General features: G+C 64.6%; 109 protein-coding genes, 1 tRNA gene and 1 pseudogene (2 of these 111 running past the window's edge). 42 read left to right on the forward strand and 69 right to left on the reverse strand.

Going from position 1 to position 112592, the window contains the following annotated elements:
- The 11 genes from XH92_RS33315 to XH92_RS33365 all read right to left on the reverse strand — a co-directional run.
- A protein-coding gene (locus tag XH92_RS33315) for a creatininase family protein (RefSeq protein WP_194455922.1) crosses the window boundary here: on the reverse strand, positions 1-661 show its 5' portion. The gene continues 119 nt to the left of window position 1, outside the view; the window shows 661 of its 780 coding nt (coding positions 1-661); its start codon is at positions 659-661; its stop codon lies off the left edge, out of view.
- On the reverse strand, positions 662-1429 hold the full coding sequence (locus XH92_RS33320; protein WP_194455923.1) for an enoyl-CoA hydratase/isomerase family protein: 768 nt from the start codon (positions 1427-1429) through the stop codon (positions 662-664). It lies immediately after the preceding gene.
- Positions 1430-1593: 164 nt separating this feature from the next.
- A complete protein-coding gene (locus XH92_RS33325) occupies positions 1594-2313 on the reverse strand; it encodes an ABC transporter ATP-binding protein (protein ID WP_194455924.1) in 720 nt (239 codons plus the stop codon).
- Complete coding sequence (locus tag XH92_RS33330) at positions 2306-3031, reverse strand: ABC transporter ATP-binding protein (protein WP_194455925.1); 726 nt, start codon at positions 3029-3031, stop codon at positions 2306-2308. Before XH92_RS33330 ends, XH92_RS33325 begins: the two co-directional genes overlap by 8 nt.
- Positions 3028-4059, reverse strand: a complete 1032-nt coding sequence (locus tag XH92_RS33335) for a branched-chain amino acid ABC transporter permease (RefSeq protein ID WP_246787809.1) — start codon at positions 4057-4059, stop codon at positions 3028-3030. Before XH92_RS33335 ends, XH92_RS33330 begins: the two co-directional genes overlap by 4 nt.
- A complete protein-coding gene (locus XH92_RS33340; protein WP_194455926.1) occupies positions 4043-4912 on the reverse strand; it encodes a branched-chain amino acid ABC transporter permease in 870 nt (289 codons plus the stop codon). Before XH92_RS33340 ends, XH92_RS33335 begins: the two co-directional genes overlap by 17 nt.
- Before the next feature lie 299 nt (positions 4913-5211).
- On the reverse strand, positions 5212-5739 hold the full coding sequence (locus XH92_RS33345; protein ID WP_246787811.1) for a flavin reductase family protein: 528 nt from the start codon (positions 5737-5739) through the stop codon (positions 5212-5214).
- Between the two features lie 45 nt (positions 5740-5784).
- On the reverse strand, positions 5785-6144 hold the full coding sequence (locus XH92_RS33350) for a VOC family protein (RefSeq protein WP_194455927.1): 360 nt from the start codon (positions 6142-6144) through the stop codon (positions 5785-5787).
- A gap of 84 nt (positions 6145-6228) precedes the next feature.
- Positions 6229-6438, reverse strand: coding sequence for a hypothetical protein (locus tag XH92_RS33355; RefSeq protein ID WP_194455928.1), 210 nt, complete (start codon positions 6436-6438; stop codon positions 6229-6231).
- Between the two features lie 295 nt (positions 6439-6733).
- Positions 6734-8749 carry an acetyl/propionyl/methylcrotonyl-CoA carboxylase subunit alpha gene (locus XH92_RS33360; RefSeq protein ID WP_194455929.1) on the reverse strand — a complete coding sequence of 672 codons (2016 nt, stop codon included), beginning with the start codon at positions 8747-8749 and terminating at the stop codon, positions 6734-6736.
- 7 nt (positions 8750-8756) lie between these two features.
- Positions 8757-10286: an acyl-CoA carboxylase subunit beta gene (locus XH92_RS33365; protein WP_371818098.1), complete on the reverse strand. Its 1530-nt coding sequence runs from the start codon at positions 10284-10286 to the stop codon at positions 8757-8759.
- Positions 10287-10420: 134 nt separating this feature from the next.
- Here XH92_RS33365 and XH92_RS33370 point away from each other — a divergent pair, with 134 nt between their 5' ends.
- Both XH92_RS33370 and XH92_RS33375 read left to right on the forward strand, forming a co-directional pair.
- Positions 10421-11827 carry a short-chain fatty acyl-CoA regulator family protein gene (locus XH92_RS33370; RefSeq protein WP_194455931.1) on the forward strand — a complete coding sequence of 469 codons (1407 nt, stop codon included), beginning with the start codon at positions 10421-10423 and terminating at the stop codon, positions 11825-11827.
- A 309-nt stretch (positions 11828-12136) separates the two neighbouring features.
- Positions 12137-12772: an Lrp/AsnC family transcriptional regulator gene (locus tag XH92_RS33375; RefSeq protein WP_194455932.1), complete on the forward strand. Its 636-nt coding sequence runs from the start codon at positions 12137-12139 to the stop codon at positions 12770-12772.
- Positions 12773-12949: 177 nt separating this feature from the next.
- Here the strand turns inward: XH92_RS33375 and XH92_RS33380 are convergent, their stop codons facing one another.
- On the reverse strand, positions 12950-13273 hold the full coding sequence (locus XH92_RS33380; protein ID WP_194455933.1) for a DUF736 family protein: 324 nt from the start codon (positions 13271-13273) through the stop codon (positions 12950-12952).
- 1134 nt (positions 13274-14407) lie between these two features.
- Between XH92_RS33380 and XH92_RS33385 the strand changes: the two genes are divergently transcribed.
- Positions 14408-15238 (forward strand): hypothetical protein, encoded by an 831-nt coding sequence (locus tag XH92_RS33385; RefSeq protein ID WP_194455934.1) that lies wholly within the window; start codon positions 14408-14410, stop codon positions 15236-15238.
- Positions 15235-15528 carry a hypothetical protein gene (locus XH92_RS33390; protein ID WP_194455935.1) on the forward strand — a complete coding sequence of 98 codons (294 nt, stop codon included), beginning with the start codon at positions 15235-15237 and terminating at the stop codon, positions 15526-15528. Before XH92_RS33385 ends, XH92_RS33390 begins: the two co-directional genes overlap by 4 nt.
- Before the next feature lie 14 nt (positions 15529-15542).
- On the opposite strand, the gene XH92_RS33395 is transcribed toward XH92_RS33390, so the two are convergent.
- A tRNA-Gln gene (locus XH92_RS33395) sits at positions 15543-15617 on the reverse strand.
- Between the two features lie 222 nt (positions 15618-15839).
- Here XH92_RS33395 and XH92_RS33400 point away from each other — a divergent pair.
- A complete protein-coding gene (locus tag XH92_RS33400; protein WP_194455936.1) occupies positions 15840-17618 on the forward strand; it encodes an acyl-CoA dehydrogenase in 1779 nt (592 codons plus the stop codon).
- Positions 17619-18427: 809 nt separating this feature from the next.
- On the opposite strand, the gene rpsU is transcribed toward XH92_RS33400, so the two are convergent.
- The 8 genes from rpsU to XH92_RS33435 all read right to left on the reverse strand — a co-directional run bounded on the left by rpsU (position 18428) and on the right by XH92_RS33435 (position 24037).
- The gene (gene rpsU / locus XH92_RS33405) at positions 18428-18724 is read right to left on the reverse strand and encodes a 30S ribosomal protein S21 (RefSeq protein WP_194455937.1); all 297 of its coding nucleotides are present in this window, start codon (positions 18722-18724) and stop codon (positions 18428-18430) included.
- Positions 18725-19082: 358 nt separating this feature from the next.
- Positions 19083-19289, reverse strand: coding sequence for a hypothetical protein (locus XH92_RS43970; protein WP_371817848.1), 207 nt, complete (start codon positions 19287-19289; stop codon positions 19083-19085).
- Between the two features lie 193 nt (positions 19290-19482).
- Positions 19483-19815 (reverse strand): hypothetical protein, encoded by a 333-nt coding sequence (locus XH92_RS33410; RefSeq protein ID WP_371817849.1) that lies wholly within the window; start codon positions 19813-19815, stop codon positions 19483-19485.
- A gap of 20 nt (positions 19816-19835) precedes the next feature.
- On the reverse strand, positions 19836-20045 hold the full coding sequence (locus XH92_RS33415) for a cold-shock protein (protein WP_194455938.1): 210 nt from the start codon (positions 20043-20045) through the stop codon (positions 19836-19838).
- Between the two features lie 268 nt (positions 20046-20313).
- The gene (locus tag XH92_RS33420; protein ID WP_194455939.1) at positions 20314-21042 is read right to left on the reverse strand and encodes a lytic transglycosylase domain-containing protein; all 729 of its coding nucleotides are present in this window, start codon (positions 21040-21042) and stop codon (positions 20314-20316) included.
- A 1172-nt stretch (positions 21043-22214) separates the two neighbouring features.
- Entirely contained in the window at positions 22215-22907 is a 693-nt protein-coding gene (locus XH92_RS33425) for a VOC family protein (RefSeq protein ID WP_194455940.1), read from the reverse strand.
- Positions 22908-22947: 40 nt separating this feature from the next.
- Entirely contained in the window at positions 22948-23349 is a 402-nt protein-coding gene (locus tag XH92_RS33430) for a nuclear transport factor 2 family protein (protein WP_194455941.1), read from the reverse strand.
- 22 nt (positions 23350-23371) lie between these two features.
- Positions 23372-24037 (reverse strand): hypothetical protein, encoded by a 666-nt coding sequence (locus XH92_RS33435; RefSeq protein WP_210345494.1) that lies wholly within the window; start codon positions 24035-24037, stop codon positions 23372-23374.
- Between the two features lie 169 nt (positions 24038-24206).
- Here XH92_RS33435 and XH92_RS33440 point away from each other — a divergent pair, with 169 nt between their 5' ends.
- From XH92_RS33440 to XH92_RS33450, 3 genes are all read left to right on the forward strand, one after another.
- Complete coding sequence (locus tag XH92_RS33440; RefSeq protein WP_194455942.1) at positions 24207-25097, forward strand: LysR substrate-binding domain-containing protein; 891 nt, start codon at positions 24207-24209, stop codon at positions 25095-25097.
- Between the two features lie 20 nt (positions 25098-25117).
- Complete coding sequence (locus XH92_RS33445) at positions 25118-25681, forward strand: DinB family protein (protein WP_194455943.1); 564 nt, start codon at positions 25118-25120, stop codon at positions 25679-25681.
- 113 nt (positions 25682-25794) lie between these two features.
- Complete coding sequence (locus XH92_RS33450; protein WP_194455944.1) at positions 25795-26523, forward strand: alpha/beta fold hydrolase; 729 nt, start codon at positions 25795-25797, stop codon at positions 26521-26523.
- Positions 26524-26620: 97 nt separating this feature from the next.
- On the opposite strand, the gene paoC is transcribed toward XH92_RS33450, so the two are convergent.
- Genes paoC through paoA form a run of 3 tightly spaced genes read right to left on the reverse strand, consistent with a single transcriptional unit; the run spans position 26621 to position 30426 of the window.
- The gene (gene paoC / locus XH92_RS33455) at positions 26621-28822 is read right to left on the reverse strand and encodes an aldehyde oxidoreductase molybdenum-binding subunit PaoC (protein ID WP_194455945.1); all 2202 of its coding nucleotides are present in this window, start codon (positions 28820-28822) and stop codon (positions 26621-26623) included.
- A 15-nt stretch (positions 28823-28837) separates the two neighbouring features.
- A complete protein-coding gene (locus tag XH92_RS33460; RefSeq protein ID WP_194455946.1) occupies positions 28838-29788 on the reverse strand; it encodes a xanthine dehydrogenase family protein subunit M in 951 nt (316 codons plus the stop codon).
- A complete protein-coding gene (paoA, locus tag XH92_RS33465) occupies positions 29785-30426 on the reverse strand; it encodes an aldehyde dehydrogenase iron-sulfur subunit PaoA (RefSeq protein ID WP_194455947.1) in 642 nt (213 codons plus the stop codon). Before paoA ends, XH92_RS33460 begins: the two co-directional genes overlap by 4 nt.
- A gap of 388 nt (positions 30427-30814) precedes the next feature.
- Between paoA and XH92_RS33470 the strand changes: the two genes are divergently transcribed.
- The 9 genes from XH92_RS33470 (at position 30815) to XH92_RS33510 (ending at position 40933) form a co-directional block, all read left to right on the forward strand.
- A complete protein-coding gene (locus XH92_RS33470; protein ID WP_194455948.1) occupies positions 30815-31576 on the forward strand; it encodes a crotonase/enoyl-CoA hydratase family protein in 762 nt (253 codons plus the stop codon).
- 76 nt (positions 31577-31652) lie between these two features.
- Positions 31653-33323, forward strand: coding sequence for a bifunctional UDP-sugar hydrolase/5'-nucleotidase (locus XH92_RS33475; RefSeq protein WP_194455949.1), 1671 nt, complete (start codon positions 31653-31655; stop codon positions 33321-33323).
- A 215-nt stretch (positions 33324-33538) separates the two neighbouring features.
- Positions 33539-34465, forward strand: coding sequence for a histone deacetylase family protein (locus XH92_RS33480; RefSeq protein WP_194455950.1), 927 nt, complete (start codon positions 33539-33541; stop codon positions 34463-34465).
- A gap of 124 nt (positions 34466-34589) precedes the next feature.
- The gene (locus XH92_RS33485; protein ID WP_028334494.1) at positions 34590-34841 is read left to right on the forward strand and encodes an exodeoxyribonuclease VII small subunit; all 252 of its coding nucleotides are present in this window, start codon (positions 34590-34592) and stop codon (positions 34839-34841) included.
- Positions 34842-35496: 655 nt separating this feature from the next.
- Positions 35497-37425 carry a 1-deoxy-D-xylulose-5-phosphate synthase gene (gene dxs / locus XH92_RS33490; RefSeq protein WP_194455951.1) on the forward strand — a complete coding sequence of 643 codons (1929 nt, stop codon included), beginning with the start codon at positions 35497-35499 and terminating at the stop codon, positions 37423-37425.
- A gap of 38 nt (positions 37426-37463) precedes the next feature.
- Complete coding sequence (locus XH92_RS33495) at positions 37464-38027, forward strand: nucleoside 2-deoxyribosyltransferase (protein WP_194455952.1); 564 nt, start codon at positions 37464-37466, stop codon at positions 38025-38027.
- Complete coding sequence (locus tag XH92_RS33500) at positions 38024-38797, forward strand: TlyA family RNA methyltransferase (protein WP_194455953.1); 774 nt, start codon at positions 38024-38026, stop codon at positions 38795-38797. Before XH92_RS33495 ends, XH92_RS33500 begins: the two co-directional genes overlap by 4 nt.
- Positions 38790-40031: a class I SAM-dependent RNA methyltransferase gene (locus XH92_RS33505; RefSeq protein ID WP_194455954.1), complete on the forward strand. Its 1242-nt coding sequence runs from the start codon at positions 38790-38792 to the stop codon at positions 40029-40031. The genes XH92_RS33500 and XH92_RS33505 overlap by 8 nt, the downstream gene beginning before the upstream one ends.
- Positions 40032-40084: 53 nt before the next feature.
- Positions 40085-40933 (forward strand): nucleotidyltransferase domain-containing protein, encoded by an 849-nt coding sequence (locus tag XH92_RS33510; RefSeq protein ID WP_194455955.1) that lies wholly within the window; start codon positions 40085-40087, stop codon positions 40931-40933.
- Between the two features lie 94 nt (positions 40934-41027).
- On the opposite strand, the gene XH92_RS33515 is transcribed toward XH92_RS33510, so the two are convergent.
- Entirely contained in the window at positions 41028-41879 is an 852-nt protein-coding gene (locus XH92_RS33515) for a DUF1194 domain-containing protein (RefSeq protein ID WP_194455956.1), read from the reverse strand.
- Positions 41880-42136: 257 nt separating this feature from the next.
- On the opposite strand from XH92_RS33515, the gene clpS reads away from it, so the two are divergent.
- Together clpS and XH92_RS33525 are read left to right on the forward strand one after the other, a co-directional pair.
- Positions 42137-42442: an ATP-dependent Clp protease adapter ClpS gene (gene clpS / locus XH92_RS33520; RefSeq protein WP_024580653.1), complete on the forward strand. Its 306-nt coding sequence runs from the start codon at positions 42137-42139 to the stop codon at positions 42440-42442.
- A 90-nt stretch (positions 42443-42532) separates the two neighbouring features.
- Positions 42533-43294: a hypothetical protein gene (locus XH92_RS33525; protein ID WP_246787814.1), complete on the forward strand. Its 762-nt coding sequence runs from the start codon at positions 42533-42535 to the stop codon at positions 43292-43294.
- Between the two features lie 70 nt (positions 43295-43364).
- On the opposite strand, the gene XH92_RS33530 is transcribed toward XH92_RS33525, so the two are convergent.
- The 4 genes from XH92_RS33530 to XH92_RS33545 form a co-directional block, all read right to left on the reverse strand.
- Complete coding sequence (locus tag XH92_RS33530) at positions 43365-44252, reverse strand: DMT family transporter (protein ID WP_194455957.1); 888 nt, start codon at positions 44250-44252, stop codon at positions 43365-43367.
- A gap of 12 nt (positions 44253-44264) precedes the next feature.
- Complete coding sequence (locus tag XH92_RS33535; RefSeq protein ID WP_194455958.1) at positions 44265-45458, reverse strand: adenylate/guanylate cyclase domain-containing protein; 1194 nt, start codon at positions 45456-45458, stop codon at positions 44265-44267.
- A 43-nt stretch (positions 45459-45501) separates the two neighbouring features.
- The gene (gene aroC / locus XH92_RS33540; RefSeq protein WP_194455959.1) at positions 45502-46590 is read right to left on the reverse strand and encodes a chorismate synthase; all 1089 of its coding nucleotides are present in this window, start codon (positions 46588-46590) and stop codon (positions 45502-45504) included.
- 75 nt (positions 46591-46665) lie between these two features.
- The gene (locus XH92_RS33545; RefSeq protein WP_194455960.1) at positions 46666-47265 is read right to left on the reverse strand and encodes a histidine phosphatase family protein; all 600 of its coding nucleotides are present in this window, start codon (positions 47263-47265) and stop codon (positions 46666-46668) included.
- A gap of 173 nt (positions 47266-47438) precedes the next feature.
- On the opposite strand from XH92_RS33545, the gene XH92_RS33550 reads away from it, so the two are divergent.
- A complete protein-coding gene (locus XH92_RS33550) occupies positions 47439-47927 on the forward strand; it encodes a sigma-70 family RNA polymerase sigma factor (protein ID WP_194455961.1) in 489 nt (162 codons plus the stop codon).
- Positions 47928-47994: 67 nt separating this feature from the next.
- Positions 47995-48759 (forward strand): anti-sigma factor, encoded by a 765-nt coding sequence (locus XH92_RS33555; RefSeq protein ID WP_194455962.1) that lies wholly within the window; start codon positions 47995-47997, stop codon positions 48757-48759.
- A 388-nt stretch (positions 48760-49147) separates the two neighbouring features.
- On the opposite strand, the gene XH92_RS33560 is transcribed toward XH92_RS33555, so the two are convergent.
- On the reverse strand, positions 49148-50107 hold the full coding sequence (locus tag XH92_RS33560; protein ID WP_194455963.1) for a DnaJ C-terminal domain-containing protein: 960 nt from the start codon (positions 50105-50107) through the stop codon (positions 49148-49150).
- 124 nt (positions 50108-50231) lie between these two features.
- The gene (locus XH92_RS33565) at positions 50232-50639 is read right to left on the reverse strand and encodes an RT0821/Lpp0805 family surface protein (protein WP_194455964.1); all 408 of its coding nucleotides are present in this window, start codon (positions 50637-50639) and stop codon (positions 50232-50234) included.
- Positions 50640-50747: 108 nt separating this feature from the next.
- On the opposite strand from XH92_RS33565, the gene pdxH reads away from it, so the two are divergent.
- Both pdxH and XH92_RS33575 read left to right on the forward strand, forming a co-directional pair.
- Complete coding sequence (gene pdxH, locus XH92_RS33570; RefSeq protein WP_194455965.1) at positions 50748-51389, forward strand: pyridoxamine 5'-phosphate oxidase; 642 nt, start codon at positions 50748-50750, stop codon at positions 51387-51389.
- Positions 51390-51536: 147 nt separating this feature from the next.
- Positions 51537-52289, forward strand: a complete 753-nt coding sequence (locus XH92_RS33575) for an SDR family NAD(P)-dependent oxidoreductase (protein WP_194455966.1) — start codon at positions 51537-51539, stop codon at positions 52287-52289.
- Positions 52290-52424: 135 nt separating this feature from the next.
- On the opposite strand, the gene XH92_RS33580 is transcribed toward XH92_RS33575, so the two are convergent.
- Together XH92_RS33580 and XH92_RS33585 are read right to left on the reverse strand one after the other, a co-directional pair.
- Complete coding sequence (locus XH92_RS33580; protein WP_194455967.1) at positions 52425-52646, reverse strand: hypothetical protein; 222 nt, start codon at positions 52644-52646, stop codon at positions 52425-52427.
- A 130-nt stretch (positions 52647-52776) separates the two neighbouring features.
- Positions 52777-53754, reverse strand: coding sequence for a magnesium transporter CorA family protein (locus XH92_RS33585; RefSeq protein WP_194455968.1), 978 nt, complete (start codon positions 53752-53754; stop codon positions 52777-52779).
- A 362-nt stretch (positions 53755-54116) separates the two neighbouring features.
- On the opposite strand from XH92_RS33585, the gene XH92_RS33590 reads away from it, so the two are divergent.
- The gene (locus XH92_RS33590; protein WP_194455969.1) at positions 54117-54794 is read left to right on the forward strand and encodes a L,D-transpeptidase; all 678 of its coding nucleotides are present in this window, start codon (positions 54117-54119) and stop codon (positions 54792-54794) included.
- A 32-nt stretch (positions 54795-54826) separates the two neighbouring features.
- Here the strand turns inward: XH92_RS33590 and XH92_RS33595 are convergent, their stop codons facing one another.
- Positions 54827-56014, reverse strand: a complete 1188-nt coding sequence (locus tag XH92_RS33595; RefSeq protein ID WP_371817851.1) for an extensin family protein — start codon at positions 56012-56014, stop codon at positions 54827-54829.
- A gap of 76 nt (positions 56015-56090) precedes the next feature.
- On the opposite strand from XH92_RS33595, the gene XH92_RS33600 reads away from it, so the two are divergent.
- Positions 56091-57719 carry a fatty-acid--CoA ligase gene (locus XH92_RS33600; protein ID WP_194455970.1) on the forward strand — a complete coding sequence of 543 codons (1629 nt, stop codon included), beginning with the start codon at positions 56091-56093 and terminating at the stop codon, positions 57717-57719.
- 264 nt (positions 57720-57983) lie between these two features.
- Positions 57984-58841 (forward strand): DUF1499 domain-containing protein, encoded by an 858-nt coding sequence (locus tag XH92_RS33605; RefSeq protein WP_194455971.1) that lies wholly within the window; start codon positions 57984-57986, stop codon positions 58839-58841.
- A gap of 112 nt (positions 58842-58953) precedes the next feature.
- Here the strand turns inward: XH92_RS33605 and XH92_RS33610 are convergent, their stop codons facing one another.
- The 4 genes from XH92_RS33610 to XH92_RS33625 all read right to left on the reverse strand — a co-directional run bounded on the left by XH92_RS33610 (position 58954) and on the right by XH92_RS33625 (position 64374).
- Positions 58954-59871 carry an MBL fold metallo-hydrolase gene (locus XH92_RS33610; RefSeq protein ID WP_194455972.1) on the reverse strand — a complete coding sequence of 306 codons (918 nt, stop codon included), beginning with the start codon at positions 59869-59871 and terminating at the stop codon, positions 58954-58956.
- Between the two features lie 133 nt (positions 59872-60004).
- Entirely contained in the window at positions 60005-61219 is a 1215-nt protein-coding gene (locus XH92_RS33615; protein WP_028334515.1) for an acyl-CoA dehydrogenase, read from the reverse strand.
- Positions 61220-61347: 128 nt separating this feature from the next.
- Positions 61348-62424, reverse strand: a complete 1077-nt coding sequence (ribB, locus tag XH92_RS33620; protein ID WP_194455973.1) for a 3,4-dihydroxy-2-butanone-4-phosphate synthase — start codon at positions 62422-62424, stop codon at positions 61348-61350.
- Positions 62425-62640: 216 nt separating this feature from the next.
- Positions 62641-64374 (reverse strand): cation:proton antiporter, encoded by a 1734-nt coding sequence (locus XH92_RS33625; RefSeq protein WP_194455974.1) that lies wholly within the window; start codon positions 64372-64374, stop codon positions 62641-62643.
- A gap of 59 nt (positions 64375-64433) precedes the next feature.
- Between XH92_RS33625 and XH92_RS33630 the strand changes: the two genes are divergently transcribed.
- A complete protein-coding gene (locus XH92_RS33630) occupies positions 64434-64976 on the forward strand; it encodes a DUF3124 domain-containing protein (RefSeq protein ID WP_371817852.1) in 543 nt (180 codons plus the stop codon).
- 60 nt (positions 64977-65036) lie between these two features.
- The gene (locus XH92_RS33635; RefSeq protein WP_194455975.1) at positions 65037-66275 is read left to right on the forward strand and encodes a PLP-dependent aminotransferase family protein; all 1239 of its coding nucleotides are present in this window, start codon (positions 65037-65039) and stop codon (positions 66273-66275) included.
- A gap of 118 nt (positions 66276-66393) precedes the next feature.
- On the opposite strand, the gene XH92_RS33640 is transcribed toward XH92_RS33635, so the two are convergent.
- Complete coding sequence (locus XH92_RS33640; protein WP_194455976.1) at positions 66394-67674, reverse strand: amidohydrolase family protein; 1281 nt, start codon at positions 67672-67674, stop codon at positions 66394-66396.
- Between the two features lie 232 nt (positions 67675-67906).
- Between XH92_RS33640 and XH92_RS33645 the strand changes: the two genes are divergently transcribed.
- Entirely contained in the window at positions 67907-68122 is a 216-nt protein-coding gene (locus tag XH92_RS33645; RefSeq protein WP_194455977.1) for a hypothetical protein, read from the forward strand.
- 105 nt (positions 68123-68227) lie between these two features.
- On the opposite strand, the gene XH92_RS33650 is transcribed toward XH92_RS33645, so the two are convergent.
- The 4 genes from XH92_RS33650 to XH92_RS33665 all read right to left on the reverse strand — a co-directional run bounded on the left by XH92_RS33650 (position 68228) and on the right by XH92_RS33665 (position 75233).
- Positions 68228-69046 (reverse strand): aldo/keto reductase, encoded by an 819-nt coding sequence (locus tag XH92_RS33650; RefSeq protein ID WP_194455978.1) that lies wholly within the window; start codon positions 69044-69046, stop codon positions 68228-68230.
- 218 nt (positions 69047-69264) lie between these two features.
- Entirely contained in the window at positions 69265-70845 is a 1581-nt protein-coding gene (locus tag XH92_RS33655) for an alkaline phosphatase (protein ID WP_194455979.1), read from the reverse strand.
- A gap of 343 nt (positions 70846-71188) precedes the next feature.
- Entirely contained in the window at positions 71189-71572 is a 384-nt protein-coding gene (locus tag XH92_RS33660) for a hypothetical protein (protein WP_194455980.1), read from the reverse strand.
- 187 nt (positions 71573-71759) lie between these two features.
- Positions 71760-75233 (reverse strand): indolepyruvate ferredoxin oxidoreductase family protein, encoded by a 3474-nt coding sequence (locus XH92_RS33665; protein WP_194455981.1) that lies wholly within the window; start codon positions 75231-75233, stop codon positions 71760-71762.
- Between the two features lie 230 nt (positions 75234-75463).
- Here XH92_RS33665 and XH92_RS33670 point away from each other — a divergent pair, with 230 nt between their 5' ends.
- The 4 genes from XH92_RS33670 to XH92_RS33685 all read left to right on the forward strand — a co-directional run bounded on the left by XH92_RS33670 (position 75464) and on the right by XH92_RS33685 (position 78373).
- Positions 75464-76414, forward strand: a complete 951-nt coding sequence (locus tag XH92_RS33670; RefSeq protein ID WP_194455982.1) for a hypothetical protein — start codon at positions 75464-75466, stop codon at positions 76412-76414.
- A gap of 145 nt (positions 76415-76559) precedes the next feature.
- Entirely contained in the window at positions 76560-77114 is a 555-nt protein-coding gene (locus XH92_RS33675) for a carboxymuconolactone decarboxylase family protein (RefSeq protein ID WP_194455983.1), read from the forward strand.
- A gap of 1 nt (position 77115) precedes the next feature.
- Positions 77116-77916, forward strand: a complete 801-nt coding sequence (locus tag XH92_RS33680) for an SDR family NAD(P)-dependent oxidoreductase (RefSeq protein WP_194455984.1) — start codon at positions 77116-77118, stop codon at positions 77914-77916.
- A gap of 238 nt (positions 77917-78154) precedes the next feature.
- The gene (locus XH92_RS33685) at positions 78155-78373 is read left to right on the forward strand and encodes a hypothetical protein (protein WP_194455985.1); all 219 of its coding nucleotides are present in this window, start codon (positions 78155-78157) and stop codon (positions 78371-78373) included.
- A gap of 125 nt (positions 78374-78498) precedes the next feature.
- Here the strand turns inward: XH92_RS33685 and XH92_RS33690 are convergent, their stop codons facing one another.
- Positions 78499-81681, reverse strand: a complete 3183-nt coding sequence (locus XH92_RS33690; protein WP_194455986.1) for an efflux RND transporter permease subunit — start codon at positions 81679-81681, stop codon at positions 78499-78501.
- A 23-nt stretch (positions 81682-81704) separates the two neighbouring features.
- On the reverse strand, positions 81705-82949 hold the full coding sequence (locus XH92_RS33695; protein ID WP_194455987.1) for an efflux RND transporter periplasmic adaptor subunit: 1245 nt from the start codon (positions 82947-82949) through the stop codon (positions 81705-81707).
- Between the two features lie 204 nt (positions 82950-83153).
- Between XH92_RS33695 and XH92_RS33700 the strand changes: the two genes are divergently transcribed.
- Together XH92_RS33700 and XH92_RS33705 are read left to right on the forward strand one after the other, a co-directional pair.
- Complete coding sequence (locus XH92_RS33700) at positions 83154-83753, forward strand: TetR/AcrR family transcriptional regulator (RefSeq protein ID WP_194455988.1); 600 nt, start codon at positions 83154-83156, stop codon at positions 83751-83753.
- A 52-nt stretch (positions 83754-83805) separates the two neighbouring features.
- Positions 83806-85530, forward strand: a complete 1725-nt coding sequence (locus XH92_RS33705; protein ID WP_194455989.1) for a SulP family inorganic anion transporter — start codon at positions 83806-83808, stop codon at positions 85528-85530.
- Between the two features lie 123 nt (positions 85531-85653).
- On the opposite strand, the gene XH92_RS33710 is transcribed toward XH92_RS33705, so the two are convergent.
- The 9 genes from XH92_RS33710 to phnG are packed head-to-tail and all read right to left on the reverse strand — an operon-like array spanning position 85654 to position 92572.
- Positions 85654-86265, reverse strand: coding sequence for a pyridoxamine 5'-phosphate oxidase family protein (locus XH92_RS33710; protein WP_194455990.1), 612 nt, complete (start codon positions 86263-86265; stop codon positions 85654-85656).
- 34 nt (positions 86266-86299) lie between these two features.
- A complete protein-coding gene (gene phnN, locus XH92_RS33715) occupies positions 86300-86896 on the reverse strand; it encodes a phosphonate metabolism protein/1,5-bisphosphokinase (PRPP-forming) PhnN (protein WP_194455991.1) in 597 nt (198 codons plus the stop codon).
- Entirely contained in the window at positions 86893-88047 is a 1155-nt protein-coding gene (locus XH92_RS33720; RefSeq protein WP_194455992.1) for an alpha-D-ribose 1-methylphosphonate 5-triphosphate diphosphatase, read from the reverse strand. Before XH92_RS33720 ends, phnN begins: the two co-directional genes overlap by 4 nt.
- A gap of 13 nt (positions 88048-88060) precedes the next feature.
- Complete coding sequence (phnL, locus tag XH92_RS33725) at positions 88061-88759, reverse strand: phosphonate C-P lyase system protein PhnL (protein WP_194455993.1); 699 nt, start codon at positions 88757-88759, stop codon at positions 88061-88063.
- An 8-nt stretch (positions 88760-88767) separates the two neighbouring features.
- Complete coding sequence (gene phnK / locus XH92_RS33730; RefSeq protein ID WP_194455994.1) at positions 88768-89565, reverse strand: phosphonate C-P lyase system protein PhnK; 798 nt, start codon at positions 89563-89565, stop codon at positions 88768-88770.
- Positions 89558-90442, reverse strand: a complete 885-nt coding sequence (locus XH92_RS33735) for an alpha-D-ribose 1-methylphosphonate 5-phosphate C-P-lyase PhnJ (RefSeq protein WP_194455995.1) — start codon at positions 90440-90442, stop codon at positions 89558-89560. Before XH92_RS33735 ends, phnK begins: the two co-directional genes overlap by 8 nt.
- Positions 90439-91542, reverse strand: a complete 1104-nt coding sequence (locus XH92_RS33740; RefSeq protein WP_194455996.1) for a carbon-phosphorus lyase complex subunit PhnI — start codon at positions 91540-91542, stop codon at positions 90439-90441. Before XH92_RS33740 ends, XH92_RS33735 begins: the two co-directional genes overlap by 4 nt.
- A gap of 3 nt (positions 91543-91545) precedes the next feature.
- On the reverse strand, positions 91546-92154 hold the full coding sequence (phnH, locus tag XH92_RS33745; RefSeq protein WP_194455997.1) for a phosphonate C-P lyase system protein PhnH: 609 nt from the start codon (positions 92152-92154) through the stop codon (positions 91546-91548).
- Positions 92155-92158: 4 nt separating this feature from the next.
- Positions 92159-92572: a phosphonate C-P lyase system protein PhnG gene (phnG, locus tag XH92_RS33750; RefSeq protein ID WP_371818099.1), complete on the reverse strand. Its 414-nt coding sequence runs from the start codon at positions 92570-92572 to the stop codon at positions 92159-92161.
- 176 nt (positions 92573-92748) lie between these two features.
- Here phnG and phnF point away from each other — a divergent pair, with 176 nt between their 5' ends.
- Positions 92749-93474 carry a phosphonate metabolism transcriptional regulator PhnF gene (phnF, locus tag XH92_RS33755; protein ID WP_050423108.1) on the forward strand — a complete coding sequence of 242 codons (726 nt, stop codon included), beginning with the start codon at positions 92749-92751 and terminating at the stop codon, positions 93472-93474.
- A gap of 73 nt (positions 93475-93547) precedes the next feature.
- Here the strand turns inward: phnF and XH92_RS33760 are convergent, their stop codons facing one another.
- The 3 genes from XH92_RS33760 to XH92_RS33770 form a co-directional block, all read right to left on the reverse strand.
- A complete protein-coding gene (locus tag XH92_RS33760) occupies positions 93548-95002 on the reverse strand; it encodes a GntP family permease (RefSeq protein ID WP_194455999.1) in 1455 nt (484 codons plus the stop codon).
- A 4-nt stretch (positions 95003-95006) separates the two neighbouring features.
- Entirely contained in the window at positions 95007-96059 is a 1053-nt protein-coding gene (locus tag XH92_RS33765; protein ID WP_194456000.1) for a patatin-like phospholipase family protein, read from the reverse strand.
- Between the two features lie 668 nt (positions 96060-96727).
- Positions 96728-97228 (reverse strand): DUF1269 domain-containing protein, encoded by a 501-nt coding sequence (locus XH92_RS33770; RefSeq protein WP_194456001.1) that lies wholly within the window; start codon positions 97226-97228, stop codon positions 96728-96730.
- Positions 97229-97643: 415 nt separating this feature from the next.
- Between XH92_RS33770 and XH92_RS33775 the strand changes: the two are divergent.
- Positions 97644-97835 (forward strand): annotated as a pseudogene (locus XH92_RS33775) (Na/Pi cotransporter family protein); the annotation flags it as partial.
- Positions 97836-98023: 188 nt separating this feature from the next.
- Here XH92_RS33775 and phnE (XH92_RS33780) read toward each other — a convergent pair.
- The 4 genes from phnE (XH92_RS33780) to phnC all read right to left on the reverse strand — a co-directional run bounded on the left by phnE (XH92_RS33780) (position 98024) and on the right by phnC (position 101657).
- Positions 98024-98872, reverse strand: a complete 849-nt coding sequence (gene phnE, locus XH92_RS33780; RefSeq protein ID WP_194456002.1) for a phosphonate ABC transporter, permease protein PhnE — start codon at positions 98870-98872, stop codon at positions 98024-98026.
- A complete protein-coding gene (phnE, locus tag XH92_RS33785) occupies positions 98869-99753 on the reverse strand; it encodes a phosphonate ABC transporter, permease protein PhnE (RefSeq protein ID WP_194456003.1) in 885 nt (294 codons plus the stop codon). Before phnE (XH92_RS33785) ends, phnE (XH92_RS33780) begins: the two co-directional genes overlap by 4 nt.
- Positions 99754-99832: 79 nt before the next feature.
- Complete coding sequence (gene phnD, locus XH92_RS33790) at positions 99833-100765, reverse strand: phosphonate ABC transporter substrate-binding protein (RefSeq protein ID WP_194456004.1); 933 nt, start codon at positions 100763-100765, stop codon at positions 99833-99835.
- Positions 100766-100841: 76 nt separating this feature from the next.
- Positions 100842-101657, reverse strand: a complete 816-nt coding sequence (phnC, locus tag XH92_RS33795) for a phosphonate ABC transporter ATP-binding protein (RefSeq protein ID WP_194456005.1) — start codon at positions 101655-101657, stop codon at positions 100842-100844.
- 211 nt (positions 101658-101868) lie between these two features.
- On the opposite strand from phnC, the gene XH92_RS33800 reads away from it, so the two are divergent.
- The 3 genes from XH92_RS33800 to XH92_RS33810 are packed head-to-tail and all read left to right on the forward strand — an operon-like array spanning position 101869 to position 104416.
- Complete coding sequence (locus XH92_RS33800) at positions 101869-102534, forward strand: chloramphenicol acetyltransferase (RefSeq protein ID WP_194456006.1); 666 nt, start codon at positions 101869-101871, stop codon at positions 102532-102534.
- Positions 102531-103703 (forward strand): alpha-D-ribose 1-methylphosphonate 5-triphosphate diphosphatase, encoded by a 1173-nt coding sequence (locus tag XH92_RS33805; RefSeq protein ID WP_194456007.1) that lies wholly within the window; start codon positions 102531-102533, stop codon positions 103701-103703. Before XH92_RS33800 ends, XH92_RS33805 begins: the two co-directional genes overlap by 4 nt.
- 20 nt (positions 103704-103723) lie before the next feature.
- Positions 103724-104416: a DUF1045 domain-containing protein gene (locus XH92_RS33810; protein WP_194456008.1), complete on the forward strand. Its 693-nt coding sequence runs from the start codon at positions 103724-103726 to the stop codon at positions 104414-104416.
- Here the strand turns inward: XH92_RS33810 and XH92_RS33815 are convergent.
- A complete protein-coding gene (locus XH92_RS33815) occupies positions 104413-105363 on the reverse strand; it encodes a LysR substrate-binding domain-containing protein (RefSeq protein WP_246787820.1) in 951 nt (316 codons plus the stop codon). The genes XH92_RS33810 and XH92_RS33815 overlap by 4 nt on opposite strands.
- Positions 105364-105533: 170 nt before the next feature.
- On the opposite strand from XH92_RS33815, the gene XH92_RS33820 reads away from it, so the two are divergent.
- Together XH92_RS33820 and XH92_RS33825 are read left to right on the forward strand one after the other, a co-directional pair.
- A complete protein-coding gene (locus tag XH92_RS33820; RefSeq protein WP_246787822.1) occupies positions 105534-106664 on the forward strand; it encodes an aromatic ring-hydroxylating dioxygenase subunit alpha in 1131 nt (376 codons plus the stop codon).
- 27 nt (positions 106665-106691) lie between these two features.
- Positions 106692-107480, forward strand: coding sequence for a crotonase/enoyl-CoA hydratase family protein (locus tag XH92_RS33825; protein WP_194456010.1), 789 nt, complete (start codon positions 106692-106694; stop codon positions 107478-107480).
- 30 nt (positions 107481-107510) lie between these two features.
- Here XH92_RS33825 and hemC read toward each other — a convergent pair whose 3' ends face one another.
- The 7 genes from hemC to XH92_RS33860 all read right to left on the reverse strand — a co-directional run.
- Positions 107511-108455: a hydroxymethylbilane synthase gene (hemC, locus tag XH92_RS33830; RefSeq protein ID WP_246788607.1), complete on the reverse strand. Its 945-nt coding sequence runs from the start codon at positions 108453-108455 to the stop codon at positions 107511-107513.
- A 131-nt stretch (positions 108456-108586) separates the two neighbouring features.
- Positions 108587-109207: a bifunctional nicotinamidase/pyrazinamidase gene (gene pncA / locus XH92_RS33835; protein WP_194456011.1), complete on the reverse strand. Its 621-nt coding sequence runs from the start codon at positions 109205-109207 to the stop codon at positions 108587-108589.
- Positions 109207-110025 carry an aspartate dehydrogenase gene (locus XH92_RS33840; RefSeq protein ID WP_194456012.1) on the reverse strand — a complete coding sequence of 273 codons (819 nt, stop codon included), beginning with the start codon at positions 110023-110025 and terminating at the stop codon, positions 109207-109209. The genes pncA and XH92_RS33840 overlap by 1 nt, the downstream gene beginning before the upstream one ends.
- Positions 110025-111443: a M20/M25/M40 family metallo-hydrolase gene (locus XH92_RS33845; protein WP_194456013.1), complete on the reverse strand. Its 1419-nt coding sequence runs from the start codon at positions 111441-111443 to the stop codon at positions 110025-110027. Before XH92_RS33845 ends, XH92_RS33840 begins: the two co-directional genes overlap by 1 nt.
- A gap of 140 nt (positions 111444-111583) precedes the next feature.
- Complete coding sequence (locus XH92_RS33850; protein WP_210345495.1) at positions 111584-112072, reverse strand: Rid family hydrolase; 489 nt, start codon at positions 112070-112072, stop codon at positions 111584-111586.
- 18 nt (positions 112073-112090) lie between these two features.
- Entirely contained in the window at positions 112091-112495 is a 405-nt protein-coding gene (locus XH92_RS33855) for a cytochrome c (RefSeq protein WP_210345496.1), read from the reverse strand.
- Between the two features lie 2 nt (positions 112496-112497).
- On the reverse strand, positions 112498-112592 hold the 3' portion of the coding sequence (locus XH92_RS33860) for a flavin monoamine oxidase family protein (protein ID WP_210345497.1). It continues 1498 nt past the right edge of the window; 95 of the gene's 1593 nt are visible here — the last part of the coding sequence; the start codon falls outside the window, past its right edge; it ends in the stop codon at positions 112498-112500.

The following is a 112592-nucleotide window of genomic DNA, read 5'->3' on the forward strand; positions in this document are numbered from 1 at the left end:
CGGACTTGATGCCGTTTCTCCACATTGCCTGAAGCTGCTCCTCGGATAGCGCACCGAGATGCCCGACGTCGAACCGATCGAGCCGAACGCTATCGGGGCGGAGCAACATCATGAGCGAGGTCTCCGCGATATCGGCATGTCCTCCAACCGCATTCGGGTCACCACCCGCTTGCTCGACGGCTCTTCGCCATCTCTCGATCCAGGCGACTGCATCGCAATACGCGTCGATCTCGACGTCTACCGGAACGGCGCTCCTCAGCCGGGGAAGCATGTCCCGAAGCGCGGGAAAATTCCCGATGTGCCCCGAGAACAGCAGAATTCGCCTGAAGCCGTGCCTCGCAAGACTTGTGCAATAGTCCAGGCAGATCGACTCGAACGTCTTCGGACTAATGGATATGGTCCCCGGGAAGACCAGATGATGGGCTGAACAGCCGACCTTGATGGTGGGAGCGATCAGGGTGCGTCCCAGATGCCGCGCCAGCCTTGCCGCGATGGCGTCTGCATGATCCGCATCCATGCAGAGCGGAAGGTGCGGTCCATGTTGCTCCACAGCTCCGCAGGGTATCAGGACGGTAGATGCCCCCGCAGCAAGGGCGGCCGATACCTGTTCGAAGCTCATCAGTTCAAGACGGAGCTCGTCAGGCAATGCCGGTGCGGTCATTCAGGCTTCCCTTGGCTGCTTCGACAGGAAGCGCGACCGCGCCTGTGCCGAACTATCGTCTACCAGATAGGCCGCGAGATCCTCGATCGTCACCGCCTCGAGCGAAGCATCGTCCATTTGGCCCGTCAGGTTCAGCGAACGCTTGATCGCCGTAAACAGCTTGCGCTCCTTTCCACGAAGATACCTGCATACCTCCCCGGCCCTCACCATCACTTCCGCGGTGCTTGCAATCTCGTTGATCGCCCCAATTTGGCGTGCCCTTTGGGCGTCGATCAAGTCGCCCCAGTAGAGCAATGCCTGCGCCTCACGAAGCCCAAGCTTCTGAACTGCCTTCCGGATTCCCTTGGCTGCAGGCAACAGGCCGTGATTGATTTCCGGGAAGCCGACCTTGCATTCATGGTTCGCTACGACGTAGTCGGCGTGAAGAAGAAACTCCAAAGCCCCGCCGACGGCGTATCCACGCACGGCACATACGAAGGGCCCGGGGTATCTCTCCATCTCGCAAAGAAGCGCGTGGAAGCTCCTCATCCGAGGCCGGGATATCTCGATGCCGGCGACCTCCTTTATGTCTCCGCCAGCGCTGAAGAAGCGCTCGCCCTGGCCGGTCAGGACAATGCCCGGCGGCGACACCTCACGAGACAGTGCGCCAAACGTGTCCAGCAGCCGGCCAACAAGCGCGTTATTCAATGCATTCGCCGGCGGCCTGTTCATGGTCATCGTGACCACATCGCCGTCGCGTTCGATTAGAAGGGCGTCATCGGCTTCCATAGAAATACCTTAAGCCAGGTTTTCCGGAATTGATTGCGGTACACCCTTTCCCTGACGCCGCTGCTCGACACATATAGTCGTGCCGGGGCTATTTCGCGGCATCTTCTGCTGCGATCTCTCGGCCGCCCTTTCGGATGACGGGCTAGTCCCGCCATTCAGGACAGTTACAATCCAAGATAAGCGCGCTGAATCTCGGAATTGTTCAGCAACTCGTCGCTGGATCCGTGGAGCACGATTGAGCCGTTCTCCAGGACGTAGCCGCGATCGGCCAACGCAAGCGATTTCGCCACATTCTGCTCTACCAGCAGTACCGTGGCTCCCTGCTCGTGCAGGGACTTCACCACACCAAACATGACGTCCGTCAGGGCGGGCGACAACCCGATGGAAGGCTCGTCAAACATGACGACCTCGGGCTTTGACATGATTGCACGGCCGATAGCCAGCATCTGCTGCTCACCGCCCGATAGCGTACCGGCCAACTGCCCCCGGCGCTCCCGAAGTTTCTCAAACAATTGATAAACGAACTCGAGCGTTTCGAACTGCCGGGCCTTCGCGCGCTTCAGCGTCCCTCCGAGGAGCAGGTTTTCTTCCACAGAAAGACTTCCGAATATCTGCCGACCTTCCGCGACCTGCGCAATGCCGCGCTCGCAGACCTCCCAAGGCGGCATCCCGGTGATATCAACACCGTTCATTTTGATGACACCACTCGAAGACCGAACGATGCCCGAGATTGATCTGATGAGTGAGGTCTTCCCTGCGCCGTTCGCGCCTACGACGCAGATTAATTCGCCTTTGTGGATCTGCAGGGAGACGCCGTTCAAAGCGCACGATCCATCGTACGCGACACAAAGTCCATCGATCGTCAGAAGCGCGCCATCAAGCATGAAAGCCTGCCCCCAAATAGCTCTCGAGGACCCTCGGGTCTGCAACCACCTCTCCTGGAGTTCCTTCTGCGATCTTGGCGCCGTGATGCAGCACCACCACACGCGAGGCCACTTCCATCACGATCCGCATGACGTGCTCGACAAGAAGGATCGTCAATCCACCTTCGGCAAGCTTCTGCAGTACGCCTACAATACCAGCAGCTTCAGTCGGTCGCAGACCCGCCATAACCTCGTCAAGCAACAGCAATTTGGGCCGGGTCGATAACGCCTTGGCCGTCTCCAGCATTTTCCGGTCCGGTAGCGTCAATTGATCCGTCCTCGCATGGGCCTTGGCGGCCAGACCAACGCTTTCAAGAGACTCGTACGCCTTCGATCTGGCCTCGCTTACGTTTCTGGTCCAACTGAAGGCTCCGATCATGGCATTCTCAAGCACCGACATCTCACGCATCGGCCGCACGATCTGAAATGTTCGCGCGATACCCATCCTGCAAACAGTCTCGGGTGGCGAATTGTCGATCTGGCGGCCTTCGAACAGCACCCGGCCGCTGGTCGGCTTCAGGGCACCAGCGACCAGGTTGAAACATGTCGTCTTTCCCGCTCCATTTGGTCCAATCAGCGCTGTGATCCGCCCCGCTCGAAGTGAGAAGCTTACATCCTTCACCGCGACCAAGCCTCCGAACGATCGGGACAGGTTCTCGACCTCAAGCAAGGTTGTCATTCTTCGACCTTTCGGGACTGCCACAGCCATGCCGTGGGTGGCGCCTGGATAGCTTTGGAAAGGCGCACAATCGCCGGCCAGATGCCGTCTGGCAGGAACCAGACGACCGAGATCAGGACAACACCGTAGGTAATATTGTTCAGTCCCGGGATCCGAAGACTGTCGCCGAGCGCGCTCATCAAGTGATTGAGCGGAATCGCGGCGAGCGACCCGACCAGCGGACCGAACGTAGTCCCCAGCCCTCCGACCACGGGCCCTATCAGGACGTCTACCGATAGCCCCATCCCCATGATGGAGTCCGGGAATATCGACCCTTGCACGAGTGCCAGAACGCCACCGCCCGCGGCGGCCGTTGCAGCCGATAGCGAGATCACGAGAATCTTGTGCTGGAAGGTCCGGACGCCGAGCGCGCGTGCGGCCGATTCGTCGTCGCGCATCGCCCGCCATACGTATCCGAGGTAAGATCGTGAAATAAATTCGGTTCCGATTATTCCCAACGCCGCCAGTGCAAGCGCGACGAAGTAGTAGAAGCGGGCATCGCCGCGAAGCATGGAGATCTCAATCCCGCCTGTTGGCGCAGGAAAGAACAATCCCTGCATTGCGCCCACGAACTCCCAGCCACTGAACATGATCCTGGCGAACTCGGCGGCGGCAATCGTAAGCAGCGCGAAATAGATACCGCGAACCTCGAACCGGAAGCTCAACCAGGCGATCGACGCGCCAACGGATCCGGCGAGGATCATTCCGGTCAAGAGCCCGACCCATGGCGAAATGCCGTACTTAACGTAGAGGACACCGACGGAATAGGCTCCCAGCCCGACAAAAAGGGCGTGACCGATCGATAGCTGCCCGCCGATGCCAAGCATCAAGTTCCAGGACTGTCCGAGGAAGGTGAACAACAATACGATCGTCATCAGCGAGATGACGTACGGGTTTGCCAGCACCCCGACTAATCCCAGGACAGCGAAGACCGCTATCCCGGCAAGCCACCGTGTCCTTTCCAGTCCACGGTCAAATTTCTTTTGCACCAAAAAACCCCCTCGGACGGAAAACCAGGATGATGATCAGGAGCGCGTAAGGAAGCGCCGTCTTCATCGAAGGCGTGAACATCAACGCCGCGATTGCCTCGGCGACGCCGATCACCAGGCCTCCGAGGAGTGCTCCACCAAAGCTGCCGAGCCCGCCCACGATGACCGTCACGAAAGCAAGGAGAGTGAAATCCACGGCGAGATATGGTTGAGCGTCGAAGAGGGGAGATATCAGGGCGCCGGCGACCCCTGCGCAAGCTGCCCCGATGCCAAAGGTGACCGCATAGACTCTTGGAATGTTCAGTCCAACGATGAGGCCGCCCAAACGATTGTCCGCCGCCGCCCGCAGCGAGCGGCCGAACGAGGAGAACTTCAGATACGCTCCAAGCAGAGCTATAAGCAGCCCGGCGGTCGCTGCCGCCTGCACTCTCGCCAGGTCGAGCGTCACAAAGCCGAGAGATACGGTCTGAAACGACAGCTGCGAGGCAGTTGGACGCGGATCCGGCCCGAACGCCACCAACAGGGTTCCGCTAAAGAGCAACGACAAGCCGATGAAAACAATGAATTGATAGTGATGCGGCCGGTTCACGAACCGCTTTACGATCAGCGTTTCCAACAGATATCCGAAGACGAACATCACGACCGCAGCGATTGCTGCCGCCACGATGATTGGGACGTTCCACAGCCGAACCGTCCAGTAGCCGATGTAGACACCGAACACGACCATCTCGCCGTGCGCAAAATTTACGACGCGCATGACGCCAAATATGATGGTCAGGCCCAACGCGACGAGGCCGTAAACGAGACCGAGCAGAATGCCGCTCGCAAGAACATTGAGCCAGAGCGAGAGCATCAGCAAGCACTGACTGGCGCGAGCGAATGCCGGGGGCTGGACACCGTAACATCCGGGCAAGCCGCTATCCGCGGCTGGCCGCGCTCGGGCGGGATCGCGACCGCTCCGGCGTTGAATTCCCACCCGATCTGGTCAGCGAACATGGTCCCCCGCATTGGTATTTCTCCTGTGTTTGTGACAGATATCCTCTTGGCCGCCGGACGCTATGACCTGAGCCTTTGCTTCGCATTCTCGGTCGATGTCCGGGCGCTATTCTCACTGAATGCGACACTCATTCGGCAGCCCATGCGCTGGACCTTCTAACGCCTCGGTACGGTGAATTCGCCGTTTACGTAGACCAGCGGCTCGCGATCGAGGTTGGTTGTTTGGGCAACAACCCCGCCGACGAAGATCGTATGGCTGCCGGCATCGTACGAAGCGGACACGCGACAGTCGAAGCTGCAAATTGCCTCGATGAGGCTCGGCGCACCTGTCGTGAGTTGACGCCACAAATCGTCAGCAAAGCGTATGTCGCCCTTGCTTCCGTCCTGCCCCGCAAACTTTCTTGCCAGCTCAGCGTGATCCGCCGTGAGAATGTTCCAGCAGAATGATCCGCTCTGCTTTATTGTGTCGTGGCCGCCGGCGGACTTGTTGACGCAAACGAGCACGCTCGATGGTTCGGTTGACACTGAGCACCCGGCCGTCAACGTCAAACCGTGCCTGCCCGGTCGCACGCCCGTCGTCACGATAGATACCGCACCGGGCACGTTGCGCATTGCGCTTCGGAATTCCACGCTGCTGAACACCGGGGATGGTTGGTTTGGCATCGGTGACACTCGGAAGTTCATGGTGATAGGTTCCCGCAAATACTCAGACCGAATGTCCGGAGCCGGCTAGCCGCCCTGCTTGTTCGACGCCTGAAAGAGCTGGATCGTGTTGTTTTGCGGATCCTTCAACCAGGCCACACGGCCATGCGCCCCCATGTCCCGCACTTCGCCGAAGATCTCGGCTCCCAGGGCGCGAGCCCGATCGAGCGCCAGCTCCAGATCCTCCACTTCAAATACGACGACCGCGTTCCGAGCCCCTTCGGAGGCCGACTCTCCCGGGCCTGCGATGCAGAAGGCCGCCTTCTCTCCGGCGAATTGAACCCATTTGGCGCCGTCGGCGAAGCGGATCGTCAGTCCAAGCGCTTCATAGAAGCCGGCTAACGCTTCAGGTTCCTGAGCGGTAAGATAGATGTGCTTGAGCTTCATCCTTTGCTTTCAATTCCGAGCGCACCGTCAATCCATGACCTCCGGCCACGATTGTCTGATGATACTTGCGCCGCCCGGCCGGCATTAATGTTCGAAGTTTTCACCGCGCGCATCGCCAATCAGCATATTGTGCTGCAGGCTATCCGGGCCGGCTTGTTGAACTTCCAGTGCATGCGACGACGAGAGACGATTCATGGCGGCATTCGACACCCTGCCGCTTTCCCGGCAGAGCGTTCGGGCGCGTATCATCGCTTGCGCCGATTGCGATTTGCCTAGCGCTGATCCGTTGATCATCCATGTGAACCCGCTGCCGCTGAGCACCTTGCGCAGCTCGCGAGCTATCCGATGACCGAATTTTCCCTTATTGGACCCTGCCGGCGCATTCGCGCGTCTGCGAACAAGCTCGATTCTTGAGCCGTCGCATGGCGCATGAACAAGGCTTTCAGGATGCTCGGGTCATCGTGTCGTGGAACTACGCTTCGCGTTGATGTGGCGCCGGCTGAAAGCCAGATGCCGGCGCAAAATCGGTCGACCTTGGGTTAACCGAGATATCCTTACGGTAGAATGCGAAGATCGCGATCCCTGATTGTCATGCGAACTCCAGGATCAGCGCATCGACCGCGAGCGTGGCGCCGGCGGCGGCGTGGACCTTCTTCACCGTGCCGTCGCGTTCGGCGCGCAGCACGTTCTGCATCTTCATCGCCTCGACCACGGCCAAGGTCTCGCCGGCCTTGACCTCCTGCCCTTCGGTCACCGCGATCGACACCACGAGCCCTGGCATCGGGCACAGCAACTTCTTGCCGGTGTCGGCGGCCGAGACCACCGGCATCAGCCGCGCCGAGGTCGCCTCGGTCTCGGTAAAGACGTAGACCGGCACCTCAAAGCCCTGATGCGCGAGGCGGAAGCCGTTGTTGATCGCCCGCACCTGCACGGCGACGAAATTGCCGTCGATGGTGCCCTGCCAGACCGGATCGCCCGGCACCCAGCTCGATACGAGGTTATGAGGGTTACCCGGCAGCCCGTCGGCGCCGATGAAGCGCACCGCGATCGCGTCGTCCTCGCGCGCGACATCGAGCGCGATCTCGGCATGATCGAGCCACACCGCGCGGCGGCGCTCGCGCAGCACGACGCGGCCGCCCATCTGGCCGGAGATCTGCCGCTTGCGTTCGCCCAGCACGTGATCGATGGCGGCGCCGACGGCCGCGAGCCGCCGTGCGATCTCGCCCTCGGGCGCGCGCGCCGAAAATCCCTTCGGGAATTCCTCCGCGATGAAGCCGGTCGAGAGCCGGCCCTCGCGCCAGCGCGGATGGTTCATCAACGCCGACAGGAACGGAATGTTGTGCCTGATGCCGTCGACATAGAAGGCGTCGAGCGCGGTCGCCTGCGCCTCGATCGCGGCGGCGCGCGACGGGGCGTGGGTGACGAGCTTGGCGATCATCGGATCGTAGTGGATCGAGATCTCGCCGCCCTCCTGCACGCCGGTGTCGTTGCGGATCGTGATGCCGTCATGGCTGGCCTCGGCCGGCGGACGGTATTTCACCAGGCGGCCGATCGAGGGCAGGAAGTTGCGGAACGGATCCTCGGCATAGACGCGGGACTCGACCGCCCAGCCGGTCAGCGTGACGTCCTTCTGCGCGATCGCAAGCTTCTCGCCGGCCGCGACGCGGATCATCTGCTCGACGAGGTCGATGCCGGTGATCAGTTCGGTGACGGGATGCTCGACCTGCAGACGGGTGTTCATCTCCAGGAAGTAGAAGCTCTTGTCCTGGCCGGCGACGAATTCGACGGTGCCGGCCGAATCGTAGTTGACCGCCTTGGCCAGCGCGACGGCCTGCTCGCCCATCTTGCGGCGGGTCTGCTCGTCGAGCAGCGGCGACGGCGCTTCCTCGATGACCTTCTGGTTGCGGCGCTGGATCGAGCACTCGCGCTCGCCGAGATAGATCACGTTGCCGTGCTTGTCGCCCAGCACCTGGATCTCGATGTGCCGGGGATCGACGATGAACTTCTCGATGAAGACGCGGTCGTCGCCGAACGACGACTTCGCCTCGGCCTTGGCGAGGTTGAAGCCTTCGGCGACCTCCGCCTTCGAATGCGCGATGCGCATGCCCTTGCCGCCGCCGCCGGCGGAGGCCTTGATCATCACGGGATAGCCAATCTCGTCGGCGATCTGGACGGCGTGCTTGTCGTCCTCGATGACGCCGAGATGACCGGGCACCGTCGAGACTTTCGCCTTCGCAGCGGCCTTCTTGGATTCGATCTTGTCGCCCATCGCGGCGATGGCGCCGGGGTTCGGGCCGATGAAGACGATGCCGGCGGCTTCCAGCGCGCGCGGAAACGCCTCGCGCTCGGACAGGAAGCCGTAGCCGGGATGCACGGCCTGCGCACCGGTCTTGCGGCAGGCCTCGACGATCTTGTCGATCAGAAGATAGCTTTCGGCCGCGGCCGGCGGGCCGATCAACACGGCTTCATCCGCCATCTCGACATACAGCGCGTCGCGGTCGGCCTCGGAGTAGACGGCGACCGTCTCAATCCCCATACGGCGCGCAGTCTTGATGACCCGGCAGGCGATCTCGCCGCGGTTGGCGATCAGGATTCGTTGGAACATGCTTTGATCACAATGGCAGATTGTCGTGCTTCTTCGCGGGGATCTCGACCTTCTTATCCCTGAGCATCGCCAGCGCCCGCGCGATCCGCCGCCTTGTCGAGTGCGGCATGATGACGTCGTCGATGTAGCCGCGCTCGGCGGCGATGAAGGGCGACAGGAAGCGGTCTTCGTATTCCTTGGTTCTTGCCGCGATCTTGTCGGGGTCGCCGATGTCAGAGCGGAAGATGATCTCCACCGCGCCCTTGGCGCCCATCACCGCGATCTGCGCGGTCGGCCAGGCGTAATTCATGTCGGCGCCGATTTCCTTCGACGCCATCACGTCGAAGGCGCCGCCATAGGCCTTGCGGGTGATGATGGTGACGAGCGGCACCGTACACTGCGAATAGGCGAACAAGAGCTTGGCGCCGTGCTTGATCAGGCCGCCATATTCTTGGCTCGTGCCCGGCAGGAAGCCCGGCACGTCGACAAAGGTAACGATCGGGATGTTGAAGGCGTCGCAAAACCGCACGAAGCGCGCGGCCTTGCGTGACGCGTCGCTGTCGAGCACGCCGGCCAGCACCATCGGCTGGTTGGCGACGAATCCGACGGTGCGGCCGGCGATGCGGCCGAAGCCGGTGACGATGTTTTTCGCGAAGGTCTCCGAGATCTCGAAGAAGTCGCCCTCGTCGACCACCTTCAGGATCAGCTCCTTCATGTCGTAGGGCTTGTTCGGATTGTCGGGGATCAGCGTGTCCAAGGACATATCGACCCGGCCGATATCGTCGAAGCTCGGCCATTCCGGCACGCCGTCGGTGTTGTTCGACGGCAGGAAGTCGATCAGCCGGCGCATCTGCAACAGCGCATCGACGTCGTTCTCGAAGGCGCCGTCGGCGATCGAGGACCGCGTCGCGTGCACCGAGGCGCCGCCGAGTTCCTCCGCCGTCACCACCTCGTTGGTGACGGTCTTCACCACGTCGGGACCAGTGACGAACATGTAGCTGGTGTTCTTCACCATGAAGATGAAGTCGGTCATCGCAGGCGAATAGACGTCGCCGCCGGCGCACGGCCCCATGATGACGGAGATCTGCGGGATCACGCCCGAGGCCTGCACGTTGCGGCGAAACACGTAGGAATAACCCGCAAGCGCCGCGACGCCTTCCTGGATGCGCGCGCCGCCGGCGTCATAGAGGCCGATGATCGGCGCCCTCGCCTTCATCGCCATGTCTTGCAACTTGGTGATCTTCAACGCATGGGTTTCCGACAGCGAGCCGCCGAACACCGTAAAGTCCTTGGCAAAGACAAAAGTCTTGCGGCCGTTGACCGTGCCCCAGCCGGTGACGACGCCGTCGCCGGGGATCCTGGTCTTCTCCATGCCGAACTCGATCGAGCGGTGCTCGACGAACATGTCGAATTCCTCGAACGAGCCCTTGTCGAGCAGGAGCTCGATCCGCTCGCGGGCGGTGAGCTTGCCGCGGGCGTGCTGCGCCTCGATGCGCTTTTCGCCGCCGCCCAGCTTGGCGCCGGCGCGACGTTCTTCAAGAGCTTCAATTGTGGAGATCACACAACACCCCCCGGTGGGTCCGCGAGCAGGTCTCACAGCGCCATATACAAGCGATCCGAGACCTGAGAAGGCTTGAAGACGCACATTTGCACATGCTACAGAATTGCAAACAGCAAATTGCGAAGTTGCAAATGGCAGGGAAGCTCTATATCGGTCGCAGGTTCCGCGAGGTAAGGGAGAGCAAAATGCTCACCCAGGCGGCGTTCGCGGAGCGGCTGGGAATCTCGCTCAGTTACCTGAACCAGATCGAGAACAATCAGCGGCCGGTCTCGGCCTCCGTACTGGTGCTGCTCGCCGAAAAATTTCAGGTCGACCTGAGCTCTTTGTCGCTCAACGACAGCGACAAGGTCATTTCGATGCTGGCCGAGTCGTTGGCTGATCCGATCTTCGCCTCTTACGCGCCCAGCATACAAGAATTAAAGCTAGTCGTTCAGAACGCTCCCGGTTTTGCTCAAGCGCTCCTGAACGCGCATCAGGCATATCGGCGCAACAGCGAACAGCTCGCCAGCCTGGATGGCCGGATCGCCAACCTGGCGGGAGAACCGACGGCTTATGAGGAAGTTCGCGATTTCTTTCACCTGGTCGACAATTACGTCCATGAGTTGGATACCGCGGCCGAGGCTCTTGCCGACCGGCTGAATATTCCCGACAGCAACGCGACAACGGCGTTGATCAGCTACCTGGGATCGAAACATGGCGTGCAGATTCGCCAGAGCGGTCCGAACGAGACTTCATTGCGGCAATTCGATCGCGCATCGCGCACGCTGTTTCTGAGCCAATATCTGCCGACACCAACCCGGACCTTCCAGATTGCCCTGCAAATCGCGGCTCTTGAAGAAGAAGAACGGATTGGTCAGATTGCAGATAAAGCGACATTTCGATCAGTCGATGCACGAAACGTGTGCGCGGCCGGATTGCGAAACTATTTTGCGGGCGCTCTCGTTCTACCGTACCAACGATTCCTGCAATCCGCTCGAGAGCTGCGGCACGATCTCGAATTGCTCGCGACCAGGTTCGGCGCAAGCCTGGAGCAGGTTGCTCATCGCCTGTCTACGCTTCAACGGCAAGGCTCGAAGGGTGTGCCCGTTTTCTTCGCCCGATTGGACCGCGCCGGAAACATCACCAAACGCCACAGCGCGGCAAAACTGCAATTTGCACGATACGGAGCCGCCTGCCCGCTCTGGAATGCGCACCAGGCATTCGAGGCCCCAAGCCAAATCATTCGGCAACTCGCCGAGACACCGGACGGCATCCGATTTCTTTGCATCGCAACCGAACTTTCGAAAGGCCGGGGCGGCTTCGGCTCTCCTCGTCCGCGCTATGCCATCGCGCTGGGATGCGAGGTCTCCTATGCAAAAGATTTCGTGTATGCAGACGGGCTCGACCTCACAAGCAAAGGCAATTACGATCCGATCGGAATTTCTTGTCGAATCTGCGAGCGGACCAACTGTTCTCAACGCGCGATCCCGCCGCTCAAGAGCAGATTGAGAATAGACCGCGATCGCAGGGACATACTGCCCTACCAATTACCCGGCTAGGCCCGTCGACGGCAAAGCTGCGGCCCCAATGATCGCGCGCTTGGGCACAGGTTCAGTTCCCGCGACCAAATCAGTGCACAGATTGCAATCGCGTTTGCTCATCACGACGGCAGCAGGCACCGGCGCGCAAGCCACATGTTCGGGCGGCAAGATCAGATTGACCGTTTTTCGATACAAGTCGTCATTTTATCGAAATTCTACATGCCCGGGCGAGGGATAGCATTTGTTTCATCGAGATGTCACCACGCGAAATAACGCAAGGGGCCGGGCCTCGATGGGACGACGAATGCTTGCCCATGGGAGAACGAAATGACGACGACGGCTTTGGACAGGATCGACATAAAGATCTTGAATGAACTGCAGCAGAACGCAAGTTTGACCAACGTTGAACTCGCTTCCCGCGTCAATCTCTCACCGTCTCCGTGTCTCGCTCGAGTTCGAACGCTTGAAAAACTCGGGGTCATTGACCGGCGAATTGCGGTGCTGGATCCCGCAGTTCTCGGCATCGGCGTTACGGCATTCATACAAGTAAGGCTTGAAAGGCAGGCCCAGCCGTCACTCGATAGCTTTACGCGTTCAATCGATCGCCTTGGCGAGGTGATGGAATGCTACCTGATGACCGGGGACAACGATTATCTTCTCCGCGTTATGGTGTCTGATATCGAGGCTCTTGAGGATCTCATCGTGAACAAGCTCTCCCGCATAACCGGCGTTTCGAGCATCCGCTCAAACCTGGCTCTGAAGCGGATATCTCACAAGACGGTGCTCCCTATCGACACGAACCGACCAGTTCAGGTCAAGCCGTGCAGCTCTTCCAGGCGCCCCGACAGGCCCGCCAAACCGCAATACGGCGCCTCGCCCCAGGCGCGGATCGATGGCGGCATGAATCTAGAGACTTCGCGGATTTTGCGGGGTGACGGCCAGCACCCCTCAAGCCTCCCTTAGACAACGGCGCACAGCAGAACCGTCTCGAGCTTGCGCTCGTCGTTCGTGCTTTGCGCTCCAACGCACAAAGATCGAGTGCCGTTCCGTGTTCGACCGTGCGCGCGCGAAACGCGACGGTCAAAAACTGGCCGTCTGACAAAGGCTCCCGCGTGAGGTGCGGGAGCCCAGGACCGACAGCTAGTCTCCCGGATTCCAGATCAGGAAGAACCCGTTGTCATCGCCCAAACCGACGGCTCGGCCAAGGTTGGCGTAGAGCTTGCGGGACCCAAGTTCAGGTGCCGCGAGTGACAGGCTGACGTAGTCCTTGCCGCTGCTCTCGCCGCGCCGGATCCAACCGGCTCCGATCTCGACTCCCTGGGCGATGATGCGGAAATCTGGCTGGGTGTCGGCCGACTTGCCGCGGTTGGGGACGATGTCGATGTGGGCACGGATGGACAAGGTCTTGAGCTCGCCCCTGAAGCCGCCGCTGTCCGTGCGGGTAACGAATCCGATTGCAGTCATGGTCTGTCTCCTTCGCTGCCGCAGGGTCGATCTCCTGCGATTGCGAGACCGTCATGGCGGCTGGAACGCAGCCGAACCCTTGGGGCGAAGCACAGCGGCGCACCCGAGCTCGCGCCTTTTTTGCAGCGAAGCGGCCGCGAGGAGCCGGTTTGCCGGCAGGGAAAAAAGGAAGCGTGCGAGGGTTTCGGACGGCGCGACGGCTGCCATAGGTCGTGCGCCCCAAGCATGGAATCGTCCCACTGAGTAGACGAAGCACAGACCCTTGCAGCTGGGACGGCTCTCCTCGGAGATCGGCGCGATGCGCCAGTTCAAGGCCAAGGAGTTACGACAATCGTGGAAACAACGGCCAAGAGCGCAAGTCGAAATGCATCTGCCCTTCAATACTACCATCCAGGGCGTTGTGACCCGCAAATGGCACAGGGCGCGCGCAACGTTGCACAAGGCAATTTCGATATGTCAGCGATGCGATAACGCGAAAATGATCGACTTGACGTAACTGCGACCAGTCTTATCGAGATGACGCAAGCAGTCCGACTTGGGCGGCAGATGCGGCAACTTTGCCTGGCTTGTAGTTGAACAAGCCGCGCTCGCGGTGTTCGATGGCGACCAACGGTCCCGCTCGAACCAACACGTCCGCGTAACCTGCAGTGGTCAGGCACCTGACGTCGCCGATCGGCAGCTGACTCCAATGCTGGTGTTTTGAGTCATTACAATGCGACGCTCTGTCATCATTCCGACCGGTTCATGGCCGCGCCGTATGCCAGCTGCAATTGCAGCAGGATATTGCGGTGAGACTACAGTCGACGCATTTCTCAAACGAGTCGGCATCGAGTATCCTCAGCCACGGATCAAGGAAGGAAAACGCCAGCTGTGGTTGAGAGACGATCTGGACCGGGCGATAGCCCCGGACCTCATACCCGGCGACCTCGCCGAGGATTTGTGAGCGTGAAACTACCTCGTCACGTTATCACGAAGGTGCTGGCGAGCAGTCGGACGGCGTTCTACTACAATGTCCCGACACGCTATCGGAAAATGGGCTGCCCCGTGCCGAATGAGCCTTTGGGCGCTGACTATGCCAAGGCATGCGGGGAAGGCGGCCGGGCCGAAACGTTGAACGGCCTGTTCGATGAATAGATGGATGTCCGCAAGGGGCTTCCGGTCTCGAGCGAGACAGTGCCGGGGATCGGTACGATCGACTGGCTCTTCAGGGAGTATCGACAGAGCCGAGCATACCTGGAGAAGGTCAAGCCGCGCCCGCGCCGAAACTACGAATGGAACATGCGCGAGATCTGCGACACGCTGACCAAGCGCGGTGATCGCGTCGGCGGCCGGCCGATCAAATCAGTGACGCCACTAAGCGCCGACAAGTTGTATGACACGTTCGTCAAGGGTGGGAAGGGCAACCGGCTCAGAACCGCCGAGAAGCTTGTCGTGCTCTGCCGAAAGGCATGGCGTGTCGTTCACCGCCTGCACCCTGCCGACTTTCCAAAGGACGTTCCTAATCCCTGGTTGGGCGTCACCATGGCGACCCGGGTCAAACTTGTGAAGCACGCCGTCACGCGCGAGCAGGTCTACGCGTTCGCGCACGGTTGCGTGGAGCGCGGCGAGCCTGAATGTGCCGCAGCGGCGGTCATCTGTTTCGAGTGGCTGCAGCGCCCGGAAAACGTCATTGCCGGCCATATCAAATGGAGCGGGTACCGAACCGGGCCCAAGCCGACCATTCGGATTGAACACCACAAGACCGGTGCCGTGATCGACCATCCCCTGGAGGAGCGGTTGGCCACCGGTGAGGTCGTCAAGTTCTACGAGGAGGCTGAGGGGGTATTGGCTAAGCTGGCCCGCCGTGGCGTTCCGATGATCCTTCGGGAGATTGTCCCCAGGCGCCGTCGGGATTTGGAAGAAGAGCAAAAGTCCGTCTCGAAGCCCTACTCGTTCTCTGGCATGCAAAGATCGTCCAGCGGATGAGGAAGGACATCGGGCTGCCCAAGGAGTTCACCCTGGACGCCTGCCGACACGGCGGGATGACCGAGCTCGAGGAGGCGGAACTGACTGAGGGACAGGGTCGCGCCCTGTCCGCGCACCGTACCCGGGAGAGCTATGCCGGGTACGCCAAACGGACCGAAGCCCGCATGCTGTCCGCGACTCGCAAGCGGCATGCGCACTTGCTTGCGAACCAAATGGCAACAGACGTTCAGAATGCGACCGCGGACGGCGTTCAGAACACAGAACAAGAACCATCAAAATCCGCCTTATAATCAAAGCGTTAAGATGGCTGGGGCGGGAGGGATCGAACCTCCGAATGGCGGAATCAAAATCCGCTGCCTTACCGCTTGGCTACGCCCCAACGTGCCGATTGAAGGCCACGCCGGTCTATAGGGTGAGTCCCGCCATTTCAACAGGGCGGCGATCGAAAAGGCACGAAAGCCGCAGGATGATGAAGGTGACATTATAATAACAGGGGACGCCACGGTGGCCGAAACAGACCGCGCGATGACCGCTCGGACAGTTGAGAGGCCGCCGGTTTCATGGGATGACAACCGGCAAACGCCTCGTCGGGAGTAACGCCATGACCTACCGTGCGCCGATCAACGATATCCTGCTGTCCCTCAATCATGGTGCGGGGCTCGCTGCCGCCGTCGAGGCCGGCCACTACGGCGATTTCGACGGCGACATCACCGCTGCGGTGCTGGAGGAAGCCGGCAAGTTCGCCTCCGACGTGCTGGCGCCGCTGAACACGGTCGGCGACGAGCACGGCATCAAGCTCGACAACGGCAAGGTGACGACCGCGCCCGGCTGGCCCGACGCCTATCAGCGCTGGACCGCCGCCGGATGGAACGCGGTGTCGGGACCGGAAGCGTTCGGCGGCCAGGGCCTGCCGCTCGCAATCAACGCCGCCTGCACCGAGATCTGGAGCGCATCGAACGTCGCCTTCGGCCTCTGCCCGCTGCTGACGCTGTCCGCGATCGAGGCGCTCGATGCGCATGGCAGCGAAGAGCTGAAGAGAATCTATCTCGAGAAGCTCGTCACCGGCGAATGGACCGGCACCATGCAGCTCACCGAGCCCAATGCCGGCTCCGACGTCGGCGCGCTGCGCACCCGCGCCGAACGCGCAGGTGACGGCACCTACCGCCTCAAGGGCACCAAGATCTTCATCACCTATGGCGAGCACGACATGACCGACAACATCGTGCATTTCGTGCTCGCACGATTGCCCGATGCGCCCGCCGGCACCAAGGGAATCTCGCTGTTCCTGGTTCCGAAGTTCCTGGTCAATGCCAACGGCTCGCTCGGCGCGCGCAACGACATCCATGCTTCCGGCGTCGAGCACAAGCTCGGCATGCACGCTTCGCCGACCTGCACCATGACGATGGGCGACAAGGGCGGCGCGATCGGCTTTCTGATCGGCGAGGAAAACGCGGGCATGCGCTGCATGTTCACGATGATGAACCAGGCCCGCCTCGGCGTCGGCCTCGAAGGCGTCGGCATTGCCGACCGCGCCTATCAGCAGGCGCTGGCCTATGCGCAGGAGCGCCGCCAAGGAAAGGCGATCGGCCACAAGGGCGACGGGATGGACCCGATCATTGTGCATCCCGACGTCAAGCGCATGCTGATGCAGATGCGCAGCATGACGGCGGCGGCGCGCACGATCTGCTACGCCACAGCCGTCGCGCTCGACGTCTCGGTGCGCGCCAAGGACGCCAAGGTCCGCGCCGATGCGGCCGCGCGCGGCGCGCTGCTGACCCCGATCGCCAAGGCCTTCTCCACCGACATCGGCAACGAAGTCGCCTATCTCGGCGTTCAGGTCCATGGTGGCATGGGCTTCATCGAGGAGACCGGCGCCGCACAGCATTACCGTGATGCCCGCATCACCTCGATCTATGAAGGCACCAACGGCATCCAGTCGATCGACCTCGTCACCCGCAAGCTCGGCGCCAATGGCGGCGCTTCGGTGTGGGCGCTGCTCGACGAACTCGCTGCCACCATCAAGCAGGTCGAGACCTCCAACGACCCGGCGTTCGGCACCACCGGCGTCAAGCTCCGCGACGCCCACGCCGCGCTTGAGCGCGCCAGCAAATGGCTGCTCGAACGGCTGGCCTCCGCACCGAATGAGGCGCTCGCCGGCGCGACGCCCTATCTGCGGCTGTTCGGCGCCACGCTTGGCGGCTGCATGCTGGCCGGCGAGGCCTTGGCCGCCAAGGCGAACGGCGAGGCCGAGCCGCAGCGCTACGTCGCACTGGCGCGCTTCTTCGCCGAGAATATCTCGGTGCAGGCGCCGTCGCTGGAGAAGACCGTGACCGAGAGCGCCGAGGCGGTGACCGGCGCGGACGCAGTGCTGGCGGGGTAAGATGCGCTCCGCTGTCCTCGTCGCGGCTGTCGTCCCCGCCTAGTGCGCAATTGCGCACAGGAGCCGGGACCATAACCACCGCATGCGGTGACGAACGCGATGACGGCCCGTCGCGCAACAATTGAGATTCGGGGTAATGGGTCCTGGCCTTCGCCAGGACGACACCGAATTTGTGGCACGGCCTACATTCCGATCGTCGTCCCTGCGAAAGCAAGGGCCCATACTCCGCGGCTTGTGTTGTGAACGGGACTCGTCGTTCCGGCGATGCCCAACAATAACTATTCGTGGTTATGGGTCCCTGCTTTCGCAGGGACGACACTGAATTTCGCAGGGACGACACTGAAGCAGGGACGACACTGAATATGTGGCGCGGCCGATGGGTCATACCCTCGCATTCTCGCGACATGATCGGTCCAGCCGCGCGAGCGCTGGTCGGCCCGCTCGCGCGTGATCTTGGCAACCCTGGGCCGGATACCGGGTGGCCGAGCCGGGGCCGGCCATACGCCATCGCGCGACCGCTGGTCAGCGGTCCCGGCGAAGCGAACGAAATTCCCTGGGACCGTCCAGCAGATCTCGCTTGCGGGCATCCCGGTCAGTGAGACTCGCCGATCGATCCGCCATCGCGTTGACGGCCGTGCCGGCCAGGCTCTGCGCGCGTTGCCGTCGCTGCTCGCGCTTCGATGAAACATCCCCGTCGTCGGCGCGCCGGCGACAGGCTTCGTCGGAGATGCGTTCCTGGAGGCATCGATTGCCTCGATAAGGTCGCCGCGTCATCTTGCATGCTCCCTTCAACAGGATTGCGGTACGGACTAACGCTCCGGCGAGCCACTTGTTCGCGCCGTCGATTGCCCCGGCGCCGACGGTTTCGATGTCGGGAATTTGGGCTTCCTCGCCGGAGCTGCAATCAACCCTTCGCGGATCGCTTGCTTGCGGGCAAGCTTGCGCGCTCGCCGCACCGCCTCGGCCTTCTCTCGAATCCTTTTTTCCGAAGGCTTTTCGAACGAACGGCGGCGCTTCATTTCCCTGAATACGCCTTCGCGCTGTAGCCGCTTCTTCAGAACACGCAGCGCCTGGTCGATGTTGTTGTCCCTGACAAGAACCTGCAACGGATCACCTCTCTCGCGCTACAACGCACGTTGAATGAGCAATACGAGAGCCCGTTCCATCACCGACAGAGCGGGCCGCACTGCCGTTCCGGTACATCCGTGAAACGGCAGCCGATCAAAGACATGACGGAAGCTTCAGCCGCAGTGCAACAAGCACGCGTCCGCCGTCATCCGACGATGTCTTTGGAAAACGGTCCGGCCGGACCGATCTACAAGGCGCAAGGCCAGTCGATTCAATGTAGCTATGCACTTATCTCAGCTGTGCAAGGTGCAATTGCCAATTCTGAGATCTATGTCTCGCGGTGAGCGAGCGCGCGATTAGCCATTCGACCGACGAATGCGCCACGCGATGCCGACCTCAAGGATGCGCCCGTTGCCGTCCCGGATTTCGATTGCAACCTGATCGAGATCGTGGGCGGGAACGGAATCGCGAATCAAATCGGGCCAAGGCGCGCACAGCCTCTTCTTGAACCGCCGCGAGGTTGGGCATCTCCAGACCTTCCTCGTCGATCGCCAAGCCGCAGCCATCACGCAGATCGAAATAATAGCGCTCCATCTTCATCATAAGATGGCCCGGCTCTCGATCGTTCCTGCCGGGATTGCGAAATGGTGGCGGCGAGGTTCAATGTGGAGGCGGCGCGAGCCGCCCACAGAGACATGACCGCATTGTCCCTCATTCCCGTTAGCGGTCGTAGCGTGGCGGTCGAGAAACAGGACCGCCTCAGCGACGCGATCGAGGGTGTGCGTGAGTGCGCAACCTAGCGCACAATGCGCTTGATCCGCCTGGTTCTCCTGGCAGTCGGCGCCGAGGGTGCCGGGCCGGCCTGTGCGGCCGCCTCGGCATCGCGTATCTTGCGGAGAGCCCGCAGCCGCTCCATGTTCTTGCGCACGGCGATCGCATCGCGCTCGATCTCAGCGATCGCCTGCGCACCTGCTTCGGCGGCAAGCCGTCGGCGCTCGACTTTGGCCAGACGCTCAGCAGAAAGTTCTTCCGTCGTCTTGGCCATCAGCGAATTGAGCCTTTCAAGCGCAGCGAAACCCGCCCAACCCGTCACGGGATCGAGCGGGCCGCAACTGTCATTCCAGTACATCCGTGGAATGACAGGTCGGCTCAGGCCAGCCGAAGATCTTCGGCGCTGGTCTTGCCACGCATCTTGTCGGTCTTGAGCTCGAACGACAGCTTCTGGCCTTCGGCGAGACCGCCAAGTCCGGCCCGCTCGACCGCGCTGATGTGAACGAACACATCCTTGCTGCCGTCGTCAGGCTGAATGAAACCAAAACCCTTCTGGCCGTTGAACCACTTCACAGTACCTGTAGGCATTTCTCTTCTCCAAAGCGGACGCACGTCTATTCGCGCTGAGCTCCGCGTCATCCTTCAACCGACGATGTTCTTTGGAAAAGGGCCGCTTTGACCATTCAACAAGGCACAACGGCAAATCGAACGCCGCAAGCATACACACTTTTCCCGCGAGGGCAAGTTCAGCAGGGTCGGTCATCCAACCGATCGACGTTGATGGAACTTTGCGCGGTCGGGGATCGAGGGCATGGAACTCCGCGCGACTTCGCAATGAGCAGCGCGCACACACCAGCTAATTTCGAAACACGAGGCAGCGCCCGCCGATTGCTTCCAGCCGCGCGCAGAGCTGGTTGGCCCGCTCACGCGTCGTCTCGGCGACCCGGAGCAGATACCAGGTGGCCGAGCCTGGACCGGCCATATGCGATCTCAACACGAGCGGCGCGCGATCGCCGAGCACCGATGCAAACCGCTTCTGCAGCTGCTGGTAATCGGCGAGCACCCTCGATTGTGATGGACCGCCGGCCAGTTGAAGTCCCCAAGGCCCCCACGCCTGCGCGATTGTCACGGACTCTCTTGGGGCCGCAGGCAGCGCCCTGACGAGCATGCCGCGCACGACGTCGCCGCAAGCCATGGCAGCATCCGTGTGGACTCGATCCTCTACCGAACCCCTTGCCCATTCCTCGGCGGACTTGCCGGTGATGATCCTGACATAGGCGCGTGTTTCGCCCGGCAGGTTGCCCCGTCCGGCCGACCAATCCTGGACGCGCCGCGGGCCGCCATTATAGGCAGCCGCCGCAAGGCCAAGATTGCCGAACTGCGCGCGCAGCTCACGCAGCCAACGCGCGGATTCCTGCAAGGCAGGCAATGGCTCGAACGGGTCTGCCAGACCACGCCAGCGCGCGGTGCCAGGCATGAATTGCGCGATCCCCTGGGCGCCGGCCGGACTGACCGAACCGGGATCGAAATTGCTTTCCTGCCAGATCAGCCGGACGAAGAAATCCGGCGGCAGGCCGTTCTCCAATGCAGCCTGCTCCAGCGCCTTGCAGTATTGCTGCGGCCCGTCGAGCTTCGGAGGCGATGGTGTTGGCGTCGGAGACGGCGCGAATGAGGATTGCTGGTCCGGTGCCGACCGATCGGCCTGACCGTTGCTCTCTCCGGTAATCGTACTCGGACGAGATGTCTCCGTTTGCGACGACCCTGCGTCTTGTGCGGCCGGCGCTATCGCTTGACTGCCGGCAAGTTGGGCGCTTGCCAAGCGGACGAACAGCAGAAGGCAGACCGAGCCGATCGCCGCTCGTGGAAATCGATGAACCCGCTGCGGCCTGAAAATCGACTGCATGAAAGCGATCATCAATGGGAGTATCTGTTCACGAGATCATATCATCAGCACCGGGCAGGCAGAAATCTGGGATGCCGACCTCGTCGGGGTTGTCTTGACGTAAATCCGGAACATTTTGGCGGGCGGATGGAACAAACGGGGCTATGCTCGCCTTGTGAGTTCGTGCAATTCCGCGCAGGAGGAATGTCCCGGTGAGAAATGTTCAGTGGATTACTTCAGGGGTGGCGTTATTGATTTTGGCATTTGTCAGCCCTGCGTCCGCGAGGTTGGGAATGGCGCCGATTGCAGCCCAGGACGAAGCCGTCATTCAGGTGAAGGGCGGTCATGGGCACGGCCACGGACATGGCGGGTGGCATGGTAATCGCGGTCACCATTACGGATGGTACCGCGGCCGGGGCAACTGGAAACACCGTCACTGAAGCTAGCGGGAGTTGCGACCAAGCGGTGAAGTCGCCGGGTAATCCGGCGACTTCAATGCAGGCTTGATCCTCTATTTGCGCTTATCGTTCATGCGGTCGCCCGGCGCATATTCAGATGCGCCCTTTGCCCGGCCGACCGTGCCTTTGTCGTGCATGCGATCCCCGGGGCTGTATTCCGATGCGCCGGGGCCGGTGCGGCTCTTCGAATTTTGCATCTCATGGCCCGGGCTGGACTGCGAAGCGCCCGGAGACGCCGTTCCGCCGCCGCTCTTCGACGTCTGCGCCACAGCGAATGAGGCTGTGCCAAGCAGCAATGCGGCTGCGACTGCAATTGCCTTTGTCATTGCGATTCCCTCTCTTGAAAGCCCCTTTCATCCAACAGCGGAAGAAGCTGGTTCGTTCCGCCGCGCCGCCCAGGTCAGGATGCATTGACATCTAATGGTCGGACAGGCTGCCGACGATCGATGCGCGGCGCGACAGTTCAATCCAGTTGCCATCTGGATCGAGGATCATGGAGATCCGCGCGACCTCACCAAGCGTCACCGGCGCGAAGCCCTCGCGCACCCCCTTCGCGCGCAGCTCATCGTGCACGGCGTCGATGTCGGCAACCTGCAGCGTGATGTAGCGCCAGCCGCGCGCGCCGCGAACCGGGTCGACGGTCGCTGCGCGATCTTCCCTGAGCAGGATCAGGCTGTCGCCGAGGCGAAACGCCGGACCACTCGACCACGATTGCTCGGCGAAGCCGAGAATGTCACCGTAGAATTTGCGATGCGCGGCGAGGTCGCGCGTCGCGATCACGACGCCGATCTGGGTGATGCCCTCATGTCCGGGCGCCACCAGGCAGACGTTGTTGCCGTCGGGGTCGGCCATGCGCTGCGGCGCCCCGACGCCGTCGCGCGCGATGATCAGCTCGCGATAGCCGCTCGGCGCCGCATCCGGCAACGGCTCGACGTGATGGTTGAGCTTGATGACCGAACCTTGCGCGTCATGCCGGTACTGCTTCTGCCCGCGGCGGACCGGCAACACGTGGTCGAAGCGAACGCCTGCGTCCCGCTGCCAGAACCGCAGCATCGGCTCCAGATTATTGGTGGAAAGGCCGACGTCGATCACGTTCTTCGCGAGTTGCATGCCCGGTCTCCTCGGTTACCGCGCGCGCCCGAGAAGCCGCTCAGTCCGGGAAGCGATCGCCGAACATCGGCAGCCCGCTCTTCGACTGCGCGCGTGTCGCTTCATCCTGGATCACATCCCAATGCTCGGCAAGGATGTCGCCCTCCATGCGCACGATATCGGCGACGACCCATGCCGCCGGCAGGCCGTGGCCGCTGAACCGGCCATGCAGAATGATGAAATCGCCGGTCGCAGCGGCAAGGTGGTTCTCGTAACGCAGCGTCGCGGGCAGGCCCTTGACCAGCTCGAACAGCCCTTCCCGTCCGGGCGCGATATGCGCGCTGTGCTGGATGTAGCGCGGCGACCAGAACCGCTCGGCGGCGGCATAGTCGCGCTTGTTGAACAGGGTATCGAACGCGTTCAGCACGATCCGGACGCGACGGTCTTCGGTCGACGTGCTCATGGCGACACTCCTTGCCGGGAGATCACTTCCGCAGCAGCGGGATCTGCAGATTGGTCGGCCGGTTCTGCTCGGTGTCGAAGCCGCGGCCGTCGACATTGCGGGCGCCCCAGAACAGCAGGTCGCCCCTGAGATAGACCAGGTCGTACTCCATGAAGTTCGTCCCTTCCTTGAGGCCGAACGGCAGGAACGACTTGCCGAAGATGCTCTGCGGCGCATCGACCACCCACGGCGCGTAGCCGGCGGAAGCGACCTTTTTGAGGACGTCGACAAAGCCCTGCGCCAGCGGCGTGACCTCGTAGGCCTCGTCGGCGACGAAGTCGACCTTCTGCGCGCCCGGAGCGATCGGATGCGCGCCCTGCCACTGCATGTGCCCGACGATCCTGATCCGTGCCAGCGGCACCTTGCCATAGGGATCGGCCGAGTTGACCACCACGAGCTCGAACCGGTCGGAGGACTGATAGGTGAAAGCGCGCTTGAGATAGAACGGCTTGATCGAGCCGTCCGGATTCTTGCTCGGCCGGATCTCGGGCGCGATGCTCTCCCAGTTTCCGGCGAGTGCCTGCTTGATCGCTGCGACGTCCGTATCCATTGCGCTTGCCTTCGTTTGATTGCCGGATTGCGCCGCGGCGCTGCCGAACTCCGTCACAACCAGCAGCGACAACAGCAACGCTCCGAGGCTTATCCGCATGCCCAGGCTCCGGCTTGGCTCCGCGGATCCTCTGCCTGTGAGGCAGAACCCGCGATCGGACTGCACTTCGCTATAGAGGGCGCTGGCCGGCCTGAAAAAGACTTTGTAAGCTGGCCCCATGCCTGCGAGACATGCCTGCCGCATTTGACGGGCCGTGATGGGGATTGTGATGGAGCTGCGGCATCTGCGCTACTTCGTTGCCGTGGCCGATGCCGGCAGCCTGACGGTTGCCGCCGAGCAGAAGCTCCACACCTCGCAGCCTTGGCTCAGCCGGCAGATCCGCGATCTCGAGGAGGAGGTCGGTGTGCAGCTACTGAATCGCGGCGCGCAGGGCATCGAGCTGACCGCCGCCGGCAAGGCATTCCTCGACCATGCCCGCATGGCGCTGTTGCAGGCCGAGGCCGCCAAGGAAGCGGCGCTGCGCGCAGCCCAGCCGCCGAAGCCCATCTTCTCGCTCGGCTTCCTGTCCGGCGCCGAAATCGATCTGCTGCCCGAGGTGACCCGCGTCTTGCGCGAGGAATTTCCCGGCATCGACATCCGCCTGTCGAGCGACTACTCGCCCTTGCTCGCCAAGGCCCTGATGCGGCGCAAGCTCGATGCCGCGTTCATGCGCGCCGACGACAACATGGAGGATCTGGCGTACCGCCGCGTGCGCACCGACCCGCTGGTGTTCGTGTTTCCGAGCAACCACCGGCTGGCTGCGCAATCGGCCGTCGCGCCGGAAGACATCGCCGGCGACACCTTCTATCTGCCGTCCAAATCCGCCCCGGCGGTGCGCCGTGTCGTGCTGGACTATTTCAACCGCGCCGGCATCGATCCGAGGCCGGAGCACGAGGTGCATAATGTCGTGCATGCGATATCGATGATCACCTCGACGCATGGTGTGATGCTGCTGCCGGCCTACACCGCACGCTATCTGCCCGACAGCATCACCACGCGGCCGGTGCAGGGCGAAGCGCCGACGCTGGATCTCGTGATCGCCTATCACAAGGCCAACAAATCCCCGATCCTGAAGCGGTTGCTGTCGCGGGTCGGCCGGCTGGCCACGGCGCCCGCCTGAAACAATCAGTGAGGACCGATATGCAAGCAGGCCTCGTTCAGACCTTTCGCGCCTTTGCCCACAACAACGCCTGGGCCAACCATCGCCTGCTCACGGCATGCGCCGGTCTCGGCCAGGCGGAGTTCGCCGCCGCGCGGACCGGGTTCTTCCCGAGCCTGCAGGCGACGCTGAACCACATCTACGTCATCGACCTGTTCTACATCGACGCGCTGGAAGGCGGCTGGCTCGGGCCGAAGGCGTGGGCGAATGAGGTGCCCTACCCGTCGGTCGACGCGCTGCAAGCTGCGCAAGGTGCGATCGACCGGCGCCTGATCACTCACTGCGATGCGCTGACGCCGGAACGGCTCGATGAAATGGTCAAGGTCAATCGCGACACCTCGGTGCAGACCGAGCGGCGCGACCGCCTGCTGATGCATCTGTTTCAGCACCAGATGCATCATCGGGGTCAGGCCCACGCCATGCTCTCCGAAACCACGGTCAAGCCGCCGCAGCTCGACGAATTCTTCGCCGCCGGTGAGGCGCCGCTCCGGGCCGCCGAGTTCAAGGACCTCGGCTGGAGCGAAGCCACCGTCTGGGGCGGCTGAACGCCGGATTCCGCACGCGATCGGGCGGCGCGGACCGGTTCCCGATCCGGAACAAGGCCTTGAATACCGACGCCTCCGCGCTCACCTGTGGTGAAACGTGGGGAACTCTATCAATGCCTTTCGCCAATCATCGGGGCCAGCGCATCCATTACACCGTCGAGGGATCCGGGCCGCTGATCGTGCTGCAGCACGGCCTGTTGCTCGACGCCGCAAGCTGGAAGCAGTGCGGCGTGGTCGACGCGCTTGCCGATCGCTTCCGTGTCGCCTGTGTCGATTCGCTTGGACATGGCCTGAGCGACAAGCCTACCGATCCGGCGTTCTATAATCAGGCACAGCGCGCCGGCGATATCGTCGCCGTGATCGACGATCTCGGCGACGAACGGGCGCATGTGGTGGGACATTCGATGGGCGGCTGGGTTGCGGTCGGCGTCGCCCGGTTCTTCCCCGCGCGGCTGGCGTCGCTTTCGATCGGTGGCTGGGATTTTCTCACCGGGCTGCCGCGCGGCAATGCCGGCCCGCTGACCTACGGCGCCTTCATCACCTTTGCCCGCCGCACCGTGCCGGAGCTCGCCGAATGGGTGACGCCCGATCTCGAGGACGGCGTGCGCGCCTGCTTCAATGCGCTCGGCCAGGTCGACGGCGCCAAGGACGCCGTGCTGTCCTCGCGGGTGCCGGTGCTGCTCTGGAACGGGCAGGACGACGGACCGCATGCGCCGATGCAGCGCTTCGCCGCGGAGAACGGCCTGTATACGATGTCGGTCCCCGGCGATCATCTCGGCGCACTGCTTCAGCACGGCGACGCGATCGGCCGGGGCATCGGTTCGTTCGTCGGGCGCGGCTAGAGCATGATCCGGAAAGGTGCGAAGCGGTTTTCCGAAAAGATCATGCTCTAACAAAGAGCTAAACCGCGATGAGGATTCTACTTCATCTCATCGCACGTTAGGCCGGCATCCCTGCAAGCAGCTTGTCGAGCGTGATCGGGTAGTCGCGCACCCGCACGCCGGTGGCGTTATGGACCGCGTTGGCGACCGCGGCGGCAACGCCGCAGATGCCGAGTTCGGCGACGCCCTTGGCCTTCATCGGCGACGACATCGGATCGGTCTCGTCGAGGAAGATCATGTCCTGATGCGGGATGTCTGCATGCACCGGCACCTCATAGGCGGCGAGATCATGCGTGATGAACAGGCCGTGCCGCTTGTCGACCACCAGATCCTCCATCAGCGCGGCGCCGACGCCCATCGTCATCGCGCCTATCACCTGGCTGCGCGCCGCCTTCGGATTGAGGATACGGCCCGCCGCGCAGACCGCAAGCATTCGCCGCACGCGGATTTCCGCGGTATCGGCATCGACGCCGACCTCGACGAAATGCGCGCCGAAGGTCGATTGCTGATAGGTCTTGGCGAGGTCGCCGTATTCGATGGCGTCCTCGGCCACGAGATCGCCTTGGCCGGCTGCCTGCGCCAGCGGCGCGCTGCGATTACCCGATCGGACCACGCCATCGGCGAATTCCGCTTCCTCGGAGTTGAAGCCGAGCTTCTGCGCAATGCTCTCGCGCAGCTTGACGCAGGTGGCATAAACGCCAGCGGTGGAGTTGTTGCCGCCCCATTGCCCACCGGAGCCACAGGACACCGGAAAGTCGGAATCGCCGAGCCGCACCACAACCTTGTCCAGCGGCACGCCCATCATCTCGGCCGCGGTCTGCGCGATGATGGTGTAGGAGCCGGTGCCGATGTCGGTCATGTCGGTCTCGACTGTCACGATGCCCTTCTGGTCGAGACGAACGCGCGCGGCCGATTTGGTCACGAGATTGTTGCGGAACGCCGCGGCGACGCCCATACCGACCAGCCAGCGCCCGTCGCGGACCTGGCCGGGCTTCGGGTCGCGCTTGTTCCAGCCGAACCGCGCCGCGCCATCGCTCAAGCACTGCACCAGTTGCCGCTGCGAGAAGTGCCGCTCTGGATGCTCGGGGTCGACCTGGGTGTCGTTGCTGATGCGCAGCACGACCGGGTCGATGCCGAGCTTGTCGGCGAGTTCGTCGATCGCGATCTCAAGCGCCATCATGCCGGAGGCCTCGCCGGGCGCGCGCATGGCGTTGCCCTCGGGCAGATCGAGCGCGGCGAGCCGCGTCGCCGTCATCCGATTGGCGCCGGCGTAAAGCAGCCGCGTCTGGCTCACCGCCATCTCGGGCTCGCCATCCTTGACGTTGCCGGACCAGCTTTCGTGCCCGATCGCGGTGATCCTGCCATCGCGCTCGGCACCGATGCGGATGCGCTGGATCGTCGCCGGACGATGCGTGGTGTTGTTGAACATCAGCGGACGTTGCAGCGCGACCTTGACCGGGCGGCCGGCCGCGCGAGCGCCGAGCGCGGCGAGCAGCACGTCGGCGCGCAGGAACAGCTTGCCGCCGAAGCCGCCGCCGATATAGGGCGAGATCAGGCGGACGTTCTCCTTCGGAATGCCAAGCGTCTTGGCCATATCCTCCGCGCCCCAGGCGATCATCTGGTTGGAGGTCCAGACCGTGAGCTTGTCGCCATCCCAGGCCGCAATCGACGCATGCGGCTCCATCATCGCGTGGCCTTGATCGGGCGTAGTGTAGCTGGCGTCGAGTTGCACCGGCGCCGCGGCGAAGGCGGCGGCGAAATCGCCGACCGCGGTATCGGCCGGGCCGCCGAATGACGGCGTCGGCGTGCCGGCGGCGTCGATGGCCGCGGCAAGATCGAATTTGCCGTCGCCCTTGGCGTAATCGATCCGGATCAGCTGTGCGGCCGCACGCGCCTGCTCGAAGGTCCCGGCGACGACGACGGCAACGGCCTGGTGGTAATGAGCGATCTCAGGCCCGCCGAGCAGCGGCGCCGCATTGCGCTCCCCCTTGCCGAGCTTGCCGGCATTTTCCGACGTGACGATGGCCAGCACGCCGGGTGCCGCCTTCGCAGCGTCGAGATCGATTGCAGCAATCCGGCCTTTGCCGATCGCCGAGCCGACAACGTAGCCATAGGCCTGGTTCGGCACGACGTCATGCCGCTCATAAGCGTAGGGCGCAGTGCCGGTGGTCTTCAACGGTCCTTCGATCCGGCTGGTCGGACGGCCGATCACCTTGAGCTGGTCGATCGGATTGAAGGTCGCGGGATGTTCAAAACGCATGGTCTCAAACCCTTCTTAAGCCCTGGCCTCGCGCAGCACCGCCGCCAAGGTTCGCTCGGCGAGTTGCAGCTTGTACGCATTGTCCTTGGTCGGCTTTGCATCGGCAAAGAGCCGCGCGGTGACGGCCTTGGCGCCATCAGGCAATTTTGCTTCCGCCGCCTCAAGCCGCCACGGCTTGTGCGCCACACCGCCGAGCGCGACGCGGCCGGTGCCGTCCGGCTGCACGATCGCGGCGACCGAGACCAGCGCAAAAGCATAGGAGGCACGGTCGCGCACCTTGCGATAGGCCTGCTTGCCGCCGACCGGCTTTGGCAGCGCCACCGCGGTGATCAACTCGCCGGGCTGCAGGACGGTTTCGATCTCCGGGTTGTCGCCGGGCAGCCGATGCAGCTCGGCGATCGGGATGCTGCGCGTGGTGCCATCGGGCCGCACGGTCTCGACCACGGCGTCGAGCGCGCGCATCGCCACCGCCATGTCGCTCGGATGGGTCGCGATGCAGGCCTCGCTCGCACCGACCACCGCGTGCTGGCGGCTGAAGCCGCCGATCGCAGCGCAGCCGCTGCCGGGCTTGCGCTTGTTGCAGGGCAGATTGGTGTCGTAGAAATAAGGACAGCGCGTCCGCTGCAACAGATTGCCGGCAGTCGTCGCCTTGTTGCGCAACTGGCCGGAGGCGCCGGCAAGCAGCGCGCGCGACAGCACGCCATAGTCTCGCCGCACGCGGGCATCCGCCGCCAGATCGGTGTTGCGCACCAGGGCGCCGATCCGCAAACCGCCATCCGCGGTTTGCTCGATCCGGTCGAGCGCAAGGTCGTTGACGTCGATCAGATGCGCCGGCGTCTCGATCTCGAGTTTCATCAGGTCGAGCAGATTGGTGCCGCCGGCAATGAATTTGGCGTTGGCGGTGCCAGCAGCGGCTGTGGCCGCCGCGCCCGGCGAGGTGGCACGCTCATAGCTGAATGCTCTCATGCGCTCCTCCCGGCGACCTCGCTGATCGCCTCGGCGATGTTGGAATAGGCGCCGCAGCGGCAGATGTTGCCGCTCATGCGCTCGCGGAGTTCGGCATTGGTCAGCCGCACTGGCGCATTCAAGTCTGCCGTGACATGACTCGGGATGCCGGCCTTGACCTCGGCAAGAACGGCGACCGCCGAGCATATCTGCCCCGGCGTGCAATAGCCGCACTGATAGCCGTCGTGTTCCACGAATGCCGCCTGCAACGGATGCAGCCCGTCCGGCGTGCCGAGACCCTCGATCGTCGTGATCTCGTCGCCCTGATGCATCACGGCAAGCGTCAGGCATGAATTGATCCGCCGCCCGTCGACGATCACCGTGCACGCACCGCATTGGCCGTGGTCGCAGCCCTTCTTGGTGCCGGTCAGATGCAGATGCTCGCGCAGGGCATCGAGCAGCGTGGTCCTGGTATCGAGCTCGAGCTGATGGGTTTCGCCGTTCACGTCAAAGGATATTCGCGTCATCACGGGCGCTCCGGTCGGGGCAGATTGGGCGGCAGCAGGCTGTGGCGTTGCGATCGACGACGCCGCAAGCGAGGCGGCGCCAACAATCAACAGATGGCGCCGGGATAGTTCCAAACGTCCGGAAATCTGCATGCCGCCACTCTCCTGTCGTCAGCCGAACGCGGAACCACGACAACGGCGTGTCGGCTCGGCCTGTCAGTTGAGGAGGAATGCCGCGGGGAGCGGAATGTTTCTCGCGGGAGGCTAAACTGCTCGGGAGCGCCACGGCGGCTGCGGGCGGGGCATGTGCGCCATTATGGCGCGACCGCCCCCACCGGCACCATCCAGCCTACGACCAACGTCCCTCGCCCCGGAATCACGAAATTCCGGTTAACTGCATTGCGTCGGCCTCATGCTCGCCCAGGGGGAAAAGCGATCCAGAACACTTGGGACCTGCACTGGATCATGTAGGATAGCGGTCGCGACCTCCGCCGGCGACGCTGCCGGCCGACGCTCGGATCGCATACTTTGGGACCGCTTGATGACCGCGCATGTCATAGTCACCGACGAAGTCGCCACACGGGTGATCCGGCTGCGCAGGCCCGAGAAGAAGAACGCGATCACCCAGGAGATGTTTCGCGCGATCAGCGATGCGATCGACAAGGCGCAGAACAATCCGAAGATCCGCTGCCTGATCATCACCGGCGGCTCCGGCGTGTTCACCGCGGGCAACGACATCGAGGATCTGCTCGAGCAAGGCACCTCGACCGGCGAGACGCCGCCCGCTTCCGACCTGGTCAAGTTCCTGTATTCGTTGGCCCACAACGTGAAGCCGATCATCGCCGCCGTCGACGGCGTCGCGATGGGCATCGGCACCACGATGCTGTTTCACTGCGACTACGTGCTGGCGAGCAAGACCGCGCTGTTCTCGACGCCGTTCTCCAATTTCGGCCTGGTACCGGAAGGCGCCTCCAGCCTGCTGATGCCGCGCACGATGGGCCATCAGCGCGCCTTCGCGATGCTGGTGATGGGCCGCACCATGTCCGCCGACGACGCCCGCGTCGCCGGGTTCGTCAACACCGTGGTGGCGCCCGGGCATGCCGAGGTCGAGGCGCACAAGGTGGCGCGCGAGATCTGCGCGCTGCCGGCAGATGCGGTGGCGATCTCGCGCCGCCTGATCCGGCTGCCGCCCGAGGACGTCACCCGTCGCATCGAGCAAGAGAACCATCTGTTCAGCGAACGGATGCGCTCCAAGGAGGCGGTCACCGCCTTCAGGGCGTTCATGGCACGTCCGAAGGATTGAAACGAAGCGTCGCAAAATTGTTGTGGCGTCGCGCCATGATCGTGTGCTCCATGATCGTGGACGCCATGGACAGGTCATGAGACAGCCCCGCCTTACGCCCCTCGCCGCGCTCTGTGCGCTCGGATTGGCCGCAGCGAACCCCTGCCTGGCGCAGAGCGCCGCGCCAGTGAGCCTGCGCATCCTCGCGATCAACGATTTCCACGGTTACCTGCGGCCGCCACCGGGCGGCATCCGCATCACCGATCCAGCCGATCCAACCAGGAAGATCATGGTGCCCGCCGGCGGCGCCGAGCGCGTGGCGACCGTCGTCAAGCAGCTGCGCGAAGGCCACAGGAACAACGTCTTCGTCGCGGCCGGCGACCTGATCGGCGCCAGCCCGTTCCTGTCGGCGATGTTCCACGACGAGCCGACCATCGAGTCGCTCTCGATGATGGGACTTGCGATCTCGTCGGTCGGCAATCACGAATTCGACGAGGGCAAGGACGAGCTGTTGCGGATGCAGAATGGCGGCTGCCACCCGGTCGACAAATGCCAGGGGCCGCATCCATTCACGGGGGCCAAATTCCGCTATCTCGCCGCCTCCACGATCGACAAGGCCACCGGCAAGCCGGTGTTTCCGCCCTATGAGATCAAGGAATTCGACGGCGTGCCGGTGGCCTTCATCGGGCTCACACTAAAGAACACCCCGAACCTGGTCTCGCCGGCCGGCGTCGCCAGCTTCGAATTCCGCGACGAGGCTGACACCGTCAACGCGCTGGTCCCCGAATTGAAGGCGAAGGGCATCGAAGCGATCGTGGTGCTGATCCACGAAGGCGGCTTTCCGACCGGCGACTACAATGAATGCCCCGGCATCTCGGGGCCGATCGTCGACATCGTCAAGAAGTTCGATAAGGCGGTCGACGTCGTGATCTCCGGCCACACCCACCAGGCCTATGTCTGCGAGATCGACGGACGGCTCGTCACCTCAGGCGACAAATACGGCACGCTGGTCACCGCGATCGACCTTCAGCTCGATCCGAAGACCCATGACGTGATCAGCGCCAAAGCCGACAACACCATCGTGAAGATTTCAGGCACGGCCAAGGACCCCGAGCAGAGCGCGCTCCTTGAATCCTACGACCGGCTCGCCGCGCCGATCGCCAACCGCGCGGCCGGCTTGGTCACCGAAACGTTGTCGCGCACGCCGGCCGAGACCGGCGAGAGCGTGCTCGGCGACATCGTCGCCGACGCGCAGCTCGCTGCGACGGCTGCGGAGCCGAATGGCGGCGCGGTGATCGCCTTCACCAACCCCGGCGGCGTGCGCACCGACATCGTCAAGCGCGAGGACGGTGCCGTCACCTATGCCGACATCTTCGCCAGCCAGCCGTTCCGCAACCAATTGGTGACGATGACGCTGACCGGCAAGCAGCTCAAGGACGTGCTGGAGCAGCAATGGGCCGACCCGAAACGGCCGCGCGCCCTGCAGGTCTCGAAGGACTTTGCCTATGCGTGGGACGCGAGCAAGGGCGACGGCGCGCGCATCATCGCCGCGCGGATGTCGCTCGACGGCAAGCCGATCGATCCGGCCGCGAGCTACCGCGTCACCGTGAACAATTATCTCGCCGAGGGCGGCGACGGCTTCACGGTGTTCAAGCAAGGAACGGCGCAGCAGTTCGGGATCTACGACGTCGATGCGCTCTATGCCTACTTCAAGGCCAACAGCCCGGTCGGCCCAACCGCGGGCAAGCGGATTGAGCGGATCAACTGAGTAAGGCTTCGCATAGGGAACACTCCTGTTTCCCCGTCGTTGCGAGGAGCGTAGCGACGAAGCCATCCATGCTTCCGAGCGCTGACAACGGATTGCTTCGCTTCGCTCGCAATGACGAGGAAAGAGCTTGCCTTAATCTAGGCCTTTCCGGGGGGCCGCTAACGGCCTAGATTAGGGTACTCCTCGCACGCGCCGCCATTGCGCCGGGAATTTGCATGACACTGCTTCTGACGCACCCCGCCTGCCTCGACCATTTGACCCCACCCGGACATCCCGAACGCCCCGACCGGCTGCGCGCGGTTGCCGAGGTGCTCGGCGAAGACCGCTTCAAGGCGCTGGTGCGCGACCTCGCGCCGGAAGGCGACCTCGACACGGTGCTGCTCTGTCACGGTGAACACTATGTCGGCGAACTGCGCCACATCGCGCCGACCTCCGGCATGATCTATATCGACGGCGACACCTCGATGTCGCCGGGCACCTGGGAAGCCGTGATGCGCGGTGTCGGCGGCGCGGTGGCGGCGACCGATGCTGTCATGGAGGGCAAGCATCAGAACGCCTTCGTCGCGGTGCGCCCGCCCGGGCACCACGCCGAGAAATCGACGCCGATGGGCTTCTGCTTCTTCGACAATGTCGCGATCGCCGCGCGCCACGCGCAGCGCAAATACGGCATCAAGCGCGCCGCGATCATCGATTTCGACGTCCATCACGGCAACGGCACGCAGGATATCTTCTGGGCCGATCCGACCGTGATGTACTGCTCGACGCATCAGATGCCGCTGTTCCCCGGCACCGGCGCGGCAGGCGAGCGCGGCGAGCACGACACCGTCGTCAACGCGCCGCTGGCGCCCGGCGACGGCGGCGCCAAATTCCGCTCCGCCTTCGAGAACCTGATCCTGCCACAGCTCGAGAAGTTTTCCCCCGAACTCATCCTCATCTCGGCGGGCTTCGACGCGCATCACCGCGATCCCTTGGCCTCGATCAACCTGACCGGCGAGGATTTCGGCTGGGTCACGCGCAAGCTGATGGACCTCGCCGAGAAGAGCGCCGGCGGCCGCGTCGTCTCGGTGCTGGAGGGCGGCTACGACCTCGAGGGCCTGAAAGAGTCGGTGGCATCTCACGTCACCGCATTGATGGGCGCGTGAATCCCCGCCACAATACGCCCGCAAAAATTCGATTGATTCTGCGCCGGGGCGTGCATGGCCCGCGACAGGTCATGCTGGACGACAAGATCCGATCACGGTCTGATCGGCGCACTGGGAACATATAATGGCCGAAAACACTCAAGCCGACGTCAAGAAGCTCTCCTTTGAACGCGCGATCGAGGAACTCGAATCGATCGTCAAGCGGCTCGAGGACGGCAAGGTCCCGCTTGAGGAATCGGTCGCGATCTATGAGCGCGGCGAGGCGCTGAAGCGGCGGTGCGAGGAATTGCTGCGCCAGGCCGAAGCCCGCGTCGACAAGATCACCACCGATGCCTCGGGCCAGCCGACCGGCACCGAGCCGCTCGACGTGCAGTAGCGGCACGAGAGCGTTTTCGCGCGAAGTGGCTGCCGGTTCGCGTGAAGAAAACGCGTCAAAACAAGAATCTGATCTAGGGCCCCGTTCCGATGGCGTCGGACCGTGGCTCTCGGCGCCCGGACGCCGCGATCATGCGGCACGATGCCCACTACGGCGGGCGATTGTTGCTGTGCATTTCCGGTGATCGATACCGCCGCGGGGCGACCGCAGCGATCGGGCACTGCTGCGAATCGGGCCGATCCGGACCGTCCCGCCTGCCGCTAAAATAGCCAAAATGGAACCCAACTCCGGCCCAGGCATTGAAAAGTCTAATCTTTTCGGAACGGCGCATAGGAACCCTGCGCCGCCTATCGGGTTGGCTTTGGCTGCGGCTTTAGTGTAATGCTTCCAGTTCTATGGGCATTTGAGAGTGGTGGGCGGCCCGATTTTTCGGGCGGCATGCATCTCAAATGGTTCGACAAAACTGAACCGGGACGGGTGAAGAGCGACCAAGGTGATGCATATCACGTGGTCCAATCCGGAGTGAATCTAGGCTTACAACCAGGCAGGGCCTGCCGGGACGGCACCCAGTGTCTGGCTTTCGCTGCGCGGTGAGCGCGCCAACCCATCTCGCGTCGGGCCGTTCGTTCCGACAGGCAAAAATTGGAAATTCGCTGTGACCACATTTAGTAAAACGCCGCTTCTTGACACTATTCACACGCCGGATGACCTGCGCAAGCTGAAGGTCGAGCAGGTGCGGCAGGTTGCCGACGAGCTCCGCCAGGAAACCATCGACGCCGTGTCGGTGACGGGCGGCCATTTCGGCGCCGGCCTCGGCGTGGTCGAACTGACCACCGCCATCCACTACATCTTCGACACCCCGCGTGACCGCCTGATCTGGGACGTCGGCCACCAGGCCTATCCGCACAAGATCCTGACCGGTCGCCGCGACCGCATCCGCACCCTGCGCACCGGCGGCGGCCTCTCCGGCTTCACCAAGCGCACCGAGAGCGACTACGATCCGTTCGGCGCCGCGCACTCCTCGACCTCGATCTCGGCCGGCCTCGGCATGGCGGTGGCGCGCGACCTCTCCGGCGGCAAGAACAACGTTATCGCCGTGATCGGTGACGGCGCGATGTCGGCGGGCATGGCTTATGAGGCGATGAACAACGCCGGCGCCATGAACTCGCGCCTGATCGTGATCCTCAACGACAACGACATGTCGATCGCACCGCCGGTCGGCGCGATGAGCGCCTATCTGTCGCGCCTCTACTCCGGCAAGACCTACCGTTCGCTGCGCGAGGCCGCCAAGCAGATCAATAAGCGCCTGCCGAAGATCCTCGCCAATCGAGCCAACCGCGTCGAGGAATATTCCCGCGGCTTCATGATGGACGGCGGCACGCTGTTCGAGGAGCTCGGCTTCTACTATGTCGGCCCGATCGACGGCCACAATCTCGACCATCTGCTGCCGGTGCTGAAGAACGTCCGCGACATGGAGACGGGGCCGATCCTGGTTCACGTCGTGACCCAGAAGGGCAAGGGCTACGGCCCGGCCGAGGCTTCCGCCGACAAGTACCACGCCGTCGTCAAGTTCGACGTCGCGACCGGCACCCAGGCCAAGGCCAAGCCGAACGCGCCGGCCTACCAGAACGTGTTCGGCCAGAGCCTCGTCAAGGAAGCCCAGAAGGATGACAAGATCGTCGCCATCACCGCGGCGATGCCGTCGGGCACCGGCGTCGATATCTTCAACAAGGCGTTCCCGGACCGCACCTTCGACGTCGGCATCGCCGAACAGCACGCGGTGACCTTCGCCGCGGGCCTTGCCACCGAAGGCTACAAGCCGTTCTGCGCGATCTATTCGACCTTCCTGCAGCGCGGCTATGACCAGGTGGTCCATGACGTCGCGATCCAGAGCCTTCCGGTCCGCTTCGCGATCGACCGCGCCGGCCTGGTCGGCGCCGACGGCGCGACCCATGCCGGTTCGTTCGACAACGCCTATCTCGGCTGTCTGCCGAACATGGTGATCATGGCCGCCTCCGACGAGGCGGAAATGGTCCACATGGTGGCGACCCAGGTTGCGATCAACGATCGTCCGAGCGCGCTGCGCTATCCGCGTGGCGAAGGCCGCGGCGTCGAGATGCCGGAAGTCGGCGTTCCCTTGCCGATCGGCAAGGGCCGCATCGTCCGCGAAGGCAAGCAGGTCGCGCTGCTGTCGTTCGGCACCCGCCTCGCCGAGTGCGAGAAGGCCGCCGACGAGCTGGCGGCCCATGGCCTCTCCGCGACGATCGCCGACGCGCGCTTCATGAAGCCGCTCGACGAAGAGATGATCATGAAGCTCGCCCGCGACCACGAGATCCTGATCACCATCGAGGAAGGCTCGATCGGCGGCTTCGGCTCGCATGTCATGCAGTTCCTGTCCGACAACGCGATGCTCGACAGCGGCATGCTCAAGTTCCGCTCGATGATCCTGCCCGACGTGTTCCTCGACCACGACTCGCCGGCGGCGATGTATGCCCGTGCGGGTCTCGACGCCAAGAGCATCGTTGCCAAGGTCTTCGAGACGCTCGGCAAGGACTACAAGACCGAGACCGTCAAGCTCGCGTAATCGCTTCGGGCGGCGCCTGTTGTGGTGCCGGCAAGTCCATGAAAATCTATCTGGCAGGTCCTGACGTGTTCCTGCCGGACGCCGTGGAGATCGGCCGCCGCAAGGCGGAGGTTTGCGCCTATCACGGGCTGACCGGGCTGTATCCGCTCGACAACAGCATCAATCCCACGGTCGCCGGCGCCTCGCTCACCATCTTCAAGAGCAACGAGGCGATGATGGAGTCTGCCGACGCCATCATCGCCAATTTGACGCCGTTTCGCGGCCCCAGTGCCGACGCAGGCACCGTCTACGAACTCGGCTACATGGCGGGACGCGGCAAGCTGTGCCTCGCCTATTCGAACGATCCCACGTCCTACGCCAATCGCGTGGCGCGGCTGCAGCAGGTCGTGCCGGCATCCGACGGACGCCTGATCGACGCGGAGGGGCTGACGGTGGAAGAGTTCGGATTGCCGGACAATCTGATGATGATGCACGCGCTCGATCTGCACGGCAGTCCGCTGGTGACGCCGCGAGAGCCTGCGACCGACCTGTGGCACGACCTCACCTCCTTCGAGGCCTGCGTGCGGCTCGCCGCCGCGCAGCGCCGGCAAGCTGCCAAATGACCAAGCAAGTGACCAAGGCGGGCGACAACGACAACAACGCCTCCGGCGGCAAGCGCATCGACGTGCTGCTGGTCGAGCGCGGCCTGTTCGAGAGCCGGGCGCGCGCGCGCGCCGCGGTCGACGCCGGCCTCGTCACCGCCGACGGCAAGCCGATTGCGAAGGCATCCGAACTCGTCGCGCCCGGCGCCGAGCTCACGGCCGAGCCGGCGCACCCCTATGTCTCGCGCGGCGGCGTCAAGCTCGCCGGCGCGCTGGAGCACTATCCGATCGACGTCGAAGGCCATGTCTGCCTCGATGTCGGCGCCTCGACCGGCGGCTTCACCGAGGTGCTGCTCGCCAACGGCGCGAGCCTCGTCTTCGCCATCGATGTCGGCCATGGCCAGTTGCATCCCTCGCTGCAGGGGCATCCGAAGATCGTCTCCATGGAGGAGACCGACATCAGGAATTTCGAGGGCAAGCGGCTGCCGGCGCGCCCCGACGTCGTCGTGATCGACGTCAGCTTCATCTCGCTGAAGCTGGTGCTGCCGGTAGCGCTGTCGCTGGCCGCCGCGCCGATGCACCTGCTGGCGCTGATCAAGCCGCAATTCGAGGCGGCGCGCAAACACTCCAAGCGCGGCGTCATCCGCAACGCGATGGTGCATCAGGAGATCTGCGACGACATCGCTGCCTTTGCCGCCTCGCTCGGGTGCACCGACATCCAGGTGTTCCCGTCATCGATCACGGGCGGCGACGGCAATATCGAATTCTTCCTCGGCGCACGCCGTGGCTGAGCTTCTCACCATCGACCATGTCGGCCATCGCGGCGACGGCGTCGCGATCGATCGCGCGCAGCCGATCTTCGTCCCCTACACGCTGGCCGGCGAAACGGCCGAGGTCGAAGCCGTCCCGGGCAATCATCCCGACCGCCGGCGGCTGGTGCGGGTGACGCAGCAAAGCCCGGAGCGGATCGCGCCGTTCTGCCCGCATTTCGGCGTCTGCGGCGGCTGCGCGATCCAGCACTGGAGCGACGCGCCCTATCACGCCTGGAAGCGCAACATCGTGGTCGAGACGCTGACGCAGGCGAAGATCGCGACCGAGGTCGCGCCGCTGCTCGACGCCCATGGCGCCGGCCGCCGCCGCGTCACGCTGCATGGTCGCATGGGCACCCACGAGGTCCTCAAGGTCGGCTTTGCTGCTGCCGGCTCGCACGACATCATTCCGGTCGACCGCTGTCCGATCCTCGACCCGGCGCTCGACGGCGCGCTCGAGGCGGCCTGGGCCACGGCCGAGCCGCTGATTGCGATCGGCAAGCCGCTCGACATCCAGGTGACCGCGAGCCTCAACGGCCTCGACATTGACGTGCGCGGCTCCGGCGCGCTGCCGACCAGCCTGATCACCACTTTGTCGCGGGTCGCGGAGAAACACCGGCTGGCGCGCCTGACACGGCATGGCGAACTGGTGCTGCAGCGCGCTTCGCCCGACGTTGCGATCGGCAAGGCGAAAGTCGTGCTGCCGCCGGGCTCGTTCCTGCAGGCGACTGCCAAGGGCGAGGAGACGCTTGCGACGCTGGTGCGCGAGCATTGCGGGCGCGCCAAGCACGTCGCCGACCTGTTCTGCGGCGTCGGCCCGTTTGCGCTCCGGCTCGCGGAGAAGGCGCGGATCGCGGCCTTCGACAGCGACGCGGGTGCGATCACGGCGCTGCAGAGGGCCGCGCAATCGACACCGGGGCTGAAGCCGCTCAAGGCCGAAGCGCGCGACCTGTTCCGCCGCCCGCTGATGCCGCAGGAGTTGCGCGACTATGACGCCGTCGTGTTCGACCCGCCCCGGCAGGGCGCGCAGGCGCAGGTCACCCAGCTGGCGGCGAGCAAGGTGCCGGTAATCGTCGCGGTATCCTGCAATGCCGCGACGTTTGCACGCGACGCAAAGATCCTGATCGATGGCGGCTACAAGATCGCCGGTGTCACCCCTGTCGATCAGTTCCGCCACACTCCGCATGTCGAGCTGGTGGCGCGCTTCGCACGCTGAGGCATCGTTGCGGCTATCGCAGCGTGCGGTGGTCTCGTTATAGTCCGCATCGCATGTCCCACGATTCACTGCTCGCACGCATCATTCCCGTCCTCGCCGGCGTGCCGGGCGTCGCCGCCATCGTGCTCGGCGGCTCACGGGCGCGCGGCACGGCGCACGAGGCCTCCGACACCGATCTCGGCCTCTACTATCGGAACAGCGCAGCGCTGGATATCGACCGGCTGCGCGCAGCGGTGACGGGCCTTGTCGACGATCCCGCCGCCGTCCATGTGACGCCGGTCGGCGAGTGGGGCCCCTGGATCGTCGGCGGCGCCTGGCTCAGGATCGGCGGCCGCAAGGTCGACCTACTCTACCGCAGCATCGAAGAGGTCGCCGACGTCATCGATGCCTGCCGCAGCGGCGAGATCAGCATGCACTACCAGCCGGGGCATCCGCACGGCTTCTGTTCGGCGATCTGGACGGGCGAGGTCGCGCTGTGCCGTGCCTTGCATGATCCGGATGGCCTCGTCGCGGCGCTGAAGGCCAAGACCGCACCCTACCCGCATGCGCTGCGCGACGCCCTGATCCGGCGCTTCCAATGGGAAGTCCTGTTCAGCATCGAGAATGCCGAGCTCGCGGTGCCGCGCGGCGACAGCACGCATATCGCCGGCTGCGCCTATCGCGCGCTGGGCTGCATCGCGCAACTGCTGTTTGCACGGAACGGGCAGTATCTAATCAACGAAAAGGGCGCGCTGGCGCAGGCGGCAAATCTTCCTGTGACGGTTCGTGGCCTCGCCGGGCGCGTTGCCGAGGTGTGGCGGCAGATCGGCGCCGCCGAGCACGGGGCCGCCATGCAAACGCTCCGCGAACTCGAGCGCGACGTTCGCGAGATTTGTACTTCGGGGTTAGGCGAAGAACCGTAGGATGGGTAGGGCGTAGCGAAACCCATCAAGCTGCGACCGAGTGGAGAAATGATGGGTTTCGTTTCGCTCTACCCATCCTACGCGAGCGCGATCGTTACCGCCCCCAGCGATCCTGCCAGATCTTCTCGCCGATCGTGCAACTGACCCGCGGCTCCTTGTCGGCGGTCCGCACGACGGGGCGCTCGGGGGTGCGGCCGGCGACTTCGAGCAGCAGCTTGGTGCGGATCGCCTCCTTGAACTTCTCGCGATCCTTGATCGACACCACGAAGGAGCCTGGCCCGCCGATCACGCAATCCTCGTAGTAGTAGTCGAGATTCTCGATATCCATCGTCGAGTAGGACGGCTCCTTTACCATGATCGGCAGGCCGTTGATGACGATACCCTTGTCGAGTGCCGCATCGCGCGCCGGCGTGATCGGCGTGCCGTTGTTGTTGGGGCCGTCGCCGGAAATGTCGATCACACGGCGCAGGCCGCGATGCGGATTCTCGTCGAACATCGGGATCGCGAAATAGATCGCGCCGGAGATCGAGGTGCGCGAGGCGCGGCGCACCGGCGTCTTCATGATCTCGGCGGAGACCGCGTCGGCGGATTCGGGACCGTCGATCACCCGCCAGGGAATGATCACCTTCTGGTCGTTGGAGGCGGCCCATTCGAAATAGGTGATCGAGATCTTGCCGTTCGGACCGGCTTTCAGCGCCTGCAGGAAATCCTTGGAAACGATCGCCTGCGCATAGCCCTCGCGCTGGATCGCAAGCTCGTCCATGTCCATCGAATAGGAGACGTCGACCGCGATGATCAGCTCGATGTCGACGCTCGGCGTGGATTCCTTTTCGGCGATGCGCTGGCCGGGCTGAGTTCCCGGGCTGGGCGCGGCAACACCGGCCACATCGCCGCTGGCCAACATGCCTGCGACAAGCACCGCTCCGATCGAGACATACCAGCGCATTGCGGCCCTCCCGTCGTGTCCTGTCATGGTGACACGCAAATCAGGCGGCGAAAAGCGCAGATATCATCTGTCCTTCACATTCAGGTTAGAGGCCTGCAGGTTAGTCGCTGCAGGTCGGACGCTTGCAGGCCAGACAGCAGTTGCCACGCATGAGGCAACGCGCGCCGTGCCGTTGCCGCAATGACGCCGTGCAAATCGAACGGTTCCAACACGCGCGAGAAGACGGTATTCTTACGGGGCAATCGCGAGGGAGTGCGATGCCTGATAGCGTCGTCAAACCGAAAACCAGGACCAAGACCAAGGTCGAGCGACCACGCCTGCACAAGGTGATCCTGGTCAACGACGACTACACGCCGCGCGAATTCGTCGTCACCGTGCTGAAGGGCGAATTCCGCATGACCGACGACCAAGCCTACAAGGTGATGCTGACCGCGCACCAGCGCGGCGTCTGCGTGGTCGCGGTCTTCACCAGGGACGTCGCCGAGACCAAGGCGACGCGCGCCACCGATGCCGGCCGCGCCAAGGGCTACCCGCTGCTGTTCACCACCGAGCCCGAGGAATAGCGCGCCAGCGCCAGTTTGCCGCAGGCCTTGCCGCGAATTTTATCGATCGCAGCGACCCCTGCTTTAAGGTTCGCGTGGCACGAACGCGGCATGACCATCGCACTGCGCCAACAGCTTTCACTGCGGAAGACCCGCCCGGAAACCTCGTTCGGTCCGTTCCGTCCTCTGCCCGCTTTGCCTTGGCTCGTCATGGCAACGGCGATACGAATCGTCGGCTTTGGCAAGCCCGGCCTGATCGTGCCTGCCCTGGTGCTGGCCGACGTCTGCGTGCTGCTCGCCTTCTTCGCCACGGCGCGGGACTCGATCCAGGCTGCCGGAGGCCAATCATCGCTCGGCGAATTGACGCTGGGCGAGCAGATCAAGCTGTCACTGTCGATCCTGTGGCGGATCGTGCTCGTGATAATCATCGCGACACTCGCCACTGCCGCGATCGGCTTCTCGTCGTTTGCACCGCACCTGCTGTGGGGTCTCGATGGCATGGCGTTCGATCAGGGCGCCGATCTCGGGCGATTTTGGAGTGCCGCGATCGCCGCACTGGTGCTGCTGATCATCGTCAACGCGGAAGCCAATGGCGGCCGCGTTGCGCTGTTTGCCGCGGTCAAGGACCTTGGACGGCACGCGCTCTGGCTGGGCGCCGCGGTGCTCTTTCTAGGCGCGATCAACGTTGCGCTCGGTTACGGGCAGGGCCTGGTTCGCACCGCGATCTGGCACTTCTGGCAGATCGCGATGGTGGGCCAGCCGCTCAAGAACCTCGTCTACGTCGTCTTCATCTTCAGCTTCGCAATGCTGCGGCTGTGGATCACGCTGACGATCCTGACCTTCGGCCTGAAGCAGTCTTACGCCCGCGGCTAGGGTTCTTGTTTCGACGCGTTTTCTTCACGCGAACCGGTACCCACCTTCGTTCGAACGCTCTAGCCGGCCATCACGGCTCGGCCGGCCGCGCGAGCTGCGCCCGCTGACCGAGCACAATGTCGGCGACCACCGCACCCATCACCAGCGCGCCGCCGATCAGGGCGCGGAGCGACGGCACCTCGGCAAACGCCAGCCACACCCAGAACGGCATCAGCGGCGTTTCGAGGGTTGCGATCAGCGAGGCCTGCGCCGATGGCAGCAACCTCGAGCCGACCGTGAACAGGGTGAGGCCGAGACCGACCTGGCACGCGCCGAACATCGCAAGCACGCCGAGATCGGCGCCGCTGACCGCGCCGATGCCGAGCCCCAACGGCAGGCTCACGGCGCTGCCGAGAAAGTTCGAGAGCGCCGCGGCAGCGATCATCGGCGTGCCCCTGTGCCGGCGGATCACCACCGTCATCAGCGAAATCGCCAGCACCATCACGCAGGCAAGGCCGATGCCCCTGTAATCCGTGATGGCAGCGGCGCCGCTGACGGTGATGGCCACCCCCGCGAGCGCGACGAGGCTTGCCAGCAATGTGCCGGGCCGCGCCCGCTCGCCGAGCCAAAGCCAGGCGATCGCGGCCGCCGCAAACGGCTGCATCGCGATCAGAATGGCGACATTGGCGACGCTGGTCTGTTGCAGCGCCGGAATGAACGTCACCATGCCGAAGGTCGAGAGGCCGGCCACCAGCCATCCGCTCACGGGCATCGCGATCAGATCGCGCACGCCGCGGCGGCCCTGTGTGGCGACCAGGAACAGCGCGATCGCGCCGCCCCCGAACAGCCCGCGCCAGAACAGGATGGTCCAGGAATCGAAGTGCAGCAGCCGGGTGAAGAACGGCGCAGTGCTCCAGGCCGCAGCGGCGGCCACGACCAGCGCGATCCCGGTGCGATGCTGCGCGGCTGCGTCAGTCACGTCGCACCGACACTAGCTCGCAGCCGCAACCGGCGCCTCGTCGAACAGGCCGTAGACCCGCTCCGCCTTGGCAAATCCCGCGATCGGAAACTCGCCGAGATCGCTCCAGCCGCCGTCGTGCATGCCGGCGAAGCGCTCGGAGGCCACGACGGTGCGGCCGAGACGGCCGGCGATCTTCTCCAGGCGCGCGGCAAGATTGACCGCCGGACCGATGCAGGTGAAGTCGAGCCGGTTGCCGCCGCCGATATTGCCATAGAGCACGCGCCCGAGATGCAGCGCGACGCCGAAACGGAAGCGCTCGACCGCATCGCCATTGGGGAATTGCAGCGCCTCGACCCCGGCGCGGGATGCGCGTGCCGCCTCCAGCACCCGCGAGCAGACCTGCACCTCGTCGCCGAGATATTCGTCGACCGGGAACACCGCGAGCAGGCCGTCGCCCATGAATTTCAGCACCTCGCCGCCATGGTCGCGGATCGCGGTCACCTGGCAGTCGAAATAGAGGTTGAGGATCTCGACCACCGTCTCTGCCGGCAGACGGTCCGACAGCGCGGTGAAGCCGCGCAGGTCGGACAGCCAGATCGCGGCATCCATCGTGTCGGCATGGCCGCGCCGGATCTGGCCACCCATGATGCGCTCGCCGGCCCGGTTGCCGACATAGGTGTCGAGCAGCAGCGAGGCGGTGCGGCGCAGCGTGACGATCTCGATATAGCGCGACAGCGGGACGGTGATCGAGCGGATCGCATCCAGCTGCTCATCGGTGAAGCCGCCCGGCTGCTTGGTGGTCCAGCTCGAGGCGTTGGGAGGGCCGGCGGTGTTGATCAGCGGCACCGCGATATAGTCGGTGACGCCCTCCTCCTGCAGGTCCACGACAATCGGAAAGCGTTTGCTGGCGGGGTCGTCGAGCCGCGCACGCACTTCAACGCCCTGCTTGAAGACGATCGACAGCGGGCTGACGGCATATTCCGGGGAGTCCTCGATGTTGTGTCCGACGGTGCCGGTCTCGACCTCGGCGCCCGGCTTCCAGAAGAAATGGCGGCCGTAGATCTCGGGATGCAGCGTGCGCACGAAGACGCCGATGCGCCACAGCGGCAGGCCGGCCCGTGTCAGGCGTTCGCAGCATTCCGCCATCATCTGCGCCGGGGTCGGCGCCGATCGTGCGCCGCCGATCATCCATTCGATGATGTCCCGAAGCTCCGACGCGTTCATGGCATTCCCCAGGGCAGTCTGTCGACCGCCACTATATAGGGGATCAGCGCCCGGTCTGCCCGCGGTCGCGCAGAAAATGATCGGCCAGGACGCAGGCCATCATGGCCTCTCCCACCGGCACCGCGCGGATGCCGACGCAGGGGTCGTGGCGGCCCTTGGTCAGGATGTCGGTATCGGCGCCCTTGCGGTCGACGGTGCGGCGCGTGGTCAGGATCGAGGACGTCGGCTTGACCGCAAAGCGCACCACCACCGGCTGGCCGGTTGAGATGCCGCCGAGCACGCCGCCGGCATGGTTGGACAGGAAGCGCGTGCCGTGGTTGCCGGTCCGCATCTCGTCGGCGTTCTCTTCACCGGTGAGCTCGGCGGCGCCGAAGCCGGCACCGATCTCGACGCCCTTGACCGCGTTGATGCTCATCATCGCCGAAGCCAGATCGCTATCGAGTTTGGCGTAGATCGGCGCGCCGAGCCCGGCCGGCACGCCCTCGGCGACGACCTCGATGACGGCGCCGATCGAGGAGCCGCTCTTCCTGATGCCGTCGAGATAGCTTTCGAAGAACGCCGCCTTGTCCTTGTCGGGGCAGAAGAACGGGTTGTTGGCGATCTCGTCCCAGTCCCACTTCTCGCGGTCGATCTTGTGCGGCCCCATCTGCACCAGCGCGCCGCGCACCTTCACCCCGGGCAGCACCTTGCGCGCGATCGCACCGGCCGCCACGCGGGTCGCGGTCTCGCGCGCCGAGGAGCGCCCGCCGCCGCGATAGTCGCGCAGGCCGTATTTCGCTTCATAGGTGAAGTCGGCATGGCCGGGGCGGAACTTGTCCTTGATCTCGGAATAATCCTTCGAGCGCTGATCGGTGTTCTCGATCAGCAGCGCAATCGGCGTGCCGGTCGTGACCTGCACGCCGCTTTCCGGATGCGCCATCACGCCGGACAGGATCTTCACCGCATCCGGCTCCTGGCGCTGGGTGGTGAAGCGCGACTGGCCGGGCCGGCGGCGGTCGAGGTCGTGCTGGATCTCCTCCACCGTTAGGGGGATCAGCGGCGGACAGCCGTCCACCACGCAGCCGATCGCGACCCCATGGCTCTCGCCGAAGGTTGTGACGCGGAACATATGGCCGAAAGTATTGAAGGACATGGCGTGTGGTAACGCGCGGGGTCGGCAGCGTCAAACGGGTTTCATGCCCCCGAGGACGTGGCTGGCCGGGCGTTCTTAACTATACTTCCGCAGGCCCTGCTCACCGAACACGTAGACCGCGCCCTGCTCGATCGTGAGGTCGGCAGCCGAGGCGGGAGTCTCGAAGCCGAGCGCCACCATAAGCGCCCGCGCCGTGCCGCCGTGGGCGACGGCGACCGTGTCCGACGTCACCGAGCGGTACCAATTTGTCATCCGCGCCTGCACGTCGACATAGCTCTCGCCGCCCTCCGGCGCGACCTGCCACTTCTCGGCGAGACGGCGGGCATAGACCGCGGGGTCGGCGGCCTGCGCTTGCGCCAGCGTCGAGCCTTCCCACGTCCCGTAGGCGATCTCGCGCAGCCTGTCGTCGAGGGCGTAGTCGCCCGGCGGCAGGCCAAGCTCGGTGCGCACCAACTCCATGGTCGCGCGCGCCCGGATCAGCGGACTTGCGACGAACGGCAGCGCCTTGTTGTCACGGCCGTCGCGCGCCAGGAGATCGGCGAGGATGCGCCCGGCACGTGCCGCCTGGGCGCGGCCGCGCTCGTTGAGAGCAATATCCTGCACGCCCTGAAGCCGGCCTTCGGCGTTCCATGAGGTCTCGCCGTGACGGATGTAGTAGATCGTTGGCACCGGCAATCGCTTCGAATTTTTCCGACCCGGACGTACACCAGCGCTTCGGCCGGCGACAAGCCCTAATCAGCCGCAGCCGAGGCGGTATGCGCACAGGTCGGTGCAACCGGAATAGCCACGCCGTTAGGGTGTTATGTTGGACAAGGCGGTTATCGCCGAGACCATCGAAGACTGGATGCATGACCGCGTTTCGTCAAAGTGTCGAAGCCATGATACCGGCGCTCCGCCGCTATGCGCGCGCGCTGGCGCGAGACACGGATATCGCCGACGATTTGGTGCAGGACACGCTGGTGCGCGCGCTGCGCTCGGAACGGCTGTTCCTCGGCGGCGACGTCAGGAGCTGGCTCTATACGATCCTGACCAACCTGAACAAGAACCGGCGGCGCTCGCTGGCGCGGCGTCCGGCCTTCATGCCGCTGCTCGACAACAATGCCGACGCCAGCGGCACCGAGGCCGAGGGACGCGACATCGAGCGCGCGCTGTCGACGCTGGTCGAGGAGCAGCGCTCGGTGCTGCTGCTCGTGATGCTGGAGGGCATGAGCTACCGCGAGGTCGCCGACATCCAGGGCGTGCCGATCGGCACGGTGATGTCCCGCCTGGCCCGCGCGCGCGCGCATGTGCGGGCATCGATCGAGGGCCAGCGCCCGGCGCTGAGGCGGGTGAAATGATAATGTGCGCGATGACAGGCATGACGCATGAGCGATTTTCGAACAAGATTTGGCAGAGACGACTGATATGACCGACCCGAACATCCCCGTCACCGAAGACGAGCTGCACGCTTACGTCGACAACGAATTGCCGGCCGAACGCCGCGGCGATGTCGAGGCGTGGCTCGCCACGCATCCCGACGACGCGGCACGGGTGCAGTCATGGCGCGCGATGGCCGAGACATTGCATGCGCGCTACGACACGGTGCTGGACGAGGCGGTGCCGAAGCGGCTCGAGCTCGAGCGGCTGGTGCGCCAGCCGCGGCGCTGGGTCTATGGCGCGGTGGCGGCGACGCTGATGGCCTTCATCGCCGGCGGCGGCGTCGGCTGGATCGCGCGCGGCGCCTCCGCGACGCCATCGACCTTCCAGAGCTTCACACTCGACGCGCTCGATGCGCACCGGCTCTACGTGGTCGAGGTCCGCCATCCCGTCGAGGTGCCCGGCAGCGAGCGCGACCATCTGCAGCAATGGCTGACCAAGCGCTGCGGCTGGGATGTCCGCGCGCCGGAGCTGTCCGGGCTGAAGCTGGTCGGCGGCCGCCTGCTGCCCGGCCCGAGCGGACCAGCGTCGTTCCTGATGTATGAGAGCACGTCCGGCGAGCGCTTCACGGTCTACACCGCCAAGGCCAAGACCGAGGCGACCCAGATGCGTTATGCCGCGCAGGGCAGCGACGGCGCGCTGTTCTGGGCCGATCGCGGCGTCGCCTATGTCGTCAGCGGCGGTACCGACCGCAGCCGGCTGACCCAGGTCGCGCAGTCCGTCTACGATCAGATGGAGAAGAACGGAGGCTGATCTCCCGTAATTTTACGGGAGATCATGTCGCGAAAATTGTGCCGTTTCGAGTAAGTGAATCCAGCCTCAGCCGGCGTCCCAATTCCGACATTGAAAACTTCGATTCGCGTCATCGACGCGTCTCATTATCGCACCGGATGTTCACGCGAAGATGATCTGCGCCCGATCCGCCGATCGGCGCACGCGGCCTCGATTGGGGTTTTGTGTACCGCGCTGGTCCCCCTCTCGAGGCCGCACTCCTTTTCCGCCATCCGGTCTGCACACCGCAGACCAGAAGTTCGGACGGCCGATCATCCTTTGACGCGCTCACGGCGCGGCGTCTACCCCGATAGAGTCCGGGGTAGTTGCAGTTTCGCGTCTTCGCGTCTCTGGGGCGCGCCCTCGGCGGTCAGCCGAGATCGCTGCGCGGATTGTAGGGGTTACGCTCCCGCCACGTCTGCATCAATGCCTCAAGCTCGGCATCGTTCCCGTCGGGAAGGATGATACGGGTCGTGACGTAGAGGTCGCCGACAGCCCCCGCCTTCGGCAGCCCCTTGCCCTTGAGGCGGAAGGTACGGCCGCTCGAGGTGTTCTTCGGGATCGACAGCTCGACCGCGCTGCCGAGCGTCGGCACGCGGACCTTGCCGCCCAGCACCGCCTCGTAAAGGGTCACAGGCAGATCGATCCTGAGATCATTGCCGTCGACCTTGAAGAACGGATGCGGCGCGATCGAGATCGTGATCAGGAGGTCGCCGGGCGGGTGGCCTTGCGCGGTGTCGCCCTGGCCCTTCAGCCGGATCTGCTGGCCGGCGGTTACGCCGGGCGGAATCTTGACGTTGAGCTCGCGGCCGGTCGGCAGGCGGACGCGCTTGTCGCCGCCCCTCACCGATTCCTCCAGCGACACCGTCATCGCGACCGAAAGATCGAGGTCGACGCCGACCCCGCCGCCATCGAATTCAAACGGGCTGGCCCGCCCCGCGCGCGCGCCCCCGCCGCCACGCGCGGCGTTGCCGAACATGCTGTTGAGGATGTCCTCGAAGCTGCCGCCGCCCATGCCGCCGCCGGGGCCGCCGCGGAAACTGTACTCGAAGCCGCCGGGACCGGCACGGCCGCCAGCGCCGCCGCCAGCGAAGCCCTGGAAGCGCGGCTTGCCCTCGGCATCGATCTCGCCGCGGTCGAACTGCTTGCGCTTGTCCTCGTCGCCTACGATCTCGTTGGCCGTGTTGATCTCGGCAAAGCGAGCAGCCGCCTTGGGGTCGTTCTTGTTGTTATCCGGGTGATGCTTCTTGGCGAGCTTGCGATAGGCGCTCTTGATCGTCGCAGCGCTGGCGCTCCGCTGCACCCCCAAGACCTCATAGGGGTCGCGCATCCGTCACGTCTCCTTCACGGAAAAATCGGTTTGGCCGGGAACCCATCCGGGCCCACTTTGCCTTGATGTGGGGGCTCAGTGGCATTTTTGCAACTAGATCGGCGGGCACCACCTGCCGGAACTTTCAGGATTTGCTCCAAGGCTTCAGGCTCTGGATTTGCCACCGCCCCTGTCCGGCCTTGCAGGCGGCGCCCTGGAGCCAAGTCTCGGTGGCTCCATTAACATAGCTGGCGAGGAAATCCCGGCACGTCTTGCCGTCCTCGCCCGAATAGGCCTGGGCCAGCGGCGTCACCGAGCCGCGCGCGCCGGTCTGGGGATTTTCCCAGGGCTGGCTGGAATCCTTGTCGCCCTTGGTCAGCACGTCGGAGGCGGCGTTGCGGGCAAAGGCGAGATCACTGTCGGTCGGCATCGCCGCGCTGACCGGGGTCGGGCTGATCGAGCCCGTCACATCCTTGTCGTCCATCCTGGCGAAGCCATCGGTGCGCGACAGGCTGCAGCCGCTTGCGCCGACGCCGATCAGGATCAAGGTCACCACCGCGCCCGCGGGGTGGATCGCCGATAGGCCAACGCGCCCCCATGCCCTATATAGGGCTAGAAGCGCGCTCTCGGACGCGGGCGAATGCAAATCGGGACTCCTGACATGACCGACACGACCTCCATCAAACACCCGACACCGTTAACATCGGGTGATTTCACCGCGGCGGAGGAGCCGTTCGCCCTGTTCGGCGAATGGTTTGCGGAAGCGGTCAAGTCCGAGCCGAACGATCCTAACGCGATGGCGCTCGCAACCGTCGATGCCGACGGGCTGCCCGACGTGCGGATGGTGCTGATGAAGGGCTTCGATGCCGACGGCTTCGTGTTCTACAGCCACATTGCCAGCGCCAAGGGCCGCGAATTGGCCGCAAACCCTAAGGCCGCTTTACTGTTTCACTGGAAATCGCTGCGCCGCCAGGTGCGCATCCGCGGGCCGGTGACGCCGGTGACCGATGCCGAGGCCGACGCCTATTTCGCCACGCGGCCGAAGCAGGCGCAGATCGGCGCCTGGGCCAGCAAGCAATCGCAGCCGCTGGAGAGCCGCTTCGCCTTCGAGCAGGCGATCGCCAAGGCCGGCGCGAGATACGTCATCGGCGAGGTGCCGCGCCCGCCGGGCTGGAGCGGCTGGCGGATCACGCCCCAGCGCTTCGAGTTCTGGCACGACCGCCCGTACCGCCTGCACGACCGCATCGAATTCCGCCGCGACGGCGCCGGCAGCGCCTGGTCGAAGGTGCGGCTCTATCCCTGAAAAACCGCGATCGTCATGGCCGGGCCAAACTGCGAAGCGCGTCTTCGTGTAAGATGACCTCGGCCATCGACGTCCTGATCCCCAATCGTTCGAAGACGTCGATATCAGGCACGGCGCCGTGCGTGGCGAAAACGAAAGAAACCGTCGATGACCCGCCCATCCAATGCACCGCGGCGCACGCTGCTCCTGACCGGCGCGAGCCGCGGCATCGGCCATGCCACCGCGATCCGGTTTTCATCCGCCGGCTGGCGCGTCATCACCCTGTCGCGGCATGCCTTCCCGGAGGTTTGCCCCTGGGGCGCCGGGCCGGAGGATCACATCGAGGTCGATCTCGGCAGCCATGATGACACCGTGCGCGCGATCTCCGAGATCCGGCAGCGGCTCGACAACGACGAACTGCACGCGCTGGTCAACAATGCCGCGATCTCGCCGAAGGCGCCCGGCGGCGGCCGGCTCGGCACCATGGACACCGACATCGAGACCTGGACCCACGTCTTCCACGTCAACTTCTTCGCGCCGATCATGATCGCGCGCGGACTGATCGAGGAATTGAAGCATGCCAAGGGCGCGGTGGTGAACGTCACCTCGATCGCCGGCTCGCGCGTGCATCCGTTTGCCGGCGCGGCCTACGCGACGTCGAAGGCGGCGCTTGCCGCGCTGACGCGCGAGATGGCGTCGGACTTCGGCCGCGTCGGCGTTCGCGTCAACGCGATCGCGCCGGGTGAGATCGACACCTCGATCCTGTCGCCGGGCACCGAGAAGATCGTCGATCAGCAGATCCCGATGCATCGCCTCGGCACCCCGGACGAGGTCGCCAAGATCATTTACGTTCTCTGTACAGAGACCAGCTCTTACGTGAACGGTGCGGAAATCCACATTAACGGTGGTCAGCACGTCTGAGCTTGGGATGAGCCGCAATTTCGGGAAGGGAAGGTTTGAGGCGATCCCGGCCGCCGCCGCGGCCGTCATGCTGGGATTGCTTCTCTTGCAGGCGTAACGACGCAAACGAGGCTTCTGCCTCCGAGGCTTCGGCCTCTAGTCTGCGTAAAACCGACGCGTCTTCTTCTCGGGCTGCCGCAGCGCGATGTCGTTCAACGCGCTGGAGCATTCGTCTTCGTCCTCGCCATCCAACATCGCAGCGCCACAGTAACGGCAAAGTCTCGGCGAGATCGCCTGCACCTTGCCTGCTGCGCGGTCCTGTTGATAGCGCGCAAAGTCGATGACGTTACGCCGTGGCGTTATGATCTTCTCAACCATTGCTGTCCTCCGGCTTCGAGGCGGGCGTTATCGCAGACAAGTTTCGCCCAAACGTTCAGCGCAACACTCAAATTTTAGCAGAGGAAATAAGGCAGAAAACGCGTCCCAAAACGCGACGTGTGGAACTCGCCTACAGCCACTTTTTCCACTTGAAGATCCAGTACGGCACGATCGCCGCGATCAACATCAGCACCAGTGCGTACGGATAGCCGTGCGCCCATTCGAGTTCCGGCATGATCTTGAAATTCATGCCGTAGATCGAGGCAATCAGCGTCGGCGGCATCAGCACGACAGCCATCACCGAGAACAGCTTGATGATGTTGTTCTGTTCCAGATTGACAACGCCGAGCATGGCATCGAGCACGAAGGTGATCTTGTTGGAGAGATAGGACGCGTGGTCGGTCAGTGAGGCGACGTCACGCTGCATGGTCTTGAGCTGCTCGCGCATGTCCTTGGACCATTTCACGCCTTCCACGATCGCCGAAAGGAACGTGACGAGGCGGCCGATCGAGACCAGGCTTTCGCGGACCTTCGAGGTCAGGTCGCCCTTGCGCCCGATCGCGATCAGTATCTGGGAATATTGCTTGGCGTGGCCGTGGCGTTCGCTCTCCGGCTCGAAGATGTCGTGCGAGACCTGGTCGATGTCCGCGCCGCAGCGCTCGAGGAGGTCGGCGCAGCGGTCGATCACCGCATCCAGCAGTTCCATCAGCACCTGCTCGCCGGTGATGCTGGGGGCGCAGGCGCGGGCCAGCTTGTTCTCGACCAGCGCGAACGGCTTCGGCAGGTCGTAACGCACCGTGACCAGGCGATGGCTGGTCAGGATGAAGGTGACCGCCGTGGTGCGCGGCATGTCGGTGTCGGACTGGCACATCAGCGTCGCGGTCATGTAGCGCGCGCTGTTCTCGATATAGAGCCGGCTGGAGATCTCGATCTCCTGCATGTCTTCCCGGGTCGGAACCGCGATCCCCGCGAGCTTCTCGACGGCCCGGTCCTCCTCCACGGTCGGGTTCACCAGGTCAACCCAGACCGCGCCCTCCGGCAGCGCGCCGAGGTCGGTGGCGGCGGCCTTCTTGAGGGAGAAATCGGAGGGAACGAACACCGACAGCATCACGGACTCCGAGACACAGGATTGGAAACAGGGCTGGCAAGACCCGTCGACTTAGCGCGATTCTGGCTGGCGCTTCATGACCGGGACATTAACCGGACATCCACCTTTGTGGCGGCCAGGTGGCGGTGAATGTGACGTTGAGACGGCTTCGATTGAACAACCGTTGCCTGTTTGCACAAAAACTGGCCCCACACCAGAAGACTTGCGGCAAAAAAGCCACAGACGACGTCCCGCGATGCGGGAAAGGCATCTAAAGTCTGGGAATAATGGCACGTTTCGGCAATAATGCCCCATATGGAATCGTGGCGTTTGGGGCGTAATCTTGGCGCTTTGAGACGCGGATTTTCGATTGGAATGTAATCATGTCGTCGCTCAAAGTTACCTTCGGGATCCTGGCCGCGGGCCTGATGTTGTCGGGCTGCATGCAGGCCACGACCTATGAGGCAACCAACACTGCCGCCTTCAAGCCGCGTGACAAGGAACTCCTGGCCAAGACCACCTACGTCAAGACGCCGGTCGCCGAACCGTTCCGTCGCGCCATCGTCGAGTATCACCGCAAGGAAGCCGCCGGCTCGATCGTGGTCGATTCCGACAACCATTACCTCTACTACGTGCTGAACGACGGCAAGGCGATCCGCTACGGCATCACCGTCGGCGAAGAAGCCATGGCTTGGTCCGGCATTGCCAAGGTCGGCAGCATGACCGAATGGCCGGCCTGGCATCCCACCCCCGGCGAAATCTCGCGCCTCGGTGTTCCGACCTTCGTGGCACCCGGCCCGGACAATCCGATGGGCTCGCGCGCGATGTATCTCTACTCGGGCGGCAAGGACACGCTGTTCCGCATCCACGGCACCAACCAGCCGGAATACATCGGTTCCTCGATCTCCTCGGGCTGCATCCGCATGACCAACGAGGACGTCATCGACCTCTACAACCGCGTCAAGCTCGGCACCATCGTCGTGGTGCTGGAGCCGAAGCACGGCGACTCGCCCTACAAGCCGCAGATGGCGCTGCAGGGCGGCGGCAACGTCCCCTACTGATCACGTCACGACTGATCACATCGCAATCGCGATCAAAGGCGCCGGCTTTGCCGGCGCTTTTTTGTTGGCTGCGGCTTGGTCTCGTGCGGCCTGGTCTCGGCAGCGCCTTCGGGCGCGGCCGCGTCGTCCGATTTGGCCGCATCCGGCTCATCGGCCTTGCCGTGCTCGGCTTTGGATGAGTCCGGCTTGGCTGCGTCCGATTTTGCGGCAACCTCGCGCGGCGGCGCGTCTTCGGGGCGCTCGGCCGGCAGCAGCGGCGCGACCTGCGGCAGCGGGTCGTACACGTTCCACTGGCAGATCCGGTAACTGTTCCGACGCTCCATCAGATCGAGATGGACATGGTCCTCGTGGTACCAGTCCGAGCCCGGACCGAGTACGGTGGAGAAGCGGGCGCAGACCGAATGCAGCACGGTTTCGCGCAGATCGCGCGGCACGCTGCGGTCGGTCAGCGAGATCGATTTGCCGCTGGCGAGACCGAAGGCGCGCACATCGAGCGCATTGGCGCGGCCGTGTTCGGAGAGCTGCGCGCCGGCGACGCGATTGCGGCCGCGGCACTCGAACGAGTCGAAATTGTCGAGATTGCTGATCCCGCCCCCGAGGCGCTCCGCCAGCGGCGCGATATCGGTGCGGATCCAGTCGGCGACCGCACTCGCCATCTTGCAGCGGAGGATCGCCGCAGGCTTCACCGCGACCTTGCGCTTGTCCGGCAGCACGATGGCCTCGAGGCGCACCAGATCCTCGCCGCCGCAGCCGCCGGCGCCATGGATATCCGGAATGCTCGGCGCGATCGCGATCTCCTCGGTGAGCGCCTGCCGGCAGGCCGACGGCTGCGGTGGGGGCGGCTCCGCGGGCTTGGCTGCTTCAGTTGGCTTGGCCGTCTCGGTGGGCTTCCCAGCCGCGGCGGGCGCGGCCCGAGGCTGCGCCTCGGGCTCAGCGGCCGCAGGCACCTCGGTTGCTGGCGGCGCCTCGGTTGCTGGCGGCGCCTGCGCAGGGCGCGGCTTCGGCAGCGGCACCGCCGAGCGGCGGACCGCCTTGTGCGCCCTATGCGGCCGGGTGCCGAACAAATCGTCCCAGGGAAAGGTGGGCGTCCGGGCGGCCAGCGTGGGGCCCGCTTGCATGCCAAGGCAAAGCAGCGAAGCGACGGTAACCATTGCCGCGCGCCCGCGGCGAAACGCGCCATCAGGCCATTTTCGGCTTGCTTTCTCCGCGCTACAGTTCATGTCAGTTCCATGATTTTACTGCCGGCCGTCCAAGATGCCGGCGGATCATGCGTGAGGATCGAGGAGGGATTTGCGTATGCTTGGCTTGATGCAAGATTGGCCTTTGCTGTGTCACAAGATTATTGAGCACGCCGCCAAATATCACGGCACGCAGGAAGTCGTGACGCGGTCGGTCGAAGGCCCCATTCATCGCACCAACTACGCCGAAATCCATGCCCGCGCACTGAAGGTCTCGCAGAGCCTGGAGCGCGACGGCATCAAGCTCGGCGACCGCATCGCCACCATCGCCTGGAACACCTGGCGCCACCTCGAGGTCTGGTACGGCATCATGGGGATCGGCGCGATCTGCCATACGGTCAATCCGCGCCTGTTTCCGGAACAGATCGCCTGGATCGTCAACCACGCCCAGGACCGCATCGTCATCACCGACCTCACCTTCCTTCCGGTGCTGGAAAAGATCGCAGGCCAGCTGCCGAGCGTCGAGCGCTACGTGGTGCTGACCGACAAGGCGCATATGCCAGAGACCACGCTGAAGAACGTGGTCGCCTATGAGGACTGGATCGCGGCATCCGACGGCAAGTTCGAGTGGAAGACCTTCGACGAGAACACTGCGGCGGCGATGTGCTACACCTCCGGCACGACGGGCGATCCCAAGGGTGTACTGTATTCGCACCGGTCCAACGTGTTGCACGCGCTGATGGCCAACTCGAAGGACGCGCTCGGCACCTCCGCCGCGGACACAATGCTTCCGGTGGTGCCCTTGTTCCATGCCAACAGCTGGGGCATCGCCTTCTCCGCACCGTCGATGGGCACCAAGCTGGTGATGCCGGGCCCGAAGCTCGACGGCGCCTCGGTGTACGAGTTGCTGTCGACCGAGAAGGTCACCCATACCGCGGGTGTCCCGACGGTGTGGCTGATGCTGCTGCAATACATGGCCGCCAACAACGTCAAGCTGCCGGATCTGCAGATGGTGATCTGCGGCGGCTCGGCGATGCCGCGCTCGATGATCCAGGCGTTCCTCGACATGGGCAGCCAGGTGCGCCACGCCTGGGGCATGACCGAGATGAGCCCGCTCGGCACGCTGGCCACGCTGAAGCCGCCGTTCACCGAACGCACCGGCGAGGAGCGGCTCGACATCCTGCAGACCCAGGGCTACCCGCCGTTCGGCGTCGAGATGAAGATCACCGACGATGCCGGCAAGGAGCTGCCGTGGGACGGCAAGACCTTCGGCCGTCTCAAGGTCTCCGGCCCCGCGATCGCCAAGGCCTATTTCCGCGTCGACAGCAACATCCTCGACGATGCCGGCTTCTTCGACACCGGCGACGTCTCGACGATGGACGAGCACGGCTACATGCGGATCACCGACCGCTCCAAGGACGTGATCAAGTCCGGCGGCGAATGGATCTCCTCGATCGATCTCGAGAACCTCGCGGTCGGCCATCCGGCGGTGGCGGAGGCCGCCGTGATCGGCGTCCATCATCCCAAATGGGATGAGCGGCCGCTGCTGATCGTGCAGCTCAAGCAGGGCCAGAGCGCCACGCGCGAGGACATCCTGAAGTTCATGGACGGCAAGATCGCCAAATGGTGGATGCCCGACGACGTCGCCTTCGTCGACGGCATTCCCCACACCGCGACCGGCAAGATCCTGAAGACGGCGCTGCGCGACCAGTTCAAGGACTACTCCTTCCCGACCGCCGCGGCGTAGGGCTCGCCGTTTTGACCCTCTCCCCTTGTGGGAGAGGGTGCGCTCGCGAAGCGAGCGCGGGTGAGGGGTTCTCTCCGCGGATAGGGACCCCTCATCCGTCGCAAACTTCGTTTGCGCCACCTTCTCCCACAAGGGGAGAAGGGAAGAAGAACGTCCGCCCTAACGGGCCCAAATCCCTTGAATTCGCCGCAGGTCCGTGGTCTCACACGATCATTGGCGGCGGCTGAGGTCGCCGGGACATCTCAACCGGCAGATTTTTCGACGATGGCGCGCAGGTTTTCCGCTCCCTACCAGCAGGAGCCCGTGTCCGGTCTCGCCACCTGGTCGCGCAACCTCGCCATCTTCTCCGTTGTCGCTGTGGTGGTCTCGATCCTGATCGTCCGGTTCGGCTTCCTGGAAGTCAAACCGGCGCTGGCGACCTTCTTCGGCGCGCTGGGCCTGGCCGGCCTGTCGATCCTGCTCGGGCTCGCCGCCTTCGCCGCGATCTGGCAGAACGGCACCCGCGGCATGGGCCGGATCCTGCTCGCGTTCCTGATCGACGCCGCGATCCTCGGCTACCCGGCCTACCTGACTTATCAGTACCGCAAGCTGCCGCGGATCTACGACGTCACCACCGACGCGATCGACCCGCCGAAATTCGAGGCGCTGGCGCGGCTGCGCACCGGCGAAGGCACCAACCCGGCCGCCTATGCCGGCCTCTATTCGGCCGAGAAGCAGCGCGCGGCCTACCCCGATATCGAGACCGTCGAACTGGAGACCCCCGTCGACCGTGCCTATGAGATGACGCTGCGACTGGTGAACCGCCGCAAATGGCTCGTGATCGACGCACGCGCGCCGCAGCCGCCGCGCCGCATCGGCCGCATCGAGGCGGTGGCCCGCACACCGATCATGGGTTTCCGCGAGGACGTCTCGATCCGCGTCACTCCCGACGACGAGGATTCGCGCGTCGATATCCGCTCCGCCTCGCGCTATTTCGACACCGATCTCGGCAGCAACGCCGCGCGGGTCAAGAAGCTGATCGAGGACCTCAACGCCGCCGCCGAAAACGACAATTCCAAGCCGGCGAAGAAGGCAGCCCCGGTCGCGCCGAAGGCGCCGCCGGCGAAGTCGGTGAAGAAATAATCCTCCCGTCATTCCGGGGCATCGCGCAGCGATGAACCGGAATCCATTTCACGACAGAACCTGCGGCCCGATGGATTCCGGGTTCTCGCTTCGCGAGCCCCGGAATCACGAACTAAGCCATCCTGTAGGTGCCGCCGATCACGGGGTCGCCATCCGTCGCGACGACGCCGCGCGCGACCAGGTCCTCCAGATGCGCCAGCACCGAATAGCCGGCGGCATTGGCGAGGCGCGGATCGAGCCCGATATAGATCGCCCGCACCATGGTCGGGATGTCGGCCTCGCCCTTGCCGAGGCGATGCAGGATCGACGCCTCGCGCGCGCGGCGATGCCGTGCCAGGAAACGGACGTAGCGCGGGCCTTCCGGAATCTCCGGGCCGTGGCCGGAGAAGTAGAGCTGCTCGGGCCGCTGATCCAGCCGCTCCAGCGAGGCCATGTAGTCGATCATCGAACCGTCGGGCGGCGCCACGATCGAGGTCGACCACCCCATCACATGGTCGCCGACGAAATTGATGCTGCGCTCGGTCCAGGCGAACGCCAGGTGATTGGCGGTGTGGCCGGGCGTGGCGACGGCCTCCAGCGCAAAGCCTGTGCCCTCGATGACGTCGCCGTGCTTGACCTCGATGTCGGGCCGGAAATCGCGGTCGGCGCCGGATTCCGGATTGTGCTTCTCGCTCTCGAAGCGCGGGCGCGAGGCGCGGTGCGGCCCCTCGGCATAGACAGGCGCGCCGGTGGCAGCCTTGATCCGCGGCGTGTTCGGCGAGTGATCACGGTGAGTATGGGTGACCAGGATGTGGGTCACGGTCTCGCCCTTGACCGCATCGAGCAGCGCCCTGGCGTGCGCCTCGTCGTCGGGACCGGGGTCGATGATCGCGACCTTGCCCTCGCCCACGATGTAGCTGACCGTGCCGGTGAAGGTGAACGGGCTCGGATTGTTGCAGAGGACGCGGCGCACGCCGGGCCGGACCTGCTCGACCACGCCGGGCTTCAGCGGAAAATCGCGGTTGAACGGGATGTCGTCGTTGTCGGCCATGGGATCCGATTCCTTGTGAGCCGTCATCCCGAGGTGCGGGCTCTTGCGAGCCTCGAAGGATGTCGGGCACCACCTCGCGTCATCCTTCGAGGCGCGCCAAAGAGGCGCGCACCTCAGGATGACGCCTCCGGGATTACGAGAACGCCTGGATGCCGGTGATGGCGCGGCCGAGGATCAGCGCATGGACGTCGTGCGTGCCCTCATAGGTGTTGACAGTCTCGAGGTTCGCGGCGTGGCGCATCACGTGATACTCGATCTGGATGCCGTTGCCGCCGTGCATGTCGCGCGCCATGCGGGCGATGTCGAGCGACTTGCCGCAATTGTTGCGCTTGACGATCGAGATCATCTCGGGCGCCATCTTGCCCTCGTCCATCAGGCGGCCGACGCGCAACGAGGCCTGCAGGCCGAGCGCGATCTCGGTCTCCATGTCGGCGAGCTTCTTCTGCACCAGCTGGGTGGCGGCGAGCGGCCGGCCAAACTGCTTGCGGTCGAGCGTGTACTGGCGCGCGCGGTGCATGCAGTCCTCGGCAGCGCCCAGAGCGCCCCAGGAGATGCCGTAGCGGGCGCGGTTGAGGCAACCGAACGGGCCCTTGAGGCCGGAGACGTTGGGCAGCAGCGCGCTTTCCGGCACCACGACGTTGTCGAGCACGATCTCGCCGGTGATCGAGGCGCGCAGCGAGAGCTTGCCGCCGACCTTCGGCGCCGACAGGCCCTTCATACCCTTCTCGAGGATGAAGCCGCGGATCTGGTTGTCATGCGCGGCCGACTTGGCCCACACCACGAACACGTCGGCGATCGGCGCATTCGAAATCCACATCTTGGCGCCGTTCAGCTTGTAGCCGTCGGCCACCTTCTCGGCGCGGGTCTTCATGCCGCCGGGATCGGAACCGGCATCCGGCTCGGTCAGGCCGAAGCAGCCGACCCATTCTCCGGTCGCGAGCTTGGGCAGATACTTCTTGCGCTGGTTCTCGTCGCCATAGGCGTAGATCGGATACATCACCAGCGACGACTGCACCGAGTTCATCGAGCGATAGCCGGAATCGACGCGCTCGATCTCGCGCGCCACCAGGCCATAGGCCACATAGCTCGCATTGGCGCAGCCATATTCCTCGGGCAGCGTCACGCCGATCAGGCCGAGCTCGCCCATTTCGTTGAAGATCTCGCGATCGGTCTTCTCTTCCAGATAGGCCTTGGTGACCCGCGGCAACAGCTTGTCCTGGGCATAGGCCCGCGCCGTGTCGCGGATCAGGCGCTCGTCTTCGGTGAGCTGGTCGTCGAGCAGGAATGGATCATCCCACTGGAAGCTGGCGGCAGCCGGCTTGTCCTTGGCCTGGGGGCGCACGCTCATGAAACATCCTTTCGCATCGTCACTCGGAAATTGGCGGATAAATTAAAGCGCTATGCTGCGAAGCGCAATTGAATTGGCGCACCTGTCATTCCCGGCGATGCGTCAGCATCGCGCCCGGAATGGCCGCATCAGCACTCCAGCTTCTCGTTCGACACGATCTCGATGCCGAAACCGGACAGGCCCTTGTAGTCGTGCACCGACGAGGTCAGGTGCCGGATCGAGGTGATGCCGAGATCGCGCAGGATCTGCGCGCCGACGCCGACCTCGCGCCATTGCTTGTTGCGATCGGCCTCCGCCGATTTCTGCTCGCTCACCGGCTGCACCGGAACGCCGGCGGCACCGTCGCGCAGATAGACCAGCACGCCCCGGCCGGCATCCTTGAAGTGCCGCAACACCGCTTCCATCCGCGCCGGACCGGTGAAAAGGTCGGTCACGATGTTGGGCTTGTGCAGCCGGGTCAGCACGTCCCGGCCATCGCCGATGCCGTTGTACACGAAAGCGGCGTGCATGATCTCGTCGAACGGCGAGCGATAGGCATAGCCCTGCAGCGGGCCGATCGGGCTTTCGGTGGTGAAGGTCGCGACCCGCTCGATCAGCTTCTCGCGCGCCTGACGGTAGGCGATCATATCCGCGATCGTGACATGCTTGAGCTTGTGGCGGGCGGCGAATTTCGCGACCTGCTCGCCCTTCATTACGGTTCCATCGTCGTTCATCAGTTCGCTGATGACGCCGACCGGCGGCAGGCCGGAGAGCCGGCACAGATCGACCGCGGCTTCGGTGTGACCGGAGCGCAGCAACACGCCGCCGTCGCGCGCGATCAGCGGGAAGATATGGCCGGGGCGGGCAAAATCGGCGGCGCCGGCATTGGGATTGGCGAGCGCGCGGCAGCAGGAGGCGCGTTCCTCGGCCGAGATACCGGTGCCGCCGTCGGGCTTGTAGTCGATCGAGACGGTGAAGGCCGTGGTGTGGTTGGATTCGTTATGCGCCACCATCGGGTCGAGCCGCAGCCGGCGGGCGTCCTCGGTGGTGATCGGCGCACACACGATGCCGGAGGTGTGGCGGATGATGAAGGCCATCTTTTCCGCCGTGCAGAACGACGCCGCGACGATCAAATCGCCCTCGCCTTCCCGATCATCATCGTCGGTGACGACGACGAGTTCACCCTTCGCAAAGGCTTGCAGCACTTCCTGGATCGTATCGGCCATTGTCCTGACATCTCGCTTTATGCAGGCAGTGGATTAGCCGGGTTCCGATGTCAGCGCCAGTATCATTATGCAACCCGCCATGCGTCCGGCAGGCATCGTCGCCAGGCATACCAGGACGGTGACAGCTCGGTAGCCCGGATGGAGCGAAGCGCAATCCGGGGCACATGCATGGTCCCCGGAATTCGCTGCGCTCCATCCGGGCTACACGGCCGACTTCTACGGCAGCACCTCGCGCCGATCGCTGAGCTGCGCGTCCAGCTCGGCGCGCTTGTCGTCGAGCAGGCCGGCGTCGGCGGCCTCGATCACCGAATAGAGCTCGCCGGCGTCGCTGAGCCGGGTCACCGTGACGTAGTCGGCGCCGGCCGCATAGAGATCATCGACACCGGTCAGGAGGTCGGCGGTGGCAACGACCTTCGCGGTCGGGTTGAGGGCGCGGACGTGGCGCACCAGCTTCTCATTGTCGGCGCCGACCAGGAGGAAATCCGGCACGCTCAGGATGATGATCTCGGCCTTGCCGATGCCGGCATGGACCAGCGTATCGACATTGCTGATGTCGCCATAGATCACGTGCATGCCGCGGTCGGACAGCGTGCGGAACACCAGCGGATTGAAGTCGATGACGCTGATCTGCTCCAGCAGCGACTGGTTCTGCCGCTCGATCTGGCTGATCAGCGCGCTCGCGGCACGGAAAAAGCCGAGGATGACGATGCGCCGGATCTCGCCATGTCCCCCCTCCTGGCCGGCCTCGCCGCCTCCCGCGCCGACATGGTCGAGGTCGCGCAGCCCGATACGCTTCAGGGGGCCGATCAGGCCGCGCACGATCTGGTCGCTGCGCGCCATCGCGAAGGTCGAGAGCACCGCCAGCACCACGAAGGCGAACGAGGCGGCGTTCGCGGTTTCGGTCCCGATGTGGTTGGCGGCAACGCCGGTCTGGATCACCACCAGCGAGAACTCGGAGATCTGCGCCAGGTTGATCGCCGGCAGCAGGCTGGCGCGCAGGCCCTGCTTCAGCAGATACAACGGCGTGAACGTCGTGACCAGACGGCTCGCCACCGTGAAGGCCGCGATCACAAGCGCGAGCCAGATCACCGAGAGCCCCGGGATCGGGATCGTCATGCCGAGCGCGACGAAGAACAGCGTGATGAAGAAATCCCTGAGCGTCGTGACCTTGGCGGTGACGTCGAGCGCATAGGGAAAGGTCGAGATCGAGACGCCGGCGACCAGCGAGCCCATCTCGCGCGACAAATGCAGCCGCTCGGCGATCTCGCCGATCAGGAAGCACCAGGCGAGCGCGCCGAGCAGCACGAGTTCGGGTCGGCGCGCGATCTGGTGGAACAGCCGCGGCAGCACGTAGCGGCTGAGCACCAACGCGGTCGCGACCAGCATAGCGACGCGGGCGATCGACAGCAGCACGACGCTGATCTGCAGATTGTCGAGACTCGGCTGCACCGCCAGGAACAGGATCGCGAAGATGTCCTGCAGCACCAGCACGCCGAGCGTGATGCGGCCAGGCAGCGTATCCAGCTCGCGCTTCTCGTAGAGCACCTTGACGATGATGACGGTCGAGGACAGCGCGCAGGCGACGCAGAGATAGACCGCATCGAACTTGCCGCCGCCGATCGCAAGCCCGATCCCGGCAAAGAACGCCACACCGATCAGGCAGCCGCCGATCAGCTCGCCGGCGCCGGCGAACAGGATGACCTTACCGGCGCGGATGATCTTCTTGAGGTCGATTTCCAGCCCGATCATGAACAGCATGAAGATCAGGCCGAGCTCGGAGATGACGCTGATCGACTCCTGGGACTTGACCCAGCCCATGCCGAATGGACCAATGAAAAAGCCGGCGATAAGGTAGGCCAGTATCAGCGGTTGCCGGGAGAAATGGGCTAGCAGCCCAATGCCCCAGGCAAACAGGATACAGAGCGTGATATCGGGAATCAGTTCATGCATGCGTCAAAGACTTCCTGTTGCCGCAACCTAGAGGGCCGGGCGTGAGGATCAACCGAGCAATGTGTCACATCCGCGCAGGCGGCATTTTTCTGGCAGTCTTGCTCTGCCTGCTCACCGTGCGCATGACGGAGGCGCTAGCACAATCCTCCGGAAGTATTGAACAAAATTTCGCGAACTCGCTGACCGCGGTGCCGTCGGAAGGCCTCACCGCATCCGGTGCATTCTACGTGCCGGTCTATTCCAGCGTGTCGATGAGCCAGGGCAAGCTGAGGGCTGACTTCTCGGTGACGCTCAGCGTGCACAACGCCTCCGAGACGAAGCCGCTGGTGCTGAAGCGGATCGCCTATTTCGACACATCAGGCAAGATGGTGGAGAGCTACCTCAAATCGCCGATCGCGCTAAAACCGTTTGCGACCGTCGAGGTCGCGATCGCCACCACCGATACCCGCGGCGGCACCGGCGCGAATTTCGTGGTCGATTGGGCGGCCGCCGGCGAGATCGCGGAACCGGCGGTCGAGGCATTGATGGTCGGCAGCGTCGGCGCCGGACACTATGCCTTCATCAGCCAGGGCCGCCCGGTCAGGCTGATCGGCAAGAACTGACTTCATGGAAGTCCGCTTCCGGCGGCCTTCTCAATGACAACAACACGGAGCGAAACGTCCATGTCCACCTCAGCCCAGTTCGACTTTGCACCGCTGCTCCCGGCCGGCCTGCCCGCGCCGGCCACGCGCTGGACCGGGCTCGCCAAATACAGCTTCGTCGGCGGCAACAACGATCCCGACCAGGTCCCGGTCGACGGCCTCCTGGAGGCGGTCAATGCCGTGCTGAAGCGCGAGGGCAGGAATCTTGCGACTTACAACCTCGCGCACGGGCCGCAGGGCTATCTGCCGCTGCGCCAGTTCCTCACCGAGAAGCTGAAGCGCGATGCCGGGATTGCCTGCACGCCGGACGAAATCATGATCGTCTCCGGCTCGCTGCAGGCGCTCGACCTCGTCAACCACACCTTGCTCGCCAAGGGCGACACCGTGCTGATCGAGCAGGAGACCTATCAGGGCTCGCTGAACCGGCTGACCCGGCTCGGCGTCAACGCGGTCGGCATTCCCCTCGATGGCGACGGCATCAGGATCGATGCGTTGGCCGCAGCGCTCGCCGACCACAAGCGGCGCGGCATCACGCCGAAATACATCTACACCATCCCGACCGTGCAGAATCCGACCGGCTCGATCCTCCCCGAAAGCCGCCGCGCCGAGATGCTGAAGCTGTCCAAGGAATACGGCGTGCCGATCTTCGAGGACGATTGCTATGCCGATCTGATCTGGAACGGTGAGCGGCCGCCCGCGATCTATGCCATGAGCCAGCATGGCGGCGTGATCCATATCGGCTCGTTCTCGAAGTCGATCGCGCCGGCGCTGCGGGTCGGCTTCATCGTCGCGCCCTGGGAGATCATGTCGCGGATGCTGCCGCTGAAGACCGACGCCGGCTCCGGCGCGCTGGAGCAGATGGTGCTGTCGGAATATTGCGCGCCGCATTTCTCCACCCACGTGCCGCGACTGACCAAAGGCCTGCGCGCCAAGCTCGACACGCTGATGGAGGCGCTGAACGAGCAGTTCGGCACCGCGGCCGAATTCGAGGCGCCGAAGGGCGGCATCTTCCTCTGGGTCAAGCTGCCCGACAATGTCGACACCATGAAGCTCTATCAGGCGGCACTCGCCGCCGGCGTCTCGATCAATCCGGGACCGGAATGGTCGACCAGCAAGGTCCATTCCGGCAGCCGGCTCCGCCTCTGCTTCGCCAGCCCCTCGCACGAGCAGATCCGCGAGGGCGTCGCCGTGCTGGCCGAGGTGTGCCGCAAGGAGTTCGGCGTGCCCGCGCGCAGCAGCAATGTGGAGAAGCGCGGCTAGCTCTCGTTTCGCCGCGAGATGGATTGCTTCGCTCCGCTCGCAATGACGGGATGACCTCTCTCCGTCATTGCGAGGAGCGGAGCGACGAAGCAATCCACGTCTCCGCTAGCTCGAAGTCTCACCGCACCGAAAACGGCGCCTGATAGGGCCGGCCGAACGGCACGCCGTTGACCACGGTCTGCACCGGCTTCAGTTGCAGATTGCCGTCGCGCTTGTTGTTGCGGGTGTCGACGAAGGTGACCGGGCCTTCGATCAGGTCCATGATGGCGACGTCGCCGGGCGCGCCGCGCTGCAGCGTGCCGATCTTCGGCGTCCGGTTGATGATCCGCGCCGGCACCGAGGTCGCCATCGCCACCACCTGATCCAGCGAAGAGCCCATCGCCAGGAACTTGCTCATCACGTTCGGCAGGAACGGGATGCCGGGCGAGTTGCCGGAGAAGACGTGGATGTCGGAGGAGATCGTATCGGGCGTGCAGCCGGCGGGGATCGCGATCTCCGCCACCGTGAAATCGAAGCTGCCGCCGCCATGGCCGACATCGAAGAGCACGCCGCGCTGCTTGGCCGCGAGTGCGGCCGGCAATAGCTTGCCGTCCTGCACGATGTTGGTGAAGGCACCGGACATGTTCGGCGCGCCGGAATAGGCGTGGGTGAGGATATCGCCCGGCCGGAGCAGATCGAGGATGTCGGACATCAACTCCCTGGTCTCGACGCCGCCGATATGCACCATCATCCGCGCCGGCCAGCCGCACATCTCGCAGGCCTGGATGCCGCGCTTCAGCGGCTCGATGCCATGCTTGAAGATGACGTTCTCCGACATCCGCACCTTGACCCCGATCAGGAAGTCCGGGTTCTCGGCGAGCGCCATGGCGCAGGCTTCGACCTGGGCGTTGTCGATGTTGTAGAGCTCGGCCACCGGGAACGCCGACAGGCCGTTGTTGGCGATATGGACGAAGGCGTAGATCCGCGTCCGCGACTGCGCGACGATGAAGCGTCGCAGCGCCGCGAGATTGTTGACGCCGGCGTCGCCGGCCGAGACCACGGTCGTGGTGCCCTGGAATTGCACCAGTTCGTCGGCGGGAATGCCGATCGCCGAGCCGTAGGGATAGACGTGGCAGTGCAGATCGACGAGGCCCGGCATCACGAGCTTGCCGGACGCGTCGATGGTCTTGCTGGCACGCGCGACCGGGATCTCGTCTTCAACAGCCTCGATGGTGCCCCAGCGGATGCCGATGTCGCGCTTGCCGCGCAGCGACTGGCTGGGATCGATCACGTCGCCGTTCTTGATCACGAGGTCGAACTTGTCGTCCGGCCCCATCGCCGCCGCGGCCGGCCCTGCGATGACGGCAACAGCGGCCGATCCCGTAGCCTTCAAGAAATCCCGGCGTGAAAATTCGCTCACGGCAACGTCCCCCCGAACATTGATTTTTATGGTGCGATGATGCGTCGGACGGAGTGGTTAGGCAAGGCCACCGAAAGAAGCGCTGATGCTCACTCATCAGTCGCGCAGCGAACGCACTGCGTGCGTTGCGCTGCGGCAGTTGCTGAACAAGCGTTCAGAAAACTCCTCCGGTTCCTGAGGAACGTTTCGATGCCTGCACTGTTGGCTCCTCGCATCATTTGAGGAGGATGAGATGAAAAAGATTGGTTTTGTTGTTGCGGCGATTGGTGCGCTTGCAATAGCCGTTCCGTCGATCGCGAGCGCCGAGACCGTCGTGATCAAGCGCGGCCATCACCACTGGGATCATGGCTGGGGCGCGCACGCCGAGATGCGCCATGACCGCGGCTGGCATCACGGCTGGCATCACGACCATGACCGCGCAGTGGTCATCAAGCGCGATCGCTACTAAAGACCGGCACACAATAAAGGTCCGACACAACGGAAAATGGCTCCTCGCGGAGCCATTTTCTCGTTCTGCTTCTCGTTCTGCGTCCTCATCAGGTGCTCGCAGGACTCAGTCCCAATCCGGAGCAAAGCCCGGATTGACGCAGCGCATGTCCTTGCGTAGCGCTGCGATCGCCTGGCGGTCGTCATCGTCGAGCCTGACCTTCAGCGCGTCAAGATTGGCCTGTTGGCTTTCGGCACGCGATGCCTTCGGGATCGCCGCCACGCCGTCCTGGTCGAGCAGCCATTTCAGCGCCACCTGCGCCGCGGTCGCGCCATGCTTGTTGCCGATTTTCGCCAGCGTCTCGTCGGTGGCGAAGCGGCCCTGCGCCAGCGGGCAATAGGCCACCAGCGGGATCGATTTGGCGGCGAGATATTTCCGCACCGCCGTCTGGTCCAACATCGCGTGATATTCGATCTGGTTGCAGGCGATCGGCGCCTTGATGTCCTCCACCACGGTCTTGAGCAGCGCGGTGGTGAAATTGGCAACACCGATGGCGCGGGTGCGCCCCTCCTCCTTCAGCTTCATCAGCGTCTCGAAGACGGCAGGCAGTTTCATGCTCCGCGACGGCCAGTGCACCAGATAGAGGTCGACGTGATCGAGCCGCAGCTTCTTCAGGCTGGCGTCGAAGGCCTTGCGGATCGCGTCCGGTGCCAGGTTCTCATGCCAGACCTTGGTGGTCACATGCAGGTCCTCGCGCGCGACCCTGGAGGCCGCGATCGCGGCTCCGATCGCCTCCTCATTGCCGTACATCTCGGCGGTGTCGATGTGGCGGTAACCGAGCCCGAGCGCGCTCTCGACCGCCGCGCGGCAGGCATCGCCCTGCATGCGGAAAGTACCGAGCCCGAGCTGCGGCAGGCTGATGCCCTGTGTCTGCAGATTGTCCATGGATAGCTCCTGACGCGTGGGACGCCGAAGAAATCGACGACGTCACGCCAGCAAATCGGCTGTAGGGAATGAAATTGGCAGAACTGCCAACACGCAGTCTGCCCGCAAACCGGCCGTTCCGGCAAGCCGCCCGCAATCAAGATGTCGCGACAAATCCTCGTTTGACGCGTTTTTCTTGGCGCGAACCGGGACTCCACTTCGCTCGAAAGCGCCAGGGGTTAGATATGCTGCGCCATGATCTGGCCGGGCCGCGCATCCGGCCGCGGCTCGATGTCGACCGACCAGAGATCGTGGTTGTCGACGTCCTTGAGCGTCACTGTCATCACGCCGGTCTTGCCGTCGACGTCGACGCGGCCGAAGAATTGCAGGCCAAAGCACGGCGCGAGATTGTCGCCCTGCTCGGCCGAGCAGCCCTTCTGGTACATCGCCTTCGGGCCAAAGGTGTTGTCGAGCTGACCCGGCGACCAGGTGCCGGCATGCAGCGGGCCGGAGACGAACTCCCAGAACGGCTCGAACTCCTGGAACACCGCGCGGTTCGGATCATAATGATGCGCGGCGGTGTAGTGCATGTCGGCGGTGAGCCACACCGTGTTGCGGACACCGGCGCGCTTCATGAACGACAGCAAATCGGCGATCTCGTGCTCGCGCCGCTCCGGCGGGCCGTCGCCGAGCGCCACTGCATCGAGGCTGACGAGGCCGATCGGCAGATCCGCCGCGATCACCTTCCAGACGGCGTCCGACGCCACCAGCTCCCGCTTCAGCCAGGCGAGCTGGCTCTCGCCGAGGATGCAGGCCTTGTCGGGATCACCCTGCTTGTTCCAGCTGGAATCGCGGTACGAGCGCATGTCGATGAGGAAGACGTCGAGCAGCGGCCCGTAGGCGATCTTGCGATAGACCCGGCCGTCGCGCTCCGGCATCAGCCGCATCGGCATGAATTCATGGAAGGCGCGGCGCGCCCGCGCTATCAGACGCGAGCTGCCATCCGTATCATAGCCGGTCGCGTCAGCGGTGCCGAGCGGCGACCAGTCGTCGGCCACCTCGTGATCGTCCCATTGCGCAAACATCGGGACCTCGGCGTGGAAGGCGCGGAAATTCTCGTCGAGCCAGTTGTATTTGTAGTTGCCGCGAAACTCTTCGAGGCTGTGCGCGACGACCGATTTCTCCTCGGTGACGATGTTGCGCCAGACCTCGCCGTTCGGCAGCGCCTGCTCCGACGGCACCGTGCAATCCGCATAGATGTGATCGCCGGAATGAATGAAGAAATCCGGGCGTTCGTTTAGCATGGTGCGATAGCTGCGGAGGCCGCCGCGTGCGGGGTCGATGCCCCAGCCCTGCCCGACGACATCGCCGGACCAGACGAAGGAGACCGACCGGCGGCCGGCCGGCGCGGTACGAAAGTGCCCAATCCTGCTTTCGCCGGCGATGCCGTCGCGATCCTCGAAACGGACGCGGTAGAACAGGTCCTGGCCCGGCGGCAGCCCATCGAGCAGCAGTTTTGCGGTGAAATCGCGCTCGGGCAGTGCATCGGCGGACGCGGTACGCAGGATGGTGGCGAAGCTTTCGACGGAAGCGCATTCGATCTGCATGCGCGCGGCGCGATCGGCGCGGGCCCAGATCACGGCGGAATCGCTTGCGACGTCGCCGGACTGGATACCCCCGATCGCGGGCCGATCCGCGGCGCGGCTCAAATAGGGCTTCGCCAGGGCGCCCAATCCCGCCAGCGCAGCCGTGGACGCCGAACGCACCAGAAGCTGACGCCTGGTAAGGCCTCGCCCCTTCGCGGAGATCGCTGTCGGCATCGAATAACCTTCGTCGAATCGCAACGAAGGTTTTGCCTGCGCCGTTTGACTCCGCCCTTACGGTTTCTTGACTCTCCGCCGACGGTTTTGCGACGGCGGTGTGACTCGGGGAGATGGACCGCGGAACGGGGGCGTCAGGCGTCGAGCACACAAACGCGAAACCCGTCATCCTGAGGAAGCGCGTAGCGCCGTCTCGAAGGATCGACGGCCCGGCTGCTAGATCGGGGCCGATTCATCCTTCGAGGCTCGCTCCGCTCGCACCTCCAGCGACAAAGGCGAAGCCTTTGCGCGGGGATGACGGGTTAGCTGTCCGCGCGAAGGGGAGAACAGAGAACTGAGCCGCCTAATGCTTCCAGTTGCAGATGCCGCCGGTGCGGCACGGCCAGGTCTGGATCCTTGTGTCGCGAGCTTCTGCGTCGAGCGGGTTCGAATGGCGCCGCGCGAGCTTGGTGCGGGCGGGCACATGCGCGGCGCGCTTCCGCTCATGCGGTGCGGTCTCTCGCGGCTCAGTCACCCTGGTCGTGCGCACGGCTTTCTTCGGCGCGACCTTCGGCTCCTCGACCTGCGGCTCGGTGCTCGCATGCTGATCCGGACCATGGTCAGCCTTCGCCTCGACCGGAACCGGCTGGAACTGCGCCGGCGGACCAAGCGGCTTCGGCGACAGCACGGCCCGCGAGAGATCGAGATTGAAGAACTCGCTCGGGCGGTAGTCGTCAGCAAACGCCACGCCACCCAATGCCAGGCACGCGGTACAAACACTTGCAACAAAAGCGTTTTTCAGGACCGTCAAAAGGGCCTCCTGAAATCACTCGAACAGAACAGCCGTTATGTAGGGGCTCGGCCGCGCGAATCCAGCCGCAGCCGCGGGCAGGGTTACCGATCAACCAAGGCGGCAGCGGAACGTTCCCGCAGGCCTACTCCGCGGCCTGCGCCAGCGGCTGGCCGATCGCGCGCTCCAGCCGCGCGCATTCGGTGCGGTAGCGCGCGACATTGCCTTCCTTGATGTGGCCGTAGCCGCGCACGAGGTCCGCGGCCTTCGCCAGTGCGACCAGCCGCGGCAAGTCGAGCGGCTTCTTGCCGTCGAGGTGACGCAGGATCATCGCCGAATAGTCGAGCGGCAGCGCGCGCTCCACCTTGCGCTCGGCGATATAGCCGAAGATATCGAACGCGGTGCCGCGGAGGCCCTTCAGCCCCGCCAGCAGGCCGAACGCCTTGAAGATCCACGGCCCGAACTCGCGCTTCTGCAAACGCCCGGTGACGGGATCGCGCTGCGCCAGCAGCGGCGGCGCCAGCAGGACCTTCAAGCCCGAATTGCCTTCGAACTGCTCCCTCAGGGCCTTGCTGAACTCGCCGTCGGAATAGAGCCGCGCGACCTCGTATTCGTCCTTGTACGCCATCAGTCTGAACAGGCCCTTTGCAAAGGCCTCGGTCAGGTCCTGCGAGCCCGGCGCTGTCGCGGCTTCGGCTGAGCGGACGCGCGCGACGTCGTCGAGATAGCGCTTGGCGTAGGCCGCGTCCTGATAGTCGGTGAGGAACTTGGCACGGAATGCGATCGCCTCATCCAGCGTCTTCTTCGCGGGAGCAGCGCCTGCATTCTTGAAGCGCGCGGCGCTGACCACGCGCTGCAGATCGTGCGCGGCGAGGCGGCCCCACGAGAACGCGGTCTTGTTCATCTCGATCGCGGCGCCGTTGAGCTCGATCGCCTTCAGGATCGCCTCGAGCGACAGCGGGATCGCGCCGCGCTGGAACGCGAAGCCGAGCATGAAGGCATTGGTCGCGATGCTGTCGCCCATCAGCGCGGTGGCGAGCCCGGTGGCATCGAGGATGTCGAGATCATCCGGCCGCACCGCGCCGTTCAGCGCATCGCGCATCGAGCTGGCCTCGAAGTCGATATCCGGATCGATCACGAAGCTCGCGGTCGGCAGCAGATCGGCGTTGACGACGGCGCGGGTGACGCCGCGTTCGGCGCGGCTCAGCGCCGGCACGCTGGTGGCGACGACAAGGTCGCAGCCGAGGATCAGATTGGCATTGCCGGGCGCGATGCGGACGGTGGTCAGCATGTCGGACGCTGGCGCGAGCCGGACATGGCTCATGACCGCGCCGTTCTTCTGCGACAGGCCGGTGAAGTCGAGCGTCGAGCAGGCGAGCCCTTCGACATGCGCGGCCATGCCGAGCAGCGCGCCGATGGTGATGACGCCGGTGCCGCCAATGCCGGTGATCAGGATGTTGTAGGGGTTGCTGAGCGCAGCCGCAGGCGGCGTCGGCAAGTCCGCGAACAGCGCCTTGGGATCGGCGGCGGTGCGGTCGGCCTTGCGCAGCTTGGGGTCCTGCACCATCACGAAGCTCGGGCAGAAGCCCTCGATGCAGGAGAAATCCTTGTTGCAGTTCGACTGGTCGATCCTGCGCTTGCGGCCGAGCTCGGTCTCCAGCGGTTGCACCGAGACGCAGTTCGACGCCACCGAGCAGTCGCCGCAGCCTTCGCAGACGCGCTCATTGATGAAGACGCGCTTGGCCGGATCGGGAAACAGCCCGCGCTTGCGGCGGCGGCGCTTCTCGGCGGCGCAAGTCTGGTCGTAGATCAGGACGGTGAGGCCCTCGATCTCGCGCAAAGTGCGCTGCACGGCATCGAGCTCGCGGCGATGATGGATGGTGGCGCCGGACGGGAAGTAATTGGCGGGATATTTGTCGGGATCGTCGGAGACGATCGCAAGCCTCTTGGTCCCCTCGGCCCAGACTTGATGCGCGATCTGCGACACCGTGAAGCCGCCTTCGGCGGGCTGGCCGCCGGTCATCGCGACCGCGTCGTTGTAGAGGATCTTGTAGGTGATGTTGACGCCTGCCGCGGCCGCCGCGCGCAGCGCCAGCAAGCCCGAATGCGTGTAGGTGCCGTCGCCGAGATTCTGGAACACATGCTGTTCGCTGGTGAACGGCGCCTGCCCGATCCAGCTCACGCCCTCGGCGCCCATATGCGAGATGGTCTGGGTGTTGCGGTTCGGCACCGACAGCGCCATGCCGTGACAGCCGATGCCAGCCATGGCGCGGCTGCCCTCGGGAATCTTGGTCGACGAATTGTGCGGACAGCCCGAGCAGAAATACGGCGTGCGCGAGAGCTTCACGGTGCCCGTGCCCTCGGCCGGGCGGTCGAATGCCTCGAGTTTTGCCAAACGCTGCTCCAGCAGCGGGCTGCGATGGCCGAGCCTCCGCAGCCGGGCCACCACCGCTGCAGCGACCATGGTCGGCGTCAGCTCGCCCTCGCTCGGCAGCAGCGGCGCGCCGCTCTCGTCGCGCTTGCCGACCACCGACGGACGTTTGGACGCGTCCATGTTGTAGAGGATGCGGACCAGCTGGTCCTCGATGAAGCCGCGCTTCTCCTCGACAACGAGCACGTCCTGCAGGCCTTCGGCGAAGGCGCGTGCGCCGCGCGCTTCGAGCGGCCAGGTCAACGCCACCTTGTAGATGCGCAGGCCCAGCGCCTGGGCCTCGGCATCGGTGATGCCGAGATCGGCGAGCGCCTGGCGCAGGTCGAGATAGGCCTTGCCGGTCGCCATGATGCCGAGCCGCGCCGGCTTCGAATCCAGCACGATATGGTCGAAGCGGTTGGCCCGGGCGAAGGCCGCGACCGCCTCCATCTTGGGTCCGTGCAGACGCCGTTCGGCCTCCAGCGGCGGATCGGGCCAGCGGATCGAGAGCCCGTCCGGCGGCATCTCGAAATCGTCAGGCATGATGATCTTGATGCGATCGGGATCGCTGACGATCGAAGCCGAGCTTTCCACCGTCTCGGAGATCGCCTTGAAACCGACCCAGCAGCCGGAATAGCGCGACAGCGCGAAGCCGAGGATGCCGAGGTCGAGATAGTCCTGCAGCGTCGCCGGATTGACCACCGGCATCAGCGCCGAGGCGAAGACCTGCTCGCTCTGGTGCGCGAGGGTGGAGGACTGGCAGCCATGGTCGTCACCGGCGAGCGCGATCACGCCGCCATTCGGCGAGGTGCCGGCCGAATTGGCGTGCTTGAGCGCATCGAGCGAGCGGTCGACGCCGGGACCCTTGCCGTACCAGATGCCGAACACGCCATCGACCTTGGCGCCGGGGAACATGCCGACCTGCTGGCTGCCCCACACCGCGGTCGCCGCCAGATCCTCGTTGAGGCCGGGAACGAAGGCGATGTCATGCTCTTTCAGGAAGGATTTCGCTCGCCATAGCGCGTGGTCGTACATGCCGAGCGGCGAGCCGCGGTAACCGGAGATGAAACCTGCGGTGTTCAGTCCGTGCGCGCGGTCGCGTTCGCGCTGCAACATGGGCAATCGGACCAGCGCCTGGGTACCGGAGAGGAAGATTCGCTTGGTGTCCAACCGGTACTTATCGTCCAGTCCAACTTCCATCAACGCCATCAGTTTCAGGCTCCCCGCCGATCAGGTCACGCCGGTCCGAACCGGTCTCATTATCTTCCGAATGATCATGCATCAGCATGCACTGATTTTGTTATGCATGAACAGCCCCGTTCCATGGCCGCAGCACATATCTCATGGTGCGCATGCTGGGCTCTGCGAGGCCTTGTTGCTCTGCGAGGCTTGCCGAACCCCGGCATCTTTGAAACGGTGCACGCAAAGGGAGACCAAGGATGATTACAGTCGAATCCGCGTTCACGACGGAAATCGTGGAGAACGGCAATCTGCTGGTGGGTCCCTGGCGCAGCCCGAAGCAGATGCTGCAGGCCCAGACTTACGACTCCCACGCTTCGATTCACGACGATGCAACCGCCCAGAAGCTCGGCTTCCGCGGCGGCACGATCGAAGGACCGACTCATTTCAGCCAGTTTGCGCCGCTGTGCGAGCGGATCTGGGGCCGGGCCTGGTTCATGACCGGATGCCTCTCCGCGCATTACCGCAACCCGGTGTTCGAAGGCGAAGAGGTGCAGGCTCAGATCGAGAAGCCGAAGCCGGGCCAGACGGTTTGCACGATCGGGATGATCAAGCGCGACGGCACCGAGATCCTGCGCGGCACCGCCTCGATCGATGGCGACGGCAGCGAGACGGCACTGAGCCACCGGCTTGGCGAATTGAAGCCGCTGACCGATCCCGTGGTCCTCGCCGACATCAAGGTCGGCATGAAGACGCCCCGGCAGGCGATCAAGATGGATTTCGACCAGAACATGGGCGATCTCTATCCGTTCTCGCTGGCCGACAAGCTCAGGGTGATCACCGAGCCGTCGGATTACTATTCGCTGGAACACAATCCCTGGGGCCGCGCCATCATCCCGATGGAGATGCTGAGCGTGCTGTTCCAGTACCGCGCGCGCGAGGACCGGCTGCCGGTCCGCGGCCCGGCCGTCGGACTGTTCGCCGATCAGGAGATCCGGCTTGTGCGCGGGCCGCTCTTCCCGGGCGAGACCTATTGGGTCGAGCGCGAGGTCGTGGCGCTCTCGGGCAGCAAGCGCACCGAGAGCATGTGGGTGCGCTCGACCGTGTTCGATACCGACAACGCCGTGGTCGCGACCATGCTGCTCAACGGCGCCAGCATGAAGGATTCCTACGCCAACTACGAAAGCGAGCACAAAGCGCTCTACGGCTGAAGCGAAGCATGATCCGGAAAAGTGCGAAGCGGTTTTCCGAAAAGATCATGCTCAAACAATGAACTAAAGCGCGATGAGGATTCAACCCAATCTCATCGCGCTTTGGCCGCCGCTTCCGCAAGCCGCCGAACCAAGGACAACAACAATGGCCCGCCTGCCCTATCTCGAATCCGATCAGGTCGCCCCTGAGTATCGCGACATGCTCAAGCGCAACACCAATTTGCACAAGCTGCTGGTCAACTCCCCCGACATGGCGCGCGCCTTCAATGGCATCGGCGGCTATATCCGCTTCAAGAGCAAGCTCGACCCGCGGCTGCGCGAGCTTGCGATCCTGCAGGTCGGCTGGCTCGAGAAATCGGAATACGAGTTCACCCACCATGTGAAGATCGGCAAGGAGTTCGGCGTCACGGACGCGGACATCAAGGGCCTGATCGCCGAGACCGAGGGCAAGCCGTCGCAGCTCGAGCCGCTGGCGAAGGCGATCCTCAGGGGCGCCCGCGAGATGGTGCGCGAGCTTGCGATGTCGGAGGTAACCTTCGCCGAGATCAAGCGAGAGCTGTCCGACGAGCACATGACCGACCTGGTGCTTACCATCGCGTTCTACTGTGCCGTGGTGCGGGTGCTCGCCACCATGCAGATCGACAACGAACCAACCTACAAAGAGGTACTGCAGCAGTACCCGATCCCGGGAGTGAAGTGAGATGCGCCTTCAAGATCGCGTCGCCATCATCGTCGGCGCCGGCCAGAGCCCCGGCGAGGGCATCGGCAACGGCCGCGCCACCGCGCTGACCTTCGCGCGCGAAAGCGCCAAGCTGCTGTGCGTCGATCACAACCTGGCATCGGCGCAGGAGACCGTCGATATGATCGCGGCCAAAGGCGGCACGGCTGTCGCCTTCAAGGCCGACGTCACCAAGAATGCCGACATCAAGGCGATGGTGGCGGATGCGCACGGCCGCTGGGGCAGCGTCGATATCCTGCACAACAATGTCGGCGTCAGCCTCTCCGGCGGTGATGCCGAGCTACTCGACATCACCGAGGAGGCGTTCGACCGCTGCGTGGCGATCAATCTGAAGAGCTGCATCCTCGCCGCCAAGCACGTGATCCCGATCATGCGCCAGCAGCAGCGCGGCTCGATCATCAACATCTCGTCGATGGCCGCGATCACGACCTATCCTTACGTCGCCTACAAAGCGACCAAATCGGCGATGATCGCCTTCACCGAACAGCTCGCCTACCAGAATGCGCAATACGGCATCCGCGCCAACGTGATCTTGCCGGGATTGATGAACACGCCGATGGCGGTGGACACCCGCGCGCGTGAATTCAAGAAGAGCCGCGCCGAGGTCGAAGCCGAGCGCGACAGCAAGGTGCCGCTGCGTCACAAGATGGGCACCGGCTGGGACGTCGCCAATGCCGCACTGTTTCTCGCCTCCGATGAGGCCAACTTCATCACAGGTGTGACATTGCCGGTCGATGGCGGCGCAAGTGTGCGGCGCGGTTAACCAGCCGCTTTAGCCCGGTTAATCGTCTCGATTAACCTGTGTGACGACGTGCGGTTAATCTCTGTGACAACATCACGCGTTGTTGCACCGCAATGATTCGAAAAAATTGAAGTATTCCAATGACACGGCGATGTGACGGCGCGTCCACATAAATCGAAATCCTGACTCGTTGTGGTCGCACGAAATTCATCTGCGCTCTGTATCTCGCACGCCAAGAACTTCTGGAGTGCCTGGACCGATGAGCGAAGAATTCGAACTCAGACCCGATCAGTGGGATGCGCTGAAAGCGCTGCGGGCTCCCGCAGCAAACCCGTCACGGCTGAACCGGTTCGCCGTTGAAAGCCTGATGACGCTCGGTTATGTCGCCGTGCGCGGCGATTCGTTTGAACTGACGCCCGCGGGCCGCAAGGTGCTGGTCCGCGGTTCGTCGCTTCTGCTGCTCGACATCGCAGCCTGATCCCTTCGAAGCTGACATCAACGAGAGCTTCAGTCTTGAACCGAAGCTCTCGTTTGTTGTTTTGACGCGTTTTCTTCACGCGAGCCGGCATCCACTTGGCTCGAAAACGCTCTGCACACGCGGCATCATGCCGCGTGTGCTTTTCCAGGGATGGTCGCCTCGCCGTGTTGCGTCAGCGGCTTCATCCCGGTGATCGTGCGCAGCAGCACATAGAACACCGGCGTCAGGAACAGGCCGAACACGGTGACGCCGATCATACCGGAGAACACCGCGACGCCCATCGCGCGCCGCATCTCCGAGCCCGCGCCGGTCGACAACACCAGCGGCAGCACGCCCATGATGAACGCCATCGACGTCATCAGGATCGGCCGCAGCCTTAAGCGACTCGCCTCGATCGCGGCGCGGATCGGTGAGCGTCCGGCGAATTCGAGCTCGCGCGCGAATTCGACGATCAGGATGGCGTTCTTGGCCGACAATCCGACCAGCACGATCAGGCCAATCTGGGTGAAGACGTTGTTGTCGCCCTTCGAGAGCCAGACGCCGAACATCGCCGCCAACAGGCCCATCGGCACGATCATGATGATCGAGAGCGGCAGCGCCAGGCTCTCATAGAGCGCGGCGAGCACCAGGAACACCAGGAGGATCGCGAGCGGAAACACCCAGATTCCGGAATTGCCGGCGATGAACTCCTGATAGGTCAGGTCGGTCCATTCGAAGGCAAAGCCGGGCGGCAGCACTTCGGCCGCGATCCGCGTCGCCGCCTCCTGCGCCTGGCCGGAGGAATAGCCCGGTGCCGCGGCGGCGTTGATGTCCGACGACAGGAAGCCGTTGTAGCGGATCGCACGCTCCGGACCCGCGCTCTGGCGGACCTTCAGCAGCGCCGACAGCGGCACCATGTCGCCCGACGACGAGCGCACCTTCAGCTGCCTGATGTCGTCGGCGCGGGCGCGGAACGGCGCGTCGGCCTGGACATAGACCGAATAGGTGCGGCCGAATTTATTGAAGTCGTTGACGTAGTACGAGCCGAGATAGATCTGCAGCGTGTTGAACACCTCCGTGACCGGCACGCCGAGCTGCAACGCCTTGGTCCGGTCGATGTCGGCAAACAGCTGCGGCACGTTGACCTGGAAGCTCGAGAACACGCCGGCGATCTCCGGCGCTTTCTGCATCGCCGCCATGAACGCCTTGGTCGCGTCGTTCAGCGCCCCGTAGCCGAGGCCGGCGCGGTCCTCGATCTGCAGCTTGAAGCCGCCGATGGTGCCGAGGCCGTTGACCGGCGGCGGCGGGAACATGGCGATGAAGGCGTCCTGGATGCCGGCATACTTCTTGTTCAGCGCCATCGCGATCGCAGGTCCCGAGAGCGACGGATCCTTGCGCTCCTCGAACGGCTTCAGGGTCGAGAACACGATGCCGGCGTTGGACGAGTTGGTGAAGCCGGAGATCGACAGGCCGGGAAACGCCACCGAGCTTTCGACACCGGGCTGGGTCAGCGCGATGTCGCTCATCTTGCGGATCACTTCCTCGGTGCGGTCGAGCGTGGCACCGTCGGGCAGCCGCGCAAAGCCGACCAGGTACTGCTTGTCCTGACCAGGCACGAAGCCCGACGGCACCTGCTTGAACAGCACGCCGGTCAGGCCGATCAAGAGCACGTAGAGGCCGATCACCACGGCCTTGCCGTAGATCACCTTGGTGACGGTGCGGCCGTAATTCTCGGACGACTTGGTGAAGACCTTGTTGAAGCCGCGGAAGAACCAGCCCAGCGACCTCTCCATGATCCGGGTCAGCCAGTCCTTCGGTTCGTGATGCCCCTTGAGCAGCAGCGCCGACAGCGCCGGCGACAGCGTCAGCGAATTGATCGCCGAGATCACGGTCGAGATCGCGATCGTCAGCGCGAACTGCTTGTAGAACTGTCCGGTGAGGCCGGAGATGAAGGCGAGCGGCACGAACACCGCGATCAGCACCAGCGCGATCGCGATGATCGGGCCGGACACTTCGCGCATTGCCTGGTTGGTGGCATCGCGCGGCGACAGGCCGGATTCGATGTTGCGCTCGACGTTCTCGACCACGACGATGGCGTCGTCGACCACGATGCCGATCGCCAGCACCAGGCCGAACAGGCTGAGCGCGTTGATCGAGAAGCCGAACACATGCATCACCGCGAAGGTGCCGACGATCGACACCGGAACCGCGATCAGCGGAATGATCGAGGCGCGCCAGGTCTGCAGGAACAGGATCACGACCAGCACGACCAGCGCGATCGCCTCCAGCAGCGTGTGGATGACGGCCTCGATCGAGGAGCGCACGAACTGCGTCGGATCGTACACGATCTGGTAAGACACGCCTTCCGGCATGTTCTTCTTGATCTCGGCCATCGTCGCGCGGACATGATCGGAGATCTCCAGCGCGTTGGAGCCCGGCGCCTGGAAGATCGGGATCGCGACCGCCTGCTTGTTGTCGAGCAGCGACCGCAGGCCGTATTCGGAGGCGCCGAGCTCGATCCGCGCGACGTCGCGCAGCCGCACCACCTCGCCGGCCGCACCGGTCTTCACCACGATGTCGCCGAACTGCTCCTCGGTCGACAGCCGTCCCTCGGCGTTGACGGAGAGCTGCAGGTCAAGGCCCTTGACGCTCGGCGAGGAGCCGACCACGCCGGCCGCGGCCTCGACGTTCTGGGCCTGGATCGCGCGCACCACGTCGCTCGCAGTCAGCGCATGCTCGGCGGCCTTCTGCGGATCGACCCAGACCCGCATCGAATAGTCGCCGGCGCCGTAGAGCTGGACGTCGCCGACGCCGTCGATCCGCGCCAGCCGGTCCTTGACGTTGAGCACTGCGTAGTTGCGCAGATACGTCATGTCGTAGCGGTTGTTCGGCGACAGCAGATGCACGACCATGGTGAGGTCGGGCGAACTCTTCTTGGTGATGATGCCGAGCTGGCGCACCACGGCCGGCAGGCGGGGCTCGGCCTGCTGCACGCGGTTCTGCACCAGCTGGGTGGCCTTGTCGGGGTCGGTGCCGAGCCGGAACGTCACTGTCAGCGTCATCGCGCCGTCGGTGGTCGCCTGGCTCGACATATAGAGCATGCCCTCGACGCCGTTGATCTGCTCCTCGATCGGGGTTGCGACCGTCTCGGCGATCACCTTCGGATTGGCGCCGGGATAGGTCGCGCGCACCACGACCGACGGCGGCACCACGTCGGGGTATTCCGAGATCGGCATCGCCACCAGCGAGATCAGGCCGGCCAGGAAGATCAGGATCGATAGCACGCCGGCGAAGATCGGCCGGTCGATGAAGAATTTGGAGAGATTCATGGCTCCGCCCCCGCGTGCAGCGCCTAGCGCTGCACGACGTGCTGGTTGGTTTCAGTGGATGCCTGCTGCATGCCGCGCGCGCCCATCTCGGCGACTTCCATCTTCAGAAGGGCGCCGGGCCGCACGCGCTGCAGACCGTTGACGACGATGCGGTCGCCGGATTTCAGGCCGGCGGTGACGATCCGCAGGCCATCGACCGCGCCGCCGAGCGTGACCGAACGATAGACCGCGCGGCTGTCGTCACCGACCAGCATGACGAACTTCTTGTCCTGGTCGGTGCCGACGGCCCGCTCGTCGATCATCACCAAGGTCTGCTGCTTGGGCTGGCCCATCCGCACGCGGGCGAACTGTCCCGGAATCAGCCGACCGTCTTCGTTCTTGAACACGGCGCGGACCCGGATGGTGCCGCTCTGCCCGTTGACCTGGTTGTCGATCAGCTGGATATGCCCCTTGGCGCTGAGGCCGCCCGACGTCACCATGTCGACCGGGATCTGATCGAGATTGCCACGCTTGCCGGAAGCATCCGCGATCGAGTTCAGCGCACGCAGCACGACCTCCTCGTCGGCGTCGAAGCTCGCGTAGATCGGATTGACCGAAACCAGCGAGGTCAGGACCGGTGACGAGGTGCCGGCCGCAACGAGATTGCCGACGGTGACCTCGATCCGGCCGACCCGGCCATCGACCGGTGCGCGGACCTCGGTGTAGTCGAGATTGAGCTTTGCGGTCTGCAGCGCGGCTTCGGCGGCCTTGACGTTGGCGATCGCCTCGCGGTTGGCGTTGTCGCGCTGGTCGAAATCGCGCTTGGTGACGATGTTGTTGCCGACCAGCTGTGCGCCGCGCTCGACCTCGCTCGTGGTGAACACCACGCGGGCCTTGGCCGCCTCGAGCTGCGCCTGGGCGCGGTCGACCTCGGCCGCGTAGGGCGCCGGGTCGATCTTGAACAGGATGTCGCCGGCCTTCACCAGCGCGCCCTCGGTGAAGTTGGTCGAAAGGATCGCGCCGGCCACCCGTGGCCGCAGCTGGACGCGGTCGACGGCCTCGAGCCGGCCCGAGAAGTCGTCGAACAGGGTGGTCGGCCGCGGCTGGATCACCGCCACGGTGACCGGGACCGCCGGTTCAGGGGCGGCGGCAGTGGCGGTCGCCTGTGCGGCATGGAAATAATGGCCGGTTGCAATCGAACCGGCCACCGCAAGGGCGCCGATGATCACGACACCGCCGACGACGCGTCGGAAACGGCCGGTAGGGGGATTTTGGGTTGACGAGGGCATTCACGCGCTCCAGACATCTGTAGTGTTTGCTACAGATGTGGAGCTGGACGCCGGTCTGCAAGATACTTATGTATCGAGCACTATGAATTTATTATCTCATTCGTGGGGAAATGGGAAGACGCGGAAAAACACTACGTGCAACAAGAGGATAAGTCAGGGACAATCCGTCACAGAAACGGCACCCGGCTTACGGAGCAACGAAAAATGGGAATGGGACGCCCCCGCGCCTTCGACGCGGACGCCGCTTTGGACCGGGCCATGGACGTGTTCTGGCGCCACGGTTACGAGGGCGCGACGATCGCGCAGCTCACCGAGGCGATGAGCATCAATCCACCCAGCCTCTATGCCGCCTTTGGCAGCAAGGAAGGCCTGCTAAAGGCTGCGCTCGACCGTTACACCGAAAAGCGCGATGCCTGGATGGAGAAGGTTTTGGGCGCCTCCAGCGCCCGCGAGGTCGCCGAACGATTTCTGATCGAGCACGCCGACGCCCAGACCGATCCCGCCAACCCGCCCGGCTGTCTGCTGGTCCAGGGCGGCCTGGCCTGCGGCACCGGCTCGGAGAACGTTCCATTCGAACTGGCGGCGCGCCGCACCCGCACCGAGGACCAGCTGCGCGAGCGCTTTGTCCGCGCCAAGGCCGAACGCGACCTCGGTGAAAGCGCCGATCCGGTCACGCTGGCCCGCTATCTCTCCGCGGTCACGTCGGGCATGTGCGTGATGGCCTCCTCGGGCGCCGACCGCAATGCGCTGCGCGAGATCGCGGCGGTGTCGCTGAAGGCGTTCGACGAGCAGGCGAAGGGGTAGAACGGTTCACGTCAAGCGCGTGCGAGCTCCAGCGGGATTGGGAGTGACCGCGATGAATCATTGGACCGGCTGGCTGCCAGGTCTCGACACGCTCCGTCGATATGAAGCGGCGTGGCTTCGACACGACGTCTTTGCCGGGCTTGTGCTCGCGACCATGCTGGTCCCGGTCGGCATCGCCTATGCGGAAGCGTCGGGCTTGCCCGGCATCTACGGGCTTTACGCAACGATCATCCCACTCCTCGTCTACGCGTTGTTCGGACCGAGCCGCATCCTCGTGCTGGGACCGGACTCGGCGCTTGCAGCCGTCATCCTCGGCGTTGTCGTTCCGCTGTCGGGCGGCGATCCCCGGCGCGCGGCAGCGCTGGCCGCCATGATGGCCATCGTCTCCGGGACGGTCTGCATCGTGGCCGGCATCGCGCGGCTGGGATTCCTGACCGAGCTGCTGTCCAAGCCGATCCGCTACGGTTACATGAACGGCATTGCCCTGACCGTGCTGATCAGCCAGCTGCCGAAGCTGTTCGGCTTCTCGATCGAAAGCGATGGACCTCTGCGCAGCGTCTGGGCGATCGGCGGAGCGATCCTTGACGGAAAGACAAATTGGGTCGCCCTCGGGATCGGCTTGGCCACCCTGGCGGCGATCCTGCTGCTCGCGCGCAACAAACGGCTACCGAGCATTCTGATTGCGGTCGTCGCGGCAACGGTCGTCACGGGGGTCTTCGATCTCGGCGCGCGCTATGGCGTAAAGATTCTGGGTCCGCTTCCGGAAGGCTTGCCGGGTTTTGCCATCCCCTGGATCGGCTATGGCGACATCGTGCAGGTGCTGATCGGCGGGTGCGCGGTCGCGCTGGTGTCATTCGCCGACACCAGCGTGCTGTCCCGGTCCTATGCGGCGAGATTGGGTGATCGCGTCGATCCCAACCAGGAGATGGTGGGGCTCGGCGCAGCCAATCTGGCGGCCGGCTTTTTTCAGGGCTTTCCGATCAGCAGCAGCAGCTCGCGCACGCCTGTCGCAGAAGCTGCCGGAGCGCGCACCCAATTGACCAGTGTCATCGGCGCGCTTGCCATCGCCTTTTTGCTGCTGATGGCGCCAAATCTGCTCGAGCATCTGCCCAACGCCGCGCTGGCCGCCGTCGTCATCGCCGCCGCACTCGGCCTGTTCGAGATCGGCGACCTCAGGCGAATCTACCGCATTCAGCAGTGGGAGTTCTGGCTATCGGTGGTTTGCTTTGTCGGCGTGGCCGTGCTGGGGGTGATTCCGGGAATTGGCCTTGCCATCGTGCTCGCCATCGTCGAGTTCCTGTGGGACGGCTGGCGGCCGCATTCCGCCGTGCTGGGCCGCGCCTCCGGCGTCAAGGGTTATCACGACATCACTCGATATCCGGGCGCCCGCCAAGTCCCCGGGCTGGTGCTGTTCCGGTGGGATGCGCCGCTATTCTTCGCCAACGCCGAGTTCTTCAAGGAGCGCGCGCTGGATGCCGTGGCAAAATCTCCGACGCCGGTGCGCTGGCTGGTGGTCGCGGCCGAGCCGGTCACCAGTGTGGACGTGACCGCCGGCGACATTCTCACCGAGCTGGACGAGGCGTTGCACGCACAGAAGATCGAGCTGTGCTTTGCCGAGCTCAAGGATCCCGTCAAGGACAAGCTGAAGAAATTCGGCCTGCTGGCACAGCTTGGCGAGGACAACTTCTTCCCGACCATCGGCGCCGCGGTTTCGCGCTACCTCGAAATCAATACCGACGTGACCTGGGAGGACTGGGAAGACCGGGCTGACGCCTAGAGAGTTTTCGAGCGAAGTGGGATACCGGTTCGCGTGAAGAAAACGCGTCAAACAAATGGCTAGAGCCCCGTTCCGATTCAATCGGAACGGAGCTCTAGCTTCACTCCCAGCCGTTCGCGCGAATCACCACATCGTCTGCCGCGCGCGCTCCGGCCATTCGCGATCGTATTTTTCACCGCCGACCGTGTGCTCGCTCATCTCGGCGAGGATCTGGCCTGGCGTCGGCAAGGCGTTCGGATCAACCCGCTTGTCCGGATTCCAGAGGTCGAAGCGCACGATCGCGCGGGCGCACTGGAAATAGATCTCGTCAACGGTCATCACGATCACCGTGCGCGGCGCCTTGCCTTCCGTCTTGAAGGAGGCGAGGAGCTCCGGCTCGGCCGAGACATAGGCGCGTCCGTTGACCCGCAGCGTGCTGCCCGAGCCCGGGATCAGGAACAGCAGCCCGACACGGGGATCGCGCACGATGTTGCGCAGCGAATCGCAGCGATTGTTGCCGCGCCGATCCGGCATCATCAGCGTCTTCGCATCGTGGATGCGCACGAAGCCTGGCAGGTCGCCGCGCGGCGAGCAATCGAGCCCCTCGGGGCCGGAGGTCGCAAGCGACACGAATGGCGACTTCTCGATGAGCACGCGATAGAGCGGCGTGACGTGATCGGCGACCTTCACGGTCGACGCGTCGTTCGGAAAGCCGTAGATCGCCTCAAGCTGCTCGATCGTGGAAATCACCGACATTCGTGCTGTTCTCCTTTGTGGCTACTCGTTGCTGCTACTCATCCCAGCGTTCGCCCTTGATGATGCGGACAAGCTGTCGCGCGTGATATTCGGCGGTGCCGGAATTGACGATGGTGAAATCGGGCGTCGACGTGCTCTCGTCGACGGTGCGGGCCAGCCGCTGCGCGAGAAGGCCGTCGCTGCTGCGTGCCCGCATCGCAAGCCGCGCGGCCAGCACATCCGGCGGTGCCGTGACCAACACCACGACGGCATTGGCATAATTGCGGCGCGCCGCCGCGATCACCGTGCGCGAGACGTTCGCGATCACGCTGCGTCCGGCCCGGATCTCATTATTGATCGCCCGCGACAGTCCATAGCGATGGCCATGGGCTTCCCAGTGCATCGCATAGTCGCCGGCAGCGACCGCGCGCTGGAAAGCTTCCGCGCTGACCTCTTGATTGTCTTCCGACACTGAGGCCTCGCGGGTGATCAGGCGACGCGGAAACACGACGTCGCGATCGTCGGCGCAGGCCGCCTTCGCCAGTCCCAGCAGCGTGTCCTTGCCCGCACCGCTCGGGCCGACCACCAGGATCAACCGGCCTGGCCCGATCGTGGTGGCGTGCTGCGCGGCGACGGCAGGGACTTCGCTCATGCCACCCTGGCTCCTTCGCGCCACACGCTGCGCACCACGGGCAGATCGCGCGCGACGTGGACGCGGATCAGATCGGCGCGCCTGCCGACCGCGATCTCGCCGCGATCGGTGAGGCCAACCGCTTCGGCCGGCGTCTTGGTCACGGTGCGGACGGCGGAGGCAAGATCGATCGCCGGCACATGCCGCGGTAGTTGCAGCGCCGCCATCAAGAGGCTCGACGGGATGTAGTCCGACGACAGGATGTCGAGCATGCCCTCATTGGCGAGATCGACGGCGGCGATGTTGCCGGAGTGCGAGCCGCCGCGCACCACGTTCGGCGCGCCCATCAGAATGTCGATGCCGGCGGCGTGCAGGCCGCGCGCGGCTTCCATCGTGGTCGGGAATTCCGCGACTGCGACCCTGTCGTTGACGGCGTCGACCACGTTCTCGTCCGTGGTGTCATCATGGCTCGCCAGCGGAATCTTGTACTCATGCGCCAGCGCGACGATCGCGCGGGTGTTCGCCACCGCATATTCCTTCTGATAGGCGAAGCGCCGGGCGAACAGCACGTCGAGCTGGGCGTCGGTCATGCCGCCGCCCTTGCCGCGATAGTAGTCGCGCAGCTTCACCTCGTCGCGGAACTGGCGCTGGCCCGGCGTGTGATCCATCAGCGACATCAGCCGTACGTCGGGCCGGTCGATCAGCTCCTTGGCCTCGGCGACGACATCGGGCATCGGCACCTCACAGCGCAGATGCAGGAAGTGATCGGCGCGCAGCAGATTCTCCTCGCGCGCGGCCGAGATCGCCGCGGCCAGCACGCCGGCGCGGCCGTCGACGTCCTCGGCGCCGTCCTCGCGCCAGACCCGCAGCGAATCCAGCACCGTGGTGATGCCCGAGGTCGCGAGCTGCCCGTCATAGGAGATCACGGCGGCGACCGGATTCCAGAACACCTTCGGCCGCGGCACATAGTGCATCTCGAGATGGTCGGTGTGCAGCTCGATCAGCCCGGGCATCAGGAGATCGCCGCCGGCGTCCTCCGCGGCCTCGGGCGCCCTGCCCTCGCCGAACTCGGTGATCTTGCCGTCGGATATCGCAACCCAGCCCTGCTCGATCACGCGATCGGCGAGGACCAGCCGGGCGTTGCCGATGATGGTGTCTTGCTTGGCGGTCATTTCAAACGGTCCTTCAGGCAGCGGCGGCGAACGAGGTCACGTCGACGATACGGTCGGCAATCAGATGGCGGATTTCGTCGTCATGGACAATCGCGACCATCGCGACGCCCCTGGTTTTCTTCTCCGCAATCAGCTCGACCACCACTGCGCGATTCGCCGCATCGAGCGATGCGGTCGGCTCGTCCAGCAGCAGGATCGGCAGGTCGGAAATGAAGCCGCGCGCGATGTTGACGCGCTGCTGCTCGCCGCCGGAGAAGGTCGAGGGCGGCAAGGTCCACAGCCGCTCCGGAATGTTGAGCCGACGCAGCAATTGCCCGGCGCGCTCGCGGGCTTCCTCGCGCGCCACGCCGTTGACGATCAGCGGCTCGGCGACGACGTCGATGGTCGCCACCCTCGGCACCGCGCGCAGGAATTGGCTGACATAGCCAATGGTCGAGCGGCGGATGCTCAGCACCTGGCGCGGCTCGGCGGTCGCAAGGTCGACAACCTTGCCGTGGTGACGGATGCCGATCCGGCCGCTGTCGCAGCGGTAATTGCCGAAGATCATCTTCAGGATCGAGGATTTGCCGGCGCCCGACGGGCCCGACAGCACCACGCATTCGCCCGGCTCGACGTGGAACGAGACTCCGCGCACCACGGGCAGCTCGACGCCGCCCTGCAAATGCATGGTGAAGGTCTTCTCGGCGTTGGCAAGTTCGATCATCGCGGTCATTGGCAAGCTCATGGCGGCAGTATCGAGGAAACGAGCAGCTGGGTATAGGGCTCGCGGGGATCGTCGAGCACCTGGTCGGTGAGACCGGTCTCGATGACGCGGCCGCCCTTCATCACCATCACGCGATGCGACAGCAGCCTCGCGACCGCGAGATCGTGGGTCACGACGATAGCGGCAAGGCCGAGTTCGCTGACGAGATTGCGCATCAGGTCGAGCAGGCGCGCCTGCACCGAGACGTCGAGGCCGCCGGTCGGCTCATCCATGAACACCAGCCGCGGCTCGGTGACGAGGTTGCGCGCGATCTGCAGCCGCTGCCGCATGCCACCGGAATAGGTCTTCGGCGCATCGTCGATGCGGCCGACATCGATCTCGACCCGGTCGAGCCAGGTCGACGCGGTGTCGCGGATCCGGCCGTAATGATTCCAGCCGACCGCCATCAGCCGCTCGCCAACATTGGCGCCGGCCGAAACACCCATGCGCAATCCTTGCGCCGGATCCTGATGCACGAAGCCCCAGTCGGTGCGGAACAGGAAGCGCCGCTCGGCTTCGCCGAGCTCGGCGAGATCGCGCAGCACGCCGTCGCGCATCCGGTAGGACACCCGTCCCGCACTCGGCGCGAGCTGCGCCGAGAGCAGTTGCAGCAGCGTCGACTTGCCCGAACCGGACTCGCCGACGATCGCCAGCACCTCGCCGGGATAGAGCGCGAACGAGACGTCGCGGCAGGCCGGCAGCCGGCCGTAATTCTTGGCAAGCCCCTCGGCCACCAGCAGCGGCTGATCGGTGTCGAGGCTCGAAAGCTCAGACATGCGCCTTCTCCTTGTGCGGCGCCGCGCTCTCGGTGCCATGATGGCCGGCGGCCTGGCGCTGCTCGCAGAAGTCGGTGTCGGAGCAGACGAACATCCGCCCGCCCTGGTCGTCGGTGACGATCTCGTCGAGATAGGAGTTGTCGGCGCCGCACAGCGCGCAGGGCGCGTTGAAGCGGTAGCGCGTGAACGGGTGATCCTCGAAATCCAGCGAGACCACCGTGGTGTAGGGCGGGATCGCGTAGATCCGCTTCTCGCGGCCGGCGCCGAACAGCTGCAATGCCGCGCAATTGTCCATCTTCGGATTGTCGAATTTCGGCGTCGGCGACGGGTCCATCACGTAGCGCGCGTTCACCTTCACCGGGTAGGCGTAGGCGGTCGCGATGTGGCCGAAGCGCGCGATGTCCTCGTAGAGCTTGACATGCATCAGCCCGTATTCGGCGAGTGCGTGCATCCGACGCGTCTCGGTCTCGCGCGGTTCGAGGAAACGCAGCGGTTCGGGGATCGGCACCTGATAGACCATCACCTGCCCGGCGTGCAGCGTCGCCTCGGGAATGCGGTGCCGGGTCTGGATCACGGTCGCGTCGGTGGTCGAGGTCGTGGTCGCGACGCCCGCGGTCTTGCCGAAGAATTTTCGGATCGAGATCGCGTTGGTGGTGTCGTCCGAACCCTGGTCGATCACCTTCAGCACGTCGTCGGGACCGAGGATCGCTGCCGTCACCTGCACGCCGCCGGTGCCCCAGCCATAGGGCATCGGCATCTCGCGGCTCGCGAACGGCACCTGATAGCCGGGAATCGCGATCGCCTTCAGGATGGCGCGGCGGATCATCCGTTTGGTCTGCTCGTCGAGATAGGCGAAGTTGTATGTCGGCGCGTTCATTCCGCGGCCTCCTGCATTTCAATGGCCTCGTTGGCCTCCGCGAACTCCTGCCGCAGCTTGCGCAGCAGGCCGAGCTCGGACTGGAAGTCGACGTAGTGCGGCAGCTTGAGATGCTCGACGAAGCCGGTCGACTGGACGTTGTCGGAGTGCGACATCACGAACTCCTCGTCCTGAGCCGGCGCCCCCGCCTCCTCGCCAAGCTCGCGCGCCCGCAGCGCGCGGTCGACCAGCGCCATCGACATGGTCTTGCGCTCGCTCTGGCCGAAGGCGAGGCCATAGCCGCGGGTGAAGCACGGCGCCTCTGTGGTCGAGCCCTTGAACTGGTTGACCATCTGGCACTCCGTCAGCTCGACCGAGCCGAGCGGCACCGCGAAGCCGACGTCTTCGGCAAAGAACTCGACCTCGACCTCGCCGAAGCGGATTTCGCCGGCGAAGGGATGGTTGCGGCCGTAGCCGCGCTGCGTCGAATAGCCGAGCGCGAGCAGAAAACCCTCATCGCCGCGCGCCAGATTCTGCAGCCGCAGATCGCGATCGGCCGGGAAGCTCAGCGGCTCGCGCGTGAGGTCGCCGACCGGCGCGTCGCCATCTGCCTGCGGCGAGGATTCGATCAGGCCGTCGCGGCCGAGGATGTCGGTAACCCGCGGCGTTGCCGATTGCGAGGCGTCCGCTGTCGCCGGCTGTTCCGGCACGAAGCCTTCCGCGAGTTGCGGATCGAGCAGGCGATGGGTGTAGTCGAAGGTCGGCCCCAGGATCTGGCCGCCCGGAACGTCCTTGAAGGTCGAGGAGATGCGCCGCCGCACCTGCATCTTGCCGGTGTTGACCGGCTCGGTGGCACCGAAGCGCGGCAGCGTGGCGCGGAAGGCACGCACCAGGAAGATCGCCTCGATCATGTCGCCGCGCGCCTGTTTGATCGCGAGCGCCGCAAGCTCGCGGTCGTAGAGCGAGCCTTCGGTCATCACGCGGTCGACACCGAGCGCGAGCTGCCCAGAGATCTGCGCCAGCGTCACCTCGAGCACATCGCGATCGCCGCGCCGCTCATGCGCCAGCAGCCGATGAGCGTTCTCGATGGCGCGCTCGCCTCCCTTGACGGCTACATACATCGCTCACACTCCGCTTGCGATCAGCCGCGTGGTGCGCGGGATCGCGACAATGTTGTCGTCATGGACCAGCACGACATCGATGCCGCGCGGGAACAAGGCTTCGTTGATCGACAGCCGCTGGAACAGATCGCGCGGCTTGATCATCGCCTGCAGCACCGCACTGCCGTCGATGCCGGGACCCTTCAACTCGAAAGCCGGGCCCTGCGTCAGGCTGTCGACCTGCAGGATCAGCGTGGTCGAACGGTCAGGATATTCGCTGCTGCCGAACGCGAAGCGCTCCAGCACCGGCAGGTTCGCCGCATCGCCGATCAGCGCGAAGCTCGCGATCGAGGGATCCGCGATCACCGGCGCGCTGGCGTGAAACTTGAGCCAGCGGGCGACGTCAGGCGTCGCCGACATCGCGGCATCGAGCCAGATCGGCGTGTCGTGATCGAACAGCGTCAGCGCGACCGCGGCCGCGCCACGCATCATGCCGGCAGGCGTCCCGACGCTGGCGGCGACGCGCTGCACGCTGCCCGGGCGCGCCATCGCATCCATCACGGAGCGGAACGTGGATTGCGCCGACAGCACCTTGTCGGCAAAGCCCGCGGGCATTTCGGCAATCGTCGTCATTGCATCATCCCTCACCGCGCACCATCGTGTAGAAATCAACCCGCGTCGCCGCGGTCTCGGCGGCCTTGCGGGCGCGTTCGGCATTCATGGCAAGGCGCAGCGGCGCGATCACCTTGGCTTCCACCTCGCCGGACAATTCCGCCGATTGCACCATGGCGTCGCACAGCGCGATCATCTGCGCCTTCTGCGCGTCGCGGCCGAGCGTGTAGCCGAAGCCGACCTCGCCGGTCGCAAGCCGCACCGCTGCGCGCGACACCGTCGCCTCGCCGAGGTTGAACGGCGCACCGTCGCCGCCGATCCGCCCGCGCATCATCACGAGGCCGTTCTCCGGCTCGCGCAGGTTCTCGTGCTTCGGTACCAAGATCGCTGCGAGCCTGCCCGCGATGTCGGCGGCGGCGGAGTGCGCCAGCACGGTCATCGCGGCCTTGCGCTGGGCCTGCTTGCTGTCTGGTCCGGTCGAACTGATGGTCGAACTGGTCGTCGAACTCATGGGCAACCTTGCTTGCATCAAGTTGTCTATGATAATAGACAACTTGATAGCCGAGCGCCATGACTGTTTCGTGACAAACCGAAGATTTCTGGTATCACCGCGCCATGAGCATGCAGGAAAGTTCCGGCGTCGCCTTGTGGCGGCAGGTCGCCGACGGCATCGAGCGCGGCATCGCTGACGGCCGCTTTGCCGCAGGCGAAAAGCTGCCCGGCGAGATGGAGATCGCCGAGACTTACCGGGTCAATCGCCACACCGTGCGGCGCGCGCTCGCCGCACTCGCCGAGCGCGGTCTGGTGCGCGCCGAGCGCGGCAGCGGCACCTATGTCGAAGCCCAGCGCCTTGCCTATCCGCTGCGCTCACGCACGCGATTCTCGGAGATCGTCGGCGCCGGCGGCCACGAACCGCGCGGCCAGCTGATCGATGCCGGCAGCGACGTCGCCAACCGCGAGATCGCGCGCGAGCTCGGGCTGAAGATCGGCGCGCCGCTGATCCGGATCGAAGCGGTGCGGCTCGCCGACCGGACGCCGATCTGCGTCTCCACCACCTGGCTGTCGGCCGAGCGGTTTCCCGATGCCGGCAGCGTGTTCGCCGACGTTCGCTCGATGACGAAGCTGCTCGGGCACTACGGCGTGAAGGACTACCACCGCGCCTCGACCCGGATCACTGCGGCGATCGTCGACGCCACCGACGCCGCACGGCTCGATCTGCCGCTGGGGCGGCCGGTGCTGGTGGTCGACGCCACCGACGTCGACATGCTGGACCAGCCGTTGGTAACCAAGCGCTCGCGCTTCGCCGCCGAGCGCGTGGAGTTTCTGGTCGAGAACGGCTGACGATCCCCACTGCAATCCGAACGCGAAGATCAAGCAGTCGTCGCACGCCCGCGACATTACCCGCGCGCGCCAACTAAAAGGATCCGAGTACCGAGCCCAGAGCGATAACGATGGCCAAGGCGATGATCGGCCCAACGATATTGGCCATCACCATGTCAAAGTAGCTCTTGCGATGAGTCGATCCGCAGACCGCGAGCAACGTCACGACGGCGCCGTTGTGCGGCAGGCTGTCGAGGGTGCCTGAGCCGATCACGGCAACCCGATGCATGAGCGCCGGGTCGATATGGGCGGTCTGCGCAATTTGCAGGTAAGTGTCGCCAAGGGCATCGAGCGCAATGGTCAATCCGCCGGAAGCCGAGCCGGTCAAAGCGGCAAGGACGTTTGTCGCGACGGCGAGAGAAACGAGTGGACCGCCGGAGATCGACAGCATCCAATCGCGCACCAACGCAAAGCCCGGCAGCGCGGCGACGACGGCTCCAAAGCCGACCAGGCTTGCCACGCTGAAGATGGGCAGCACCGAGGCGTTGGCGCCGGCATCCATGCTCGCCCTCAGATCCGTGAGACGGGCTCGATTGAGCGCGATGAGCGTTGCCGTGGCGGCGGCGAGAGCAACTGCGACCGACCACACCCCGGCAACGCCGGCAAGGGATGTCCCGCCCCAGCGCTCCTGCGCGAGGAACGAGAAATCGAGCCGTGGCAGGATCAGGAGCGACATCAGCAGGTTCACGCCCACGACCACGAGAAGGGGGATGATCGCCGTGCCGATCGGTGGCGGCACGTTGCCGCGCTTGCCGTGCGCTATTTCGGCCGGGTCGAACTCGTGGGACGATGTCGCGCGCTCGCGGATGAATTGATCGTCAGCGACCGCTCCGTTGACGAGTTCTGCGTCTCCGCCATAGCCTTCACCGGTCTTGCGTGCCGATCCCTCGGCGCGGCGGAGCCACCAGAGCCCGAATGCGAGCATGATCGCCGCAGCGACGATGCCCAGTCCGGGCGCGGCAAACGGCGTGGTCCCGAAGAACGGCATCGGAATCGTATTTTGAATCGCGGGCGTTCCGGGCATTGCCGACATCGTGAATGTGGAGGTGCCCAAAGCGATGGTGGCCGGCATGAGCCGCTGCGGGATGTTCGCGACGCGAAACATTTCCCGTGCCATCGGCGCCAAAACGAAAAAGGCGACGAAAAGGCTTACCCCGCCGTAGGTGACGATCGCGCCGGCAAGCACCACGGCAAGGATCGCGCGACGCGCCCCGAGCTTGGTGCTCATGAAATGGGCGATGGCGTGGACCGATCCGCTGTCGTCCATCAGCTTGCCGAACAGCGCACCGAGCAGAAATACTGGGAAGAATTGCGCGATGAACTGCGCAGCGCCGCCCATGAAAGTTTGCGTCCAATGGGCAAGCAAGGGCTCTTCGGCGAAAGCTGCAGCGACGATCGCGGCAGCCGGCGCCAGCAGGAGCACGCTCCATCCGCGGAACGAGAGCCAGATGAGCAGGCCAAGGGCAACCAGGATTCCGACGAGGCCCATGGCGTCAAGCCTGCCGCAAGAGCAGATCCAAATCCATCGAGGAGCGCCTGCCGATGTTCTGGTCGTTCGCAGCGAGAAATGCTTCCGCCGCACGGCGGCCTTCGTCGCGCAGCATACAGAGAAAATCCCACTCGGCATTGAGCTTTGACGATCCGCCGAGCTCGGCCAGAACCTTGCTCGCGATAAGATGAATGCGCATCTCGGCCCATTTGCGCCCCTCGGAGCTCCCGGCGTCCGCGACCTGCCGCAGCAGCGCGATCATGCGCAACTCCTTGAGCAGCGTGGCGTTGAACGCAACCTCGTTCAACCGATCGAGGATCTCGCGCGCGGAGCGCGGTGTCCCGGGTCGCTCGACCGGGTTGACCGCGACGAGAAGCGTGTCATGCGAGTCACACTCGCGTACGAGCGGCGTGATCGTCGGGTTCCCGGAGTAGCCGCCATCCCAATATGGCTCGCCATCGATCTCTATCGCGCGGAACAGGGTCGGCAAGCAGGCGGAAGCGAGCAGAACGTCGGGTGTAAGCTCGGCGTTGCGAAACACACGCCCGCGGCCGGTATGAACGTTGGTCGCCGTCACGAACAAGCGGATCGGGGAGTTCGCGATCTGTCGAAAATCGACCGACTCGGCGAGGACCTGATGCAAAGGGTTTGTGCCGGCAAAATTCAGGTCGTACGGCGAGAACACGCGGCTCGCCAGATCGAAGGCGAGATAGAAGGGCGACGTATCAAGGGTCCAGCGACCGAGGATGACGTCCAGCGGGCTTCGCCGAATGGGACTGAACCGCGCTGAGTCAGCGACCCGCCGCCAGAAGGCCTCCAATGCAGACTTGGCGCCGGCCCGGCCGTTGGTCATAAAACCGCCCGCCAGCACGATGGCGTTCATCGCGCCGGCCGACGTGCCCGATATCGCCTCGATGCGTAGCCACGGCTCATCCATGAGCCGATCGAGCACCCCCCAGGTAAAAGCGCCGTGCGATCCACCACCCTGCAGCGCGAGATCGACCAGCACGGCATCGCGCGCTTGGCCCGCGCGTGCTTGCGGCTCGTTCAAGGACATGGCGGGCTCCGACTCGCGTGCGGCCACGTCGCGGCCGGCGAACGACAGACAAAGGCGCCATCAGCTCCTGCCGGGGAGCGGTTGCGGGAGTGGTCGCGGACGCTCGATTCCCGGCCGACCAGGTCTCGGAGGCCGAGTGACCGGGCGGTGGCCCGGCCGTCGCCATCCGTGCCATCCCGCCGGACCACCCCAGCCCATTCCGCGCCTCGAAGCAAAGCCACACCGATACCAGCCGCCACCGCGCCATCCCCTATTGTACCAGCAATAGCGATGGCCCCTCCAGGTGAACTGGACAGTTTCCGCGAGACGAAGCTCGTCGGCGGCCTGACGCACGCCCAGCGGCGCCATAAGGCCGGCTTGCGAGCGACCGCTGGTCGCCGTAATCCCTGCCGAAGCAATCCCAAGTGCGAGCCCCCATAGAAGCAATCTTCGCATGATTTTCTCCCGGCTTTTGATAGCGCGGAAGAGAGCCGGCTGAGCGGCCGCGGAGCCACATGGCTGCAGCCGGCCTCCTTCGCGGGCGATCCCGCCCAGGGACCGATGCCGTTGCGCACCGATCCCTACGCAAAACTGTAGCGCATTCGGCTGCCACAGTGACTGCCGTGACAGCGCAGCTACTGCCGTTCCCGGCGATGCTTTGACGCTGGCGCCAGGCTTTGCCTCACTCCCTAGGCAGCCTTGGCCTGAGTTGCGGCTGCGAGCGTGTCGCGCAGGTGCTGCTCCTTCTTTTCATCTAGCGAGGTCGTCAGGACGATCCCTCCTGCATCCTTGATCGCATTGAGAACCTTGTCCGAGGTCATGGACTTGATCAGCAGGAACAGAACGGCATCTCCCGATTTCACCTTCGACGCGAGATCCTTCATGAACTGGTCTCTGATCCCGAAATCGGTCAGCGCACCGCTCAAAGCGCCTGCGCCGGCTCCGAGAGCCACGCCGAGAAGGGGATTCAGGAACACCATCCCCAACAGCAGTCCCCAGAAGCTGCCACTGGCGGCGCCGGTCATGGTGGTATTCACAAGCTGATTGAGCTTTACAGCGTCCCCGGTTTTGACTGCGATCACGGCATCGCTGATCGTGATCAGATACTCGTTCTGAAGTTTGAGTATTTTCTGCCGAACTTCCTCTGCTTTGACTTCGGATGGGTACACGATCGCAACGAGATCTGACATTGAACACTCCCTGATGGCTCGAAGTGCTGCCCCTATTCCGCGCGTGATGCACGGCCGAAACTTAGCACAGACCCGAAAGTCTCTTGCCGCCCAATCATGCACGCAGCTTCACAATCTCGAGATGTTTTTGGCGCTCGGTGCAATTGAGTAAACGGCATTGTCGCATGTGTCTCGAACAAGGACTCGCCGCAAGCCTGTCTGCCGCGCTCTTCTGAGTTCGATCCGTGCGACCAAAAAGCCGTCGCTTGATCCGCCGGATGACAAATCCTCATCCTGTGCTGACTTCAAGGGGCCGCTGCTTTAGCTTGATTGGTCCAATTGTCGGTGCACTGCGAAGAGAGCACGATGTCGACGGCGATTTCGGTCCTCGGTGGAGTTGGTCTGTTCCTGCTTGGCATGAGCGTCATGACCGCCGAATGTCGGAACCACGCGAACCGGCTGGCTCGTTGCGCTGATCGGCGTTCGCGTCTCCCTCACGGCCGCGGCACTCCCGATGATTTTCGTCGGCGCATTGATCAAACTGTTGGGCGGTGGCCGTGTATCCGCAGCGGGAGCAGTCCTTGCGGGGTTCGCGCTGGTGCTGTTCGCGCTGACGACCCTGCAGCAGACCACCGCAAGGTTACGCTCGCCTCAGTGGCGAGTGGAACGGCGACCGCGGACGAAGCAATCGCTCGCGTCGATGCCGTACGGCGCCTCGAAGCACTCGCGCATCACGCCTGGCGCTCCGTCGCGCATCTTCTCGGTCGCAGCGCATAGCGCCGTAGAAACATCGAGGCGCCCCGCAAGTCGCCTAGGCTACACCACCGCCCTTTGACCGATGATGGCAAAGCGCAACTTGCTCGAGATGAAGTCGATCGCGGCGACCGCGATCAGGATCATCAGGATCAGGAACGACACCTTCTGCCATTCCAAGACCCGGATCTGCTCGGCGAGTTGCAGCCCGATGCCGCCGGCGCCCACGATGCCTATGATGGTGGCCGAACGCGTGTTCGATTCTATGAAATAGAGCACCTGTCCGGCGATCACCGGCAGCACCTGCGGCAAGAGGCCGAAGCGGATTTCATGCAGCGCATTGCCGCCGGAGGCGCGGATACCCTCGACCTGCTTGCGATCCGCCGCCTCGATCGCCTCGGAGAACAGCTTTCCGAACGCGCCGAAGTCGGAGACCATGATCGCCAGCACGCCGGCGAACGGGCCGAGGCCGACGACGTTGATCCAGACCAGCGCCCAGATCAGCGTGTCGACGCCGCGGATCGAATCCAGGAAGCGGCGCACCGGAAAACGGATCAGGTTCGAGGGAATGATGTTGCGCGCCGCCAGGAGGCTGACCGGCAGCGCCAGCACCGCCGCGAGCGTGGTGCCGAGCAGCGCGATCGACAGCGTCTCGCCCAGCGCCTGCATGTAGAGCGGGAACGACGAGCCCGGGTTCGGCGGGATCATCATCATGGTGATCCAGCCGAGCTGGCTCATGCCCGTGATCAGCTTGGTCGCCGAGAAATCGAGATCGACAAGGCCGTAGACGAAGATCGCGAGCGCCGCCGCGATCATCGCCGGTAGCGCCAGGCGGGCCGACGCCGGACGGTCGAACACGCCGGGATATTTCGCGCGCAGTTCCGTGGTGTCCGGCCTCGGCATCTGGCTCATCGGCGGGTCTCCTTGCCGAACAGCCGGCCGCGCAGCCAGCCGGTCGAGATGTCGATGATGAAGACGGTGACGATGATGGTGACGAGGATGGCGCTGACGTCGGAATAATAGAACTTGCGGATCGCGACCACGAGCTCCTGGCCGATGCCGCCGGCGCCGACAAAGCCCATCACCGACGCCTCGCGGACATTGATCTCGAAGCGCAGCAGCGCGTAGCTAGCGTAGCCTGCCGAGACCTGCGGCAGGATCGCAAAGCGCATGCAGGACAGCCAGCTCGCGCCGGTGGAGCGGATGCCCTCGACCGGCTTCATGTCGGCATTCTCGACGATCTCGGCGAACAGCTTGCCGAGCGCCCCGGTGGTGTGGATCGCGATCGCCAGCACGCCGGCCATCGGGCCGAGGCCGAACGCGATCACGAAGATCAGCGCGAACACGATGCCGGGCACGGTGCGGGCGAATTCCAAGAGGCGACGGACGATGAAGCGCACCCACGGTCCCGGCGAGGTGTTCTGGGCGGCGAAGAAATTCAGCGCGAACGCAAACACGGCACCGGTCAGCGTGCCGACATAGCTGATGAGGATCGTCTCGCCGAGCATCTTCAGCCACTTGTGCCACCCCCAGAACCATTCGGCGGGATCGGTCCAGACCCGCGCGCCGGAATCCAGCGTCAGGATGCGGTCGAAATAGCTGACGAAGTTGCCGAAATAGCTGAACAGCGTGCGCAGGTTCACTTCGGCGCCGAAGGCTGCGACCATCAGGACCGCGCAGAACGCCGCGGTGGCCAGCGCGGCCTTCAGCCGCTTGCGCGCAACCGCCTTGCGGTACGTGTCTTCCAGCGCCGCCAATTGCTGGGCCGGAAGAATGGATACGGCCGTTGCCATCGTTCTGTCAGTCGAGCCTGGGGTTAAACGGAAAGAGCCGGGTTTGGAAAACCCGGCTCCGCACGTCTCCGTGGTGCGATCAGCTCGCCTTCTTGCGCAAACCGTCGACGAACTTGATCAACTCGATGGTGCCGTCCCAATCCTTGGTGGTGGCGGGATGGAAGCCCTTCTTCTGGCCGTCGGAGAGACGGTCGAAAGCCGCCTTGTCCTTGGTCGGAGCTTCGAAGAAGGCCTTTGCGATCGCAGCCTTCAGGTCCTCCGGAAGATCGGTGTTGTACGCATAGGGACCGTTGATGATCAGCGCCGACTTGTGGATGATGCGGAAATCATCCTTCTTCATCGCCGAGCCGTCGGCATTCTTCAGCATGCCTTTGGTCAGCATCTGGGCGAGCGTGGAATCGTCCTCGTTGGTCCACTGGTTGGCGGCCACATCGACCGTTCCCTGCGACAGCGCCAGGACGGCGTTCTCGTGGCTGCCGGTGAACACGACCTTGCCGAAATAACCTTCGGCGTTCGCGATGCCCATCTTGTTGAGCTCGAAGCGCGGCACGTTGTTGCCGGACGTCGAGTTCGGATCGACCAGGCCGAGGTTCTTGCCCTTCAGGTCCTCGATCGTCTTGTACGGGCTCGATGCCTTGACGAAGAACACCGAGTAATAGCCGGTCGAACCGTCGGCGTTGATGTCGTTGGCGAACGCGTCGGTCTTGACGCCGGTCAAGCGCGCGCGAGAGAACGAGGCCGAGCCGTAGCTGGCGATCTGGATGTTGCCGGCGCGCTGACCTTCGATGACGGCGGCGTAGTCGTTGGCAATGCGCAGCGTGACCTTCACGCCCAGCTCCTTCGACAGGTACGCCACGAACGGCGTCCAGCGCTCGGTGACGCCGGAGGCGTTCTCGGCCGGCACCACCGCGAAGGTGAGCTCCGGATATTTTGCCTTCCAGTCCTGTGCGGACGCCGAACCGGCGAATGCCAGCGCGGCAGCGCCGGCCAGAACGATGCGACGAGTGATCATGACTACCCCTCTTTTGTGGTTACACCTGTTGGCCGGGCAAGACGCCCGGCCTCGCAGATTGAAAAATGCGCGCGGCTCAGGCCGCGGCAGCGGTGCCGAGCGCCGGAGCAGTTGCGCCGTCGGGCACGGGCAGCGGCGCCGCGCCGATGACGTCATTGGCCTCGAGGTCATAGAGCTCGCGGGCGATATGGTCGGTCAGCGCCGCGGGGGCGCCGTCGAACACCACGCGCCCCGCCGCCATGCCGACCAGCCGGTCGCAATAGGTCCGCGCGAGGTCGAGCGAGTGCAGGTTGCAGAGCACCGTGATGCCGAAATGCTTGTTGATGCGCAGCAGCGCATCCATCACGATCTTGGTGTTGCGCGGATCGAGCGAGGCGATCGGCTCGTCGGCAAGAATGATGTCGGGCTCCTGCACCAGCGCGCGGGCGATCGCGACCCGCTGCTGCTGGCCGCCGGAGAGCTGGTCGGCGCGCTGCGCCGCCAACTGGGCGATGTCGAACTGCTCGAGCGCCGACAGCGCCAGCGCCCGGTCCTGCTCCGGCCAGACCTGCGCCAGCGAGCGCCAGGACGGGATCTGGGCAAGCCGGCCCATCAGCACGTTGGTCAGCACATCGAGACGGCCGACGAGGTTGAACTGCTGGAAGATCATCGCAGAGCGCGCCCGCCACTGCCGCAGCGCCTTGCCGCGCAGCGCGGTCACGTCGGTGCCTTCAAACAAGATACGGCCGGAGGTCGGATCGGCGAGACGGTTGATCATCCGCAGCAAGGTCGACTTGCCGGCACCGGAGCGGCCGATCACGCCGACAAAGCTGCCCGGCGCGATCGAAAAGGATGCGTTGTCGACTGCGGCTTTTGTGCCGAACCGGCACGTCAAACCTTCCACCACCAGCATGTAATGCTCCAACCGCGTCGCGTTGGGCCATCGCTATCCCCGGCGTTTTACAGTTATGTGACGGTTGCGCTGCGGTGCGGCGATCGTCCACACCCCTCCCATGTCGCTCCGTTGCCGTCATCGCAACGTCATGATGTTGTCATCAAGCGTCCCGATGACGAGCGCGCATCCCCCGGAAACCCAAGATTCTTGAAGATTTGCGGAGGCCCAAATGGCCGGAAAGACACTCTCGGTTGTGCCGACGATCGACCCGACTGCGTCGGTGCGCGAGAGCAAGCTCGGCAAATATACCGAGGTCGGCGCACGCACGATCCTGCTTGAAGTCAGCATGGACGACTATTCCTACGTCGTGAACGACAGCCAGATCACCTACACCTCGATCGGCAAGTTCTGCTCGATCGCGGCGATGACCCGCATCAATCCCGGCAACCACCCGATGCATCGCGCGACGCAGGCGCATTTCACCTACCGCGCCAGCGCTTATTTTCCCGGCGAGAGCGACGACACCGAGTTCTTCAACTGGCGACGTGCGCATCACGTGCATATCGGCCATGACGTCTGGATCGGTCATGGCGCGATCCTGCTGCCGGGCCGGAACATCGGAACCGGCGCTGTGGTCGCCGCCGGCGCGATCGTGACCAAGGATGTCCCCGCCTACACCATCGTTGCCGGTAATCCGGCGCGCCCGGTGAAGCGGCGCTTTTCGGAGACAACAGCGGATCGCCTTGCCGCGCTGGCGTGGTGGGACTGGGATCACGAAACACTTCGTCGTGTGCTGCCCGACTTCCGCAAGCTCGCGGTCGAGGAATTCCTCGACAAGTATGAGGCCGAGGCCGTATCCCAATCAGAGAACAAGCAATGGAGCGCCGCATCGTGACCGACATTTTCATCGAAGGCGGACGCACGCTGGTTGACGGTACCCTGGTCGAGACCTCGCTGCGGACTGCAGGCCGCGACATCGGCGCGCTCGACGCCGAGCAAGGCCGCGCCGCGCTTCACATCGATGCCGGCGGCCTGTTGGTGCTGCCCGGCGTCATCGATCTGCACGGCGATGCGTTCGAGCGACAGATGATGCCGCGCCCCGGCGTCGACTTCCCGACCGACGTGGCGCTGCTCGACAGCGACCGGCAGGCGATCGCCAACGGCATCACCACCGTGTTCCATGGCACGACCTGGTCGTGGGAGCCCGGCCTGCGCAGCGCCGACAATGCCCGCAAGCTGCTCGATGCGATCGAGGCGCTGCGGCCGCAGCTCGCCGCCGATACCCGCTTCCATCTGCGCCACGAGACCCACAATCTGGAGGCCGAGGCCGAGATCATTCAGTGGCTCACCGAAGGCCGCATCGACCTGTTCGCCTTCAACGACCACAGCAACGTCAAGCCGAAGAAGCGCAACCAGCTCGCCGAACGCGCCGGGCTCTCGCTCGAGGCCGTCAACGACATGCTCGACCGGGTCGTCGCGCGTCGTCAGGAGGTACCTGCCTCGATCGCGCGGCTGGCTGCCGCTGCACGCGCGGCTGATATTCGGATGCTCTCGCATGACGACAACAGCCCGGGGATGCGCCAGGAGTTTCGCGCGCTGGGCGCCGTGATCGCCGAATTCCCCGTCAATGAGGAGACCGCGCGCGATGCCGCCGCCGCCGGCGACTTCATTGTGTTCGGCGCGCCCAATGTGGTGCGTGGCGGCAGCCACACCGGCTGGACCAAGGCATCCGACATGATCGCACAAGGCCTCTGCTCGGTGCTGGCGTCGGACTATTATTATCCGGCGCAACTGCTCGCCGCATTCCGCCTCGCGGCCGAAGGCATCCTGCCGCTCACCAAGGCCTGGGACCTGATCTCGTCCGCGCCGGCACGTGCGGCGGGGCTTACCGATCGCGGCGTGCTCGCCGCAGGCCGTCGCGCCGACATCATCATCGTCGACGACAAGGTGCCGCTGCGGCCGCGCATCATCGCCGTGATCGCGGCGGGACGGCTGGTGCATCTGGCGGACGCGAGCTGCCTCGCCCATTCCCTCGCGCCGCGCAAGACGGTTGCGGCAGCATAGTCAGGACCTATTCTGCCGCCATGGCCAACACTCCGCGCTACGCGATCTATTATGCGCCGTCCTCCGACAGCGCCCTGCACCGCTTCGGCTCGACGCTGCTCGGCTATGACGCCGTGTCGGGCGACGACCTGCCGTTTCCCGCCGGCGTCGCGCCCGACTGGCGCGAGGTGACGGAAGACCCGCGCAAATACGGTTTTCACGCCACGCTGAAGGCACCGACCGCGCTCGCCGAAGGCAAGAGCGAGGCCGAGCTGCTCGACGCCTGCGCTGCCTTCGCCGGCCGCGCCCGGCGCATCCCGGTGATCGCGCCTGTGGTCGATACCATCAGCGGCTTCATCGCCGTGATCCCGGCAAGCCGCTCGGATGATCTGCACCAGCTTGCCGCCGACTGCGTCACCGAATTCGACACGTTTCGTGCGCCGCTCACGCCGGAAGATCGCGCACGGCGCAAGCCCGATCGGCTCACGGAGCGGCAGCGCGACTATCTCGATCGCTGGGGCTATCCGTACGTCATGGAGGAATTCCGCTTCCACATGACGCTGACCGGACGGCTGAGCGAGGAGCGGCGCGGCCCGATCGTGGCGCGGCTGCGCGAGCGGTTCGCGGCGATCGAACTTGCGACGCTCGCGATCGACCGCATCGCGCTGTTCAAGCAAACGGATGGCGCATCGCGCTTCCGGATCATCGGCAGCTGGCCCTTGCAGGCGAGTTAATTCGGCGCCGCGAGTTCGGCCAGCAACCACTTCTTGAATGTCTGCAGCGCGCGATTGCGCTGCGCGCCCGGGGGATGAACCAGCCAGTAGCTGCCGGTGACGTGACCGACCGGCAGCAGCCGGCGGATCGCACCGCGCCGCTCACTTTCGGCGATGAAGGGCTCGAGCGCGAGCGCAACGCCCGCACCGCGTTCGGCGGCCTGCAGCGCGGCCACGAAGCTGTCGACCGAGATCGCGCGCGTTGCCGGCGGCACAGGCTCGCCGGCATGCCTGAACCAGAGCGGCCAGGCCGCGGGGAATGTCGTCACATGGATCAGCGCGGCGCGGCCGAGGTCGGCTGCGGTACGCAGCTGCAACCGCCGCGCCAATGCCGGCGCACCGACCGGAACGGTCCTCACTTCCATCAGGCGATTTGCGACGACGCCTTCGGGCTTGTCGGGGCCGAAGCTGATGCCGGCATCGAATGTCTCGGTGTCGAAATCGACATTGCGGTTCGAGGTCTCGATCGCGAGGTCGATCCCGGAATGCCGGGTGAGGAACGCGGACAGCCGCGGGATCAGCCAGGCCGACGCGAATTGCGGCAGCACCTTCAGCCGCAAACGGTGCTGGCCCGCCGCTTCGACTGCCGACTCGGCCTGGGCCAGCAGCGCGAATGCGCGACCGGTCGCAGCCGCCAGCTTCTCGCCGGCATGAGTCGGCCGTACGGCGCGATGGGTGCGCTGAAACAGCGCGACGCCGAGATGGACTTCGAGATTGCGGATGCGATGGCTGATCGCCGAGGCGCTGACATTCAGCACATCCGCAGCCTCCTTGAAGCTTCCGAGCCTGACCGCGACATCGAATGCCTGCAACGCCAGGAGATGCGCCGGCCGGAGGCTTGCAGCAGCAAGGTCTTCCCTCCCGCGCAACGGCGGCCGGCGCGCCGGCCCTTGGTTGTTCCTACCCATGTGCCGATCCTAACGGCCGGCCGCGGTCGATGTCGCGCGGAAAATCAGTTCGGATGAATGTCATTCATCCGAACCCGGCTGGTTTCGCTTGTCGGATGCGAGGCAATGCGGGAGGCTGCCCCTCGAAGCGGACCGGCGGCAAGCCCGGCCAACGAAGCGGGAGGACGGCGATGACGACACAGCTCGCGGACGAAACATCCATCGTCGACCGCATCCTCAGGCATATCGACGCCAAATCGACCGATCTCAGCGACGGCGTCTGGCACGAACCGGTCGCGCATTATGCGTCGCAGGACCGCTTCGCGGCCGAGATCGAACACGTGTTCCGCCGCACGCTGACGCCGTTCTGTCCGTCGGCTGCGCTCGCCGAGATCGGCGCCTATGTCGCGCGCGACGCGGCGCTGACGCCTGTTGTCGCGATCCGCGGCGCGGACGGCGTCGCGCGCGCCTTCCGCAATGCCTGCCGCCACCGCGGCGTGCAACTCGTTGACGGCGCCGGCTGCCGCAAGGCACTGACCTGCCGCTATCACGGCTGGACCTACGGTCTCGACGGCCGGCTGCGCGGCATCCCCGACGATCACGGTTTCCCCGGCCTCGACAAGGACGCGCATGGCCTCGTGCCGGTCACCTGCATCGAGCGCGACGGCCTGGTGTTCGTCTCGCAGGACGAGCCGGCCGCAACGTCCGACGCCGCCGACATGCCGACGCTGTTCGGCGACGACTGGACGCTGTACTCGACCGTCTCGCAGGAGGTCGACGCCAACTGGAAGATCGTCGCCGAGGGCTTCCTCGAAGGCTATCACATCCGATCGACGCATCAAGATACGTTCTATCCGTTGCAGTACGACAATCTCAACGTGATCGAATCATTCGGCCGCAACAGCCGGATCAGCTTCCCCTATCGGCGCATCGAGAAACTGCGCAACGTACCGCCGGGCGAGCGCAGGACGGCCGGAATGCTGACGCACGTTTATCATCTGTTTCCGAACGTGATGCTGTCGACCTTTCCGACCAATCGATTGATGACCGTGCTCGAGCCGCTGGCGGTGGATCGCACCCGGCTCATCACCTACACGCTGTCGAACCAGATCGCCGCGGAGGATGGCCGCGCCGCGGTCGCCCAGGGACGCGACTTCGTCACCGCGGGCGCGGCCGAGGATCGCGAGATGGCCTGCGCCGCGCAGCGCGGGCTTGCAACCCGGGCGAACGATCACTTCACCTTCGGCCTGTTCGAAGGCGCGATCAGGCATTTTCACCAGAATCTTGCGGCGATCATCGAGAGCCGCACTGGCGCACGTTGATCCGCCCAACACAGCTGAGGACTAAACATGCTGGACCATCCGACCGTCAAATACCGCACCGAGCAGGCCGTCGCGATCGTGACCATCGATCGCTATGACGAGGCGCGCAACGCGGTCAATCCGGAGACCGCCCAGGGGCTGGCGCAGGCGTTCCGCGCCTTCGACCGCGATCCGTCGCTGTCGGTAGCGATCCTGACCGGTGCGGGCGGCGCATTCTGTGCCGGCTTCGACCTCAAGCGCACCGCGGCCGGGCATCGCGGCCACCGTGTCGAGAACGGCGATGGGCCGATGGGCCCGACGCGGATGAAGCTGTCGAAGCCGGTGATCGCCGCGGTCGAGGGACCGGCCGTGGCGGGCGGGCTCGAGCTAGCGATCTGGTGCGATCTCCGGGTCGCCGCAACCGATGCCACCTTCGGGGTCTATTGCCGGCGCTTCGGCGTGCCGTTGATGGACCTCGGCACCGTGCGCCTGCCGCGGCTGATCGGGCACAGCCGCGCGATGGACATGATCCTCACCGGACGCGGCGTCTCCGGTGAAGAGGCCGGGCGGATTGGACTCGCCAACCGCGTGGTCGAACCCGGTACGGCGCTCGCCGAGGCGCGCAGCCTCGCCCGTGATCTGTGCCGCTTGCCGCAGGCGGCATTGCGCAGCGACCGGCTCTCCGCGATCGAGCAATGGGAGCTCGGCTGGGAGCAGGCCACGCTGAACGAGTTTCGCCTCGGGCTTGCGACGGTTGCGAGCGGCGAGACCGAGGCCGGCGCGCGCCGCTTCGCAGCCGGAAAGGGCCGGCACGGCGATTTCGCCGACATCGCCTGAAGCACCGATCGCGGCGGCCGCGGCGCGGCACTACTCGTCCACCCGCGTGCGGTCGATGATCTCGGCAGCGCCCTTCGCGAGCAGCTCCATCCCGACCGCGCGGCCAAGTTCGCGCGGCCGGTCCGCCGGTCCGCGCCGCGTCACCTCGATGAAGCCGGCACCGGCCTCGTCGAGCACCGAGGCGCGCAGCGTCAGCTCGCCTCCGGCGAGCGTGGCGTGGCCGGCGATCGGCGAATTGCAATGGCCGTTGAGCACCCACAGCACCTCGCGCTCGGCCTCGGCGGCAAGCCGCGACGGCGCGTTGTCGATGCCGGCAAGCCGGGCCCGCGTCGCCCAGTCGGTCTCGACGCATTCCACCGCGACGATACCCTGGCCGACCGCCGGCAGCATCTCGTCGACCGAGAAATCGTGGGAGATGCGCGCGGTCATGCCGATGCGCTCGAGGCCGGAGCGCGCCATCACCAGCGCATCCGCGGGACCGACCTCGCCGCCATCGGGCAGCCGCTGCTTGTCGCCGCGATCGAGTTTTGCAACTCGCGTGTCGGCGGCGCCGCGATAGTGGATCACGGTCGCCTCCGGAAACAGCCGGCGCAGATAGGCGGCGCGGCGCACCGCGTTGGTGCCGATCATGAAGCCCTTGCCGCGCGCGGCGCGCAGCGTCTCCAGCGATAGGCCCGGCCGCAGCACGAGGCTGTCATTGGCGGCATCGCGCGGCAGCATCGCGGCGAGGACGAGACCCGGCGTCTCCTCATTGCCCGGCACGTCCTTCAGCGAATGCATCGCGGCCTGCAGCGCTCCGGCGCGCATGGCTTCGCGAATCTCGGCGACGAAGGCGCCGCCCTTGCCGCCGTGGCGCAACAGCTTGCTGGTTTGGTCCTGGTCGCCGCGGGTCTCGAACTTGACGATGTCGACGGCAAGGTCGTCCGCCGAGGCGCGCAGCAGCCGCGCGACCTCGTCCGTCTGCGCCAGCGCCATCGCGCTCTTGCGCGTCCCTATCCGCAAAACCTGTCCCGACACGAAAGCTCCGCTGCGTGATCATCAACGGCTGGGGATTAGAACAAAAGGCCAGTCAAAACAATGGTTTTTGCCCCCCTGCTCGGCCGGGTTCAGGCAATCTCCTCGACCAGCGTGACACCGGCTTCAAGCATCGCCGCGGTGGCAGACGCAAGCGAGCCGCCGAGATCGATGGCACGGCAGCCCGCCAGCACGACCGTGGTCTCGAACCCGAGCCGCCGTGCATCGAGCGCCGAATACTGCACGCAAAAATCCGTCGCGAGCCCGGCCATCACGACACGCTTGAGGCCGCGCTCGCGCAGATAGCCGGCGAGCCCGGTCGGCGTGGTGCGGTCGTTCTCGAAGAACGCCGAATAGGAATCGATCGCGGCCCGGAACCCCTTGCGGATCACGAGCTCAGCCCGCTCGGTCGCAAGCTCGGGATGAAACGCGGCGCCGGCGGTGCCCTGGATGCAGTGATCCGGCCACAGCGTCTGCTCGCCATAGGGCATGGCGATCGCGGAAAACGGCGCCGCGCCCGGATGCGAGGTGGCAAACGAGCTGTGGCCCGCCGGGTGCCAGTCCTGGGTCAGCACGACATGGTCGAAGCCCGCCGCGAGCCGGTTGACCACGGGCACGACGGCATCGCCGCCGGCCACCGCCAGCGCGCCACCGGGGCAGAAATCGTTCTGCACGTCGATGATCAGCAAGACGTCGTCGGGCTCGATCTTCATCAGGTGCCGATCCGCAAGGACGCGCGCAGCTTGCGCAGGCAGGCGATCACCGACAGCGCCGTGATGCGGCCGGTCTTCGGATTCTCCGAGGGGATGTTCTCGATCATCATCGAGAACCGCGCCGAGTCGGAATCGACCTCGATGCGGTGGGTGTTGCGCGTCACCGTCGGATCCGCCCAGATCTCGACCCGCGTGCGATCGGGGCCGATGCCGGCGAGCGACAACGCCACCGCGACGTTGAGATTGGCCGGAAAGCCCTTTGCGGCGTCGCGCGCGCTGCCTTCGAAGACGCGCAGCGGTTCGGTGATGCCTTCGATCCGGATGTCGTTCTCGACCAGATGCGGCGCGCCGACGAGGCCCGCGACCGGCTTCCGCGTCACCAGCTTCGCCGAATGGATGGTCCCGATCGCCGCCGCGGTCACCGCATCGAGGCCGATCAGCGCGCCGGTCGGCACGATGATCTGGCCGCCATGGGCTTTGGCGAGATCGACCAGGTCCTCGTTCTGCAACAGCGCGCCGACGCTGAGCACAACCGCGGTCTTGCCGCGCTCGACCACCGGCGCCACGATCGCGCGCACCACCTTGCTCGGCGCGCACTCGACCACGATGTCGGCAACATCAGCCAGCGCATCGATCGGCACCAGCCTTGGCGCCGACTTGAGACTTTCGACCCAGCTGCGGTGCTTGTCCGGACTGTTCGCCGACACCGCAACCAGCGTCAGGCCCTCGATGCCTTGATCGAGTGCCTTGACGATTTCGGTGCCGATCGCGCCGAGGCCGGCGACCGCAACCCGTGCGTTTGTCTTTCCGTCAGCCATCATTTCCCGCCGGCGAGCATCTTGACCAGGCGATAGAGATACTCCTCGCCTTCGTAGAAGGACTTTACTAGCACGCGCTCGTCCTTGCCGTGAGCCCGGTTGTCATCGACGTCCGATCCCAGCCCGGAATGGCCATAGGTCGGAATCCCGGCATTGCGCAGATAGCTGCCGTCGGTGGCACCGGTGCTCATCACGGGGACGATTTCGGCATCCGGCCAGAACTCCTTCGACAGCTTCTCGACCGATCCCATGATCTCCTCGTTCAAGGGCGACGGCGGGCTCAACACGGCCTTGCCGGTCGGGGTCACCTCGATCTGCTTGTCGGCGAGCACCCGCTCGATCGTCGCCTGAACACCTTCGACCGGCTCACCGGGCAGGATCCGGCAATTCACCTTGGCGGTTGCCAGCTGCGGCAGCGCGTTGATGGCGTGGCCGCCCTCGAGCATGGTCGCGACGCAGGTGGTGCGGAGCTGCGCGTTGTAGCCGGGATTTTCCGACAATCGCGCCAGCGCCGCCGGGTCCGGCTGCGGCGCGAGAATGGCCTTGATGTCGTCGGCATGCGACTTGTCGACCTCGGCGGTCTTGGTGAAATAGATCCGCGTCGTCTCGTTGAGATTCATCGGGAAGTCGTATTTGGAGAGCCGCACCAGGCCCTCTGCGAGCCGGTAGATCGCATTGTCCTTGCGCGGTAGCGACGAGTGGCCGCCGCGATCCTTCACCGTGAGCTGGTAGCCGATCGAGACCTTCTCGCTGGTCTGCACGCTGTTGCGGATCGCCTTGCCGTTCTTCAGGCCGACGCCGCCGCCTTCGTTCAGTGCGAACTCGGCGTCGATCAGGTCGCGGTGGTTCTTGATCAGCCACTGTATGCCGAGAGCATTGGCATCGAGGATCTCCTCGTCGGTCTCGAGCGCGACGATGATATCGCGGTCGGGCTTGTAGCCCTCCTTCTTGTAGCGGATCAGATTGGTGATGAAGGCCGACGCCATGTATTTGTCGTCGCCGGAGCCGCGGCCGTAGAAGTAGCCGTCCTGCTCGGTGAGCTTGAACGGATCGACTGTCCAGTCCTCGCGAAGCGCAGGGACGACGTCGATATGGGCGACCAGCAGGATCGGCTTGCGCGCGCCGGAGCCGTGCAGCCGCGCCACCAGATTGCCCTTGTGCGGCGCCGGCGAGAACACGTGCACGTCGGCCTCGGGGAAGCCCGCCGCGCGGAGCCGCGCGCCCATCGCCTCCGCCGCCTTCTGGGTATCGCCGGTCGCGGTGGTCGTGTTGATCTCGACCAGCTCCTGGTAGATGCCGCGGGCGAATTGCTGCTGCTCGGTCAGTCCCTGCGCGCCGGCGCCGGACGCGAGCAGGAGCGGCGCGATCGCGGCCGCGAGCTGCAGCGATCGAACCATGTTTCGGGCCTTGTGCGACATCGTGCTCTCCCAGAATTCCACCATCTCGGGCGCGAATTCAGACAGGCGGCACGCGCTTTGGCAAGACGGCGAGCCCTTCAATTTCCGCGCGCATGCTCCGCGCTTTCGCGCACGCTATTTGGAGTCCTTATGTGGCGTCCTTATTTCGCATCCTTGACCGCGATCACCTCGATCTCGACCAGGAAGCCTGGATTGGCGAGTGCGGCGACGCCGACTACCGAGCGCGCCGGCAGGTTCGGCTGGCTGCCGCCGAAGAACTGGGTGTAGCCCTCCATGAAGGCCTTGAAGTCCATCGGCGCAGCCGTGTTGTGCACCAGGAACACCTGCATCTTGACGACGTCGCCCATGCCAAGCCCCTGGCCTTCCAGAATGGCCTTGATGCGGCCCAGCACGCCGACGGTCTGGGTCTTGGTGTCGCCATAGGCCTGCGGGCTCGACGGATCGGCATCCTTGTTGACGACCGGCGGCACTTGGCCGCTGACATAGACCGTCGTGGTGTTGCCGGTGACGGTGACGGCCTGCGCGATCGGGAAGGTCGAGTTGGGAATCGGATGCCTGACCACGTCAGCCGAGGCCGCGGTCGCCATCGCCGACAGCGCGGCGCCCAGCACGATACCGATGAACTTCATCAAACTCTCTCCAAATGGTTAGCGGCGGGCGTCCTGCACATCCTTGGTCGTCACCGCGTCCTGATAGGTGTTGCCGAAGTGCGTTCGCAGATAATTCACAACCGCGGCGACCTGACCATCGGTCATCATGTCGCCGAACGCCGGCATGCCGCGCCGGCCATTGACGACGAGGAAGATCGGATAGCTGCCGGATTCGAGATTCTTGTTGCTGGCGAGCGAGGGATAGGTGCCGGCGCCGCTCGCGCCCGTCGCATCCGGCATGTGGCAGCCCTGGCAGACATTGGCAAACAGTTCCTCGCCGGTCATCTCCACGAAACGATAGCCCGAGGAGAAGGTGCGCTTGCCCGCCGCGCTATCCTGCCCGAGCGCCGCGGTCGCCGAGAGCAGCGCCAGCGCCGCGATCACAGATGTCCCTGTCCGCATCATCACGTCTTCACCACACGTTCGTGCAATCGGGTAATGGCATCGAGCGCCGACAGGATCGCGCCCTCCTGCCAGGCCGGCAGCTGCGAGGCGTGCT

The organism is Bradyrhizobium sp. CCBAU 53421 (genome assembly GCF_015291625.1).
In the GTDB taxonomy this organism is placed as follows: domain Bacteria; phylum Pseudomonadota; class Alphaproteobacteria; order Rhizobiales; family Xanthobacteraceae; genus Bradyrhizobium.

What these genes read in the sequence shown, in the direction of transcription:
- XH92_RS33765 (WP_194456000.1), bottom strand. Translation starts at nt 96,059, where the DNA reads ATGTCCTTGAACGAGCCGCAAGCACGCGCGGGCCAAGCGCGCGATGCC.
- XH92_RS33410 (WP_371817849.1), bottom strand. Translation starts at nt 19,815, where the DNA reads ATGTACTGGAATGACAGTTGCGGCCCGCTCGATCCCGTGACGGGTTGG.
- XH92_RS33425 (WP_194455940.1), bottom strand. Translation starts at nt 22,907, where the DNA reads ATGCAACTCGCGAAGAACGTGATCGACGTCGGCCTTTCCACCAATAAT.
- XH92_RS33850 (WP_210345495.1), bottom strand. Translation starts at nt 112,072, where the DNA reads ATGAAGTTCATCGGTATCGTGCTGGGCGCCGCGCTGTCGGCGATGGCG.
- XH92_RS33840 (WP_194456012.1), bottom strand. Translation starts at nt 110,025, where the DNA reads ATGGCTGACGGAAAGACAAACGCACGGGTTGCGGTCGCCGGCCTCGGC.
- phnG (WP_371818099.1), bottom strand. Translation starts at nt 92,572, where the DNA reads ATGACCGTGCTGGCGCACTCCGCCGCCGCCGACATCGCGGGCAGGCTC.
- XH92_RS33550 (WP_194455961.1), top strand. Translation starts at nt 47,439, where the DNA reads ATGACCGCGTTTCGTCAAAGTGTCGAAGCCATGATACCGGCGCTCCGC.
- phnN (WP_194455991.1), bottom strand. Translation starts at nt 86,896, where the DNA reads ATGAGCGAAGTCCCTGCCGTCGCCGCGCAGCACGCCACCACGATCGGG.
- XH92_RS33440 (WP_194455942.1), top strand. Translation starts at nt 24,207, where the DNA reads ATGGAGCTGCGGCATCTGCGCTACTTCGTTGCCGTGGCCGATGCCGGC.
- XH92_RS33735 (WP_194455995.1), bottom strand. Translation starts at nt 90,442, where the DNA reads ATGAACGCGCCGACATACAACTTCGCCTATCTCGACGAGCAGACCAAA.
- XH92_RS33695 (WP_194455987.1), bottom strand. Translation starts at nt 82,949, where the DNA reads ATGCCCTCGTCAACCCAAAATCCCCCTACCGGCCGTTTCCGACGCGTC.
- XH92_RS33435 (WP_210345494.1), bottom strand. Translation starts at nt 24,037, where the DNA reads ATGCGGATAAGCCTCGGAGCGTTGCTGTTGTCGCTGCTGGTTGTGACG.
- XH92_RS33655 (WP_194455979.1), bottom strand. Translation starts at nt 70,845, where the DNA reads ATGCCGACAGCGATCTCCGCGAAGGGGCGAGGCCTTACCAGGCGTCAG.
- ribB (WP_194455973.1), bottom strand. Translation starts at nt 62,424, where the DNA reads ATGGCCGATACGATCCAGGAAGTGCTGCAAGCCTTTGCGAAGGGTGAA.
- XH92_RS33510 (WP_194455955.1), top strand. Translation starts at nt 40,085, where the DNA reads ATGTCCCACGATTCACTGCTCGCACGCATCATTCCCGTCCTCGCCGGC.
- phnK (WP_194455994.1), bottom strand. Translation starts at nt 89,565, where the DNA reads ATGTCTGAGCTTTCGAGCCTCGACACCGATCAGCCGCTGCTGGTGGCC.
- XH92_RS33720 (WP_194455992.1), bottom strand. Translation starts at nt 88,047, where the DNA reads ATGACCGCCAAGCAAGACACCATCATCGGCAACGCCCGGCTGGTCCTC.
- XH92_RS33635 (WP_194455975.1), top strand. Translation starts at nt 65,037, where the DNA reads ATGTCCACCTCAGCCCAGTTCGACTTTGCACCGCTGCTCCCGGCCGGC.
- XH92_RS33460 (WP_194455946.1), bottom strand. Translation starts at nt 29,788, where the DNA reads ATGAGAGCATTCAGCTATGAGCGTGCCACCTCGCCGGGCGCGGCGGCC.
- XH92_RS33705 (WP_194455989.1), top strand. Translation starts at nt 83,806, where the DNA reads ATGAATCATTGGACCGGCTGGCTGCCAGGTCTCGACACGCTCCGTCGA.
- XH92_RS33445 (WP_194455943.1), top strand. Translation starts at nt 25,118, where the DNA reads ATGCAAGCAGGCCTCGTTCAGACCTTTCGCGCCTTTGCCCACAACAAC.
- XH92_RS33385 (WP_194455934.1), top strand. Translation starts at nt 14,408, where the DNA reads ATGGATGTCCGCAAGGGGCTTCCGGTCTCGAGCGAGACAGTGCCGGGG.
- XH92_RS33680 (WP_194455984.1), top strand. Translation starts at nt 77,116, where the DNA reads ATGCGCCTTCAAGATCGCGTCGCCATCATCGTCGGCGCCGGCCAGAGC.
- XH92_RS33630 (WP_371817852.1), top strand. Translation starts at nt 64,434, where the DNA reads ATGTGTCACATCCGCGCAGGCGGCATTTTTCTGGCAGTCTTGCTCTGC.
- XH92_RS33845 (WP_194456013.1), bottom strand. Translation starts at nt 111,443, where the DNA reads ATGTCGCACAAGGCCCGAAACATGGTTCGATCGCTGCAGCTCGCGGCC.
- XH92_RS33710 (WP_194455990.1), bottom strand. Translation starts at nt 86,265, where the DNA reads ATGTCGGTGATTTCCACGATCGAGCAGCTTGAGGCGATCTACGGCTTT.
- XH92_RS33610 (WP_194455972.1), bottom strand. Translation starts at nt 59,871, where the DNA reads ATGGCCGACAACGACGACATCCCGTTCAACCGCGATTTTCCGCTGAAG.
- XH92_RS33345 (WP_246787811.1), bottom strand. Translation starts at nt 5,739, where the DNA reads ATGAACTTCCGAGTGTCACCGATGCCAAACCAACCATCCCCGGTGTTC.
- XH92_RS33815 (WP_246787820.1), bottom strand. Translation starts at nt 105,363, where the DNA reads ATGGGTAGGAACAACCAAGGGCCGGCGCGCCGGCCGCCGTTGCGCGGG.
- XH92_RS33340 (WP_194455926.1), bottom strand. Translation starts at nt 4,912, where the DNA reads ATGCTCTCGCTCTGGCTCAATGTTCTTGCGAGCGGCATTCTGCTCGGT.
- XH92_RS33690 (WP_194455986.1), bottom strand. Translation starts at nt 81,681, where the DNA reads ATGAATCTCTCCAAATTCTTCATCGACCGGCCGATCTTCGCCGGCGTG.
- XH92_RS33525 (WP_246787814.1), top strand. Translation starts at nt 42,533, where the DNA reads ATGACCATCGCACTGCGCCAACAGCTTTCACTGCGGAAGACCCGCCCG.
- XH92_RS33650 (WP_194455978.1), bottom strand. Translation starts at nt 69,046, where the DNA reads ATGGACAATCTGCAGACACAGGGCATCAGCCTGCCGCAGCTCGGGCTC.
- XH92_RS33535 (WP_194455958.1), bottom strand. Translation starts at nt 45,458, where the DNA reads ATGAACGCGTCGGAGCTTCGGGACATCATCGAATGGATGATCGGCGGC.
- XH92_RS33580 (WP_194455967.1), bottom strand. Translation starts at nt 52,646, where the DNA reads ATGGTTGAGAAGATCATAACGCCACGGCGTAACGTCATCGACTTTGCG.
- XH92_RS33645 (WP_194455977.1), top strand. Translation starts at nt 67,907, where the DNA reads ATGAAAAAGATTGGTTTTGTTGTTGCGGCGATTGGTGCGCTTGCAATA.
- XH92_RS33560 (WP_194455963.1), bottom strand. Translation starts at nt 50,107, where the DNA reads ATGCGCGACCCCTATGAGGTCTTGGGGGTGCAGCGGAGCGCCAGCGCT.
- XH92_RS33820 (WP_246787822.1), top strand. Translation starts at nt 105,534, where the DNA reads ATGACGACACAGCTCGCGGACGAAACATCCATCGTCGACCGCATCCTC.
- pncA (WP_194456011.1), bottom strand. Translation starts at nt 109,207, where the DNA reads ATGAAGATCGAGCCCGACGACGTCTTGCTGATCATCGACGTGCAGAAC.
- XH92_RS33380 (WP_194455933.1), bottom strand. Translation starts at nt 13,273, where the DNA reads ATGACTGCAATCGGATTCGTTACCCGCACGGACAGCGGCGGCTTCAGG.
- XH92_RS33400 (WP_194455936.1), top strand. Translation starts at nt 15,840, where the DNA reads ATGACCTACCGTGCGCCGATCAACGATATCCTGCTGTCCCTCAATCAT.
- XH92_RS33665 (WP_194455981.1), bottom strand. Translation starts at nt 75,233, where the DNA reads ATGGCGTTGATGGAAGTTGGACTGGACGATAAGTACCGGTTGGACACC.
- paoA (WP_194455947.1), bottom strand. Translation starts at nt 30,426, where the DNA reads ATGCAGATTTCCGGACGTTTGGAACTATCCCGGCGCCATCTGTTGATT.
- XH92_RS33475 (WP_194455949.1), top strand. Translation starts at nt 31,653, where the DNA reads ATGAGACAGCCCCGCCTTACGCCCCTCGCCGCGCTCTGTGCGCTCGGA.
- paoC (WP_194455945.1), bottom strand. Translation starts at nt 28,822, where the DNA reads ATGCGTTTTGAACATCCCGCGACCTTCAATCCGATCGACCAGCTCAAG.
- phnL (WP_194455993.1), bottom strand. Translation starts at nt 88,759, where the DNA reads ATGACCGCGATGATCGAACTTGCCAACGCCGAGAAGACCTTCACCATG.
- hemC (WP_246788607.1), bottom strand. Translation starts at nt 108,455, where the DNA reads ATGGCGCTGGCGCAGACGGACGAGGTCGCGCGGCTGCTGCGCGCCTCG.
- pdxH (WP_194455965.1), top strand. Translation starts at nt 50,748, where the DNA reads ATGACCGACACGACCTCCATCAAACACCCGACACCGTTAACATCGGGT.
- clpS (WP_024580653.1), top strand. Translation starts at nt 42,137, where the DNA reads ATGCCTGATAGCGTCGTCAAACCGAAAACCAGGACCAAGACCAAGGTC.
- XH92_RS33595 (WP_371817851.1), bottom strand. Translation starts at nt 56,014, where the DNA reads ATGAACTGTAGCGCGGAGAAAGCAAGCCGAAAATGGCCTGATGGCGCG.
- phnE (WP_194456003.1), bottom strand. Translation starts at nt 99,753, where the DNA reads ATGGCAACGGCCGTATCCATTCTTCCGGCCCAGCAATTGGCGGCGCTG.
- XH92_RS33800 (WP_194456006.1), top strand. Translation starts at nt 101,869, where the DNA reads ATGGCCGGAAAGACACTCTCGGTTGTGCCGACGATCGACCCGACTGCG.
- XH92_RS33415 (WP_194455938.1), bottom strand. Translation starts at nt 20,045, where the DNA reads ATGCCTACAGGTACTGTGAAGTGGTTCAACGGCCAGAAGGGTTTTGGT.
- XH92_RS33575 (WP_194455966.1), top strand. Translation starts at nt 51,537, where the DNA reads ATGACCCGCCCATCCAATGCACCGCGGCGCACGCTGCTCCTGACCGGC.
- XH92_RS33370 (WP_194455931.1), top strand. Translation starts at nt 10,421, where the DNA reads ATGGCAGGGAAGCTCTATATCGGTCGCAGGTTCCGCGAGGTAAGGGAG.
- XH92_RS33605 (WP_194455971.1), top strand. Translation starts at nt 57,984, where the DNA reads ATGGCGCGCAGGTTTTCCGCTCCCTACCAGCAGGAGCCCGTGTCCGGT.
- XH92_RS33825 (WP_194456010.1), top strand. Translation starts at nt 106,692, where the DNA reads ATGCTGGACCATCCGACCGTCAAATACCGCACCGAGCAGGCCGTCGCG.
- phnC (WP_194456005.1), bottom strand. Translation starts at nt 101,657, where the DNA reads ATGCTGGTGGTGGAAGGTTTGACGTGCCGGTTCGGCACAAAAGCCGCA.
- XH92_RS33625 (WP_194455974.1), bottom strand. Translation starts at nt 64,374, where the DNA reads ATGCATGAACTGATTCCCGATATCACGCTCTGTATCCTGTTTGCCTGG.
- XH92_RS33485 (WP_028334494.1), top strand. Translation starts at nt 34,590, where the DNA reads ATGGCCGAAAACACTCAAGCCGACGTCAAGAAGCTCTCCTTTGAACGC.
- phnE (WP_194456002.1), bottom strand. Translation starts at nt 98,872, where the DNA reads ATGAGCCAGATGCCGAGGCCGGACACCACGGAACTGCGCGCGAAATAT.
- XH92_RS33515 (WP_194455956.1), bottom strand. Translation starts at nt 41,879, where the DNA reads ATGCGCTGGTATGTCTCGATCGGAGCGGTGCTTGTCGCAGGCATGTTG.
- XH92_RS33430 (WP_194455941.1), bottom strand. Translation starts at nt 23,349, where the DNA reads ATGAGCACGTCGACCGAAGACCGTCGCGTCCGGATCGTGCTGAACGCG.
- XH92_RS33355 (WP_194455928.1), bottom strand. Translation starts at nt 6,438, where the DNA reads ATGATCAACGGATCAGCGCTAGGCAAATCGCAATCGGCGCAAGCGATG.
- XH92_RS33325 (WP_194455924.1), bottom strand. Translation starts at nt 2,313, where the DNA reads ATGCTTGATGGCGCGCTTCTGACGATCGATGGACTTTGTGTCGCGTAC.
- XH92_RS33585 (WP_194455968.1), bottom strand. Translation starts at nt 53,754, where the DNA reads ATGCTGTCGGTGTTCGTTCCCTCCGATTTCTCCCTCAAGAAGGCCGCC.
- XH92_RS33320 (WP_194455923.1), bottom strand. Translation starts at nt 1,429, where the DNA reads ATGGAAGCCGATGACGCCCTTCTAATCGAACGCGACGGCGATGTGGTC.
- XH92_RS33670 (WP_194455982.1), top strand. Translation starts at nt 75,464, where the DNA reads ATGATTACAGTCGAATCCGCGTTCACGACGGAAATCGTGGAGAACGGC.
- XH92_RS33555 (WP_194455962.1), top strand. Translation starts at nt 47,995, where the DNA reads ATGACCGACCCGAACATCCCCGTCACCGAAGACGAGCTGCACGCTTAC.
- phnD (WP_194456004.1), bottom strand. Translation starts at nt 100,765, where the DNA reads ATGATCACTCGTCGCATCGTTCTGGCCGGCGCTGCCGCGCTGGCATTC.
- XH92_RS33810 (WP_194456008.1), top strand. Translation starts at nt 103,724, where the DNA reads ATGGCCAACACTCCGCGCTACGCGATCTATTATGCGCCGTCCTCCGAC.
- phnH (WP_194455997.1), bottom strand. Translation starts at nt 92,154, where the DNA reads ATGACGACGATTGCCGAAATGCCCGCGGGCTTTGCCGACAAGGTGCTG.
- XH92_RS33590 (WP_194455969.1), top strand. Translation starts at nt 54,117, where the DNA reads ATGTCGTCGCTCAAAGTTACCTTCGGGATCCTGGCCGCGGGCCTGATG.
- XH92_RS33740 (WP_194455996.1), bottom strand. Translation starts at nt 91,542, where the DNA reads ATGTATGTAGCCGTCAAGGGAGGCGAGCGCGCCATCGAGAACGCTCAT.
- XH92_RS33470 (WP_194455948.1), top strand. Translation starts at nt 30,815, where the DNA reads ATGACCGCGCATGTCATAGTCACCGACGAAGTCGCCACACGGGTGATC.
- XH92_RS33770 (WP_194456001.1), bottom strand. Translation starts at nt 97,228, where the DNA reads ATGTCAGATCTCGTTGCGATCGTGTACCCATCCGAAGTCAAAGCAGAG.
- XH92_RS33350 (WP_194455927.1), bottom strand. Translation starts at nt 6,144, where the DNA reads ATGAAGCTCAAGCACATCTATCTTACCGCTCAGGAACCTGAAGCGTTA.
- XH92_RS33480 (WP_194455950.1), top strand. Translation starts at nt 33,539, where the DNA reads ATGACACTGCTTCTGACGCACCCCGCCTGCCTCGACCATTTGACCCCA.
- XH92_RS33675 (WP_194455983.1), top strand. Translation starts at nt 76,560, where the DNA reads ATGGCCCGCCTGCCCTATCTCGAATCCGATCAGGTCGCCCCTGAGTAT.
- XH92_RS33855 (WP_210345496.1), bottom strand. Translation starts at nt 112,495, where the DNA reads ATGCGGACAGGGACATCTGTGATCGCGGCGCTGGCGCTGCTCTCGGCG.
- XH92_RS33390 (WP_194455935.1), top strand. Translation starts at nt 15,235, where the DNA reads ATGAGGAAGGACATCGGGCTGCCCAAGGAGTTCACCCTGGACGCCTGC.
- aroC (WP_194455959.1), bottom strand. Translation starts at nt 46,590, where the DNA reads ATGTCCTTCAATACTTTCGGCCATATGTTCCGCGTCACAACCTTCGGC.
- XH92_RS33330 (WP_194455925.1), bottom strand. Translation starts at nt 3,031, where the DNA reads ATGACAACCTTGCTTGAGGTCGAGAACCTGTCCCGATCGTTCGGAGGC.
- XH92_RS33450 (WP_194455944.1), top strand. Translation starts at nt 25,795, where the DNA reads ATGCCTTTCGCCAATCATCGGGGCCAGCGCATCCATTACACCGTCGAG.
- XH92_RS33360 (WP_194455929.1), bottom strand. Translation starts at nt 8,749, where the DNA reads ATGTTCCAACGAATCCTGATCGCCAACCGCGGCGAGATCGCCTGCCGG.
- XH92_RS33375 (WP_194455932.1), top strand. Translation starts at nt 12,137, where the DNA reads ATGACGACGACGGCTTTGGACAGGATCGACATAAAGATCTTGAATGAA.
- XH92_RS43970 (WP_371817848.1), bottom strand. Translation starts at nt 19,289, where the DNA reads ATGATGAAGATGGAGCGCTATTATTTCGATCTGCGTGATGGCTGCGGC.
- XH92_RS33615 (WP_028334515.1), bottom strand. Translation starts at nt 61,219, where the DNA reads ATGAGCGTGCGCCCCCAGGCCAAGGACAAGCCGGCTGCCGCCAGCTTC.
- XH92_RS33685 (WP_194455985.1), top strand. Translation starts at nt 78,155, where the DNA reads ATGAGCGAAGAATTCGAACTCAGACCCGATCAGTGGGATGCGCTGAAA.
- phnF (WP_050423108.1), top strand. Translation starts at nt 92,749, where the DNA reads ATGAGCATGCAGGAAAGTTCCGGCGTCGCCTTGTGGCGGCAGGTCGCC.
- XH92_RS33600 (WP_194455970.1), top strand. Translation starts at nt 56,091, where the DNA reads ATGCTTGGCTTGATGCAAGATTGGCCTTTGCTGTGTCACAAGATTATT.
- XH92_RS33760 (WP_194455999.1), bottom strand. Translation starts at nt 95,002, where the DNA reads ATGGGCCTCGTCGGAATCCTGGTTGCCCTTGGCCTGCTCATCTGGCTC.
- XH92_RS33700 (WP_194455988.1), top strand. Translation starts at nt 83,154, where the DNA reads ATGGGAATGGGACGCCCCCGCGCCTTCGACGCGGACGCCGCTTTGGAC.
- XH92_RS33500 (WP_194455953.1), top strand. Translation starts at nt 38,024, where the DNA reads ATGACCAAGCAAGTGACCAAGGCGGGCGACAACGACAACAACGCCTCC.
- XH92_RS33495 (WP_194455952.1), top strand. Translation starts at nt 37,464, where the DNA reads ATGAAAATCTATCTGGCAGGTCCTGACGTGTTCCTGCCGGACGCCGTG.